Annotated in this window: 94 protein-coding genes and 2 tRNA genes; 65 read left to right on the top strand and 31 right to left on the bottom strand. The window is 61.6% G+C overall.

Features of this window, described 5'->3' with window-relative positions; all coding sequences use genetic code 11:
* Positions 1-198 precede the first annotated feature (198 nt).
* Positions 199-711, bottom strand: a complete 513-nt coding sequence (locus tag JOZ06_RS11740; RefSeq protein WP_293232596.1) for a cupin domain-containing protein — start codon at positions 709-711, stop codon at positions 199-201.
* A gap of 171 nt (positions 712-882) precedes the next feature.
* Here JOZ06_RS11740 and JOZ06_RS11735 point away from each other — a divergent pair, with 171 nt between their 5' ends.
* The 7 genes from JOZ06_RS11735 to JOZ06_RS11705 all read left to right on the top strand — a co-directional run bounded on the left by JOZ06_RS11735 (position 883) and on the right by JOZ06_RS11705 (position 5,556).
* Positions 883-1,581: a Crp/Fnr family transcriptional regulator gene (locus JOZ06_RS11735; RefSeq protein ID WP_293232594.1), complete on the top strand. Its 699-nt coding sequence runs from the start codon at positions 883-885 to the stop codon at positions 1,579-1,581.
* 7 nt (positions 1,582-1,588) lie between these two features.
* Positions 1,589-2,332, top strand: a complete 744-nt coding sequence (locus JOZ06_RS11730) for a nucleoside phosphorylase (RefSeq protein WP_293232592.1) — start codon at positions 1,589-1,591, stop codon at positions 2,330-2,332.
* Positions 2,333-2,383: 51 nt separating this feature from the next.
* A complete protein-coding gene (locus tag JOZ06_RS11725; RefSeq protein ID WP_293232590.1) occupies positions 2,384-2,983 on the top strand; it encodes a hypothetical protein in 600 nt (199 codons plus the stop codon).
* Positions 2,984-3,001: 18 nt separating this feature from the next.
* Positions 3,002-3,769: an energy-coupling factor transporter transmembrane protein EcfT gene (locus JOZ06_RS11720; protein ID WP_293232588.1), complete on the top strand. Its 768-nt coding sequence runs from the start codon at positions 3,002-3,004 to the stop codon at positions 3,767-3,769.
* The gene (locus tag JOZ06_RS11715; RefSeq protein ID WP_293232587.1) at positions 3,766-4,611 is read left to right on the top strand and encodes an ABC transporter ATP-binding protein; all 846 of its coding nucleotides are present in this window, start codon (positions 3,766-3,768) and stop codon (positions 4,609-4,611) included. Before JOZ06_RS11720 ends, JOZ06_RS11715 begins: the two co-directional genes overlap by 4 nt.
* The gene (locus tag JOZ06_RS11710; protein ID WP_293232585.1) at positions 4,604-5,428 is read left to right on the top strand and encodes an ATP-binding cassette domain-containing protein; all 825 of its coding nucleotides are present in this window, start codon (positions 4,604-4,606) and stop codon (positions 5,426-5,428) included. Before JOZ06_RS11715 ends, JOZ06_RS11710 begins: the two co-directional genes overlap by 8 nt.
* 38 nt (positions 5,429-5,466) lie before the next feature.
* A tRNA-Ser gene (locus JOZ06_RS11705) sits at positions 5,467-5,556 on the top strand.
* 74 nt (positions 5,557-5,630) lie between these two features.
* Here JOZ06_RS11705 and JOZ06_RS11700 read toward each other — a convergent pair.
* Complete coding sequence (locus JOZ06_RS11700; RefSeq protein WP_293232583.1) at positions 5,631-6,149, bottom strand: DUF2059 domain-containing protein; 519 nt, start codon at positions 6,147-6,149, stop codon at positions 5,631-5,633.
* A gap of 101 nt (positions 6,150-6,250) precedes the next feature.
* Positions 6,251-6,889 (bottom strand): glutathione S-transferase family protein, encoded by a 639-nt coding sequence (locus JOZ06_RS11695; RefSeq protein WP_293232581.1) that lies wholly within the window; start codon positions 6,887-6,889, stop codon positions 6,251-6,253.
* 80 nt (positions 6,890-6,969) lie between these two features.
* On the opposite strand from JOZ06_RS11695, the gene JOZ06_RS11690 reads away from it, so the two are divergent.
* From JOZ06_RS11690 to JOZ06_RS11665, 6 genes are all read left to right on the top strand, one after another.
* Positions 6,970-7,434 carry an HIT family protein gene (locus JOZ06_RS11690; RefSeq protein ID WP_293232579.1) on the top strand — a complete coding sequence of 155 codons (465 nt, stop codon included), beginning with the start codon at positions 6,970-6,972 and terminating at the stop codon, positions 7,432-7,434.
* A 169-nt stretch (positions 7,435-7,603) separates the two neighbouring features.
* Entirely contained in the window at positions 7,604-7,990 is a 387-nt protein-coding gene (locus JOZ06_RS11685) for a hypothetical protein (RefSeq protein ID WP_293232577.1), read from the top strand.
* Entirely contained in the window at positions 7,987-8,715 is a 729-nt protein-coding gene (locus JOZ06_RS11680) for a DUF5668 domain-containing protein (protein WP_293232575.1), read from the top strand. The genes JOZ06_RS11685 and JOZ06_RS11680 overlap by 4 nt, the downstream gene beginning before the upstream one ends.
* 15 nt (positions 8,716-8,730) lie before the next feature.
* Positions 8,731-9,798 (top strand): histidine kinase, encoded by a 1,068-nt coding sequence (locus tag JOZ06_RS11675; RefSeq protein WP_293232573.1) that lies wholly within the window; start codon positions 8,731-8,733, stop codon positions 9,796-9,798.
* Positions 9,795-10,526 (top strand): LytTR family DNA-binding domain-containing protein, encoded by a 732-nt coding sequence (locus tag JOZ06_RS11670; protein ID WP_293232571.1) that lies wholly within the window; start codon positions 9,795-9,797, stop codon positions 10,524-10,526. Before JOZ06_RS11675 ends, JOZ06_RS11670 begins: the two co-directional genes overlap by 4 nt.
* Before the next feature lie 186 nt (positions 10,527-10,712).
* On the top strand, positions 10,713-10,970 hold the full coding sequence (locus JOZ06_RS11665) for a hypothetical protein (RefSeq protein WP_293232569.1): 258 nt from the start codon (positions 10,713-10,715) through the stop codon (positions 10,968-10,970).
* A gap of 163 nt (positions 10,971-11,133) precedes the next feature.
* Here the strand turns inward: JOZ06_RS11665 and JOZ06_RS11660 are convergent, their stop codons facing one another.
* Positions 11,134-11,397: a hypothetical protein gene (locus JOZ06_RS11660; protein ID WP_293232567.1), complete on the bottom strand. Its 264-nt coding sequence runs from the start codon at positions 11,395-11,397 to the stop codon at positions 11,134-11,136.
* Between the two features lie 427 nt (positions 11,398-11,824).
* On the opposite strand from JOZ06_RS11660, the gene JOZ06_RS11655 reads away from it, so the two are divergent.
* Positions 11,825-13,738: a methyl-accepting chemotaxis protein gene (locus JOZ06_RS11655; RefSeq protein WP_293232565.1), complete on the top strand. Its 1,914-nt coding sequence runs from the start codon at positions 11,825-11,827 to the stop codon at positions 13,736-13,738.
* A gap of 203 nt (positions 13,739-13,941) precedes the next feature.
* Here the strand turns inward: JOZ06_RS11655 and JOZ06_RS11650 are convergent, their stop codons facing one another.
* The 4 genes from JOZ06_RS11650 to JOZ06_RS11635 all read right to left on the bottom strand — a co-directional run bounded on the left by JOZ06_RS11650 (position 13,942) and on the right by JOZ06_RS11635 (position 16,838).
* On the bottom strand, positions 13,942-14,385 hold the full coding sequence (locus JOZ06_RS11650; protein WP_293232563.1) for a DNA-binding protein: 444 nt from the start codon (positions 14,383-14,385) through the stop codon (positions 13,942-13,944).
* The gene (locus tag JOZ06_RS11645; protein ID WP_293232562.1) at positions 14,330-14,950 is read right to left on the bottom strand and encodes a MarR family transcriptional regulator; all 621 of its coding nucleotides are present in this window, start codon (positions 14,948-14,950) and stop codon (positions 14,330-14,332) included. The genes JOZ06_RS11650 and JOZ06_RS11645 overlap by 56 nt, the downstream gene beginning before the upstream one ends.
* Positions 14,951-15,528: 578 nt before the next feature.
* A tRNA-Met gene (locus JOZ06_RS11640) sits at positions 15,529-15,605 on the bottom strand.
* An 81-nt stretch (positions 15,606-15,686) separates the two neighbouring features.
* On the bottom strand, positions 15,687-16,838 hold the full coding sequence (locus JOZ06_RS11635) for an SAM-dependent methyltransferase (protein ID WP_293232604.1): 1,152 nt from the start codon (positions 16,836-16,838) through the stop codon (positions 15,687-15,689).
* 61 nt (positions 16,839-16,899) lie between these two features.
* Here JOZ06_RS11635 and JOZ06_RS11630 point away from each other — a divergent pair, with 61 nt between their 5' ends.
* The 18 genes from JOZ06_RS11630 to JOZ06_RS11545 all read left to right on the top strand — a co-directional run bounded on the left by JOZ06_RS11630 (position 16,900) and on the right by JOZ06_RS11545 (position 34,638).
* Positions 16,900-17,493, top strand: coding sequence for a hypothetical protein (locus tag JOZ06_RS11630; protein ID WP_293232560.1), 594 nt, complete (start codon positions 16,900-16,902; stop codon positions 17,491-17,493).
* Complete coding sequence (locus tag JOZ06_RS11625; RefSeq protein ID WP_293232558.1) at positions 17,483-18,223, top strand: pteridine reductase; 741 nt, start codon at positions 17,483-17,485, stop codon at positions 18,221-18,223. Before JOZ06_RS11630 ends, JOZ06_RS11625 begins: the two co-directional genes overlap by 11 nt.
* A gap of 105 nt (positions 18,224-18,328) precedes the next feature.
* On the top strand, positions 18,329-19,255 hold the full coding sequence (gene ttcA / locus JOZ06_RS11620; protein ID WP_293232556.1) for a tRNA 2-thiocytidine(32) synthetase TtcA: 927 nt from the start codon (positions 18,329-18,331) through the stop codon (positions 19,253-19,255).
* The gene (locus JOZ06_RS11615; protein WP_293232555.1) at positions 19,245-20,045 is read left to right on the top strand and encodes a polyamine aminopropyltransferase; all 801 of its coding nucleotides are present in this window, start codon (positions 19,245-19,247) and stop codon (positions 20,043-20,045) included. The genes ttcA and JOZ06_RS11615 overlap by 11 nt, the downstream gene beginning before the upstream one ends.
* Positions 20,046-20,243: 198 nt before the next feature.
* Entirely contained in the window at positions 20,244-21,548 is a 1,305-nt protein-coding gene (locus JOZ06_RS11610) for a nucleotide sugar dehydrogenase (RefSeq protein ID WP_293232602.1), read from the top strand.
* Positions 21,549-21,611: 63 nt separating this feature from the next.
* On the top strand, positions 21,612-22,676 hold the full coding sequence (locus tag JOZ06_RS11605; RefSeq protein ID WP_293232553.1) for a Gfo/Idh/MocA family oxidoreductase: 1,065 nt from the start codon (positions 21,612-21,614) through the stop codon (positions 22,674-22,676).
* Positions 22,677-22,687: 11 nt separating this feature from the next.
* On the top strand, positions 22,688-23,260 hold the full coding sequence (locus JOZ06_RS11600) for an acyltransferase (RefSeq protein ID WP_293232551.1): 573 nt from the start codon (positions 22,688-22,690) through the stop codon (positions 23,258-23,260).
* A gap of 9 nt (positions 23,261-23,269) precedes the next feature.
* Positions 23,270-24,367, top strand: a complete 1,098-nt coding sequence (locus JOZ06_RS11595) for a DegT/DnrJ/EryC1/StrS family aminotransferase (RefSeq protein ID WP_293232549.1) — start codon at positions 23,270-23,272, stop codon at positions 24,365-24,367.
* Positions 24,354-25,667, top strand: coding sequence for a lipopolysaccharide biosynthesis protein (locus JOZ06_RS11590; protein WP_293232547.1), 1,314 nt, complete (start codon positions 24,354-24,356; stop codon positions 25,665-25,667). Before JOZ06_RS11595 ends, JOZ06_RS11590 begins: the two co-directional genes overlap by 14 nt.
* Positions 25,664-26,245, top strand: a complete 582-nt coding sequence (locus JOZ06_RS11585) for an acyltransferase (RefSeq protein WP_293232545.1) — start codon at positions 25,664-25,666, stop codon at positions 26,243-26,245. Before JOZ06_RS11590 ends, JOZ06_RS11585 begins: the two co-directional genes overlap by 4 nt.
* Positions 26,238-27,350 (top strand): glycosyltransferase family 4 protein, encoded by a 1,113-nt coding sequence (locus JOZ06_RS11580; RefSeq protein WP_293232543.1) that lies wholly within the window; start codon positions 26,238-26,240, stop codon positions 27,348-27,350. Before JOZ06_RS11585 ends, JOZ06_RS11580 begins: the two co-directional genes overlap by 8 nt.
* Entirely contained in the window at positions 27,347-28,447 is a 1,101-nt protein-coding gene (locus JOZ06_RS11575) for a glycosyltransferase family 4 protein (protein WP_293232541.1), read from the top strand. Before JOZ06_RS11580 ends, JOZ06_RS11575 begins: the two co-directional genes overlap by 4 nt.
* Before the next feature lie 102 nt (positions 28,448-28,549).
* Positions 28,550-29,788 carry a glycosyltransferase family 4 protein gene (locus JOZ06_RS11570; RefSeq protein ID WP_293232539.1) on the top strand — a complete coding sequence of 413 codons (1,239 nt, stop codon included), beginning with the start codon at positions 28,550-28,552 and terminating at the stop codon, positions 29,786-29,788.
* Positions 29,789-29,842: 54 nt separating this feature from the next.
* Positions 29,843-31,000 carry a DegT/DnrJ/EryC1/StrS family aminotransferase gene (locus JOZ06_RS11565; RefSeq protein WP_293232537.1) on the top strand — a complete coding sequence of 386 codons (1,158 nt, stop codon included), beginning with the start codon at positions 29,843-29,845 and terminating at the stop codon, positions 30,998-31,000.
* Positions 31,000-31,632 (top strand): sugar transferase, encoded by a 633-nt coding sequence (locus JOZ06_RS11560; protein ID WP_293232535.1) that lies wholly within the window; start codon positions 31,000-31,002, stop codon positions 31,630-31,632. Before JOZ06_RS11565 ends, JOZ06_RS11560 begins: the two co-directional genes overlap by 1 nt.
* A 17-nt stretch (positions 31,633-31,649) precedes the next feature.
* Positions 31,650-33,527 carry a nucleoside-diphosphate sugar epimerase/dehydratase gene (locus JOZ06_RS11555; RefSeq protein ID WP_293232533.1) on the top strand — a complete coding sequence of 626 codons (1,878 nt, stop codon included), beginning with the start codon at positions 31,650-31,652 and terminating at the stop codon, positions 33,525-33,527.
* Between the two features lie 88 nt (positions 33,528-33,615).
* The gene (locus JOZ06_RS11550; RefSeq protein ID WP_293232531.1) at positions 33,616-33,993 is read left to right on the top strand and encodes a hypothetical protein; all 378 of its coding nucleotides are present in this window, start codon (positions 33,616-33,618) and stop codon (positions 33,991-33,993) included.
* Between the two features lie 42 nt (positions 33,994-34,035).
* Positions 34,036-34,638 carry a YdcF family protein gene (locus JOZ06_RS11545; protein ID WP_293232529.1) on the top strand — a complete coding sequence of 201 codons (603 nt, stop codon included), beginning with the start codon at positions 34,036-34,038 and terminating at the stop codon, positions 34,636-34,638.
* A gap of 78 nt (positions 34,639-34,716) precedes the next feature.
* Here the strand turns inward: JOZ06_RS11545 and JOZ06_RS11540 are convergent, their stop codons facing one another.
* Genes JOZ06_RS11540 through ubiD form a run of 3 tightly spaced genes read right to left on the bottom strand, consistent with a single transcriptional unit; the run spans position 34,717 to position 37,831 of the window.
* Complete coding sequence (locus JOZ06_RS11540) at positions 34,717-35,922, bottom strand: MFS transporter (protein WP_293232527.1); 1,206 nt, start codon at positions 35,920-35,922, stop codon at positions 34,717-34,719.
* Between the two features lie 12 nt (positions 35,923-35,934).
* Positions 35,935-36,300: a 50S ribosome-binding protein YggL gene (locus tag JOZ06_RS11535; RefSeq protein WP_293232525.1), complete on the bottom strand. Its 366-nt coding sequence runs from the start codon at positions 36,298-36,300 to the stop codon at positions 35,935-35,937.
* 55 nt (positions 36,301-36,355) lie between these two features.
* Positions 36,356-37,831 carry a 4-hydroxy-3-polyprenylbenzoate decarboxylase gene (ubiD, locus tag JOZ06_RS11530; RefSeq protein WP_293232523.1) on the bottom strand — a complete coding sequence of 492 codons (1,476 nt, stop codon included), beginning with the start codon at positions 37,829-37,831 and terminating at the stop codon, positions 36,356-36,358.
* Between the two features lie 138 nt (positions 37,832-37,969).
* On the opposite strand from ubiD, the gene JOZ06_RS11525 reads away from it, so the two are divergent.
* The 5 genes from JOZ06_RS11525 (at position 37,970) to JOZ06_RS11505 (ending at position 42,274) form a co-directional block, all read left to right on the top strand.
* Positions 37,970-38,572 carry an OmpW family outer membrane protein gene (locus JOZ06_RS11525; protein WP_293232521.1) on the top strand — a complete coding sequence of 201 codons (603 nt, stop codon included), beginning with the start codon at positions 37,970-37,972 and terminating at the stop codon, positions 38,570-38,572.
* 121 nt (positions 38,573-38,693) lie between these two features.
* Positions 38,694-39,440 carry a Nif3-like dinuclear metal center hexameric protein gene (locus JOZ06_RS11520; RefSeq protein ID WP_293232519.1) on the top strand — a complete coding sequence of 249 codons (747 nt, stop codon included), beginning with the start codon at positions 38,694-38,696 and terminating at the stop codon, positions 39,438-39,440.
* A gap of 117 nt (positions 39,441-39,557) precedes the next feature.
* Positions 39,558-40,142, top strand: a complete 585-nt coding sequence (petA, locus tag JOZ06_RS11515; protein ID WP_293232517.1) for a ubiquinol-cytochrome c reductase iron-sulfur subunit — start codon at positions 39,558-39,560, stop codon at positions 40,140-40,142.
* A 15-nt stretch (positions 40,143-40,157) separates the two neighbouring features.
* A complete protein-coding gene (locus tag JOZ06_RS11510; protein ID WP_293232515.1) occupies positions 40,158-41,501 on the top strand; it encodes a cytochrome bc complex cytochrome b subunit in 1,344 nt (447 codons plus the stop codon).
* A gap of 17 nt (positions 41,502-41,518) precedes the next feature.
* Complete coding sequence (locus JOZ06_RS11505; protein ID WP_293232513.1) at positions 41,519-42,274, top strand: cytochrome c1; 756 nt, start codon at positions 41,519-41,521, stop codon at positions 42,272-42,274.
* Between the two features lie 329 nt (positions 42,275-42,603).
* On the opposite strand, the gene JOZ06_RS11500 is transcribed toward JOZ06_RS11505, so the two are convergent.
* Together JOZ06_RS11500 and JOZ06_RS11495 are read right to left on the bottom strand one after the other, a co-directional pair.
* On the bottom strand, positions 42,604-43,572 hold the full coding sequence (locus tag JOZ06_RS11500; protein ID WP_293232511.1) for an SDR family NAD(P)-dependent oxidoreductase: 969 nt from the start codon (positions 43,570-43,572) through the stop codon (positions 42,604-42,606).
* On the bottom strand, positions 43,569-44,327 hold the full coding sequence (locus JOZ06_RS11495) for a glycosyltransferase family 2 protein (RefSeq protein WP_293232510.1): 759 nt from the start codon (positions 44,325-44,327) through the stop codon (positions 43,569-43,571). The genes JOZ06_RS11500 and JOZ06_RS11495 overlap by 4 nt, the downstream gene beginning before the upstream one ends.
* A gap of 492 nt (positions 44,328-44,819) precedes the next feature.
* Between JOZ06_RS11495 and waaC the strand changes: the two genes are divergently transcribed.
* Positions 44,820-45,791: a lipopolysaccharide heptosyltransferase I gene (waaC, locus tag JOZ06_RS11490; RefSeq protein WP_366814707.1), complete on the top strand. Its 972-nt coding sequence runs from the start codon at positions 44,820-44,822 to the stop codon at positions 45,789-45,791.
* The gene (gene waaA / locus JOZ06_RS11485) at positions 45,791-47,047 is read left to right on the top strand and encodes a lipid IV(A) 3-deoxy-D-manno-octulosonic acid transferase (protein WP_366814705.1); all 1,257 of its coding nucleotides are present in this window, start codon (positions 45,791-45,793) and stop codon (positions 47,045-47,047) included. Before waaC ends, waaA begins: the two co-directional genes overlap by 1 nt.
* Here waaA and thiE read toward each other — a convergent pair.
* Positions 47,033-47,659 (bottom strand): thiamine phosphate synthase, encoded by a 627-nt coding sequence (gene thiE, locus JOZ06_RS11480; RefSeq protein WP_293232506.1) that lies wholly within the window; start codon positions 47,657-47,659, stop codon positions 47,033-47,035. The two genes, waaA and thiE, sit on opposite strands and share 15 nt — an antisense overlap.
* The gene (locus JOZ06_RS11475; RefSeq protein ID WP_293232504.1) at positions 47,643-48,491 is read right to left on the bottom strand and encodes a hydroxymethylpyrimidine/phosphomethylpyrimidine kinase; all 849 of its coding nucleotides are present in this window, start codon (positions 48,489-48,491) and stop codon (positions 47,643-47,645) included. Before JOZ06_RS11475 ends, thiE begins: the two co-directional genes overlap by 17 nt.
* A 60-nt stretch (positions 48,492-48,551) precedes the next feature.
* Between JOZ06_RS11475 and JOZ06_RS11470 the strand changes: the two genes are divergently transcribed.
* Genes JOZ06_RS11470 through hemL form a run of 4 tightly spaced genes read left to right on the top strand, consistent with a single transcriptional unit; the run spans position 48,552 to position 50,984 of the window.
* On the top strand, positions 48,552-48,716 hold the full coding sequence (locus JOZ06_RS11470; protein ID WP_293232502.1) for a rubredoxin: 165 nt from the start codon (positions 48,552-48,554) through the stop codon (positions 48,714-48,716).
* A 60-nt stretch (positions 48,717-48,776) separates the two neighbouring features.
* Positions 48,777-49,193 carry a CopD family protein gene (locus JOZ06_RS11465; RefSeq protein WP_293232500.1) on the top strand — a complete coding sequence of 139 codons (417 nt, stop codon included), beginning with the start codon at positions 48,777-48,779 and terminating at the stop codon, positions 49,191-49,193.
* A 12-nt stretch (positions 49,194-49,205) separates the two neighbouring features.
* Positions 49,206-49,682: a CYTH domain-containing protein gene (locus tag JOZ06_RS11460; RefSeq protein WP_293232498.1), complete on the top strand. Its 477-nt coding sequence runs from the start codon at positions 49,206-49,208 to the stop codon at positions 49,680-49,682.
* A 24-nt stretch (positions 49,683-49,706) separates the two neighbouring features.
* Positions 49,707-50,984: a glutamate-1-semialdehyde 2,1-aminomutase gene (hemL, locus tag JOZ06_RS11455; protein ID WP_293232496.1), complete on the top strand. Its 1,278-nt coding sequence runs from the start codon at positions 49,707-49,709 to the stop codon at positions 50,982-50,984.
* A gap of 242 nt (positions 50,985-51,226) precedes the next feature.
* On the opposite strand, the gene JOZ06_RS11450 is transcribed toward hemL, so the two are convergent.
* The 3 genes from JOZ06_RS11450 to JOZ06_RS20690 all read right to left on the bottom strand — a co-directional run bounded on the left by JOZ06_RS11450 (position 51,227) and on the right by JOZ06_RS20690 (position 53,918).
* On the bottom strand, positions 51,227-52,312 hold the full coding sequence (locus JOZ06_RS11450) for a histidinol-phosphate transaminase (protein WP_293232494.1): 1,086 nt from the start codon (positions 52,310-52,312) through the stop codon (positions 51,227-51,229).
* 200 nt (positions 52,313-52,512) lie between these two features.
* The gene (gene lysA / locus JOZ06_RS11445; RefSeq protein WP_293232492.1) at positions 52,513-53,763 is read right to left on the bottom strand and encodes a diaminopimelate decarboxylase; all 1,251 of its coding nucleotides are present in this window, start codon (positions 53,761-53,763) and stop codon (positions 52,513-52,515) included.
* Positions 53,760-53,918, bottom strand: coding sequence for a lipoprotein (locus tag JOZ06_RS20690; RefSeq protein WP_366515119.1), 159 nt, complete (start codon positions 53,916-53,918; stop codon positions 53,760-53,762). Before JOZ06_RS20690 ends, lysA begins: the two co-directional genes overlap by 4 nt.
* A gap of 74 nt (positions 53,919-53,992) precedes the next feature.
* On the opposite strand from JOZ06_RS20690, the gene cyaY reads away from it, so the two are divergent.
* Both cyaY and rsmA read left to right on the top strand, forming a co-directional pair.
* Positions 53,993-54,316: an iron donor protein CyaY gene (gene cyaY, locus JOZ06_RS11440; RefSeq protein ID WP_293232490.1), complete on the top strand. Its 324-nt coding sequence runs from the start codon at positions 53,993-53,995 to the stop codon at positions 54,314-54,316.
* Positions 54,317-54,376: 60 nt separating this feature from the next.
* The gene (gene rsmA, locus JOZ06_RS11435) at positions 54,377-55,150 is read left to right on the top strand and encodes a 16S rRNA (adenine(1518)-N(6)/adenine(1519)-N(6))-dimethyltransferase RsmA (RefSeq protein ID WP_293232488.1); all 774 of its coding nucleotides are present in this window, start codon (positions 54,377-54,379) and stop codon (positions 55,148-55,150) included.
* Positions 55,151-55,200: 50 nt separating this feature from the next.
* Here rsmA and JOZ06_RS11430 read toward each other — a convergent pair whose 3' ends face one another.
* A complete protein-coding gene (locus tag JOZ06_RS11430; protein ID WP_293232486.1) occupies positions 55,201-56,220 on the bottom strand; it encodes a PilT/PilU family type 4a pilus ATPase in 1,020 nt (339 codons plus the stop codon).
* 64 nt (positions 56,221-56,284) lie between these two features.
* Here JOZ06_RS11430 and JOZ06_RS11425 point away from each other — a divergent pair, with 64 nt between their 5' ends.
* The 6 genes from JOZ06_RS11425 (at position 56,285) to aroG (ending at position 60,584) form a co-directional block, all read left to right on the top strand.
* Positions 56,285-56,995 (top strand): YggS family pyridoxal phosphate-dependent enzyme, encoded by a 711-nt coding sequence (locus JOZ06_RS11425; RefSeq protein ID WP_293232484.1) that lies wholly within the window; start codon positions 56,285-56,287, stop codon positions 56,993-56,995.
* A gap of 3 nt (positions 56,996-56,998) precedes the next feature.
* Positions 56,999-57,802, top strand: a complete 804-nt coding sequence (proC, locus tag JOZ06_RS11420) for a pyrroline-5-carboxylate reductase (protein WP_293232482.1) — start codon at positions 56,999-57,001, stop codon at positions 57,800-57,802.
* 1 nt (position 57,803) lies between these two features.
* Positions 57,804-58,385, top strand: coding sequence for a YggT family protein (locus JOZ06_RS11415; RefSeq protein WP_293232480.1), 582 nt, complete (start codon positions 57,804-57,806; stop codon positions 58,383-58,385).
* Positions 58,386-58,457: 72 nt separating this feature from the next.
* Complete coding sequence (locus JOZ06_RS11410) at positions 58,458-58,766, top strand: c-type cytochrome (protein WP_293232598.1); 309 nt, start codon at positions 58,458-58,460, stop codon at positions 58,764-58,766.
* Positions 58,767-58,968: 202 nt separating this feature from the next.
* Positions 58,969-59,379, top strand: coding sequence for an RNA polymerase-binding protein DksA (gene dksA, locus JOZ06_RS11405; RefSeq protein ID WP_133683455.1), 411 nt, complete (start codon positions 58,969-58,971; stop codon positions 59,377-59,379).
* A 149-nt stretch (positions 59,380-59,528) separates the two neighbouring features.
* Positions 59,529-60,584: a 3-deoxy-7-phosphoheptulonate synthase AroG gene (gene aroG, locus JOZ06_RS11400; protein ID WP_293232473.1), complete on the top strand. Its 1,056-nt coding sequence runs from the start codon at positions 59,529-59,531 to the stop codon at positions 60,582-60,584.
* Between the two features lie 72 nt (positions 60,585-60,656).
* On the opposite strand, the gene fba is transcribed toward aroG, so the two are convergent.
* The 5 genes from fba to tkt form a co-directional block, all read right to left on the bottom strand.
* Positions 60,657-61,721 (bottom strand): class II fructose-bisphosphate aldolase, encoded by a 1,065-nt coding sequence (fba, locus tag JOZ06_RS11395; RefSeq protein ID WP_293232471.1) that lies wholly within the window; start codon positions 61,719-61,721, stop codon positions 60,657-60,659.
* A gap of 59 nt (positions 61,722-61,780) precedes the next feature.
* The gene (locus JOZ06_RS11390) at positions 61,781-62,404 is read right to left on the bottom strand and encodes a LysE family translocator (protein ID WP_293232469.1); all 624 of its coding nucleotides are present in this window, start codon (positions 62,402-62,404) and stop codon (positions 61,781-61,783) included.
* A 33-nt stretch (positions 62,405-62,437) separates the two neighbouring features.
* Positions 62,438-63,616, bottom strand: coding sequence for a phosphoglycerate kinase (locus JOZ06_RS11385; protein ID WP_293232467.1), 1,179 nt, complete (start codon positions 63,614-63,616; stop codon positions 62,438-62,440).
* Between the two features lie 94 nt (positions 63,617-63,710).
* Positions 63,711-64,721 (bottom strand): type I glyceraldehyde-3-phosphate dehydrogenase, encoded by a 1,011-nt coding sequence (gene gap, locus JOZ06_RS11380; RefSeq protein WP_293232465.1) that lies wholly within the window; start codon positions 64,719-64,721, stop codon positions 63,711-63,713.
* Between the two features lie 90 nt (positions 64,722-64,811).
* On the bottom strand, positions 64,812-66,800 hold the full coding sequence (gene tkt / locus JOZ06_RS11375; protein WP_293232463.1) for a transketolase: 1,989 nt from the start codon (positions 66,798-66,800) through the stop codon (positions 64,812-64,814).
* A 389-nt stretch (positions 66,801-67,189) separates the two neighbouring features.
* Between tkt and parC the strand changes: the two genes are divergently transcribed.
* Positions 67,190-69,559: a DNA topoisomerase IV subunit A gene (gene parC, locus JOZ06_RS11370; protein ID WP_293232461.1), complete on the top strand. Its 2,370-nt coding sequence runs from the start codon at positions 67,190-67,192 to the stop codon at positions 69,557-69,559.
* 44 nt (positions 69,560-69,603) lie between these two features.
* Here parC and JOZ06_RS11365 read toward each other — a convergent pair whose 3' ends face one another.
* Positions 69,604-71,061 (bottom strand): M4 family metallopeptidase, encoded by a 1,458-nt coding sequence (locus tag JOZ06_RS11365; RefSeq protein WP_293232459.1) that lies wholly within the window; start codon positions 71,059-71,061, stop codon positions 69,604-69,606.
* 131 nt (positions 71,062-71,192) lie between these two features.
* The gene (gene pdxH, locus JOZ06_RS11360; protein ID WP_293232457.1) at positions 71,193-71,834 is read right to left on the bottom strand and encodes a pyridoxamine 5'-phosphate oxidase; all 642 of its coding nucleotides are present in this window, start codon (positions 71,832-71,834) and stop codon (positions 71,193-71,195) included.
* 157 nt (positions 71,835-71,991) lie between these two features.
* Here pdxH and JOZ06_RS11355 point away from each other — a divergent pair, with 157 nt between their 5' ends.
* The 4 genes from JOZ06_RS11355 (at position 71,992) to JOZ06_RS11340 (ending at position 75,849) form a co-directional block, all read left to right on the top strand.
* Positions 71,992-73,173: a nucleoside transporter C-terminal domain-containing protein gene (locus JOZ06_RS11355; RefSeq protein ID WP_293232455.1), complete on the top strand. Its 1,182-nt coding sequence runs from the start codon at positions 71,992-71,994 to the stop codon at positions 73,171-73,173.
* Positions 73,174-73,303: 130 nt separating this feature from the next.
* Positions 73,304-74,554, top strand: coding sequence for a glutamyl-tRNA reductase (gene hemA / locus JOZ06_RS11350; RefSeq protein WP_293232454.1), 1,251 nt, complete (start codon positions 73,304-73,306; stop codon positions 74,552-74,554).
* Positions 74,554-75,630, top strand: coding sequence for a peptide chain release factor 1 (gene prfA / locus JOZ06_RS11345; protein WP_293232452.1), 1,077 nt, complete (start codon positions 74,554-74,556; stop codon positions 75,628-75,630). Before hemA ends, prfA begins: the two co-directional genes overlap by 1 nt.
* Before the next feature lie 27 nt (positions 75,631-75,657).
* Positions 75,658-75,849 (top strand): DUF2892 domain-containing protein, encoded by a 192-nt coding sequence (locus JOZ06_RS11340; protein ID WP_293232450.1) that lies wholly within the window; start codon positions 75,658-75,660, stop codon positions 75,847-75,849.
* 12 nt (positions 75,850-75,861) lie between these two features.
* Here JOZ06_RS11340 and JOZ06_RS11335 read toward each other — a convergent pair whose 3' ends face one another.
* The 3 genes from JOZ06_RS11335 to JOZ06_RS11325 all read right to left on the bottom strand — a co-directional run bounded on the left by JOZ06_RS11335 (position 75,862) and on the right by JOZ06_RS11325 (position 78,955).
* Entirely contained in the window at positions 75,862-77,283 is a 1,422-nt protein-coding gene (locus tag JOZ06_RS11335; RefSeq protein WP_293232448.1) for an MATE family efflux transporter, read from the bottom strand.
* A 284-nt stretch (positions 77,284-77,567) separates the two neighbouring features.
* Complete coding sequence (locus JOZ06_RS11330) at positions 77,568-78,107, bottom strand: DUF4337 domain-containing protein (protein ID WP_293232446.1); 540 nt, start codon at positions 78,105-78,107, stop codon at positions 77,568-77,570.
* A 20-nt stretch (positions 78,108-78,127) separates the two neighbouring features.
* Positions 78,128-78,955: an undecaprenyl-diphosphate phosphatase gene (locus JOZ06_RS11325; RefSeq protein ID WP_293232444.1), complete on the bottom strand. Its 828-nt coding sequence runs from the start codon at positions 78,953-78,955 to the stop codon at positions 78,128-78,130.
* Positions 78,956-79,107: 152 nt separating this feature from the next.
* Between JOZ06_RS11325 and JOZ06_RS11320 the strand changes: the two genes are divergently transcribed.
* The 7 genes from JOZ06_RS11320 to JOZ06_RS11290 all read left to right on the top strand — a co-directional run bounded on the left by JOZ06_RS11320 (position 79,108) and on the right by JOZ06_RS11290 (position 92,407).
* Entirely contained in the window at positions 79,108-80,253 is a 1,146-nt protein-coding gene (locus JOZ06_RS11320; RefSeq protein WP_293232442.1) for a cation diffusion facilitator family transporter, read from the top strand.
* Positions 80,254-80,353: 100 nt separating this feature from the next.
* Positions 80,354-81,565 carry an MdtA/MuxA family multidrug efflux RND transporter periplasmic adaptor subunit gene (locus tag JOZ06_RS11315; RefSeq protein WP_293232440.1) on the top strand — a complete coding sequence of 404 codons (1,212 nt, stop codon included), beginning with the start codon at positions 80,354-80,356 and terminating at the stop codon, positions 81,563-81,565.
* The gene (locus tag JOZ06_RS11310; protein WP_293232438.1) at positions 81,562-84,630 is read left to right on the top strand and encodes an MdtB/MuxB family multidrug efflux RND transporter permease subunit; all 3,069 of its coding nucleotides are present in this window, start codon (positions 81,562-81,564) and stop codon (positions 84,628-84,630) included. Before JOZ06_RS11315 ends, JOZ06_RS11310 begins: the two co-directional genes overlap by 4 nt.
* Positions 84,627-87,722: a multidrug efflux RND transporter permease subunit gene (locus JOZ06_RS11305; protein ID WP_293232436.1), complete on the top strand. Its 3,096-nt coding sequence runs from the start codon at positions 84,627-84,629 to the stop codon at positions 87,720-87,722. Before JOZ06_RS11310 ends, JOZ06_RS11305 begins: the two co-directional genes overlap by 4 nt.
* 22 nt (positions 87,723-87,744) lie before the next feature.
* A complete protein-coding gene (locus JOZ06_RS11300; RefSeq protein WP_293232434.1) occupies positions 87,745-89,160 on the top strand; it encodes an efflux transporter outer membrane subunit in 1,416 nt (471 codons plus the stop codon).
* A 190-nt stretch (positions 89,161-89,350) separates the two neighbouring features.
* The gene (locus JOZ06_RS11295; protein ID WP_293232432.1) at positions 89,351-91,081 is read left to right on the top strand and encodes an ABC transporter permease subunit; all 1,731 of its coding nucleotides are present in this window, start codon (positions 89,351-89,353) and stop codon (positions 91,079-91,081) included.
* Between the two features lie 30 nt (positions 91,082-91,111).
* On the top strand, positions 91,112-92,407 hold the full coding sequence (locus JOZ06_RS11290; protein ID WP_293232430.1) for a nitrate/sulfonate/bicarbonate ABC transporter ATP-binding protein: 1,296 nt from the start codon (positions 91,112-91,114) through the stop codon (positions 92,405-92,407).
* Between the two features lie 58 nt (positions 92,408-92,465).
* On the opposite strand, the gene JOZ06_RS11285 is transcribed toward JOZ06_RS11290, so the two are convergent.
* Positions 92,466-93,266: a helix-turn-helix transcriptional regulator gene (locus tag JOZ06_RS11285; protein WP_293232428.1), complete on the bottom strand. Its 801-nt coding sequence runs from the start codon at positions 93,264-93,266 to the stop codon at positions 92,466-92,468.
* A 96-nt stretch (positions 93,267-93,362) separates the two neighbouring features.
* Here JOZ06_RS11285 and JOZ06_RS11280 point away from each other — a divergent pair, with 96 nt between their 5' ends.
* On the top strand, positions 93,363-94,553 hold the full coding sequence (locus JOZ06_RS11280; RefSeq protein WP_293232426.1) for an MFS transporter: 1,191 nt from the start codon (positions 93,363-93,365) through the stop codon (positions 94,551-94,553).
* Here the strand turns inward: JOZ06_RS11280 and JOZ06_RS11275 are convergent.
* A complete protein-coding gene (locus JOZ06_RS11275) occupies positions 94,543-94,935 on the bottom strand; it encodes a PliI family lysozyme inhibitor of I-type lysozyme (RefSeq protein WP_293232424.1) in 393 nt (130 codons plus the stop codon). The genes JOZ06_RS11280 and JOZ06_RS11275 overlap by 11 nt on opposite strands.
* Before the next feature lie 592 nt (positions 94,936-95,527).
* Between JOZ06_RS11275 and JOZ06_RS11270 the strand changes: the two genes are divergently transcribed.
* On the top strand, positions 95,528-97,159 hold the full coding sequence (locus tag JOZ06_RS11270) for an NRAMP family divalent metal transporter (RefSeq protein WP_293232422.1): 1,632 nt from the start codon (positions 95,528-95,530) through the stop codon (positions 97,157-97,159).
* Positions 97,160-97,448 lie beyond the last annotated feature (289 nt).

Here is a 97,448-nt window from a genome sequence, read left to right as displayed (position 1 = left end):
CCTCTGAACAAGTTATTTACCGCCAGGCGCCGCCCCGAAGGGTTTGGCCAACAAGCGGCCGCCTGACGGCGTTGCGCTCCTTGGCATCGCAGAATGACTGCGACCTGCGTCGCGCGCCTTGCATTCGGCCTGTTGTTGACCAAACGCAGTGGCAAATAACGGGTTCAGAGGGTCCTAGGGGGCTTCGGCCCCCTTTTTTCATTTGCCCCGCGCCGCGGCGAGCGCCAGAATCTTCGGCATTTCCGGCTCGCCGTCCATATAGTCCCGCGGCGACAATACCCCCACCGTCTTTAAGCTGCGTACGAGTATCTTGCCGTTGTCCGGATAGGTACAGACCTCGTCCGGATCGTTCACCCCCACCGCCAAATACACCAAGTCCTCGTCGTACGGGTTGGCCAACTGATGGCCGATGCCGCTGCCGGCCGGGCAGGCGATGCAATGGCCCGGGCCGACGTCGTGCAACGCGTCGCCATAACGGAATACGCCGCGCCCGGACAAGATGTAGAACACCTCGTCCTCGCGGGCGTGCGTATGGAACGGGCAGGCCGACCGGCCTGGCGGCACGCGCGACAGATTGGCGCCCAGCCGGCCGGGCAGGGCATCGAGCGCCGGGGTCAACGGTTTGTAGCTGCCGCCCCAGTGCTCGCCGTCCAGATGTGAAATGTCCTCGATGTCGTCGATATGCACGATAGGGTGGGAGGGAGCGGTCATAACGTTCCTTTGATGTGATGTAGTCGGCGCATTACAGCTTCCGGGACAAATGTCCCGGAAAAGCGCGAAATTCCTGGTTATGCCATCGGATTTTGCGGTGAATAAAACCTACATGTCCTTTATATAAAACCCTGTGATTGTATGATGGCAAGAACATCTGGAGAGGATGCGATGGCCAGAGGCATTGACGACGTTATCACGATCATCGAGCAGGAGCGCGGCATCTACGAGCTGCTGAAGGGATGCCCGTACGAGGTGCTGAAGGAGTTCAGCGTCGTGCGCTGCCGCAAAGGCGAATTCCGGCTCAACCAGGGACAGGTCTACGACAGCTTGTATATCGTGGTTTCCGGCCTGGTGCGCATCTACGTGATGACGGAAAGCGGACGCAAGTACACGCTGGCGATTTATAAGCAAGGAAACTACATCGGCGAGCACGAGATCTTCGATCAACGGCCGTACAGCTGTTTTGTCGAGGCGATCTCGGACGTGGTGCTGCTGCGGCTCAAGCGCGAGCCGTTCATCCGTTGGCTGGGCCAGGACCGCCAGATCAGCGATTCGTTCACCCGCAGTCTGTGCCACCAGATTTACATGCTGAGCGAAAAGGCCGGCACCGACACGCTGTATTCGCTGCGCCAGCGCATTTGCCAGTATCTGGTGGCGGCCGCAGCGCGCGACCGGCGCGTGGCGCTTGACCGCGAGGAATTGGGCGAACTGATGGGCGTGGCCACGCGCAGCGTCAACCGCATCCTCAAAAGCCTGCGCGAGGAGGGGCTGATCGTGGCCGAGGGGCACGATATCGTTATCCGTGATTGGCCGGCGCTGCAGGACGAATCGGAAAAAAGAGTGTACGACTTCTACGAAAGAAAGTGAGCGCATCATGTTGGAGGCGAAACAGCCGCATATCCGTTGCGGCCGCAGCGACGCGGCGCCGTTTGCGATCCTGCCGGGCGACCCGGAGCGTGTCGAGCGGGTGAAGGCGTTTCTCGACGATCCGGTGGATATCGCCTTCAACCGCGAATACAAGAGCTGCCGCGGCAGCTACCAGGGCGTGCCGGTGATGGTGGTGTCCACCGGTATCGGCGGCGCCTCGACGGGCATTGCCGTGGAGGAGTTGCGCCAGATCGGCGTGCACACGCTCATTCGCATCGGTAGCTGCGGCGCGCTGCAGCCCGCGTTGCGCCTGGGCGAATTGATCATTGCCTGCGGCGCCGTGCGGGACGACGGCGCTTCGCGCGCCTATGTCGCCGACCGTTTTCCGGCGGTGCCCGATACCGACTTATTGGCGGGCCTGCTTGCCAGCGCGGCCGAACAGGGCTTCGCCCATCATTGCGGCCTCGTGCACAGCCATGACAGCTTCTACACCGACCACGAGACCGCCTCGCGCGAACACTGGCGCCGCCATGGCGTGCTCGGCGCCGACATGGAGACTTCGGCGCTCTTGGTCATCGCCCGTCTGCGCGGCTTGCGCGCGGCATCGATCCTGAATGTCGTCGTCGAGCATAGCGGCGATATCGAATCCGGTATCAACGACTATGTCGTTGGCGAAAACCGTACCGCGACCGGAGAACGCAACGAAATTCTGACCGCCCTGGGCGCGATCGTCCGCTTGGCGCGGCAGTAGCAAGTCCGTCCGCGCTTTGCGCGGGCTCGTCAACACACAGGAGACATAGACATGAAAAACAGCATGTGGAGTTTGAAACTCTCTACCTCGGCCTTGGTGTTGATTCCGGCCGCGGTTGGGATCAATTACATCGGCAAGCTGTTTGCCGGCCTATTGAAACTGCCGCTGTGGCTTGACGCCATCGGCACCATGCTGGCCGCCATGCTGGCTGGCCCCGTGGTCGGCGCCATCTGCGGTGCGATCAACAACATCATCTACGGTCTGACCATGGACCCGATCTCCTTCATCTATGCGCTCACCAGTATCGGCATCGGTCTGGCGGTCGGGGTGATGGCGTACAAGGGGCGCATTACCGGCATCGGCAGCGCCGTGGTGGTCGGCATCGTTGCCGCCGTGGTGGCCACCGTGATCTCCACGCCGATCAATATCGGCTTCTGGGGCGGCCAAACCGGCAATGTCTGGGGCGACCTGGTGTTTGCCTGGATGGTGGCGCACCACTTCCCGGTATGGATGGCCTCGACGGTGGATGAATTCGTGGTCGACGTGCCGGACAAGATCGCCACCGCCATCGTCGCCTACGGCATCTTCAAGGGCTTGCCGCAAAAGATGACGATTCTGTTCCATCACGAGAACGAGACCGAACAACTCTAACGGGCGGGAGCTCCGACCTTGAAAGCGCTTAGTCTTTATCAGGACAACGGGACGTTCGTGCACGGGGTGGACCCGATCGCCAAGCTGCTGTACATCCTGGCGGCCATCCTGATTCCCGCTGTCCTTTCCGGCTTTGCCGCCGGGTTCGTCATGCTCGCGCTGAGCCTGATGCTGTTGATCGTCGGCCGCGTGCTCAAGCGGGTGGTGCCGCTCATCGGCTTCAGCGTTCTCGTGCTCGTGTCGGTGGTCATCATTCAGGGGCTGTTTTACGCCGGCAATCGCCAGGTGTTCGCCGTTATCGGCGGCGTGCACTTCTATCGCGAGGGCCTGCTGTTTTCCGCGGCGATCTGTCTGCGCGTGCTCAACATCCTGTGCGCTTTCGCGCTGCTGGTGCTGACCACGCGGCCTTCCGATCTGATCGAGGCGTTGGTGCGCAAGGGTCTGTCGCCGCATCTGGGCTACGTGCTGTCGTCGGTGCTGCAGCTGATTCCGCAGATGACGGCGACGATGGAGACCATCACCGACGCGCAGCGCTCGCGCGGCATGGAGACCGAGGGCAGTTTGCTCACGCGCGTCAAGGCCTTTCTGCCGTTGATCGGGCCGGTGGTGATGAACTCGCTGGTCAGCACGCGCGAGCGGTCGTTGGCGCTGGAGGTGCGGGGTTTCAGCGCCCATACGCCGAAGACCTTTCTCAATGAAGCGCAAGACAGCACCGGCAACCGCATCATCCGCATCGTGCTGGTGGTCGCCATGGTGGCGGCGGTGGTGTGGAGGATCTCGGCATGAAGAAGATTGTGGTCGAAGGCTTGAAGTACCGCTACCCGCTGACCACGGCGCTGGCGCTCGACGACGTGTCGTTCGAGATCGACAAGGGCGAGTTCATCGGCATCATCGGCCGCAACCTGGCCGGCAAGTCCACGCTATGCCAGGCGCTGATGGGGCTGGTGCCGCACTTCTACAAGGGCGGCTACGGCGGTTCCGTGACCATCGACGGCCTCAACGTCGCCCAGACCGAGATCAGCGAGCTGGCGCGCCGGGTGGGGCTCGTGTTCCAGAACCCGTTCACCCAGATCAGCGGCTCGAAGATGACCGTGTACGAGGAGCTGGCTTTTGGGCTGGAGAACCTCGGCGTGCCGCGGGCGGAGATGATGCCGCGCATCGAGAGCGCCATGGCGCTGTTGGGCATCGAGCGCTTCGGCAAGCGCAATCCGTTCGACCTGTCGGGCGGTCAGATGCAGCGCATGGCGATCGCCAGCGTCATTGCCATGGAGCCGGACATCATCGTGCTCGACGAGCCGACCTCGCAGCTTGATCCGCAAGGTTCGGAAGAGGTGTTTCAGGCGATCCAGGCCTTGAGCCGCCGCGGCATGACGGTGATCATGGTCGAACACAAGATCGAGAAAATCGCCCGTTACGCCGACCGGGTGATGTTGCTCGATCAGGGCAAGCTCGTGGATTTCGATACGCCCGAACGGGTGTTTTCCCGCCCTGACCTCACGCAATACGGTGTGGCCGCGCCCGTTTTTGCCCGCATCTGCCAAGGGCTCGGCATCCGCAACCCGGCTACCGGCCTCTACCCGATGACGCTGGATGACGCTTACGACCAAGTGGTGAACTGGCATGAATAAAATCGAGATCCGTCATCTCGGCTTTCATTACACCGAGGGCGAGGACATTCTCAAGGATATCTCGCTCGCCTTCGATGGCCGTTCGACCGCCATCATCGGGCAGAACGGCGCCGGCAAGACCACCTTCGTCAAGCTGCTCAAGGGCTTGCTCAAGCCGGTGCGCGGCGAGGTGATCATCAACGGCGTCAATACGCGCGAGGCCACGGTGGCCGCGTTGGCGCGTCATATCGGGCTGGTGTTCCAGAATCCGAACGACCAGATATTCAAGAACAAGGTACTCGACGAGGTGATGTTCGGCCCGCTCAATATCGGCCAAAGCGAGGCGGAAGCGCGCGAGCGTTCGTTTTCCGCGCTGGCGATGGTCGGTTTGGCCGAACGCGTCAACGACAACCCGTATGACCTGAGCCTGTCGGAGCGCAAGCTGATCAGTATCGCCTCGATCGTGGCGATGAACACCGAGATCATCATCTTCGACGAACCGACCATCGCCCAGGACCACGCCGGCAAGGAACACATCAAGGCGATCGTTCGCGAACTGGTCGGACAGGGCAAACTGGTGCTGACGATTATTCACGATATGGACTTCGTCGCCGAAACCTTCGAACGCACGCTGGTGTTCGCACAAGGCGCGGTGCTGCTCGACGGCTCGACCCACGAGGTGTTTGCCCAAGAGGACGTGCTGCGCCAGGCGCATCTGGAGGCGCCGCACGTCACGCAACTGGCGTCGCGCATGGGGCTCCCGGGCACCGTGTTAACGGTGGAGGAGTTCGTGCGCGTCAAGCGCGGCCTGGGTACGGCAAGTTCGGTGGCGCCCTAGCCAAAAGCGGACCGAGCCGTTATCATGTCGCACTCTCCGGAAGCGTGGCAGAGTGGTTTAATGCACCGGTCTTGAAAACCGGCGGGGCTTCGCGGCCCTCAAGAGTTCGAATCTCTTCGCTTCCGCCAGTTGCCATGACAAAGCCCCAACGGCATGTTGGGGCTTTGTCATTTCTAGGTGATGGGGATTGGCGGATGTGCCGTTAATTCGCCGGCTGAGTCTGACCCGTTTGCGCCAATTGTTTGATGGCGTTCTGCATCAGCGCATCCACTTTGGGGCGCATGTCGGCCAGCAATGGCTGCATTCCCACGAGCATTTTTCGCATGACCGCGGGCTGCTTGGCCGTCATGGCCTGTCCCGCCGGTGATTGGAAAAATTGCAGCATGCCGTCGATCTCCTCACTGGTGTAGGTTTCCCGATAGATCTGGGTGACCAGCGGTTCCATGTTCGACCAACTGACTTCATCCATCACCAATGCCGACAGGTCCTTTGCCAGCTTGCCGAGCACGGCTTGCTGCGCCGGCGTGACGGCGCGGCCCTTGAAGGCGTCGTTCATTTGCTTTTGCACCATGGCGATCATCGGCACACGCATCTGATCCAAATTGCGTTCGACCTGCATGGCGGTCAGTAATTGATGCACTTCACTCTCGCTTGGCGCCTCGGCCAGCGCCGGAGTGGTCAGTACGCAAAGCAAGCAGAGAACAGCAAGACGCTTTTTCATGGGCGTGTTCCATTTGAGTACGCTAAGTGGATCATTCATTTAACCCTAGTTAAATCGTTGTGGCGAGATCCACGCACGGCGTGCCTCAAGGCGCCACGTCGCTAAGGCTGGCCGTTGTCGACATAGCGGCGATAGCCGGGCAGATCGCGCGCCGCCGCCAGGTAGGCGGCGAAGGGGCTGTCCTCGGCGGTTATCCGCTTGGTGTGCCGCCAGCGGTTGATCGACAGCAGCAACGCGATGTCGGCGATGGAGAAGAAATCCCCGGCGGCATAAGGACCGTTGGCGGCGAGATGGTCGGCCAAGAGCGCGGTCAGCCGGTCCCATTGGCTTTGCGAGCGCGCGATGGCGGCTGGGTCGCCATAGTCGGGATGTTTCTTGACCAGCGCCTGATAAGCGTAGCGCCAGGCGGGATTTAGATCTGCCGCCTGCCAGTCCAGCCACTGATCGACGAGGGCGCGCCGCTGCTCGTTGTCGGGGTGAAGCGTTGGGTCGAAGCGCCCAGCCAGGTAGCGCAGAATGCTGTTCGATTCCCATAGCGTGAAATCGCCGCAGCGCAATAGCGGATACAGCCGGTTAGGATTGAGCGCCTCGAATGGACGTTGGCCGAAGTGCTCCGGAATGTAACGGTCGAAGTGTTGAAAGGGCGTGCCCAGCAAGGCGAGCAAAAACAAGACCTTTCGCACGTTGATCGAGGTGCTTGGTCCGTAAACGACGATGGTCTCGTGAGCCGCATGCGTCATGGCAATTCCTTATGGCGGGTGTGTCGGTCCGCGGCCAAAGCTTTAATATACCAACCGCATGACAACTTGAGGAGAAGAGGATGGATTGTATTTTCTGTCAGATCGTCAACCAGACCGCGCCAAGCCACCGTATTTGGGAGGATGACAAGCACCTGGCCTTTCTGTCGATTTTTCCCAATACGCCCGGGTTTAGCGTGGTGATCCCGAAACAGCATTATCCCAGCTACGCGTTCGACTTGCCGGATGGCGTATTGGCCGATTTGGCGATCGCGGCCAAGAAGGTGGGAAAGCTGCTGGACGCGGCGTTCGACGATGTCGCCCGTACCGGCATGATGTTCGAGGGGTATGGCGTCGATCATGTGCACGCCAAGCTGTTTCCCATGCATGGCACCGGGCGTGATAGCGCATTCAAGCCGCTGAGTAGCAAAGTCGACAAATTCTTCGCGCACTACGAGGGCTATCTGTCGTCGCACGATTGGCAACGGGCCGACGACGCCGCGCTGGCCGAACTGGCGGCACGCATCCGCGCGACGGCGCGGGCGTGACGTGTAGCGAATTGCCCTATGGATGATGCTGTTCACCGAATTATTCCCGTCATTGGCCGAATCGAGCGCGCATGGTTGTCCCGGATTGGTTATCGTGTCAGCGTGTAAAACAGGTTGCCACGGGATTTGTGCCGATGAGGCGGGCAACACGATCAGGGGAGTGGACAGTATGCATTTCCATCATTCTTGCGAGCCGGGCGATTTCCGTCGTCACCAGCGCATGCATGTGGTGTTCGGCTTGGCGCTCATCGCGCTGGCGTTGTTCTATTTGTTGGCCAATCTGGGGCATATCGAACCGGTGTCGCCGTGGACGGTGATTCCGGCGGTGATTGCGCTGGGCGGTTTGATGCATCTCTTTTTGGCGCGGCGCGCGCACCAAGTGCTCCGCGGGATCTTCCGTCTCGGCGTGGCGGCCTGGCTATTCGCTTGCATTGAACACGTGTATGGGCTGACTTTCCGCGCCGGCTGGCCGGTGCTGCTGATCCTCTTCGGCGGTTACGTGCTGCTGCGCGGACTGTTGGTGAAGAAAGCGATGAATACGGGGGTGGCGCAATGAGATGCGGCCCGTACTCCCGGTGTCACAACCCGCGGCGAGGCATCGTCTGGGGCGTGTTTTTCATCGCCATCGGTGTGCTGGCGCTGTTGAACAATCTGCACCTTTTGGCGCTGGGGGATATCAGTCGGCTCTGGCCAACGGTTTTTTGCGTGATCGGCGTGCGCAAGTGGCTGAACCCCTTTCGGCCGTGGTCGCGCTTTATCTCCGGCGCGGTGTTCATGCTGGTGGGGATCGGCTGGACGCTGCAGAACTTCGGCGTGATTCAGCTTTCCGCCTCGCTGCTGATCCCCATTGTGCTGATCTTGGCCGGTGTGCTGGCGATTGGCCGGGCTTTCCAGCCGCACCCGCATCGCTGGGGGCCAGGGCACGATTTCGAGGCCATGACCCGCACGCAGCAGGAAGACGTGGTGCACGTCAACGCCACGCTCAGCGGCGTGTCGTTGCGCTGCCTCTCACAGGATTTCAAGGGGGGCGAACTGCGCACCCTGCTGGGCGGCATCCAGCTCGATTTGCGCCAGGCATCGATCACGTCGCGCGCCGAGCTGCGCGTGTCGGCGGTATGCGGCGGCATTCAGATCCGCATTCCGCAAGACTGGCTGCTGCAGGTGCAAATTGCGCCCACGATGGGGGGGGTGGAGGACAAAACGGTTCCGCCGCCCTCGCCGGAAAAGACGCTGGTGCTGGTGGGCGAGGCCGTCATGGGCGGCATCGAGGTGAAAAACTGACGCGCGGATTCGGCCATGCATCCCTTCTTGTCTGATTCGCGTAAGTTGCTCTGCTACATGGTGGCTTGGCTGCTGGTGGGCATGGCGTTGGCCGGCGGCCTGCACGGCGCCGGCATCGATGATTGGAGCCGGTCGCTGGTGCTGGCGTTGCCGGTTTGCCTGGTCTTTGGCTGGGGCGCGCTGTCGGCCTACTACGTGTGCCGGGCGCTGCCGTATTCGCAACGCAGCGCCAGCCGCGTGCTGGTATTGTTCAGCAGCACCACGCTACTGGCCGGCGCGGTGCTGCTCGTGCTGGTGAAGCTGTGGGGCGAGGTGCTGCAAGGGCTTGCGCCGGATTCGGCATCGCGTGCATTGGCGGCGGTGTGGAACGTGCCCTTTTTCGTGCTGGGGGCCGCGTTGTATCTGCTGTCGCTGTTGGCCCACGACCTGGTCATCGCCTTCGACAACGTGCGCGAAGCCACGCAGCGCGCGGCAGAGATGCGGGCGTTGGCGCGCGAGGCGGAATTGCAGATGCTGCGGGCGCAGGTCAATCCGCATTTTTTGTTCAATAGCCTCAACTCCATCAGCGCGCTGACCAGTTTCGATCCCGCCGCCGCGCGCGCCATGACCATCGATCTGGCGGACTTTTTCCGCGGCACGCTGGCCTTGGCGTCGCGGGACGCTATTCCGTTGCGCGAGGAAATCGCGTTGTGCGAGCGGTTTTTGGCGATCGAGAAACGCCGCTACGGTGACAAGCTGCATTATGAGGTGAAGGTGGACGAGGCGGCGCCGGCTTGTTTACTGCCGCCCTTGTGTCTGCAGCCGTTGGTGGAGAACGCCCTCAAGCATGGTGTTCGTCAGCTGGAGGAGGGTGGCACGGTGCGGATTCAGGCCATCGTGCGCGATCGGTGGCTGCATGTGGCGGTGATCAACCCCGTGGCGGACGAGCCGGCCGCGAGCGAGGGCAACGGCGTGGGACTCAAGAATCTGCGCGAACGGCTGCAGGTGCGTTACGACTGCCGCGCCCGTTTGCAATGGCGGCGCGAGTCCGGCGTGTTTTGCGCCGAGCTGACTTTGCCGCAACAAGAGGAGGCCGAGGCATGACCCAGGCGCTACGCGCGCTGATTGCCGACGATGAAGCGTTGGCGCGGCAGTTGATTCACGAATATCTGCGCCCTCATCCCGATGTCGAAGTGGTGGGCGAGTGCGAAAACGGCATGCAGACGGTGCGCGATATCGGCGCGCTGGCGCCGGACCTGGTGTTTTTGGATATCCGCATGCCGCGCTTGTCCGGCCTGGAAGTGCTGGAGCTGACCGGGCGGCGCAGCGGGGTGATTTTCACCACGGCTTACGACGAACATGCGCTGCAGGCGTTCGACCTGCATGCGGTCGATTATCTGCTCAAACCTTTTTCGCAGGCGCGTTTCGACGAGGCGCTGGCCAAGGCGCGCCGGCTGCTGGGCCAGCCTTCCGCCGCGCTGGAGTCGCTGGTGAGCGCGCCGGGCGCGTGGCTTGAGCGCGTGCTGATCCGCGACCGCGATCAGGTGCATGTGGTGGCCGTGGCGGAGATCGCTTACGTCGAAGCGCAAGACGACTACATTGCCATTCACGCCCAAGGCAAAACCTATCTCAAAACCCAGCGGTTGGCCGATATCGAAACCCGGCTCGACCCGTCGTGTTTTGTGCGCGTGCATCGCTCCTACCTGATCAATTTGGCCTTTCTGCGCGCATTGGAGCGCCAGGGCAAAGACGGCCATGCCGCGGTGCTGGCCGACGGCAGCCGCGTGCCGGTGAGCCGGGCGGGGTACGAGCGCGTGCGCGCGGCGATATAGGTATCCGCGTAGCGCGTATTTGATTTTCAGATTTTCCTGACAGTCACGCTATCTTGTCGAATCCGTTCTTGCTGGATAAGGTGGTTGGCGCGGCATTCGCCGTGTTTTATTGAGGCGCGAGCCCGGGGCGTTGCGAGCACCCCGGACCCGCTGACCACACCAACCTTTACTCAGAGGTCAGTTGATATGGCTACTCAGGATAGTAAGGCAGTCCACGTCGTTTCTCCAACCCAGCGTTTCCGCCAAGAGCAGTTGCTTTCCTTGATCTCGGTGTTGTGCAACCCACGCGAACAGCGTCGCAATCCGGACGTTTGCCGCTTGGTGGTCGATAGCCGTTTGGCGTGGCGTGCCGCGCCGATCGACGCCAACACCTCATGGCTGTATCTGCCTGTGGCGGCGCGGGCGCGGGAGGTGGCCGGCTGCTTGGTTCTCACCGCTGATTAAGCATTAACCGGAGGCGGGCCCCGTGAGGGGCCCGGGCTGGGGCGTAGCGTGCGTTCGCGAAGCAACGCACGGCCTTGGGCTCGCACAAGACGTGCATTGCCTACGGCGAATACACGCTGCAAGAGTTGTGCGGATGCCTTGCCGGTACTTTTGTTAGCGATTCTTAGACGGGAATGTCGGCGACTTGACCGCTGCCGATGTCGCGGATGGCGATCTTGGCCGAGTCGTTCATGGCGGTAAGCGGCACGGCACGACTGGTCAGTTGTGCGATCAAATCGAACACCGTCACCACTTCAAACCCGATGGCGCGAAACAGGTCCGCCACTTTGCCGCAGTCGGCCTTGGGGTCGTTGACGACCGATCCGTCGTCGAGCAAGCGGGAAAACCCTTTCACGCTGCTGCTGAATAAAGCCACTTTTCTTTTCATGCTCTTCATTTCCGATCTAATGGGGTGGTGAAGCCCGTCTTTGTCCTGTCCCCGTGTCTCGGGTGATCGACCCGTCCGAGGTTCGTTGAAATCTTCTCTCTGGACTATACCGCGCAACACAGCATGATAAAAATGAATAATTTTTGTTTTGTTGATTCTTTTTTGGAATGATTTGAGTTGTGCATGATGGAGTGCGCGTCGCCGCCGATATCGGTCAGGTTGAATTTAATCGTTGCACAACAAGGGATTAGCGGCTTGCGCATGGTGATATCGCAACTATAACTCTGATAAGTTTGCTTAATGATGTTGCTGTTGTCATACCGTCGCGACATTCCAGCGCACGCAGGGCGATAGCACTGCGCGGGCTTGTGTGCCAACCACCAGGGAGGGTTGTGCCATGTTGGGTTCGATGTCGATTCGAAAAAAAATGATGGTAAGCGTGGCTGGCATCCTGATCATTTCGCTATTGCTCATTATCTTGCTAGCGGCCCACCTGATGCGGGCCGCGCTGACCGAGCGGGTCGAGCAGTATGAGCTGGTGCGCACGGTGGAAGCGGTGCGCAATGATCTGGATAAGTCCGTTTCCATCCCGATGGCGCAAACGCTGCAGATCGCCAACAACACTTTTTTGCTCGATTGGATGGCGCAGGGGGAGCCGGCGAGCGGTATTGCCCCTTGGCAAAAATATGCCCAGCGTGTGCGCGCGGCGACCGGCGCCGCAATGGTGAGCTGGGTCTCCGAAGCCACGCACAATTATTACGACGACAGCAAGGGCCTACTGCGCAAGGTCAATCCGGACGGTGACGACGGTTGGTTCAAGGCTTTTCTCGATAGCGGCAAGACGGTCGACTTCAATCTCGGCGGCGAGGACGGCAAGCCCAACATCATGATGTTCGTCAATGGCTTGGTCAAGGGACCGCCCGGACATCGCGCGATCGCTAGTATCGGCATCGATGTGACCGAGATCGCCAACCGCGTGCGGCAGACGGCGATCGGTCAGACCGGGCAGGTTTACGTGGTGGACACCGACGGCAAAATTCAGATCCATCGCGATCTGAAACTCGTCAAAATCAACAACAAAGTCGATATGCGCAGCTTGCCCGGCATGAGCGAGGTGACGCCCACGCTGCTCAAACCGTCGAATTTCAACCTGGGGCACTACGCCGGCCCGCAAGGCCCGATGGTCGTGGTGTCCAGCTATATGCCGGATGCCGGCTGGATCGTGGTGGTGGAGATTGCCGAGAGCGAGATTTATGCGTCGGTCAATCATGTGGTGGCGTGGCTGTCCGGGATTGGTCTGGTGGTTTTGTTGTTCTCCTTGACCTTGATCGCCACGGTGGCGAACTCGATCACCAAGCCGTTGGGCAAGTTGCGCCAAGCGATGCAATCGCTGAGCTCGGGGCATGGCGACCTGACGCTGCGGCTCGCAGTGGAGAGTCGGGACGAGGTGGGCGAGATCGCCACCAATTTCAATCATTTCATGAGCCAGCTGCATCAAAAGTTCATTGCCGTGCGCGAACAGACATCGAGCCTGAATGGCAGCGTGAGCGAATTGGGCCAGATGACGCATCACCTGACGCAGAATTCGCGCGATATTACCCAGCTGGCCGAGACTACGGCCGCCACCATCGAACAGCTCACCGTCAGCGTGGCGCATATCGCCACTAATACTCAGGAAGCGGCCGCCGTGGTCGAGCAGGCCAGCGGCCTGTCGACGGCCAGCGTGACCTCGATGTCCAAGGTGTCGGCTGAAATCTCCCATGCGGCGCATTCGATGACGGAGCTGACGCCAGTCATGGCGAACTTGGACGAGAATTCCAAGCAGATCGGCTCAGTTGCTCGCGTGATCAAGGAAATTGCCGATCAAACCAATCTGTTGGCGTTGAATGCGTCGATCGAGGCCGCGCGCGCCGGAGAGCAAGGGCGTGGCTTCGCGGTGGTGGCGGACGAAGTGCGCAAATTGGCGGAAAGAACCGGGCTGGCCACGGTGGAAATCGACCAAATGGTCGCGGCGATGCGGCAAGCGTCGGAGCTGGCGATCGGCCGCGTGTCCCAAACCAGCGATGCGGTGAACACCGGCGTCTCGTTGATCGAGGCCGCGTTGAGCAGCATCGCCGATATTCAAAACAGCATGGCGGCGGTGATCCGTAAAACCATCGAAATCCGCGACGCTACCACCGAGCAGTCGCGCGCGACCGAGGTCATGTCCAAGTCCGCCGAGCAAATGTCGACGCGCGCTCAGGACGAGGATGCGCAGATCAAGCACACCGAGGTGATCACGCAAAGCTTGGCGGAGATGTCCGACGGGCTCGACAAGGTGGTGGGCGGGTTCAAGCTGTAAATGTGATAACAAAGCGCACGGCCTACTGGTACGACAAGATGCCGATCCGGGGTGGAAGGAGTCCATTCCATTTACCCTACGCAGCGGGACACCCCTTTGTGTAGGGTGTGCTCGCCGAAGGCAGTGCACCGCCAATTTATGACGACACGCCCTAAGCTAATTGTTGCTCTGTCCTGTCAATTCAGAGCGATAGGGCCACGCTGCTATTCGATGAGGTCAGGGTGCTCAGCCGCAAGCCAGTCGCGGGTAAGCACCAGCAGTGCCGTTGCCTCATCCTGGCAAGTGCGCAATGCTGAATGAGAGATCGGGTCTCCCTCATAGTCATTGATGTTGCGTTGCTTTCTCAGTGCATCCAGAACGATGACTGTCTGACTTGCAACGCCCATGGTTTTAGGTAGCGTTTGTATGGCGGTTTGATGATGTCCTGGCTGGCTAGTTGAGGTACGGTAGCCCTTTGCCCACAAAGCGATCAGCGCACACTGAAGGATCGTTTTGTACGCGGCATCGAAACGGTTGTCATTGCTGAGTTCCGAGAGGGCTGCGTCAGTTAGATTGCGCTCGGCCGCTCGCAGCAGCTTGGCGATGCCATCCTTATCCGGTGCCTGGCGAACCAGTTTGTGGATGGCCAATAAATTGTCCAGCGTCATCCAACGCTCCTATCAGTAGAAGAGTGGGGCGAGACAGGATGTCACGCACGAAATGGTCGCCCTGCTCTTGCCGGGCATGCCATTCCTCCGTTGAATACACGACAGGATTGATTTCCCGGCCCAAGGTCGATTGGCATTCATACAGCGCTGAAACAACATCTGTAAAGGACGCGCGGCCGATCACCAGGACATCGATGTCGGAGAGGGCAGTTTCCTCGCCTCGAGCGACCGAGCCGAAAATAAGGGCGTGTTCAATCTGTGGCTCGAGCGGCGCCAAGGCCTGCCGTAACACATCAGCTAGGCCACCCGTTTTGCGGAATAAACCGGAGAGCTCCGCGAAAACAGGGCAGGATCGGTTGGCTTGATAAAGCACTTGATTGCCCCGCGTGTTGCGTTGCAGTAAACCTGCATCGGCAAGCCGTGCAAGCTCGCGGTGCAGAGAGCCGGCACTGGTGCCGGTCAGGCGTGCGAGTTCGCGGACATGAACAGCATTGTCAGGGTGGAGCAGCAGCCATCCGAGTGCGCGTTGTCGTTGACCGCCGAAGAGAGTATCGAGCAATGTCATGATGTAGCAAAAAAGGCTACGTATGTAGCTTATATGGCTACATTAGTGGATGTGAAGCGGCTTTTCAAGCAGAGCGCTGCCCTCGGAGTTGTGAGAATAACGAGCTGCAAACTATTGAGTGTCTGCTTACAGCGCTTTGCGTGCAGCACGCGGCATGGGCTTCCTTATGCCGTGCCATCCCTAAAACGACCTCAAGTTTGGAGAATGATACAGACCTCATCGCACTGTCCTGGCTTCACGTTTGGGGGGGAATCAGATTGTTGTGTTTTGTAGGTAATAATTTGCAATTACCTACAAAATGCAACGCATAGCATCAAGCAGGGGTTGAACGAGGCCATCGCCCATCAACAGGGGCGACCAGCCGACAAGGTTGTCCACCAGTTGGCTGCGTTGGACATTAAGGCGATCCGTGCGCAAATCGGGTTGACCCAACAGGCGTTTGCGGTGCGATGTGGCGTGAGCCTTGACACTTTGCGTCACAGGGAGAGAGGTGACCGGCAACCGCATGGTCCGGGCGGGACGTTCAAGCGAAAAAGAAATGAAAAAAGCCCTGAAAAAATCAGGGCTTTTGAATTCTGTGGTGGCGAATCCGTGACTCGAACACGGGACCTGCGGATTATGATTCCGTCGCTCTAACCAACTGAGCTAATTCGCCACTTGTGCCTTCGCGAAATCGCGAAGTGGGGCGAATTATGCCGTGCCCCCATGGGACTGTCAACACTCCCCTTCGGATTTTTTACAGCGCATGGCAGCGGTCGCCTTGGGCGAAGCCCAGCCAATCGATGGCAACGCCTTTGCCGAAGCCGATGACCTTGAAGAGTTCCCCCATTTCCGCCGGCGACATCAGTTTCTGCACCGCGCCGGCCGCTGGCGCCCATTGGCGCACGTCGGCCGGATCGAGCCGCTGCATGACCTCGGCGATGCCGCAGTTGATCAGAAATTGCGCCTGGGTGGTGTAGCCGATCAAGTCGAGTCCGGCGTCGATGCCTGCCTGCGCCACGGCGCTGAAGTCGACGTGGCAGGTCAGGTCCATCAGGCCCGGCAGAAAGAACGGATCGTCGACCGTATGGTGGCGGTAGTGGCCGATCAGCGTGCCCATGTGCCGTTGCGGGTGGTAGTACTCGCGCTGCGGGAAGCCGTAGTCGAGCAAGAGCACGGCGCCGCGCGCGAGGCGGCCGGCCAGCGTGCGCAAAAAGGCTTGATTGCTCAGGCTGATTTCCGAGAGGTAGCCGGGCTCGGCGATGGCCAGCGCCTGGGCTTGCGCGCGCAGCCGCGGGTCGTCGATGGGACGGTCCCGCCAGGCAAAGCCGTCTTCGCCGAGCGCCACGCCGCGCTGTTGCGGCGCCGGGTTCCAGTGGATCAGCTCGCATGGCATGGCGTCGAGCAGTTCGTTGCCGATGACTACGCCGTCGATGTCCGCTGGCAAGGCCGAGAGCCAACTGACGCGCGGCAGCAGATGCGGCAGCGCGCGTGCGAGCGTGTCGCGCTGCCGCTCGATCAGGTCGGGGGACAGGTCGATGATGTAATAGTGCGTCGGCAGCGTGTCCAGGCGTTCGAGTTCGGCAAGCAGGTCAGCGGCCAGGCGGCCGCTGCCGGCGCCGAATTCGTACAGGCACCCGCTGGTTTGCGGCAGCAGCGCCGCCAGCTGGCGCGCCAGTGTGGCGCCGAATAGCGGGGTCATTTCCGGCGCGGTGGTGAAGTCGCCGGCGCCGCCCAGCTTGTGGCTGCCGGCGGCATAGTAGCCCAGGCCCGGCGCGTACAGGGTTTGCTCCATATAATGGGCAAAAGAAATCCAGCCGCCGTTGTCGACGATCGTCTGGCGCAGTGCGGCCTGCAGGCGCAGGCTGACGGCCAGTGCGTCGGCCGAGGGTTCGGGTAGGGTGCTCATCATCGGTGTCCTGCTACAATGACACGCGATTGTGGGCGAAAGCGAGAATAAGGAGAAGAGGGTGAGCCGATTTTTCCGCCAGGCAGTGGCCGTCGGCGCGGCATGGTTGGCGTTGTCCGCCGGCGCGGGCGCCGAGACGTCGTGGCGCATCGCCGCGCCTTATCAGGGCAACCCGCTCAAGGTGGCGGTGCTGACAGGCGAGGGGACGGTGTCGGGGCATGTGTTTCCGGCGTCGTTGGAGTTTTCCTGTCATCCGGACGCGAAGGTGCCGCGCGTGGTGTTGCGCGTGCCGAGCATGGTCGCCGATTGGGATTTCCACGCTTATGACAGCGCCGTGCGCGGCACGGCCTTGGGCCGTCGCTTTTTGACGGTGCTGGCATCCAATCGGCGGGTGATCGATCGTCCCGCTTTTACCGGCATCGATGGCGATAACGCCAGCTTCATGTTCAGCTGGCAGCCGAATGAGGCGTTGCTGGCGCGCCTGTCACGGCAAAACGACGGCGTGATGATCATGCTGGCCGGGCTGCGTCGCAGCCAAGGCAGCCTGGAGACGCGCTTCGTGTTTCCATCGGATCCGGCGCCGATGCGCGAAGCGTTGGCGCCTTGCAGCAATGCGGTGTCGGGGCAGAAAAAGGCGGCGAGCGATGCGCAATAAGGTCGTGTTGATTACCGGCGCGGCGCGCCGAGTGGGCGCGGGCATTGCGCGCGAGCTGCACGCGCGCGGCGCGCAACTGATGCTGCACTATCGCGGCTCGGCCGTCGAGGCGGAGGCGTTGGCGGCCGAGCTCAACCAGATCCGTCCCGGCTCGGCCGACACGGTGCAAGCCGACTTGCTCGACATCGACCGCTTGCCTGCGCTGGTCGAGGCCTGTGTGCTGCGTTTCGGCCGCCTCGACGGCTTGGTCAACAATGCCTCCAGTTTCTTTGCCACGCCGCTTGGCACGATCGATTCGGCCGCTTGGCATGATCTGATGGGGAGCAATCTGCAGGCCCCCTTGTTCCTGGCCCAGGCGGCGGCGCCGCACTTGACGGCGAGCGGCGGGGCGATCGTGGGCTTGATCGATATTCACGCCGAGCGTCCGTTGAAGGATTTTGTCGTGTATAGCCTGGCCAAAGCCGGCCACGCGCAGCTGATCCGCGCGTTGGCGCTGGAGCTGGCGCCGCATGTGCGCGTGAATGGCGTGGCGCCGGGCACCAATGTCTGGCCGGAACGCGGCGCGCATTTTTCCGCGGCAGAGCGTGCCGCCATCGAGGCGTCGATTCCGCTTGGGCGCGTCGGCGTGCCGGCGGATCTGGCCCGCGCCGTGGCCTGGTTGTTGTCGGACCAAGCGGCCTATGTGACGGGACAGATCCTGGCCGTCGACGGCGGCCGCAGCGTGGCGTGAGCCGGTCGCCGGCAAGGCGCCGGACGAGTCGTTGCGCCGATTTGCTGGCCTAGTCGGGCTTTCTTACGCTAAAATCTCCCGTTTTTCAATCTGTTACGCATGACCATGCAAACTCCTGCGATTGAAGCGGACGCCAAGGCGAAAAAGGCGGCGTTCGAGGCCGGCAAGCTGACCAAGCGGCTGCGCCACCATGTTGGCGACGCCATCAACGATTTCAATATGATCGAGGCCGGCGACCGGATCATGGTCTGTCTGTCCGGCGGCAAGGACAGCTACGCGCTGCTCGATATCTTGCTGGGCCTGCAAAAGTCGGCGCCGATCGATTTTTCGCTGGTGGCGGTCAACCTGGATCAGAAGCAGCCGGGTTTCCCGGCCGACGTGCTGCCGGCGTATCTGGCGAGTCTGGGCGTCGAATACCGCATCGTCGAGGAGGATACCTACTCGATCGTCAAGCGTGTGATTCCCGAGGGCAAAACGACCTGCGGCCTGTGCTCGCGCCTGCGTCGCGGCATTCTGTATCGCGTGGCGGACGAATTGGGCGCGACCAAAATCGCGCTGGGCCACCATCGCGACGACATCCTGGAAACCCTGTTCCTCAATATGTTCTATGGCGGCAAGCTCAAGGCCATGCCGCCCAAGCTCGTGTCCGACGATGGCCGCCACATGGTGATCCGGCCGTTGGCCTATTGCCGCGAAAGCGACTTGGCGCGGTATGCCGAGCTGCGCGCTTTCCCGATCATTCCGTGCAATCTGTGCGGTTCGCAGCCCAATTTGCAGCGCCAAGTGGTCAAGCAAATGATTCAAGACTGGGATAAGCGTTTCCCGGGGCGCGCGGAAACCATGTTCAAGGCGCTGCGAAACGTCGTGCCGTCTCATCTGGCCGATACCGGTCTATTCGATTTCGCCGGCCTGCAGTTGGGGCAAGTGCCGGCCGAGGGGGGCGACTTGGCGTTCGATCGCGAGGAATTCCAACCGGCCAAGCGTTTCGGCATTCTCGATTCGCGTCCGAAGGAGCCGGCCTGTGGCGAGTAAGGCGCGACACCCTTTCCGCCGCCGCGTGCGTCCCGGCGTGGATGCGATGCCCGAGGTGGAAATCAGCGAGGCCGACGGCATCCGCTCGCTGCACCTCGGGTCGGAGACGATACAAAGCTCGATGAATCTGGAGGACCCGACCGATCTGGTGCTGTCCTATAGCCGGGCGATGATGGGCTTTTTGCTGTTCAACGACGCGCCGGCGCACATTTTGCAGATCGGTCTGGGCGGCGGCTCGCTGGCGCGCTACATCGATTTCTATTTGCGCGACGCCCAAAGCGTGGCCGTCGACATCAATCCGCAAGTGATCAATGTGGCGCGCGCTTTCTTCGCCTTGCCGGAAGAGGGGGAGCGCTTTGAAGTGGTCGAGGCCGACGGCGCCGAGTACGTGCGGATTTTTCGCGACTCGACCGACGTGATCCTGGTCGATGGATTCGATGGTTTGCAGATCGTCGATGCGTTGACCACCGAGGACTTCTTCGTCGACTGCCGCCGCGCGCTGACCGCCGACGGCATCTTCGTGACCAATTGGTGGAGCGGCGACAAGCGCTATATGACGTTTTTGGAGCGGTTATTGGGCGTGTTCGAGGGGCGGGTGCTGGAGTTGCCGTCGGCGAGCCACGGCAACGTGGCGGTGATGGCGTTCAACAGCCAACCCAAACTGACCCGCTGGGCGGCGTTGGAAAAGCGCGTCGATGCGTTGGAGGCGCGTTTTGGTCTGGAGTTTGGCGAGTTCGTCGAGCGGATGCGGCAGATGAACCCGCTGAGCGAGCGCTGCTTGAACCCCTAAGCAATTTGGGTTTATTAGCCTTGGGCGTTATATAGAAGGCCAAGGCGGCGTATAATGCCCGTTCTTTAATCCGCGCTGGTGTTGAGCAAGATCAGCAGCCGATGTCGGCCTTTGTATCAAACTAGACGGTTTCGAATTATTGCGTTTGCCGCGAGGCGGCGGGCGCCAGCTGGTTATCTTTGAAGGAAAGTCATTGTGATCAAGCAGCAAGTACTCAACCGGATTGCGGACAAGTCCGCGGTGATCGGTATCGTCGGCCTGGGCTATGTCGGCCTGCCGTTGATGCTGCGTTTCGCCGAAGTCGGCTACAAGGTGCTGGGTTTCGATATCGACAAGAGCAAGGTCGATGCCCTGATGGCCGGCAAGTCGTATATCGAGCACATCTCGGCCGCCTCGATCGCCGAGGCGCGTGGCCGCGGCTTCGAGGCCACCACCGATTTTTCGCGTGCCGGCGAGGCCGACACGCTGATCATGTGCGTGCCGACGCCGCTCAATAAATACCGCGAGCCGGACCTGTCTTTCGTGCTCAACACCATCGATTCGCTGGTGCCGTATCTGCGCCCCGGCCATCTGGTGTCGCTGGAGTCGACCACTTATCCGGGCACGACCGACGAGGAATTGCTGCCACGCGTCGAGTCGCGCGGCCTGAAGGTCGGCGAAAACGCCTTCCTGGTGTTCTCGCCGGAGCGCGAGGACCCGGGCAATCCCGATTTCACCACCCGCACGATTCCCAAGGTGTGCGGCGGCGTGACGCCGGCGTGCCAGGAAGTGGGCGTGGCGCTGTACTCGGCGGTGATCGACAAGGTGGTGCCGGTGTCGTCGACCCGCGCGGCCGAGATGACCAAGCTATTGGAAAACATTCACCGCGCGGTCAACATCGGTCTGGTCAACGAAATGAAGATCGTCGCCGACCGCATGGGCATCGACATTCACGAAGTGATCCGCGCCGCCGCCACCAAGCCGTTCGGCTTCGTGCCCTACACTCCGGGCCCGGGCCTGGGCGGCCACTGCATTCCGATCGACCCGTTCTATCTGACCTGGAAGGCGCGCGAATACGGCGTCAACACCCGGTTCATCGAACTGGCCGGCGAAGTGAACTCCAATATGCCGGATTACGTGGTCAGCAAGGTGGCCGCCGCGCTCAACAAGCGCCAGAAATCGATCAACGGCAGCCGCGTGCTGGTGCTCGGCATCGCTTACAAGAAGAACGTCGACGACATGCGCGAAAGCCCGTCGGTGATTCTGATGGAAAAGCTGCGCGATCTGGGCGCACAAGTGGCGTATTCCGATCCGCACGTGCCGGTGTTCCCGAAGATGCGCGAACACACGTTCGACCTGAAGAGCGAGCCGTTCACGGCGGCCTCGCTCGCAAGCTACGACTGCGTGGTGCTGGCGACCGATCACGACAAGTTCGACTATCCGCTCTTGAAGGAGTCGGCAAAGTTGATCGTCGACTCGCGCGGCAAGTTCCTCGAACCTGCTGAACATATCGTTAAGGCGTAACCGTTTAACGCGGAACGACAGGCGGCCCAGGGGTCGCCTTTTGCCATTTACCGAGGCCGTCATATGCATACCGTACAATTTTCCGCCATTACCGACCGCAAGATCCGCTTCGCGCTGGTCGGCTGCGGCCGTATCGCCGCCAATCACTTCGGCGCGCTGGAGAAGCATGCCGATCGCGCTGAACTGGTCGACGTGTGCGACATCGATCCCGCGGCGCTGGCCGCCGCAGTCGAGCGCACCGGCGCGCGTGGCCATCGCAGCCTGACGGCCATGCTGGCGGCGACCGCCGCCGACATCGTCGTGCTGACCACGCCGTCCGGTCTGCACCCGCAGCAAGCGATCGAATGCGCCGAAGCCGGTTTTCACGTGATGACCGAAAAGCCGATGGCCACCCGTTGGCAAGATGGCCTGGAGATGGTCAAGGCTTGCGATCGCGCCGGCAAACGCCTGTTCGTGGTCAAGCAGAACCGCCGCAACGCCACGTTGCAGCTGTTGAAGCGCGCGATGGCCGAAGGCCGCTTCGGCCGGCTCTACATGGTCAACGTCAACGTCTTCTGGACCCGGCCGCAGTCTTACTACGACGCCGCCGGCTGGCGCGGCACCTGGGAGTTCGACGGCGGCGCGTTCATGAACCAGGCGAGCCACTATGTCGATTTGCTCGACTGGCTGGTCGGCCCGGTAGAGAGCGTGCAGGCCTATACCGCCACGCTCGAGCGCAATATCGAGGTTGAGGATACTGGCGTGGTCAGCCTGAAGTGGCGCTCCGGCGCGTTGGGCAGCATGAATGTGACCATGCTGACCTATCCGAAGAACCTGGAAGGCTCGATCACCATCTTGGGCGAGAAGGGCTCGGTGCGCGTCGGCGGCGTCGCCGTCAACGAAATCCAGCATTGGGAGTTTGCCGAGCCGCACGCGATGGACGAAGAAATCACCAACGCGAGCTACGCCACCACCAGCGTGTATGGCTTTGGCCATCCGCTGTACTACGATAACGTGCTCAACGTGATGCAGGGCACGGCGGAGCCGGAAACCGACGGCCGCGAGGGATTGAAGTCGCTGGAGCTTTTGATCGCCATGTACTTGTCGGCGCGCGACGGCCGCCGCGTTTCGTTGCCGCTGGATTATTGAAAGGGCCGCCGATGAGCGACTACACCGTGCATGAAACCGCCATCGTCGATGCCGGCGCGCAAATTGGCGCCGGCAGCCGAGTTTGGCATTGGACCCATATCTGCGCCGGGGCGAAAATCGGCGAGCGCTGTTCGTTCGGTCAGAACGTGTTTGTCGGCAACGACGTGGTGATCGGCAATAACGTCAAAGTGCAGAACAACGTCTCCATCTATGACGCGGTCACGCTGGAGGACGACGTGTTCTGCGGTCCGAGCATGGTGTTCACCAACGTCAACAATCCGCGCAGCCATGTGTCGCGCAAGCACGAATACCGCCGCACCGTGGTCAAACGGGGCGCCTCGATCGGCGCCAACGCCACGGTGGTGTGCGGTCATACCGTCGGCGAATATGCCTTCGTCGGCGCGGGCAGTGTCGTGACGCGCGATGTGCCGCCCTACGCGCTGATGGTCGGTACGCCGGCGCGCCGGCTCGGCTGGATGTGCCAATGCGGCGAGCGGTTGCCGACCCAGATTGGCGAGCACACCTGCCCGGTGTGCGCGAAATGTTACGAGATCGGCGGCAATCACTGCACGCCGTTGGCCTGAGGACACGCAATGAGCATTCAATTCATCGATCTGAAAGCGCAGTACCAGCATCTGAAACCGGCGATCGACGCCCGTATCCAAGCGGTGCTGGACCACGGTCAATACATCATGGGGCCGGAAGTGGCCGAGCTGGAGGCGCAACTGGCCGCCCTCGTCGGCGTCAAGCACGCCATCGGCGTGTCCGACGGCACCACCGCTCTGCAGGTGGCACTGATGGCGCTGGGCGTCGGTCCGGGCGACGAGGTCATCACCACGCCGTTCACCTTTATCGCCACCGGCGAGATGATCGCGCTGTTGGGCGCGACGCCGGTGTTCGTCGACATCGACCCGAATACCTACAACCTGGATCCGGCGCTGATCGAGGCGGCCATCACGCCGCGCACTCGCGCCATCATTCCGGTCAGCCTCTACGGCCAATGCGCCGACTTCGACGCCATCAACGCCGTGGCCGAGCGCCACGGCCTTGCCGTGATCGAGGACGGCGCGCAAAGCTTCGGCGCGCGTTACAAAGACCGCCGTTCCTGCGGCGCGACGACGATCGCCACCACCAGCTTCTTCCCGTCCAAGCCGCTTGGCTGCTATGGCGACGGCGGCGCTTGCTTCACCAATGACGACGAACTGGCGCGCAAGATGCGTCAGATCCGCATCCACGGTCAAGACCGCCGCTATCACCATCCGGTGATCGGCATCAACGGCCGCCTGGATACGCTGCAAGCGGCGGTGCTGCTGGCCAAGCTGCCGACCTTCGAGGAGGAGGTGGCGGCGCGCAAGCGCATCGGCGCGCGTTATACCGAACTGCTCGCCGACGTGGTACGCACGCAGCGTCTGGCCGATGGCTGTGACTGTGTTTACGCCCAGTACACCATCGAGGTGGATAACCGCGAGGCGGTACAGGCCGCGCTCAAGGAGGCGGGCGTGCCGACCGCGGTGCATTATCCGGTGCCGTTGAATCTGCAGCCGGCCTTCGCGCATCTGAACCAGCCGGCGGGCAGCTTCCCGCACGCCGAAGCCGCGTCGCGCCGCGTGATGAGCCTGCCGATGCATCCGTTCCTCGACGAAGCCACCCAAGACGCCATTGTCGCGGCGGTGAAGCGTGCCATCGGCTAGCGCCCGTCTTGCGGCGCTGACCGCGTCCTTGCGGCGATTCAGCCGTTCGGGGTTCGTACGCCACATCGTGACGTTGGCCACGGGGGCGGCACTCGCTCAGGTGGTGCCGCTGTTGGCGCAGCCGCTGTTGACGCGGATGTACACGCCGCACGCGTTTGGCGTGTTGTCGTTGTACGTGGCGTTGATGTCGAATCTGGCCGTGCTTGCCACTGCGCGCTACGAGATGGCGATCGTGCTGCCCTCCGATGAGCGGCGCGCCGTCAATTTGATGGCGCTGTCGATATTCTTCGCCTCCACGCTCGCCTTGTTGGTGTTGCTGGCGCAGCTGCTCGGGGTCAACCATTGGCTGCTCAAACTGATGGGCGGCAGCACGAGCGAGCACGACTTCTCGGTTTGGCTCTATCTGTTGCCGCTGTCGCTGTGGCTCGCGGGTTTGATGCAGGCCTGGACCAATTGGAACAACCGCCATACGCGTTATCGCGCCAATGCCTCCGGCCGCATGAGCCAGTCGGTGGGTATGTCGCTGACGCAGCTGGCCGGCGGCCTGCTGCATGCCGGCCCGGGCGGGCTGATCCTCGGCCAATTCGCTGGGCAGGTTTCGTCGCTCCTGGCGCAGGCGCGCGAGGATCTGCGGCGCCGTTTCCATTGGTGGCGCGACGTGGACCGCTCATCGATGAAGCAGGTGGCGCGCGAGTATTCGGAGTTTCCCAAGGTCAATACGCCGCATGCCTTCGTCACCGCCTTGCAGGACTCGCTGACGCTGTCGCTGCTGGGCGCGCTCTCCGGCACCGCCACGGTCGGGTTTTACGGCATGATGATGCGGCTGTTGAAGCTGCCGGCGGCGTTGATCGGCCAGGCGGTGGCGCAGGTCGCGTATCGCGAGCTGGCCGAGGCTCGCAACGCCGGGCGCCCGCTTAGGCCTATCATCAAGCGCATGGCGGTGGCGCTGGGCGGCATGGCGCTGGTGCCGTTTTTGGTGATTCAGTTGGCGGGCGAACCGTTGTTCGGCCTGGTGTTGGGGCAGACCTGGCGTACGGCGGGCCGTTACGCCGAGGCCATGTCGCCATTTATTTTGTTTCATTTTATTGCGTCGCCGCTGGCCATGGTGCCGTTGGTCATCGAGCGCCAACGCACGGCCTTCCTGCTTTCCCTGGTGCAGACCGCGCTGTTCGTGGGCGCGCTGTGGACGGGTTTCCACCTGTGGAACGATCCGGTCCGAGCTTTCACACTAGTTTCCTGGGTGATGGTCGGGTATTTTATTTTCTATTTCACCTGGCTATATCACGCAGCTAATAAATGATTCTCACCAAACTTCTTGCTCGCCTTCGTTTTCGGCTGTCCGCCTGGGTCCATCCGCGTATGGTCTACGGCTATCGTCGTTATGACGGAGTATTTCTTCCGCGCACACGTTTATCCAATTTGACGCGGGTCGAGCATGCGCACCGATTGCATATCGGCGACAACGTGTATATCGGCCATTTCAATTTCGTCGATGCTTCCGGCGGCCTGACCATCGGCGAAGGGTGTCAGATCACCAACTACGTGTCGATTCTGACGCATTCGAGCCATATCGCCATCCGGCTCTACGGCAAGCATTACCTCGATCATCACAGCCACGCCGGCTATCTGCGCAAATCGTCGGAGATCGGCCGCTACAGTTTCATCGGCCCGCACTCGGTGCTGATGCCCGGCACCAAGCTCGGCAAGGGCTCGCTGGTGTCCGCCTACAGTTTCGTGCCGGCGGGCGACTACCCTGATTACGCGGTCTTGGCCGGCAATCCGGCGCGCGTGGTGGGCGACACGCGCACGATGGACCAGGAGTGGCTCGACACCCATCCCGAACTGATGGCGTTCTACGAGGAGTGGGATCGTGACTGAACCCGCCGTGTCGCGTCTGCTGATCGTCGGATCCGCCTCGGTGCATACCTGGCGTTATCTGGCCGGCATCGCGCCTTTCGCCGGCGAGGTTTGGCTCGCCAGCAACCGCGACGCGCCGGAACAATATCGCCCGGCCAATTTCGCCGGCTTTCAGCGCATCGATTTCCGTCTGTCGTCGTTGGTGGCTTCGGGGCGGTTGCGAGGGTGGATCAAGGCGATCCGGCCTGACCTGGTGCATGTGCATCAAGCCAACAGCGTCGCCTGGCATGCCAGCCGCGCCATGCGCGGATTGGCGATTCCTCAAGTGCTGACCGCCTGGGGCTCGGACATCTTGCTGCTGCCGGAATCCAACGCCTTGTTTGGCCGCATGGTGCGCAGCAACCTGCAGTCGGCCGACGTGATTACCTCCGATTCGCTGTACATGGCGGCGCGCATCCGTGCATTGGCGGGCGAGGACTGCCGCATTGAGCTGTTGAATTACGGCATGGATGCGATGCCGCTGACGCCTGACTTGGCCGCCAAGGAAAAGCGCGTGCTGTCTTGCCGGCTGCATAAGCCGCTCTATCGCATCGACGCCATTTTGCATGCCTGGTCGGCGGTGGAGGCGAGCGGTCTGTTCGGCGATTGGCGGCTGACGGTGGCCGCGAGCGGCGATCAAACCCCGGAGCTCAAGCAATTGGCCGAGACGTTGGCTTTGCGCCGCGTCGATTTTCCCGGCTTCGTGCCTGGCCATGAGCTGGCCGAGCTGTATCGCAAAAGCCGCGTTTTCGTCAGCGTGCCGCGCTCGGACGCCACCAGCATCAGTTTGCTGGAAGCCATGGGCCACGGCTGCTTGCCGGTGCTGTCCAATTTGCCCGCCAATGGCGAGTGGATCATCGACGGACTCAACGGCCGCATTGTCGAGGACGTGCGCCGGCTGTCCGACAGCCTGCTCGACGCAATGCGCGAGGCGGAGGACGACCGGCAATTGCAATCCATCGCCGACATCAATCGCAAGCTGGTGGCGCAGAAAGCCTTGCACGCCGACAACATGCGGCGCTTTGCCGAGCTGTACGTCCGCGCGTTGCAAGCCGGCCCCAAACAGCGTAGCAAGAAGAAAAAATGAGAATCGCCCATCTGACCAGCGCCCACCCGCGCCACGATATCCGTATCTTCATCAAGGAGTGCGCGACGCTGGCGCGCGCCGGCCATGAAGTGACGCTGATCGTGGCGGACGGCTTGGGCGAGGAAACGCGCGATGGCGTGCGCATCGTCGACGTTGGCGCCAAAAGCGGCGGGCGCCTGTCGCGCATGACCAAAACGGTGGCTCGGGTGATTCAAGCCGCGTTGGCGCTCGCGCCCGATGTGGCGCATTTTCATGACCCGGAGTTGATGCTGGCCGCGCTGAAGTTGAAACGCGCCGGTATTCGCGTGATCTACGATGTGCACGAGGATCTGCCGCGCCAACTGTTGGCCAAGCATTGGATTCCCGCGCCGATCCGGCCGCTGGCCTCGCGCGTGTTCGAGCGGCTGGAGAATGGCGTCGCCAGCCGTTTCGATGCCATCGTGACCTCGACGCCGCACATCCGCGCGCGCTTCGCCGCGGTCAATGCGTGCGTGCTCGACGTGTGCAATTTTCCGATTTTGGCCGAGCTGGTCCGCGAGACCCCTTGGGACAGCCGCCGCGAAGAGGTCTGCTATCTGGGCGGCATTACGCGTATCCGTGGCATCGGCCCGATCGTCGAGGCGATGCCGGCTGTGCCGGCGCGTTTGAATCTCGCCGGCATTTGGGGCGAGGCCGGTCTCAAGGATGAGCTGACGGCGGCGCCAGGCTGGGACAAGGTCAACGATTTGGGGGTGCTCGATCGCGCTGGCGTGGCCGACGTGCTGGCACACTCCAAAGTCGGGCTGGTGACGCTGTTTCCCACCCCTAACTACGTTGACGCGCTACCGATCAAACTGTTTGAGTACATGGCGGCCGGTTTGCCGGTCGTCGCCTCGGATTTCCCGCTGTGGCGCGGTATCGTCGAGGATGCTGGCTGTGGATTGCTGGTCGATCCGCAAGATCCGGCGGCCATTGCCGCCGCGATGAACGCGTTGCTGGCGGACGACGAGCGCGCCGCGGCCATGGGCGCGAGCGGACAGCGTGCCGCTTTGGCGAAATACAGCTGGCAAGCGGAAGGCGAAAAGCTGGTGGCGCTTTATGCGCGGCTGGCGGCATGAAGACGGGTTGTTGAGGTTTCTTTGATATGGGAATAGAGGCGGTACGCGGACGGGTGTACGATGCCGGCGTGGCTGATCCTGAATTCCAAAACCAGGTTGAATATGCGCATTCTCTATCTTAACCATTACGCCGGCTCGCCGAAGCACGGCATGGAATACCGACCCTATTATTTGTCGCGCGAATGGCTCAAAGCGGGCGATAAGGTCAATATCCTGGCGGCGAGCTTCTCGCACCTGCGGCAGAATAACCCTCAGAATTTGCCGGGCTTGTTCGGCGAAGAAGAAATCGACGGGATTATCTATTCTTGGTATGCCACGCCTAAGTATTCCGGCAATGGCGTCAAGCGGGTGTTGAACATCCTGGCCTATTTGTTCCAGGTATGGAACATGAGCCGTTTCTTCGTCAACAAGTGGACGCCGGATGTGGTCATCGCTTCCAGCACCTACCCGCTGGATATTTATCCCGCGCGCTTTATCGCCAAGCACGCCAAGGCGAAATTGATTTTCGAAGTGCATGACCTTTGGCCATTGACCCCGGTCGAGGTGGGGGGCATGTCGCCGCGCCATCCGTGGATCTGGCTGCTGCAGCGGGCCGAGAATTTTGCCTATAAGGTATCGGACGCCGTGGTGTCGATGCTGCCTTGCGCCAAGGAGCACATGGTGGCGCATGGCATGGCGCCGGAGAAGTTCCATTATGTGCCCAACGGCATCGACGTGGCGGAATGGGAGAATGCCACGGCGAAGCTGCCGGATGAGCATGCCGCCCTGCTCGACCGTTTGCGTGGCGAGGGCCGTTTCCTGGTCGGTTATGCCGGCGGCCACGGCTTGGCCAACGCACTGCAGGAGCTGCTGAAAGCTGCCGACTGGTTGCGTGACGAGCCGGTCTCGTTCGTGTTGGTGGGCGACGGTCCGGACAAGGTGGCGCTGACGCAAATGGCGCGCGACCTGGGACTCGACAACGTGCATTTCTTGCCGCCGGTGGCCAAGTCGGCCGTGCCCGCGCTGCTTGCGCGCATGGATGCACTGTATATCGGCTGGCGTAAACTGCCGATTTACCGTTTTGGCATCAACCCCAACAAGCTGTTCGATTACATGATGTCGGCCCGGCCGGTGATCCATTCGGTCGAGGCGGGCAACGACATCGTGCGCGAAGCCGAGGCGGGTCTGTCGGTTGCGGCGGAAGATCCGGCGGCGATCGCCGAGGCGGTGCGCCAACTGATGGCCATGACGCCCGAGGCACGCCAGCAGTTGGGAGACAACGGCAAGCGCTACGTGCTCGCCAACCATGATTACCGTGTACTGGCCAAGCGCTTCCAGAAATTGTTTGCGCGAGCCAAATAAAATGACGCTCGCGTAAAGTGCGCGCTGCGATCGTATTGAAGGATAACAAACGCCATGAGCGAGAAATTTTTACCCTATGCCTTGCCGGACATCGGTGAGGAGGAAATCAATGAAGTCATCGAGGTGCTGCGTTCAGGCTGGGTAACCACCGGCCCGCGCACCAAGCAGTTCGAGGCGGACTTCGCCGCCTTCATCGGCGATGGCGTGGAAGCGATCGCCGTCAACTCGGCGACCTCCGGCCTGCACCTGGCATTGGAAGCGGTCGGCGTCGGCCCCGGCGACGAAGTGATCGTGCCGACCTACACCTTCACCACCACGGCCGAGGTCGTGCGTTATCTGGGCGCGCACCCGGTGCTGGTCGACGTCGATCCGGAAACGCTCAACATCGATCCGCAGGCGATCCGCCGCGCCATTACCGACAAGACGCGCGCCATCGTGCCGGTGCACTTCGCGGGTCTGGCTTGCGATATGGACGCCATCATCGCCATTGCGCGCGAGCATGGCCTGAAGGTGGTGGAGGATGCCGCGCACTCGTTGCCGACCAGCTACAACGGCAAGCTGATCGGCACGTTGGACACCGATGCCACCGTGTTCAGCTTCTACGCCAACAAGACCATGACCACCGGCGAAGGCGGCATGGTGGTGTCCAAGCATCCCGAATTGATCAAGCGCTGCAAGGTGATGCGCTTGCACGGCATCAGCCGCGACGCCTTCGACCGCTATGTGTCCAAGGCGCCGGCCTGGTATTACGAAGTCATCGAGCCGGGCTTCAAGTACAACATGCCGGACCTGGCCGCCGCCGTTGGCTTGCACCAGTTGAAGAAGCTGCGCCGCTTCCACCTGGCGCGCATGGACATGGCGGAGCGCTATGACGTCGAATTGGCCGGCCTGCCGCTGATTCTGCCCGCCAAGCCGAAGATGGGCGATGCGCACGCCTGGCATGTGTATGCCGTGCGGCTCAAGCCGGAAGCCGGCATCGAACGCGGCGAGTTCATTCAGCGCATGGCGGACAAAGGCATCGGCTGTTCGGTGCATTTCATTCCATTGCACCTGCACCCGGTGTGGCGCGACGGCTATCAACTCAAGCCCGAGCAATTCCCGCACGCGCAGCTGGCGTTTGAGGGCGAAGTGTCGCTGCCGCTGTATACGCGCATGACCGAGGCGGATCAAACGCGCGTCATTGCCACGATCCGCGAGATTCTGGGCGCGTGATGGCGGTAAGCGGTGCCGGCCGCGCTCCCGGGTCCGACCGGGTCAAGCGCGGCTTCGATTTGTTGGCCGCAGGCGTGGGGCTCGCGCTGTTGTCGCCGCTGTTGCTGGCGATGGCGGCGTGGGTCAAGCTCGACTCGCCGGGGCCGGTGTTTTTCCGCCAGGAGCGCGTTGGGCGCTTTGGCGTGACGTTCCGGATTCACAAGTTCCGTACCATGCGCGTCGATGCCGAACGCCATGGACAACTGACCGTGGGCGCCGATGCGCGGGTGACGCGGGCAGGGCGCGTGCTGCGCAAGACCAAGCTCGACGAATTGCCGCAGCTGATCGATGTGCTGTCCGGCCGCATGAGCCTGGTTGGGCCGCGCCCCGAGGTGCCGCGCTACGTGGCGCATTATCCGGACGATGTGCGCGCCAAGGTGTTGGCGCTGCGGCCAGGTATCACCGATTGGGCGTCGATCCGCATGATTGACGAGAACGAGATTCTTGGCGGGGCCGCGGATCCGGAGCGCGCCTACGTTGAACGGGTATTGCCGGAAAAGCTTGGCTATTATGTTAGATATGCCGATAGCCATACATTATTGGAAGACGTCCGTATTATTTTTGCGACCTTGACGAAAATCGTTTCACGCTGACCACCATGTTGGAAAAAATGCTTTCTTTCTCGCGTCATAACAAGATGGCGCTATTGATGCTGATGGACGCCATATTGCTGCCGCTGGCGCTATGGAGCGCGGTGGTGCTGCGTCTGGGCGGCAGCTGGGACCCGAAGCTCAATCCCTATCTGTGGATCTTTTTCGTGCCGCCGTTTTGGGTGATTCCGATTTTCATCCATCTGGGGCTCTATCGCGCGGTACTGAAATATCTCGACGACAAGATCGTCTACACCGTGTTTTCCGGCGTGACGCTGGCGGTGCTGGTGTTGACCGCCGTGATCGCGCTGACTGGCATGCATTCCTTTCCGCGCTCGTCGATCATCATCTTCTGGATGTTCGCCATGGCCTACATCGGCGGCAGCCGCTTCCTGCTGCGTGGCCTGGTCCGGCGCCTGGATGCGGTGGACGCGCCACGCGAGCATGTGATTATTTACGGCGCCGGGCGCGCCGGCGTGCAACTGATGTTGGCGTTGCAGGCCGGCCGGGAATACCGGCCGATGGCGTTTGTCGACGACAGCCCTTCGTTGTGGCGCCGCACTTTCCGCGGCTTGGCGGTACACAGCCCGCAAGAGTTGCCTTTCCTGCTGAAGGAAACCGAAACCAAGCTGATTCTGTTGGCGTTGCCGTCGGTAAGCCGCTCGCGCCAACGCGAGATCCTGGAAAACCTGGAATCGTTGCGCGTGCCGATCAAGCGCCTGCCTGGCATGGCCGATCTGGTTTCCGGCGAAGTGCGGGTCGAGGAGCTGAAGGAAGTCGATATCGAGGATCTGCTCGGGCGCGAGCCGGTGCCGCCGCGGCGCGAGCTGATGTCGGCCAACATCGAGGGGCGGGTGGTGATGGTGACCGGCGCCGGCGGTTCGATCGGTTCCGAGCTGGTGCGCCAGATCGCCCAATGCCGCCCCAAGCAGCTCGTGCTGTTCGAGTTGTCGGAATACAACCTGTACGCCATCGATCAGGCACTGGCGAAGCTGGCGCCGGAATGCCCGCGCGTGTCGCTGCTGGGTTCGGTGGCCGATTATGCGCGCATGACGCAGGTGATGCGCGCGTTCGGCGTGGAAACCGTCTATCACGCGGCGGCGTACAAGCATGTGCCGTTGGTCGAGCACAATCCGGTGTCGGGCATTCTCAACAATGCGTTCGGCACCGATACCGCCGCACAGGCGGCCGAGGATTGCGGCGTCGATACCTTCGTGCTGATCTCCACCGACAAGGCGGTGCGGCCGACCAACGTGATGGGCGCGACCAAGCGCCTGGCCGAACTGGTATTGCAGGCGCGGCATGCGCGCGGTAGCCGCACACGTTTCGTCATGGTGCGTTTCGGCAACGTGCTGGGATCGTCGGGCTCGGTGGTGCCGCTGTTTAAGCAGCAGATCAAGCAAGGCGGCCCGGTGACCGTGACGCATCCCGAGATTACCCGTTATTTCATGACGATTCCCGAGGCGGCTCAGTTGGTGATCCAGGCCGGGGCGATGGGGCAGGGCGGCGACGTGTTCGTGCTCGACATGGGACAACCGGTTCGCATCGCCGATCTCGCGCGGCGCATGATCCACCTCTCCGGCTTGGAGGTGAAGGACGGCAACCGCCCGCAAGGCGACATCGAAGTCCGCTTCACCGGCCTGCGGCCCGGCGAGAAGCTGTACGAAGAGCTGCTGATCGGCGACCACGTGCTCGATACCGATCACGAGCGCATCTGCCGCGCTGAGGAGTCGCTGATTCCCGAGCCCGAGCTGCGCGCGCTGCTTGACCGTCTCAAGGCAAACTGCGACCGGCTCGATGCCGCGGGCGCCTTCGCGATGATGCGCGAGGTGGTGCATGAATTCAACGCCGCCGAATTCACCCAGGATTGGGTCTCGCTGGCCGCGTCGAAAGAATAAGGCGCCGGTGACGCATGTCGGCGGGCTTGATCTGCGATTCCAGTGCGGCATACACTCAGTATGTTGCAACGCAACATCGGAGTTTGCCATGCCCACCTTACGTTTACTGGCAGACGCGGTGCCCATCGCCTTTTCCTGCCAGCTCGATTGTCTGCGTCGCCAGCAGGTGTTTTGGCGGTCGCAATGGTTCTACAACGGACGCACCCTCTGCGGCGCGGCGCCGTGGTCCGATAAGCTTTGGCGCATGCAGCAGCGCTGGCATGCCGATGTGCTGTCGCTGTGGTATGACTGCGGCGAAGCGCACCACCGCGGCTATATCCGGCTGGCGCCGGGCGACGATGTGTGGCAGCCGTGGCTCGCGTCGGTGACGCACGCTCAGCGGCTGGCGTTGGATGGTCTGCTTGAGCTTGGCCGCCGGCAGCCATTCGGCCATCTCGCGGCCGGAATCGACCCGGAGCGTGGGTAAGCCGTTTATAATATCCGTTGGTTTTTGCACAACGGGTCGACAATGCATTATCTCTGGCTGGTGCTCAAAGGCGTGCTGCTGGCTTTCTTGCTGGTGTTGATGGCAATGGGCGGCGTGGCATGGAGCATCGTGAGCTATGGCGAGCCGCCGGACTATCCGGCGAACGCCGATGCCGCGCTGGTGCTGGGCGCCGCCGCCTGGGGCGACAAGCCGTCACCGGTATTCCGCGAGCGCATCCGCCATGCGGTGGAACTCTACAAGACCGGCCAAGTGCACTGGATCGTCTTCACCGGCGGCACGCCGGTGCCCGGCTATCCTTCCGAAGCCGACGTCGGCCGCGACTATGCGCTCAAGGCCGGCGTGCCGATGACGGCCATGTTGGCCGAGCCCGACTCGCGCACGACGTGGGAAAACCTGCAAAACGCCAAGAAGCTGGCCGAACCGTTTGGCATTCATACCTATCTGCTGGTTAGCGATCCGTGGCATATGCGCCGCGCCGTGCTGATGGCGCGCGATCTCGGTCTGGCCGCTTCCCCTTCCCCCACGCGCTCGACGCGTTACCGCACACTCTCTGCCCGCGTGGCGTTCCTCTCGCGCGAAACCTGGCTATACGTCGGCTATCGTATTTTCCGCATGGTGTCCTAGGGTCCCTAGGGTCTATCGTCAGGTGTTTGGCGCAATGCCGCGCGTCGCACGGCGATTGCGCCCTACGCAACGGGACTCCTAGTGTCTGTTAACCACGTTTTGACGGTTCCAAGCCAAAGTAGTCAGCGTGACGAGGCAGAAGACCGCGCCGGTGAAAAAGGTGTACGACGCGCCGTACCGGTCCCACAAGAATCCCGCAAATAGGCTGGCTAGCAGCATGGCGCCGCCGCTGATCAGATTGAAAACGCCAAATGCGGTGCCGCGCAGCGTGGCCGGCGCGGTCGCCGCCACCATAGCGGCCAAGAGTCCCTGTGTGATGCCTAGGTGGATGCCCCATAGCGTGACGCCGGCGAGCACCTGTGGCCAACGATGCGCGGTGGCCAAGAGCAGATCGGCGCCGAAGAGCGCCAGGAGGCCGAGCGCCAGCAACGAGTAGGGGTTCATCCGGTCCGACCACTTGCCGAACGGGTAGGCGCTGAGCGCGTAGACGATGTTCATCGCCACCATGATCAGCGGCACGAAGGCGATGGCCACGCCCGTCTGCTGCGCGCGCAAAACCAGAAATGCCTCGCTGAAGCGAGCCAACGTGAAGATCGCGCCGACCGTGACCACCTGCCAATAGGCGGCGCTAAGCTGACGCAGATTGTCGCGACGGATCGGGTTGCCCGTTTTAACCGCCGTTTCCGCCCGATCGGGCTCCGACATGCCGAGCGTCAGCAAGACGACAGCGGCAGCGCCCGGCAATAAGGCGACCCAGAATACGGCGCGGAATCGGTCCTGCCACAGCAGCATCAGACCGACGGCGAAGAGCGGGCCGAGAAAGGCGCCGACGGTATCGAGCGCCTGGCGCAGACCAAAAGCCGCGCCACGGATGGCTGGCGGCGCGATATCGGCCACCAAGGCATCGCGCGGTGCGCCGCGTACGCCTTTGCCGACGCGATCAAGCAGCCGGGCGGTCAGCACCAGGCTCAGCGACGACGACAGCGCGAACAGTGGCTTGGTCAGCGCGCTCATCGCGTAGCCGAACAGGGCCAAGCTTTTGCGTTTGCCCCAGTAGTCGCTCAGCACGCCGGAAAAGACCTTGACGATCAGCGCCGTGGACTCTGCCAATCCCTCGATCAGCCCGACGGCCAAGGCGCTGGCCCCCAAACTGGTGACCATGAAGAGTGGCAGTAGGCTGTGGATCATCTCCGAGGAGACGTCCATCAGCAGGCTGACGCCGCCAAGCACCCAGATGGCAGGCGGAATGGCGGCGCGTTGCGAAGCCTCGCGGGGAGCGCGCATGGGGAGATTGGCTTAACCGTGCCAGATGTCGATCAGTTCGCTTGCTTGCAGACTGGCGACTTCGGCGCGGGCTTTGAGCCAGTCGAGCAGCGCGATGCGCACGGCGTCGTCGACCGGCTGTTTGCCTACCGGGAAAACCATGCCCTCCAGCGTGCCGCGTGCGTCGAATTGGCCGCCGAAGCTGACGGCTTGGGCATCGACGGCGCCAAGCCAGGCTTCCAACAAGCTATCCTGCGCCGCATCGTCGAGACCATCGTTCAGAATGGCCTTGAGGTTGAAGCCCCATTCGCGGAATTGGCCGACACGCAGTTTCTTGCGCAGGCGCGGACTCATACGCTTGACGTGGCTGGGGAGGGCGGGGTTACGGGTATTTCGCATGATGACTTCCTGTTATTCGATGCGCGAATCATACCAGCGTTGCCGCCCGGGCGGGTCATAGTCCCAGTTCGTGCCACATGGCGTCGACCCGCGCTTTGACCGTTTGATCCATCTCGATGGGGCGGCCCCATTCGCGTTGGGTCTCCCCCGGCATCTTGTTGGTGGCGTCGAGCCCCATTTTGCCGCCCAACCCGGAGATAGGGCTTGCGAAGTCGAGATAGTCGATCGGCGTATTGTCCACCAGCATCGTGTCGCGCACAGGGTCCATGCGCGTGGTGATGGCCCAGATGACTTCCTTCCAATCGCGCGTATCGATGTCGTCGTCCACCACGACGATGAACTTGGTGTACATGAACTGTCGGAGGAAACTCCAGCAGCCCATCATGATGCGCCGCGCGTGACCGGGGTATTGCTTCTTGATGCTGACCACCGCCATGCGATAGCTGCAACCCTCCGGCGGCAGATAGAAATCGACGATCTCCGGAAACTGCTTTTGCAGGATCGGCACGAACACTTCGTTGAGCGCCACGCCAAGCACGGCCGGCTCATCCGGCGGCTTGCCGGTGTAGGTGCTGTGGTAGATCGGGTTCTCGCGCATGGTGATGCGGTCGATGGTGAACGCCGGGAAATGGTCTTGTTCGTTGTAATAGCCGGTATGGTCGCCATAGGGGCCTTCCAGCGCCATGTCATCCGGATGAATGTGGCCTTCGAGCACGATTTCGGCGCGCGCCGGCACGCGCAATGCCGAACCGATGCAACGGGTGAGTTCGGTGCGTCCGCCGCGCAGCAGGCCGGCGAACTGGTACTCGGACAAGGTGTCCGGCACCGGGGTGACGGCGCCGAGAATCGTAGCCGGATCGCAGCCGAGCACCACGGCCACGGGGAAGGGTTGGCCGGGATGCGCGCGCTGAAAGTCGCGAAAGTCGAGTGCGCCGCCGCGATGCGCGAGCCAACGCATGATGACGCGGTTCTTGCCGATCACCTGTTGGCGGTAGATGCCGAGATTCTGACGTTTCTTGTGCGGCCCTTGGGTGACGGTCAGCCCCCAGGTGATCAGCGGCGCGACGTCGCCCGGCCAGCAGTGCTGGATCGGCAGCCGCGACAAGTCGACGTCGTCGCCTTCCCAGACGATTTGCTGGCACGGCGCCTTGGTCACTTCCTTCGGCGCCATGCTCAGCACCTGCTTGAGCAGCGGCAGTTTGTCCCACGCATCGCGCCAACCGCGCGGCGGCTCCGGCTCTTTCAGATAGGCGAGCAGTTGGCCGATTTCGCGCAGGGCCGCCACGTCCTGGGCGCCCATGCCCATGGCGACGCGACGGGGGGTGCCGAATAGATTGGCCAGCACCGGAAAGTCGTATCGACTGTTATCCGTGCGCGGCTGTTCGAACAAGAGCGCGGGGCCACCGGCCTTCAACACGCGATCGCTGATCTCCGTGATCTCGAGGCGCGGGGAAACCGGCCGGCTGATACGGCGCAACTCACCCTGTTGTTCTAGTTGTGCAACAAAATCACGTAGATCCGTATATTTCATGACGCTCTCATGATCTAGGACAAAGTCTTAAAATTTGGCGTTCTCTACAGTGACGCCTGAACGCTGCGCAGCCGTAGCATCGTCATCTAAGAACATGCGCGGCGGGATTCCCCACTATTGTATCCAGGAGAAAACATAATGAGAAAGTTCGCTTTCGTCGCTGTGGCTGGTCTGTTGTCCGCTTCCGCTTTCGCCGATCAAGGCGATATTCTGGCACGTTTCCGTGTGATCGACGTTGCGCCCCAAACGGGTGCGGACGGTTACCTCGCCACTCTTAACCCGAGTGTTAAGAGCGATACGGTGCCGGAAGTCGACTTTACCTACATGATCACCAACAATGTCGGCGCCGAACTGATTTTGGGCACTTCGCGTCACGACGCGCACCTTGACGCGCTCGGCGCAGACCTGGGCAAGATCAGCGTGCTGCCGCCGACGCTGACGCTGCAATACCATTTTACCCCGCAAGCGACCTTCCGTCCGTATGTCGGTGCCGGTATCAACTACACCTATTTCTACGACAACGACCTGCATGTGGGCGCCAGCAAGGTGACGGTCAATCGGGATAGCTGGGGTCCTGCTCTGCAGGTTGGCGCCGACTATGCGATTACCAAGGACTGGTTCGTCAACGTCGACGTGAAGAAGCTGTACATCCGCACGGACGCCCAACTGAATGGCGCGCCGATCGGTACGCTGAAGCTCGATCCGTGGGTCTACGGTATCGGTATCGGCACCAAGTTCTGAGATTTGACCGCAAGCCGGCGAAGCGCACCGCAGAGTGCGCTTTTTTTATTGGCAGGGTGAGACTTCCGTTTCCGGTCAGGGTAGGCTTTAATGACATGAATTTTCAAATCTTGAGGTGGATATGCAGTTGGCAGAATTAACGGCGTATCTCGATCATCTGCTGGAACCCTGGCGTTTCAATGACTATGCACCCAACGGCCTGCAAGTGGAGGGCCGCGGCGAGGTGTCGCGCGTCGTTTGCGGCGTGACGGCATCGCAGGCGCTGATCGATGAGGCGGTGGCGCGGCGTGCGGATGCGATTCTGGTGCATCACGGTTATTTCTGGAAGGGCGAGGATAGCCGGGTGCTGGGATTCAAGAAGCGCAGGCTGCAGGCCCTGCTGCTGCACGATATCAGCCTGCTTGCCTATCATCTGCCGCTGGACGCGCATCCGACGCTGGGCAACAACGCTCAGCTGGCCGAAGTGCTGGGGCTGGCCGTGGAGGGGCAGGGGGGCGAGCAGGATCTGCTGTGGCACGGCCATCTCGCCGCGCCCGTGTCGGCCGGCGCGTGGCGCGATGACGTCTCGCGCCGGCTAGGGCGTCCGGCGTTGCTGTTGGGCGATGCGGACAGACCGGTGCGGCGTGTCGCCTGGTGCAGCGGCGGCGCGCAGGGCTTCTTCGATGCCGCCATTGCCATGGGGGTGGATGCATTTTTGACGGGCGAGGTTTCCGAGCAAAATCAGCATATGGCGATGGAGTCTGGTTGCGCTTTTGTCGCCGCCGGGCATCATGCCACCGAACGCTTTGGCATTCAGGCGCTCGGCCGTCAGGCTGCTGATGATCTTGGCATTGAAGTGGTGTTTGTCGACCTGGAGAACCCGGTATAACGTTATTTATATCGGGTTAAAACAATTTATTTGCATAAACCCTTCAAGTAAATAGGGATAATCAGGTAAAATTCGCGGGGATAAACGCTCGAGTTTCCATGATTGAGGATGACTGTAATGAGTGAACAACAAGTCGATGCAGGACGTCGCCGTTTTCTGACGGTGGCAACCAGCGCGGTCGGGGGAGTGGCGGTGGTCGGGGTGGCCGCGCCGTTTGTACTGAGCTTCCTGCCGTCCGAGCGGGCCAAAGCAGCGGGCGCGCCGGTGGAAGTGGATATCAGCAAGATCGAGCCGGGGCAGATGATCAACGTCGAATGGCAGGGCAAGCCGGTGTGGCTGTTGTCGCGCACGCCCACCCAGATCGCCAACCTGGCCAAGCTCGACGATCAGATGGCCGACCCGACGTCGGACATGGATCAGCAGCCCGACTACTGTAAGAACCGTCATCGCTCCATCAAGCCGGGCTTGCTCGTGACGGTCGGCATTTGCACCCACCTGGGCTGTTCGCCGACGTTCCGGCCGGACCTCGCGCCAGCGGATCTCGGGCCGGATTGGCTCGGCGGCTTCTACTGCCCCTGCCATGGCTCCAAGTACGATTTGGCCGCGCGGGTCTACAAGAGCATGCCGGCGCCGAAGAATCTGCTTGTTCCCCCCCACAAATACCTGTCCGACTCGCGCATCCTGGTCGGCGACGACAAATAAGCTGAGGGCGAAACCATGAGCAAGGGACAAAAATTGCTGAACTGGATCGACGCGCGCTTCCCGCTGACGTCGATGCTCAAGGAGCACGTAATTGAATATTACGCGCCCAAGAATTTCAATTTCTGGTACTTCTTCGGTTCGCTGGCGCTGTTGGTGCTGGTGATGCAGCTGTTGACCGGGATTTTCCTGACCATGAACTACATGCCGGACGCGACGCTCGTGCCCGGCACCAAGATGTCGGTGGCGTTCGCCTCGGTCGAATACATCATGCGCGACGTGAGCGGCGGCTGGATCATCCGCTACATGCACTCCACCGGCGCGTCGATGTTCTTCATCGTCGTCTATTTGCACATGTTCCGCGGTTTGATTTACGGCTCTTACAAGCAGCCGCGGGAGCTGGTGTGGATCTTCGGCATGCTGATCTTCCTATGCCTGATGGCCGAAGCCTTCCTGGGCTACCTGCTGCCGTGGGGACAGATGTCGTTCTGGGGCGCGCAGGTGATCGTCAACCTGTTTAGCTCCATTCCGGTGATCGGCCCCGATTTGTCGGTGTTCATCCGCGGCGACTTCGTCGTGTCAGGCGCGACGCTCAACCGCTTCTTCGCGCTGCACGTGATTGCCGTGCCGCTGGTGCTGTTGGCGCTGGTGGTGGCGCACCTGATGGCGTTGCACGAGGTCGGCTCGAACAATCCGGATGGTGTCGAAATCAAGCAGTACAAGGACCCCGAGACGCACTTGCCGCTCGACGGCATTCCGTTCCATCCGTATTACACGGTGAAGGACGTGCTGGGGGTGGCGGTGTTCCTGATCGTGTTCTCCTCGATCGTATTCTTCATGCCGGAGATGGGCGGCTATTTCCTGGAAGCCAACAACTTCTTCCCGGCCGACCCGTTGAAGACGCCTCCGCATATCGCGCCGGTCTGGTACTTCACGCCGTTCTACGCCATTTTGCGTGCGGTGCCGTCGTTCATGGGCACCCAGGTGTGGGGCGTGCTGGCCATGGGCGCGGCGGTGGTGCTGATCGTCTTCCTGCCGTGGCTCGACCGCTCGCCGATCAAGTCGGTGCGTTATCGCGGCTCGAAATTCAAGGTCATGCTGACGCTGTTCGTGATCGCCTTCGTGGGTCTGGGTATCCTTGGCGCCCTGCCGCCGACCGATGTGCGCACCTATGTGGCGCGCACGTTGTCGGTGATCTACTTCGCCTTCTTCATCGGCATGCCGTTCTATACCAAGAACGACGCGGGCAAGATCCCGGTGCCGACGCGCGTGACCGAGTCGACCGCGCGCGGCAAGGCGCTGTTCTTCGTGCTGTGGGCCGTGCTGATCGCCGCCGCAGTGTTGTTCGCCAAGAATATCTGACCGAAGGGATGACCATCATGAAAAAGCAAATTCGTCATCTGCTCGCGGCGCTGGCGCTGGTGCTGCCGCTTGTGGCCGCCGCCGAGGAAGGCCCGGTTCTGCCGAAGGCACCGATCGATATTCAGGACACCGAATCGCTGCAGCGCGGCGCGCAGATTTTCGTCAACTACTGCCTGTCGTGCCATTCGGCCACCGCCATGCGCTATAACCGGCTGACCGATATCGGTTTGACGGAGGATCAGATTAAAAAGAATCTGATGTTCGCCAGCGACAAGGTCGGTGACACCATGCACGTGACGATGACCGCCCAGGACGCCAAGACTTGGCTCGGCAACAATCCGCCGGACTTGTCGGTCGAGGCGCGCGCGCGTGGCGCCGACTGGCTGTATGCCTATCTGCGCGGCTTCTATCGCGACGATACCCGGCCGACCGGCTGGAACAACATCGTGTTCGATAAGGTCGCCATGCCGCACGTATTGTGGCAATGGCAGGGCGAGCAGCAACTGCAAACCGTGAAGAACGGCGATGGCGCGCAAGAGCAGAAGCTGGTGCTGGTGAAGGCCGGCACGATGACCAAACTGGAAAATGGCCACGCCAATACGCTGGAATTTGATCAGCGCATGGCGGATCTGACCAATTACCTGGTCTTCATGTCGGAACCGGCCCAGGTGCATCGGCTGCAGATCGGCTATGGCGTGTTGATGTTCCTGGCCTTGCTGTTGTTGCCGTTGGCCTACTTCCTGAAGAAGGAATATTGGCGCGACGTGCATTGAGCGGCGACGCTTCATGGGAAAAGGGCAAGACGGCTGTCTTGCCTCAGGCTGTTGATTAAGTGGTTTGCAGCGGTTGCGGAGGCCCCGGCAAAGCCGGGCCTCAGTGACAACTGACTGATTTCGCAGCCTGCCCATCGATTCCCACTCCCCCTGCCCTCTCCCTGAGAGGGAGCGCTCGCTTCGCGAGCATGGGTTTGTCTATATCAGCAGTAAAATCCCACCTTCAGCAAGGCGCGCTATTCAACGATCTACCTACCGGCAAGGCACGGGTATAAAAAAACCATTGGAACGCCTGTAGATGCCTTAGCGTCCCGGCAATCGGTATCAATTCATAGATGATGAAATTCACGATACCAAGAAACGAAACGACGCATCCCCTCTTCCAGCGACGTGGTCGGCGAAAACCCCGTGACGGCGCCTAGCCGACTGGTATCGGCATAAGTCACCGGCACGTCCCCTTCCTGCATCGGTAGATAAACCTTGTTCGCCTTGCGGCCGCAGGCCTTTTCGATGCACTGAATAAAATCCATCAATTTGATCGGGTTGTTGTTGCCGATATTGAACAACGCAAAAGGCACGGCCGTGTCGGGAACGTGGCGCATCACTTGGAGGATACCGGCGACAAGATCGTCGATGTAAATGAAATCGCGCTGCAGATCACCATTATTAAATATCTTAACTTCATTTCCATTAATAATAGATTCTGTAAACAACCAGGGAGCGGTGTCGGGGCGTCCCCATGGACCATACACCGTAAAAAACCGCATCGCGGTAATTGGCAGGCGATGCATGTGCGCATAGCTGTACGCCATGATTTCGCCAGCCTTTTTGGTGGCGGCATAAAAACTGACCGGGTAATCGGTACGATCATCCTCGGCGAACGGCAGTTTGCCGTTTTGGCCGTACACGCTACTCGAACTGGCAAACAGCAAATGTTTGACGGCGTAGCGATGACACAAATCGAGCAGATTTGCCATGCCAAGCAAATTGGTCTGCGCAAATGCCTGTGGATGCGCCAGGGAATAACGCACCCCCGCTTGCGCCGCCAGGTGGATCACATAATCGATTTCCTCGGCTTTAAACAGGTTTTCCAGGGCTGCGGCATCCGCGATGTCCATCTGTTGAAAGAAGAAGCCCTCACGTCCCGCTAAAGTGGATAAACGGGCTTGTTTCAGCGAAACGTCGTAGTAATCACTCAAATTATCCACAGCCCATACCGAATATTGGCCGGTATCGAGCAACGCCTCGCAAACGGCGCGTCCGATAAATCCTGCAGCGCCGGTAACTAACACCCTCATGATTGTTGCTCCAAGCGGTAAAGCTCACGCAGCTTTGCATACTTGATAAATGAGTTGATGCAACCGATCGAGATATGCACAAGCCCGGGCAAACCGTCTCGCCATCCTTGACGGACAACATAGAACTTGAAGAAGCGAATCAACGGGCTTAACAGCATCTTGGCCACGGAAACCCGTTTACGGCGTTCGTAGAGCTGTCTGGCCTGTAAGCTGGTATAGCGATTTTGCTTGGCGAGATACCGTTCAATATCCTCGCCCGATTCATGCATCAAATCGCCACGCAGCCGGCCTGGCTTGGTTTGGCTCTGCACGTATTCATGGACAAGGTCGTCCGACCAGTTGGCCTTGCGCCGGTCGAAGAGGCGTAAGCAGAGATCCGGGTAACCCTCGCCATGGCGCAGAAAGCGCCCCATGAATTTGTTGCAACGGGGGAAATGATAGCTTTCGTGCTGTGGATAACTCAATATATCATTGATATTACTTATTAATTCTATCGACAGCCACTCATCCGCATCCAAACACAGAACCCAATCGTGTGAAGCCTGCGCGACAGCAAACTGTTTCTGAGGGCCGAAGCCAAGCCACGGTTGTTGCAGAAAACGGGCGCCATGGCGTTCGGCAATTTGCTGTGTCCCATCCGTGCTGCCGGAATCGACCACGACGATCTCGTCGGCGAAGTTGCAGCTTTGCAAGCATTGCTCAAGATGTGCTGCAGCATTGAGGGTAATCACAACGACGCTGAGAGAGTGCCGCATTGTATCTTGTAGCCCTTTTTATATTTGATGAGACTAGTAGAAGGATGCAACAGGCTGTGGACAACAGCCTATTTTTTTTACATTTCATATAGTTGCAACAATCTATTTCCTGTGTTCAGCAGTATGTTTTGACAGCGGATGGCTTGTGGATAAATAGTGTGCTGTGGAAAAACGGTAGCTTATACACAGGCTCGTTGCGGTTGACCTGTTGTCTATTGTGCATGGATTTTTCGCATGCCATTTTGCCAGGAACTGTTAACTATTATGCCCTTTTTAAAATTGATGATTGAGATGAAGCCTAGTCATAGCTGTGGGTAACATCGGATTTCCATGTCAGATCAGGATGTTGTCTTGTTCATACCTGAGGGGGTGGATAACCTGGCATCGCAGGGACAGCATGTGGATAAATTGACACGGCCGCCGTTACGGTGAGTTACGCACAGTTCAATAAGACGAAAACGGCGTGGTTAACCACTTGTCCGCTCGTATACAATGCCGCCCATGATGAAAGTCTTGATTGTGCGGACCTCGTCGATGGGAGACCTGATACACACCTGGCCTGCCATTACCGAATTGGTCAAGCACTACCCCAATCTCAACCTCAGCTGGCTCGCGGAAGAAAATTTTGCCGATATCGCCACGCTGCATCCGGCCGTGAATACGGTTATTCCCTTGGCTTGGCGGCGCTGGCGTCAACATATTCTGTCGCCGGGCACCTGGCATGAGATCCGACAGATGAAACAACAGCTGCGGGCCGAGCATTGGGATGTCGTGATTGATTCGCAGGGGTTGCTTAAGAGCGCCATCCCTGCGCGCATGGCCGGCGGGCCGATTGCGGGCTTCGATTGGCGAAGCAGCCGCGAGCCGTTGGCCAGCCTGTTGTATAGCAAGACCTATCGCGTCGAACGCCGGCAATCGGCGGTTGCGCGCAATCGTCAGCTATTTGCCCAAGCATTTGGTTATAGCGTCGATGGCGAGGCAAAGTTCGGCATCACCCCGGGAGAGCGTGCCGATTGGTTGCCGGCGGATGGTTATGTAATGTTGCTTCACGCAACCAGTCGCGCCAGCAAGGAGTGGCCGGAGTCTCATTGGATCGACTTGGCACGCAGGCTCTATGCGGACCATGGACTGACGGCGGTCTTTCCCTGGGGGAACGAAAAAGAGCGCCAGCGCGCGATGCGCTTGGCCGGTGCGCTTTCTCACGCCATGGTGGCGCCGCGCATGACGCTCATTGAAGCGGCGAGCGCGTTGGGTCATGCCAAAGCGGTGGTCGGCGTGGATACCGGCTTGAGTCATCTGGCCAATGCGCTGGATGTGCCGCAGGTCGCCATCTATACCGATACCGATCCCCAGCTCACTGGGGTTTGCGAAACGTCCTGTGCGGTCAATATCGGTGGTATCGGACAAATGCCTTCGGTGGACGCGGTATTGGCCGCGTTGACCGGACGTGGAGGCTTTGGCTGATGTGGCGCGTGCTCTATTCGTTGTTGTGGTGGCTGGCGACGCCGTTTATCCGCCGTTATCTGCGCCGTCGCGGCCAAAAAGCGCCGGCTTATTTAGCGCATTGGGACGAACGGTTCGGCCGCGCGGCACCGAGTGGCCGCCAAGGCGTCATCTGGATCCACGCGGTATCCGTCGGTGAAACGCGCGCGGCGCTGCCGTTGATACACGCATTGCGCACACGCTGGCAAGACGCCCCCCTGTTGATCACGCAGATGACGCCGACCGGCAGGGCCTGCGCCGAGGCCCTGTACGGTGATATCGCTGAAATTCGCTATCTCCCTTATGACTATCCAAAGGCGGTGCGCGCCTTTTTGCGGGCGTACCGTCCACGCTTCGGCGTGTTGATGGAAACTGAGCTTTGGCCCAATTTGATCGCGGCCGCGGACCACTTGGCCGTGCCGTTGTTTCTGGCCAACGCCAGGCTGTCGGATAAATCCTATCGTGGCTACCGGCGATTCATCGGCTTGATCCGCCCGGCTTTGCGCCAGTTGACCGCCATTGCGGCGCAGACGGCTGAAGATGCCGCAAGGCTTGCCGCGCTTGGCGCGGCCGAGCCGCAGGTATGCGGCAATACCAAGTACGACATCACGCCGCCGGCCGAGCAGGCTCAATTAGGCGTTATGTTCAAGCAACGTTTGGGCGATCGCCCCGTTGTCGTATGCGCTAGCACCCGTGAAGGAGAGGAAGCGCTGATTTTGGCCGCGTGGCGGGCCAACGCTTCGTCGGCGTTGCTTGTGATGGTGCCGCGCCATCCGGAACGCTTCTCCGAAGTGGCTGAGCTCGCGCAGTCGCAGGGTTTCAAGGTGCAGATGCGTGGCGACGAACAGCCGGTCTCACCGGATACGCAGGTGTGGGTTGGCGACAGCATGGGAGAGATGTTCGCCTATTATCATGCTGCCGATCTGGTGTTCATCGGCGGCAGTCTCCTGCCGCTCGGCGGGCAGAACTTGATCGAGCCGGCCAGCGTTGGCAAGCCGGTGCTGATAGGACCTTCGTGTTTCAACTTCTCCGACGCCAGTCAAAAAGCGTTCGACTGCGGCGCGGCTCGCCAAGTCGCGGATGCAAAGGAATTGGTTGTCGTAATCAAACAATTGCTTGCCGATACGGAAAGCCGTCAGCGCATGGGGCTTGCTGGTCTGGCTTTCAGCCAGATGCATCGCGGCGCCAGCCAGCGCATTGTCGCCTTGATCGATGCGCGTTTGTCAGATGGTGAATAGCCGAGCAATCGCAGAAGCGGCCTCGGTGGGGTCGGGTTGCGCAAATAGGCCGTTAATGACTGCTAATGCATCCGCGCCTGCTTGAATGACGCTTTGCGCGTTGCCGGCATGGATGCCGCCGATGGCGACGAGGGGCCGTTCAAGAACGCGGGCTTGGGCAAACAGCTCAAGCGGCGCGTGGACGGCTCCCGGTTTGGTGAGGGAAGGAAACACGGTGCCAAAGGCCAAATAATCGGCGCCGTCCTGTTTGGCCTTATGCGCGATCACCAGGCTGTTGTAGCAGGAAGCGCCAATGATGCAGTTTGCGCCGAGCGCCACGCGGGCCTGGCGAACGGTCATGTCGTTATGGCCGAGATGAACGCCGTCGGCTTTGAGCTTGATCGTTAGATCCAGATCGTCATTGACGATGAACAGCGCGCCAAATTCGCGACACAAGGTTTTTAGAAGCCGTCCCTGCCGGTATTTCAAGCGGCCGTCGGACGATTTGCTGCGGTATTGCAGCACGCTGGCGCCGCCTTGCAATACCAGGCGCGCCTGTCCGGCAAGATGGTTGTCGTCGTCAACATCTTGTGTGATGGCGTAAAGGCCGCGGACGTTATGGCGCTTGTTCATCGTCATCCATATCGCGCGCCCAGAACATGCGGTCGGGAATATGTTGTCCCATGCCCGGGCGATAGGCGTTCAATAATGTCTGATAGGTATATTCCTGAGCGTCGTTGACGGCTTCCAGCACGGGGGCGCCGCAGGCCAGCATGCCGGCAAGCGCCGAAGCGAGTGTGCAGCCCGAGCCGTGGTAGCTTGCGGGCAGTCGCTCCCAATGCTGAGCGCGCGCCGTACCGTCACTGGTGTACAGGGTGTTGATGACGTCAGCGGTATTCTCATGCGTGCCGGTAATCAAGACATATTCCGTGCCGAGCGTCAGCAGGCGCGACGCGCATTCGTCAAGCGTCAGATCGTCCTCTTCATCGGGGTCGTTGCTGGCAAGCCGGCGCGCCTCGATGCTGTTGGGCGTCAGGATGGTTACCTGCGGCAACAGGATGTCGCGCATGGCGTCGATGAGATCGTCGTCGGCAAAACTGTCGCCGCCCCCACTGGCCAACACGGGATCGAGAATCAGGGGAATGTCGGGATAATCGGCGGCGAGTTGAGCGATAACCGCCACGTTTTCGACGCTGCCGATCAGGCCGACCTTGAAGGCGGCGATCGGCATGTCTTCCAGAAGCAGACGTGCCTGATCGTTGACCCAGTCGGCGTCGAGCACCATCAGATCGTGCACGCTGGCGCTATCCTGGATGGTGAGCGCCGTGATGACGGACAGGGGGTGGCATCCCAGGCTTGCGAGCGTCAAAATGTCCGCCTGGATGCCGGCGCCGCTGCTTGGATCGGAGCCGGCCAGAGTCATGACTACCGGTGGAACTTCCACCTGCGTGTTTTTGCCTGCCAAGGTTAACCTCCATCCAGTCTGGATATAGAATTGTCATTCTAACTTACAAAGGGAAGACAAATGCGCACTTGGATGTGTCTGATTTGCGGTTTCATCTACGACGAAGCATCCGGCCACCCCGAGGATGGCATTGCGCCAGGCACGCGTTGGGAAGATGTTCCCCCTAACTGGACCTGCCCCGAGTGCGGCGCACACAAAGATGATTTCGAAATGGTCGAAATCTAAAACGGCATTCTAACCGGCGCGAGGGCATGGATCGCTCTACGATCGATGCGGGAGGCAATTTTGGGTTATTTGTTCGTCAAGGCGCTTCATATTTTTTTCGTGGTTTCCTGGTTTGCCGGCCTGTTCTATCTGCCACGGCTGTTCGTCAATCTGGCGCTGGCCGATCCCGGCGCGGAGTATCAACGCCTGTTGGTCATGGCCCGCAAACTGTATCGTTTCATGCTGCCGTTATCGTTGCTGACGGTTATTTTTGGCGTCGCGTTGTGGCTGGGCTACGGCATTGGCGGCGGTTGGATGCACGCAAAACTCGCCTTGGTGCTGCTGCTGTTGGGTTATCAGTGGTACTGCGGGCGTCTGTACCACGATTTTGCCGCTGGACGGAATCGTCGCACGCATGTGTGGTTTCGCGTATTCAATGAGATTCCGACGTTTCTTTTGTTGGCCATTATTCTTTTGGTGGTGGTCAAGCCATTTTAGGCGAGTTGAAAAATGGGCATGGAGATTGAACGCCGTTTCTTGGTTAACGGCGATGGCTGGCGTGGCCAGGGGAAAACGGAACGCTATCGCCAGGGGTATTTGTCGGTCGACCCGGCACGCACGGTACGGGTGCGCGTGGTGGGAGACCAGGCTTGGCTGACGATCAAGGCCAAGCTTACCGATACGTCGCGTTATGAGTTTGAATACGATATTCCACTCAAAGACGCTGAAGAGATATTGAATGTTATGTGTCCGATGCAAGTGGACAAACAACGTACTCGTTTGACCCACGCGGGCATGATCTGGGAAGTGGATGAATTTTTTGGCGCCAATGCCGGCTTGGTATTGGCGGAGATCGAATTGCCGAGCGAGCAGACGCCGTTCGCCAGTCCGGATTGGCTTGGCGGCGAAGTGACGGCCGATGGGCGTTTCACCAACGCTTGGCTGGCGGATCATCCGTACGCCAGTTGGGTGGACCATTCCGAATAACGTGTATAGAAGACAGGATTCATCATGTCGCGCAATCAGCAGTTGTTTGACCGCGCCAAGCTGCGCATTCCCGGCGGAGTGAACTCGCCGGTTCGGGCTTTCGGCTCGGTGGGCGGCACGCCGCGCTTCATCGTTCGCGCCACGGGGCCGTACGTGTGGGATGCCGATGACCAGCGCTTTATCGATTACGTCGGTTCCTGGGGACCGGCGATTCTGGGTCATGCCCATCCGGAAGTTGTGTCCGCTGTTCAAGAGGCGGCCACGGGAGGCCTATCCTTCGGTGCGCCGACGGCCGGAGAGGTTGATCTGGCGGAAGAAATCTGCCGTCTGGTGCCGTCGATCGAGCAAGTACGGCTGGTATCCTCCGGCACCGAAGCGACGATGAGCGCGATCCGGCTGGCGCGCGGCTATACGGGCCGCGATACCATCGTCAAGTTCGAGGGTTGTTATCACGGTCATTCCGATAGCCTGCTGGTGAAGGCGGGCTCCGGTCTCTTGACCTTCGGCACGCCTTCTTCGGGCGGTGTACCGCAAGATTTCACCAAGCACACGCTGGTGTTGGAGTACAACAACGTCGAACAGCTGCAACGGACGTTCGAGGAGATCGGCGAAACGATCGCGTGCGTCATCCTGGAGCCGTTTGCCGGCAATATGAACCTGGTCAAGCCAAGCGAAGCGTTTGTGCATGCTTTGCGCGCGCTCACCGCCCAGCATGGCGCGGTGTTGATCTACGACGAAGTGATGACCGGCTTCCGCGTCGATTTGCATTGCGCGCAGCACCTGCACGGCATCACGCCGGATATGACCACGCTGGGCAAGGTGGTCGGGGGCGGCATGCCGCTCGCCGCGTTCGGTGGCCGAACCGACATCATGGCTTGCATCGCGCCGCTGGGGCCGGTGTATCAGGCGGGGACGCTGTCTGGGAATCCGTTGGCGGTCGCTGCTGGGTTGACTACCTTGCGCTTGATTCAACGGCCTGGCTTTCATGCCGAGTTGAGCAAGCGCACCGCGCGCTTGGCGCAAGGCATCAGCAGCGCCGCTCGCGCCGCCGGCGTGCCGATGTGCGCCGATAGCGTCGGCGGCATGTTCGGTCTGTATATGGCCGAGCGCGTTCCCGCATCGTTTGCAGAGGTATCGGCTTGCGATGTTGCCGCTTTCCGACGTTTCTTCCATGGCATGCTGGAAAAGGGCGTTTACCTTGCGCCGTCGGCTTTTGAGGCGGGTTTTGTTTCCGACGCGCACAGCGATTCGTTGATCGAGGAAACTATTTCTCTGGCGGCGGCGGTTTTGGCGTCTTTGTAATGCCGTGGCGTAGTTTGCAAAGGGGGCATGCATGCCCCCTTTTAGTGTGTTGACAAACCCATGCTCGCGAAGCGAGCACCCCCTCTCAGGGAGAGGGCGGGGGGAGTGGGAATCGATGATCAGGCTGCGAAATCAGTAAGTTGCCACTGAGGCCCGGCTTTGCCGGGTCCTCCGGGACCGCTACAAACCACTAAATCAACAGCCTGAAAGGGGGCATGCATGCCCCCTTTTTGTTGGCGTGTTCAAAGGATCAGCATGTCGAGAATGGCTTCGTCCAGCGCCGCGGGATGGGCGGTTATACGGATGAGATGGCTGGTGGCGGGGTGGGCGGGGCGATGTACGGCCACCCCCATGGCGAACAGACGGCGTTGCACCTGTTCGGCTGCTTGCGAGTCGGGATACGGGATGCTGACGAAATTGGTATGACTATCGAGCACCCGTAAGCGGCGCGCCAACAGCGCGTCGCGCAGCTTTTCCCTGAGCGATATAGTTGTTGAAAGCAAAGATTCGGCGGCTTCTCGGGCTTGCAAGGCCAGAATAGCGGCCTGTTGCGCTAACGAGGAAACGGCGAATTGCGGACGGATCTCGTCGGCTTTGGCTATCGCTTCAGCTGGTGCGATAGCGTAACCAACCCTCAGCCCCGCCAGCGCATAGGCTTTGGATAAGGTACGCAACCGCAGTGTGTTATCCATGACCGGGCTCGCAGCGTGGCGCGGTTCGGCGAACTCCAGATAGGCCTCGTCCAAGAGTAAAACGCAGTCCGCGGGTAGGCTTTGGCGGAAACGTTCGATTTCGGTTTGCGAATGATAGTGGCCGGTGGGATTGTCCGGGTTGGCTAAATACACCAGGCTGGCCTTGTATTGATGCGCATTGAAGGCCAGCGCACCGAGGTCGGCTTGCAATGCGCCGTCCGTACCGCTTTGCAGGCTGACCTCCACCACGCGCTGACCGCACCCCTCGGCGAAGTAGCGAAACGTCGGGTAGCTGCCCGCGCTGGTGATGACTGTATCGCCAACATTGCAGCACAAGCGCAGCGACAACAGGATCAAGCTGTCCGCGCCGCTGTCGACAATGACTTCGCTTTCGTCCACAAGGTTGATCGCAGCGGCCAGACGGCGGATGTCGTGCGCGTAGGGATCGGGATACAGGCTTGCCATTGTGACCGCCGTTTCACCCAAGAACGTGGTCAGCGCAGGGGACGGCAGCGGCTGACTTTCGTTGGAACCGATGCGCGTGATAATGTCGCGGCCGATTTTCTGTTCCAGGCGCACGATACCTGGAAACGGATTATGAATGCTATGTTCCTGCAGATGACGGGCGAAGCGCATGGTGGACTTTCCCCTGTTCGTCAGATTACTTGTCAATAACAAGAATTAGAACCTCTAACAGAACACATTTCGCGGTTGGATAGCGTGCGTTCGCGAAGCAACGCACGGCCTTAGGATTCGCTCAAGACGTGCATTGCCTGCGGCGAATGTACGCTACAAGACCTGAGCGGATGCCTTGCCGGTACTTTTGTCAGAGATTCTTAGTCAAGACAGGCTTTTTCGTTGGCCAATAGCTGCTCGAGCGTTTCCCGCTGGCGGATCACGCGGCTATCGCCGCCGCTGACCATGATTTCCGCCGCACGGGTACGGGTGTTGTAATTGCTGGCCATGGTGGAGCCGTAGGCGCCACAGGACATGATCGCCAGCAGTTCGCCTTCCGCCACCGCAAGTTGCCGGTCCTTGCCGAGAAAATCGCTGGATTCGCAGATGGGCCCGACCACGTCGACGGTGACCGGAACCAGGTGCGCGTGGCGCTTCACCGGCAGGATGCTGTGATAAGCCGAATAAAGGGAAGGACGCATGAGGTCGTTCATGGCCGCGTCCACCACGGCAAAATTCTTGTGTTCGCCAAGCTTCAGGTATTCCACCTTGGTCAGCAAAATGCCGGCATTGCCCACCAGCGAGCGGCCCGGCTCCATTACCAACTGCAGGGCGCGTCCTTGCAGACGCTCGGCCAGCGCGGTGGAGAACGCGGCGAGATCCGGCGGTGTTTCATCGCGATAACGGATGCCGAGTCCGCCGCCGATATCCAGGTGATGCAAGGTGATGCCGGCCTTGGCCAGCTGGTCGATCAAGGCCAAGAGCCGGTCGAGCGCATCGATGAGCGGCGCGGCGTCGGTCAGTTGCGAGCCGATATGGCAATCGATGCCGATAATGCGCAAGTTGGGCAGCGATTGTGCCTGTTGATAGATGGCGAGCGCCGCATCGTAGGCGATGCCGAATTTATTGTCCTTGAGGCCGGTGGAGATGTAAGGATGGGTTTGCGCGTCGACATCCGGGTTCACGCGCAGTGAAATCGGCGCGACCTTGCCGGCAAGCCCCGCCACCGCGTTGAGCTTCAAGAGTTCGTTGAGCGACTCGACATTGAAACATTTGATGCCGGCGTCCAGCGCGGCCAGCATTTCGCTTTCGGATTTACCCACACCGGAAAACACGACCTTGCCGGCATCGGCGCCAGCTGCTAGCACGCGCGCCAGCTCGCCGCCGGAAACGATGTCGAAACCGGCGCCGAGATGCGCGAAGTGACGCAGTATCGACAGGTTCGAATTGGCCTTGACCGCGTAGCACAGCAACGGATCGAGTTCGGCGAACGCGGCGCGGTAGTCATCATATGCCGCGGTTAACGCATCTTGCGAATACACGTAGGCAGGCGTGCCGTACTGCGCGGCAATGTCGGCAAGCGGCAAATCTTCGATATAGAGGTCGTTCTCGCGATAATGGGTCGGCTTCACGGCTGGCTGGCGTCCTGATGGGGTTGAACGGTTGCGGCCGGCTGGCTCGCGGCGGCGGGAGCTGGTTGGTTGTTGGATGGCAGATACAGCGGGCCTTTATAGCCGCATGCGCTCAGGCATCCTGCAAGAATCAGAGAAGTAACGAGGTATCGCATACAATGAAATCCGCTGTGGCAAAATAAGGATACTAACAAAGCGCCTTGTCGCAGCGCATGACCAAGGAATAACTATGACCGAAAGCGAGTTTCTCGATCTGACCGATGCATTGCTGTATTCGCTTCAGGCGGCGCTGGATGACAGCGCGCTTGATCTCGATTATGAACTGAACGGCGGCGTGCTGGAAATTGAATTCGACTCGGGCGAAAAAATGATCATCAACCGCCATGCGCCGAATCAGGAAATGTGGGTGGCGGCCAAAAGCGGCGGATTCCATTTCAAGCTGACGCCGCAAGGCACCTGGATCAATGCGCGTGATGGCGGCGAGTTGGGCGCCACGTTGTCGGCGCTGATCGCGCGGTCGTCCGGCGGCGCGTTTTCCTGGCAAGCCGGGTAATAAGTCTCGGCAATACGGGGCCTTAGCGGGTAAAATGTCGGCCTCAACGATTGGTGCATCATGACTCAACACATTCCCCGCAAACGCTTCGGGCAAAACTTCCTGCAAGACGCGCATGTTATCGAAAGCATTGTCGATGCCGTCCATCCCATTGCCGACGACACTGTCATCGAAATCGGCCCGGGTTTGGGTGCTTTGACGCAGCCGTTGCTCGATCGTTTGCACCAATTGCATGTGGTAGAGATCGACCGCGATATCATTTCCCGGTTAAAGCAGCATTATCCCGCCGAACGGTTGGTGATCCACGAAGGTGACGCCCTGGCATTCGATTTCTGCTCCGTGCCGGGCCGGTTCAAGATCGTCGGCAACCTGCCGTACAACATTTCCACCCCCTTGTTGTTTCACCTGGCATCTTTTGGTGAACGGGTGGTCGATATGCATTTCATGTTGCAGAAGGAAGTGGTCGAGCGGATGGTCGCGGAACCCTCCTGCGCCGATTACGGGCGCCTGAGCGTGATGCTGCAGTACCGGTTTGAGATGGAAAACCTATTTGTCGTGCCGCCGCAAGCGTTTTGGCCACCACCCAAGGTGGACTCCGCTGTGGTGCGCATGATCCCCGCACGGGGTCGTTGCGGCATCGCCGCTGACGAGAGCGTGCTGGAAAAGGTGGTGACGCAGGCATTTGCGCAGCGGCGCAAGACATTGCGCAACAACTTGAAGGGTACGTTGGAGGATGGCGATTTTTCCGCGCTGGGCATCGATCCGACATTGCGTCCGGAAAATATTCGCGTCGAACAGTACGTGGCCATGGCCAATCTGCTGAGCGCGCGCTAAACGGTTCGCTCAAAGTGGTGCCGCCTGTTTCACGTGGAACAGGCGGTTTTTTATTCGCTGCTCCAGCGCGCCGAATCCACGGCGATATCGTGCAGTGCGGCTAGGTGGTCGATACATTGGCGCATCGTGTGCATGCCCTGCTGCTGGCCGGTCTGTAATAGCGTTTCAATCTGCTCCAGGCGATTTTCGCGGATCAGATGGCGCACAGCGTGTGTCGCCAGCAGAACCTCGTGCGCCAGCACCCGGCCACAGTTGCGCCTGCAAGGCAGCCAGGCCTGGGCGATGATCGCATGGAGCGACTGCGCCAATTGCAATCTGACTGCATGCTGCGTTTCAGTGGGAAAGCTGCCGCAAATCCGTGTGATGGCGCTAGCGGCACTGCGCGTGTGTAATGTCGCGAGCACGAGATGGCCGGTCTCGGCGGCCTCTAGCGCCAGCCGAACGGTCTCCCGATCACGCATCTCCCCGACCATGATGACGTCCGGATCTTCTCGCAGCGCGGCGCGTAACACAGCGGCGAAACCGCCGTGCGTGGTATCCGCCTCGCGTTGCGTCACGAGCGCGCGGATGCCGCGATGTTGAAATTCGATCGGATCCTCCAGGGTGAGGATGTGGCAAGCGCGCTGTTGGTTGATGCGATGGATCAGTGCCGCCAACGTGGTGGATTTGCCGCTGCCGGTGGCGCCGCAGATCAAGATCAACCCGTGGGGGGCTTGCGCCCACTCGGCTACCGTGGCCGGCAAACCCAGGGCGTCCAGATCCGGCATGTCCGGCGGCAACAGACGTATGGCCGCCGAGAGGCCATGCTGCTGCTGGTAGACATGCACGCGGCAGGTGCCTTCCGGAACGGAAAGGCGGAAGTCGCAAGCCAGCGCGTCCGCGAGACGCGCGCGCGCGGTCTGAGGCAGCCAGTCTAGCAGCGCCGCCGCCAATGACTCGGCTTCCAGCGCCGGACCGACGAGACGGTGCAATTGGCCGTGCAAGCGCATGATGGGCGGCTCCCGTGGCGACAGGTGCAGATCGGAGGCGCGTAGACTGGCGCAGTGTTTAAGAAGCGCGGTCAATTGCATTTATAATCTCCTCACCGGCAAAGGCGCAGTTTGCCGGGGCCTTAGAACCCAGACAGGAATGACAATGTCGCAAACCGTCAAAATGGCGCTGGAGCTGGTCCGGCAACAGATCGTTGGCGCCGAAGCAGAGGCTAATCGGCCCGCCGGGGCCGTACAACTGATCGCGGTCAGTAAAACATTTCCCGCGGACGCCATCCGCGAAGCCTACGCTGCCGGCCAGCGCGCCTTCGGAGAAAACTACGTGCAGGAATTTTCCGCCAAAGCAACGCAGCTGGCGGATCTGGATATCGAGTGGCACTTTATCGGCCCGATTCAATCCAACAAGACGCGCATCGTGGCAGAATATGCGCACTGGGTTCATTCGATAGATAGACATAAGATTGCGGAGCGGCTGTCCGCGCAGCGCCCGCACCACATGCCGCAATTGAATCTATGCATCCAGGTCAACGTGTCCGGGGAGGCCAGCAAAAGCGGCTGTGCGCCCGAGGAGGTCGGCACGCTGGCGCGTCAGATTGCGGCATTGCCCAACGTCCGCGTGCGCGGCTTGATGTGCATTCCCGAGCCGACGCCGGACGAGGCGCTGTTGGCCCGCCGTTTCGCCTTGTTGCGCGATTTGCGCGATCGATTGCGGCAGGAGGGTTTCGATCTGGATGTGCTGTCGATGGGCATGTCGTCGGATATGGGTCTTGCAATTGGCCAAGGCGCCACCATGGTCCGTATCGGCACAGCCATTTTCGGCGCGCGCGATTACAGCCAGAAACAAATGGGGAATTGATCCATGCAGATTACTTTTATCGGTGGCGGCAACATGGCCGCCGCCATTATCGCGGGACTTTGTCAGCAGCCGGGCTATACCATCGGCGTGCTGGACCGCAATCAGGACAAGCTGGACAAACTGGCCACACAATACGGTACGCTGAGTTTGACGGCTTTGCCGGCGCAATTCACGCCGCAGGATGTGGTCGTGCTGGCCATCAAACCGCAACAGCTGAAAGCGCTGTGTCTGGAATTGGCCCCGCGCCTAGGCGGCGCGTTGGTGGTATCGATCGCCGCCGGCATCCGTAGCGAGGCGCTGGCGCGCTGGCTCGACAGCGATCGCGTTGTGCGCAGCATGCCCAATACGCCGTCGATGGTGGGCAAGGGCGTGACGGGGCTCTTTGCCGCGCCGGCGGTGTCGCTGGCTGACCGGGAGGCGGCGCAGACGATTCTTGCGTCGGTGGGCGCCGTAGTCTGGATGGATCAGGAACGCGGGTTGGACGACATTACCTGCGTCAGCGGTAGCGGTCCGGCGTATGTCTTCTACTTCATCGAGGCAATGATGCAGGCTGCGCGCCAAGTCGGCTTCGACGATGACGCGGCGCGCTCATTGGTACTGGACACCTTCGACGGCGCGGTCGCATTGGCGCGCCAGTCGCCGCTGCCGATCGATCAGCTGCGCAGCAACGTGACCTCGAAAGGGGGCGCGACCGAACGGGCTATCGCCCGCTTCGACCAGGGGGACGTCAAGGCGGCGATTGTCGCCGGCGCCATGGATTGTCGCGCCCGTTCCATTGAAATGGGCCAACAGCTAAGTCAGGACTGACATGATCTTCGAAACGCTGCAGTTCTTGATCAAGACGTTATCCGACCTCTTCGTGCTGGTGCTGCTCTTGCGCTTCTATCTGCAGGTCGCGCACGCGCCGTTCAGACATCCGTTGTGCCAGTTCGTCATGGCGGTCACCAACTTCGCCGTGCTACCGATGCGGCGTGTCGTGCCGAGCTTTCGCAGTTACGATATGGCGACGCTGCTGACTGCATGGTTCGTGGGAATGATCGCCAACGCGCTGGTGTTGGCCCTTAACCCGTTGCCGTACAATTTCGCCGCGCCGCAGACGCTGCTGGCATTGGCGCTATTGACCGTGCTCTACCTGTTCAAGCAGTCGCTGTTCTTGTTGATGGGCGCTGTGATCGTCCAGGCGGTGATGAGTTGGATCAATCCTTATAATCCGCTTGCGCCGATCCTCGACTCCCTGACGCGTCCCTACCTGCGCCCTTTCCGGCGTGCGGTGGTGGGGGGTGTCGACTTGTCGCCGATCATTCTATTTTTGATTATTCAGGTTATTTTGATGTTGCCGGTCCGTTTGTTGGAGAGCGGTTTGTTGATGCAACTCAAGATTCTTGTATAATTTTTATGGTTATTTGTCATACTCTGCGAAATTGACTGGTTGTGCAAACCTAAACAGGGAGAAATGCAGATGATGAAGAAAATCCTTCTGGCAGCGGTCGTTAGTGGCGTGATGATCGCGCCGGCCATGGCCGACATCGTGCCGATGGCGCAAAAGGATGGTTGTTTTGCCTGTCACTCGATCGACCACAAGGTCGTCGGCCCGGCTTGGAAAGACGTTGCCAAGAAATACAAGGGCGACAAATCCGCCGAAGCCAAGCTGATCGCCAAGGTCAAGGCGGGTGGCGTCGGGGTATGGGGCCAAGTGCCGATGCCGCCGAACAGCCAAGTTTCCGACGCCGATGTCAAGACGCTGGTCAAAGGCATCCTGGCGTTGAAATAAGCCGGAGAAGAAGGCATGAATAGGCGGCCACGGCGGCCGCCTTTGTTTTATGACAAAAAACCTTGTAGCTGCCTCAGAATGACGCTATACAAGTTTTCAGCAGCAGGAATGTTACAGGGCTTGAGTGAGATAGTTGCACAAAGCCTGTGCTGTAGGTAATCTTCTCCGCCTGTCTGCCAACTCTAAGCTGGAAGCACCCACTATGGCCAAGCTGACCGAACAGGATATCCTCAACTGGGACGGCGACGATTATATGAACGCCGACCATCTTGAGTTCTTTAAAGACCGTTTGTTGCAGATGCAGCAAGAGCTGCTGGTGAACGCCAGCGCGACTGCCAATCATCTGCAGGAGCAGGAGGCCACCCCTGACCCGGCTGACCGCGCAACCCTCGAAGAGGAATATGCGCTGGAACTGCGTACCCGGGACCGCGAGCGCAAGCTGCTGCAAAAGATTCAAGCTTCGCTGCGTCAGATCGAGGACGGCTCCTACGGTTTCTGTGAAGACACCGGGGAACCGATCGGCCTGAAACGGTTGATTGCCCGCCCGACCGCTACGTTGTCGGTCGAAGCGCAGGAACGGCGCGAGCGCATGAAGCGTCAATACGCCGACTGAATCACACCCAAGGCCAGCGAAACGCCACCGACGAGGTGGCGTTTTGCTTTTTGCGCCGCACAAATCTGTCGGAAAAACGCTTGTACTGGCCGTTCGAATGAGGGTATCTTGCTCTAAGTCGCCAAAAAACAGATGTCAAGGGATTCTCAATGCAACACCAGACCGATGATGTGCGAATTCGGGAAATCAAGGAGTTATTGCCACCGATTGCCCATTTGTATGAGCTGCCGATCAACGATATGGCTTCAGAGCTGATCTTCAACACCCGGCGCGAAATCGCCGCCTTGGTGCGCGGCGAAGATGACCGCCTGCTGGTGGTGATCGGTCCCTGTTCCATCCACGATGTCGCCGCCGCCGAGGAATACGCCCGCCGCTTGCTGCCTTTGCGCGAAAAATATGCCCAGGAGATGGTCATCGTCATGCGGGTCTATTTTGAAAAGCCTCGCACCACCGTCGGCTGGAAAGGGTTGATCAACGATCCGCATCTGGACGAGTCCTACGACATCAATGCCGGTTTGCGCCTCGCGCGCCGGTTGCTTTTGACACTGAATAATCTGGGTGTGCCGGCGGCCACCGAATTCCTCGACATGATTACGCCGCAGTACTTCGCCGATCTGATCGCCTGGGGCGCCATCGGCGCGCGCACGACGGAATCGCAGGTTCACCGTGAACTGGCGTCGGGCCTGTCGTGCCCGGTTGGCTTTAAAAACGGCACCGACGGCAATCTGCGCATCGCCATCGACGCCATCCGCGCCGCCGGCCAGCCGCACCATTTCCTATCGGTCACCAAGACCGGTCATTCCGCCATCGTTTCCACCGGCGGCAACCCTGACTGCCACGTGATTCTCCGTGGCGGCAAGGAGCCCAACTACAGCAGCGAGCATGTCGCTGCCGCGGCGGCCGAGCTCGCAGCCGTCGGCCTTGGGCAAAAGGTGATGGTCGATTTCAGCCATGCCAATAGCCGCAAGGACTACCGCCGGCAAATGCAGGTAGGCCAGGATGTGGCCGACCAATTGGCCGCAGGCGATAAACATATTTTCGGCGTCATGGTCGAGAGTCATCTGGTCGCGGGGCGGCAAGATTTGAAACCGGGCTGCGAGCTGGTCTATGGCCAGAGCATTACCGACGGTTGTATCGGCTGGGACGATACCGAGGCGCTGTTGGACCAGCTGGCGCGCGCGGTACGGGAGCGTCGCGCGCGTTAGGCCGCGCGGCGGACGAGAAAAACGGCAGCGGCCCGCGAGGGCGCTGCCGTTTTGCTATGGCGGCTGTGGCGCTTATTTGACGATCTGCGCCAGTTCACCCTTGGTATAGCGGTTCGCCATGGCTTCCAGACCGACCGGCTTGATCTTGCTGGCTTGACCCGCGGTGCCGAACGCCTCGTAGCGGGCGATGCAGATATCGCGCATGGCCTTGATGGTTTCGGCCAAGTATTTGCGCGGGTCGAACTCGCCCGGATGCGTGGCGAGGAAACGGCGGATCGCGCCGGTGCTGGCCAGGCGCAGGTCGGTGTCGATGTTGACCTTGCGCACGCCGTGCTTGATGCCCTCGACGATTTCCTCGACCGGCACGCCGTAGGTTTCCGGAATCTCGCCGCCGTATTGATTGATGATCGCCAGCCATTCCTGCGGCACTGACGACGAGCCGTGCATGACCAGGTGGGTGTTGGGGATGCGGGCGTGAATTTCCTTGATGCGGTCGATGCGCAGCACGTCGCCGGTCGGCTTGCGGCTGAATTTGTAGGCGCCGTGGCTCGTGCCGATGGCAATGGCCAGCGCGTCCACGCCAGTATCGCGCACGAAGCGCGCCGCTTCTTCCGGGTCGGTCAGGAGCTGGCTGTGGTCGAGCGTGCCCTCGGCGCCGACGCCGTCCTCTTCGCCGGCCTTGCCGGTTTCCAGTGAACCCAGGCAGCCGATTTCACCTTCCACCGACACGCCGCAAGCGTGCGAGAAGTTGACCACGGTGCGGGTGACGCCGACGTTGTAATCGTAATCGGCGGGCGTCTTGCCGTCGGTTTTGAGCGAGCCATCCATCATCACCGAGCTGAAGCCCAGTTGGATCGAGCGCTGGCAGATGTCGGGGCTGACGCCGTGGTCTTGGTGCATGACCACCGGGATGTGCGGAAACTCTTCCACCGCCGCCAGGATCATGTGGCGCAGGAAGGGCGCGCCGGCGTATTTGCGCGCGCCGGCGGAGGCCTGAACGATGACCGGCGCATCGACCTTGTCGGCGGCCTCCATGATGGCGCGCATTTGCTCCAGGTTGTTGACGTTGAAAGCCGGCAAGCCATAGCCGAATTCGGCCGCGTGATCCAGCAATTGACGCATTGAAACGAGTGCCATGAATTTCTCCCTCAGGGCGCAGATGATAGACCGCCGGTCGCGAGACCCGCGGCGTTGCTTCAGTGGTGTGTCACACCGGTTAAAACGATGCCGGCACAGACGAAGGCGCCGCCGGACAGGCGGTTGACCAAACGGATGTGCCGGGGCGATTGCAGCCAGCCGGAAAGCTTGGCGCCGCCACTGGCGTAAGCGAATTGCCAGCAGGCTTCAATCACGTAAAACGAGGCAGTCAGAATCATCAGCTGCGGCAGTTGCGGCGCGCGCGGATTCATGAACTGCGGAAACAAGGCGGCGAAAAAAATCACCGCCTTCGGATTGGATAGCGCAACCAGGAAGCCATTGCGGAAACGCGTCGGCGCCGACAGGCCGCCATCGACGCGCGCCTCTTGCGGCGTGACCGGCCGGGCGCGCCAAGTGCGTATGCCCAGGTATAACAGATAGGCCGCGCCGGCGTAGGTAATGACGGCGAACAAGCGCGGGGAAGTCGTCAACAGCGCGCCGAGCCCGGCGGCCGAGACCAGTATGTAGAGAAATAGGCCGGCCATCAGGCCGGCACAGGTCACCAGCGTCGCCCGTACCCCGTGATGAATGCCGTGCGTCATCGCCAGCAGCATGTTGGGGCCGGGTGTGGCGGAAACGAAGAAGGTGGTGGCGATGAACAACAACCAGATATTCAGCGTCATCGCGTCCCTCCTCCGTCGTTTCCTGGCGTCCGCTTAAGCGCGGGCGCGTTCTTCCAGAATCGCCACGGCGGGCAGCGTCTTGCCTTCGAGGAACTCGAGGAAGGCGCCGCCGCCGGTGGAGATGTAGCTGATGCGCTCGGTAATGCCGAACTTGGCGATCGCCGCCAACGTGTCGCCGCCCCCGGCGATCGAGAAGGCGTCCGCGTCGGCGATGGCTTGCGCCAGCAGACGGGTGCCGTGGCTGAATTGCTCGAACTCGAACACGCCGACCGGGCCGTTCCATACCACGGTGCCAGCCTTGGCGATCAGCTTGGCTAGCTCGGCGGCCGAGTCCGGACCGATGTCGAGGATCATATCGTCGGCGCTGACGTCCTTGACGTTCTTCAGCGTGGCGGTAGCGGTTTCGGCGAATTCGCTGGCGCAGACCACGTCGGTCGGCAACGGCACGTCGCCGCCGCGGGCGCGGATCTTGGCGATCACGGTGCGGGCTTGCTCGACCAGATCCGGCTCGGCCAGCGACTTGCCGATGGTGTGGCCTTCGGCCAGCAGGAACGTGTTGGCGATGCCGCCGCCGACGATCAGCTGATCGACCTTGTCGGCCAGGGCTTCCAGAATGGTCAGCTTGGTCGACACCTTGGAACCGGCGACAATCGCCACCAGCGGGTGGGCCGGATGCTCGAGCGCCTTGCCCAGCGCGTCCAATTCAGCGGACAGCAACAGACCGGCGCATGCCACCGGCGCGGCGGCGGCAACGGCATGCGTCGAGGCTTCGGCGCGGTGGGCGGTACCGAAGGCGTCGTTGACGAAGACGTCGCACAAGCGGGCATAAGCTTGGCCCAGCTCGGCGTTGTTCTTCTTCTCGCCCTTGTTCAGCCGTACGTTTTCCAGCATGACGACTTCTCCCGCGGCGACGGGGACGCCGGCCTGCCACTCGGCGGCCAGACGCACCGGGCGGCCCAGCAGTTCGGCCAGCCGTGCGGCTACCGGGGCCAGACTGTCTTCCTGCTTGGGTTCGCCTTCGGTCGGACGGCCGAGGTGGGTCATCAAGAGCACGCCGGCGTCCTGCCCCAGCGCGTGCTGGATCGACGGCAGCGAGGCGCGGATACGGGTATCGTCGCCGATAACGCCATCCTTGACCGGCACGTTCATGTCCACGCGGATCAGCACGCGCTTGCCGTGCAGATCCAGATCAGTCAATTTTTTGAATTCCATTTTTCAGTCCTGGTTGTTCAGATGAGTCTAGAATTCCCGCGCCCACCGACATTGGCCCCACCTCGAGGCGGGGCCTTTTTGCGAGCTCTCCGGCTCAGGCGGCGAACATGGCGCGGGCGGTGTTCAGCATTTGGCAGCTGAACCCCCACTCATTGTCGTACCAAGCGAGAACTTTCACCATATTTCCGTGAGTGACTTTTGTCAGTGTGGCGTCAAATGTGGACGGTTCGGTGGTGTGATTGAAGTCCATCGACACCAAGGGCATGGTGTTGTAGCCCAGGATGCCTTTCATTTCCCCTTCCGACGCGGCGTGGACCACCTCGTTGATTTCGTCTTTGCTGGTATGGCGCGCGGATTCGAAAGTGAGGTCAATCAGCGACACGTTGATGGTCGGTACGCGGACGGAAAAGCCGTCGAGGCGGCCGGCCAGTTCCGGCAGCACGAGTCCCACCGCCTTGGCGGCGCCCGTTTTGGTCGGAATCATGTTTTGGACCGCCGAGCGCGCCCGGCGCAAATCCTTGTGACGCACGTCGGTCAGCACTTGGTCGTTGGTAAAGGCGTGAATGGTGGTCATCAGCCCTTTGACGATGCCGATCTTGTCGTGGAGCGCCTTGGCCACCGGCGCCAGACAGTTGGTGGTACAGGATGCGTTGGAGACGACAGTCATTTCCGGCTTCAACACGGAATGATTGACCCCATACACGATGGTGGCGTCGACGTCGTCGCCGCCGGGGGCGGAAATCAGCACCTTCTTGGCGCCCGCCTGCAGGTGGGCTTGGCATTTGGCCTTGCTGGTGAAGGCGCCGGTGCACTCCATGACGATATCGACCTTCAGATCCTTCCAGGGCAATAGAGAGGGATCGCGCGTGCTGAAGAACGGGATCGATTTGCCATTGACGATCAAATGGTGTTCGTCGTGACCGATGTCAGCCGGGAATCGCCCGTGAACCGTATCGAATTTGGTGATGTGCGCGTTGGTGGCAAGGTCTCCGCTGGCATTGACGGCTACGACCTCGAATTCCTTGTCGAGATCGTACTCGTAGATGGCGCGTAGAACCTGACGGCCGATACGGCCATAGCCATTGATCGCGATACGGATGGTCATGCTCTCTTCTCTCCCCAAAGTGCTGGCAGGTTTCACGTGAAACCTGGTGTAAAAAAGCCGCCCGGGTCAGGGGCGGCTGTGGGTGCTTGCTTATTGTCCGATCAAGGACAGGGTCTTGGCGACCACGTTGTCCACTGTGAAGCCAAACAGTTTGAACAACTCGCCTGCCGGGGCGGATTCGCCGAAGCGATCGATGCCGATGACGTCGCCCTCGAGGCCCACGTACTTGCGCCAGAAATCGCTGACGCCGGCTTCGATGGCCAGACGCGGCAGCCCTGCCGGCAGCACCGCGCTGCGGTAGGCCTTGTCCTGCTGGTCGAAGGCGCGCGTGTTGGGCATGGAAACGACGCGCACGGCCACGCCTTGCGCCGCCAGCTGCTCGGCGGCCTTCAGCGCCAGATCGACTTCGGAGCCGGTGGCGATCAACACGGCGCGGGCATCGCGGGCATCGCGCACCACATAACCGCCGCGCTTGATGTTGGCGACCGTCGCCGCGTCGCGGGTGACGAACGGCAGGTTTTGGCGGCTGAAGATCAGGCAGCTCGGATGGTCTTTGGCGGACAGCGCCTCGGTCCATGCCACCATCGATTCGACGGTATCGCAGGGACGCCACACGGCCATATTGGGGATCATGCGCAGGGTCGCGATCTGTTCTACCGGCTGGTGGGTCGGACCGTCTTCGCCCAAGCCGATCGAATCGTGCGTGAACACGAACACCGGGTTGATCTTCATCAGCGCCGCCATGCGCAGTGCATTGCGCGCGTATTCGCTGAACATCAGGAAGGTGGCGCCGAACGGTTTGACGCCGCCATGCAGCGTCATGCCGTTGATGATGGCCGACATGCCGAACTCGCGCACGCCGTAATGGAGGTAGTTCCCGGCGCCGGCGGCGGTGAACGACTTGGACTGTGGCCAGTTGGTCAGATTCGACGGCGTCAGGTCGGCGGAACCGCCCACCAGTTCCGGCAGCACTTCGGCCAGGGCGGCAATGGCGTTTTGCGATGCCTTGCGCGTGGCGATGGTTTCGGCCTTGTCGTTGGCTTGAGCGATCTTGGCGGCGATGTGCGCGTCCCAGCCCGCCGGCAGTTCGCCCTTCGTGCGGCGCTCGAATTCCGCTGCCTCTTGCGGATACTGGGCGCGGTAAGCGGCGAAACGCGCGTCCCATTCCTGTACGCGCGCCACGCCGGCCTCGACGGCGTTCCAGGCGGCATAGATATCGGCCGGCACTTCGAAAGGCGCGTGCGGCCATTTCAAGTATTCGCGCGCGGCGGCGACTTCGGCCGCGCCGAGCGGCGCCCCATGCACGTCGTGGCCGCCTTGTTTGTTGGGCGCGCCGAAGCCGATCTTGGTTTTGCAGCAGATCAGCGTCGGACGGTCGGATTTCTTGGCGGTGGCGATGGCGGTCGCGATTTCCTTCGGGTCATGGCCGTTGACGTTGGGGATGACCAGCCAGCCATAGGCGGCGAAGCGTCCCGGCGTATCGTCGGTGAACCAGCCATCGACGTCGCCGTCGATGGAAATGCCGTTATCGTCGTAGAAGGCGATGAGCTTGTTCAGCCCCCAGGTGCCGGCCAAGGAGCAGGCTTCGTGCGAAACCCCTTCCATCAGACAGCCGTCGCCCAGGAAAACCCAGGTGCGGTGATCGACGATGGTGTGGCCCGGGCGGTTGAACTCGGCCGCCAGCAGCTTTTCCGCCAATGCCATGCCCACTGCGTTGCAGATGCCTTGCCCCAGCGGGCCGGTCGTGGTTTCCACGCCTTCCGCATAGCCGTATTCCGGGTGCCCCGGTGTTTTGGAATGCAGTTGGCGGAAGTTCTTCAGGTCGTCGATCGAGAGGTTGTAGCCGGTCAGGTGCAACAGGCTATAGAGCAGCATCGAGCCATGGCCGTTGGACAGCACGAAGCGGTCGCGGTTAGCCCAGTGCGGATGGCGCGGGCTGTGCTGCAGTTGATCGCGCCACAAGACTTCGGCGATGTCGGCCATGCCCATCGGCATGCCGGGGTGGCCGGATTTGGCCTTTTCCACCGCGTCCATGGCAAGGAAACGGATGGCGTTGGCGAGCTCGGTTCTGGAGACCATGCGGAAGAAACCTCGAGACAGAAGTTCGTGAACAAAGGCCGGCCTGGAAGGGTCAACCGTTGAAAAATCATGCAATTATCGCCGATTTTCCCTCCGTCAGGCAACCCGAGGGCCTGAGTTGCATGGAGGAACAGACGGTTTATGTCTTTGTGCTAGAGGAAGCGCCGGCGTGGACTATAGAGAAAAACGCGCTACGATGTCGTCATGTAGTTTTATAACTACAGCCCGCGCATATTTCTTTATGTGAAGATATGCAGCCGGGGGATTCCGCGCGGGCGCGCCATCCGTGAACGGGCGACGGAACGTGGCATTGCCCATTCCTTCCGCTTGCCATGTACAATTCTGCTCTTAAGAAATTTCCGTTGGCCACACGACTGCGACCAAGTCTCATGAATAACCAAGATCATTTGAGCGGCGACCTGTTCGATATTGCCTCCGACACCGGCGCGCCGCCCCCCCCTCCTCCGGCGGCGCCGGCAGCGGCGCCTGCGAGCGACGACTGGATTGCGCTCGACCTGTACGCGGAGCGCGCCTATCTCGAATACGCGATGAGCGTGGTAAAAGGCCGCGCCTTGCCGGAAGTCGCCGACGGCCAGAAACCGGTGCAGCGCCGCATTCTGTACGCGATGCGCGATATGGGGCTGGTTGCCGGCGCCAAGCCGGTCAAGTCGGCGCGCGTGGTGGGCGAAATCCTCGGCAAATACCACCCGCACGGCGACAGTTCGGCCTACGAAGCCATGGTGCGCATGGCGCAGGACTTTACGTTGCGCTACCCATTGATCGATGGCCAGGGCAACTTCGGCAGCCGGGATGGCGACGGCGCAGCGGCGATGCGTTACACCGAGGCAAGGCTGACGCCGTATGCCGATCTGCTGTTATCGGAAATCGACATGGGCACGGTGGACTTCGTGCCGAACTACGACGGCGCGTTCGAGGAACCCAAGCTGTTGCCGTCGCGCTTGCCGATGCTGCTGCTCAACGGCGCCTCCGGCATCGCCGTGGGCCTCGCCACCGAGATCCCGCCGCATAACCTAACGGAAGTGGCCGGCGCCGCGGTGGCCTTGCTGGATAACCCCGCGCTCACCACGGCAGAGTTGATGCAGCACATCCCCGGTCCGGATTTTCCGGGCGGGGGGCAGATCATTACCCCCGCCGAGGATATCCTGGCCGCCTACGAAAGCGGCCGCGGTTCGGTGCGCGTGCGTGCGCGCTGGGATATCGAGCGTTTGGCGCGCGGTCAGTGGCGAGTGATCGTCAGCGAACTGCCGCCGGGCAGCTCGGCGCAGAAAGTGCTGGCCGAGATCGAAGAGGCCACCAATCCCAAACCGCGCCCCGGCAAGAAGGCACTGACCCAGGACCAGCAAAACCTCAAGAGCTTGATGCTGTCGATGCTCGACCGCGTCCGCGACGAGTCCGACGGCAATCAGCCGGTGCGGCTGGTGTTCGAGCCCAAATCCAGCCGGCAGGACCCGGACGAGTTCGTTCAGATGCTGTTGGCTCAGACGAGCCTGGAAGGCAACGCCTCGCTCAATCTGGTGATGATCGGACTGGATGGCCGGCCGGGCCAGAGAGGGCTGAAGCCGATCCTGGAAGATTGGCTGGCCTTCCGCAGCGAGACGGTCACCCGCCGTTTGGCGCACCGTCTGGCGCAGGTGGAAAAACGTATCCATATCCTCGAAGGCCGGATGATCGCTTTCATCCATATCGACGAGGTGATCCGGGTCATTCGCGAGTCGGACGAGCCCAAGCCCGACTTGATCAAAGCGTTTGGATTGTCCGAGGCGCAGGCCGAGGACATTCTGGAAATCCGCTTGCGCCAATTGGCGCGCCTGGAAGGCTTCAAGCTGGAAAAGGAACTGTCGGAACTGCGTGAAGAGCGCGAGGGTTTGCGCCATCTGCTCGATACGCCGGAAGCCAAACGCGCGCTGATTGTCGAGGAGATTCGCGCCGACGCCGCGAAATACGGCGACGCGCGCCGCACCGAGATCAAAGCGGCGCAGCGCGCGGTATTGAGCCAGACCGTGGCCGATGAGCCGATCACCATCATTCTGTCCCAGAAGGGATGGTTGCGCGCCCGCGTCGGCCATAACCTCGACTTGTCGACGTTGACCTTCAAGGACGGCGACGCGCAGCACACCATCGTGGAAACGCGGACCGTCTGGCCTATTGTTGTGCTAGACAACCTTGGCCGGGCCTATACCGTCAACGCCGCCGATGTGCCCACGGGTCGCGGCGACGGCGTGCCGGTCGCGTCGTTGATCGAGCTGCAGGACGGCGGCAAGCCTTGCCACATGCTCTCCGGTCCGGAGACCGCGCGCTACGTGGTGGCGAGCTCCTCGGGCTATGGCTTCATCGCCACGGTGGGCGACATGGCGGGACGGGTCAAGGCCGGCAAGGCCTTCATCACGCTGGAAGAAGGCGATGGCGTGATCGCGCCGGTGCCGGTGCCCACCGATGTCGCGCAAGTCGACCTGCAACTGGTCGCCGCCGCCGACAATGGCCGCTTGCTGGCTTTCAGCGCCGGCGAGCTGCGCGATTTGGCCAAGGGGCGGGGCTTGATGCTGATACAGCTCGACCAGGGCGAACGGCTGACCGCCATCGGCCTTGCACGGGGCGAAAAAGTGCTGCTGTCGGTGCTGTCCGCGCGCGGCAAATCCGGCGAGGAGAAGCTGGCGCTGGCCGAGTACCTCGGTCGCCGCGCCAAACGCGGCAAACTGTTGCCGAAGAAGTGGAGCATTCTGGCGATCACGGATCTCTGAGACCCTCGGCGCGGGGGACGCCCCCCGCGCCGCCACGGATCGCCTCACTGGCTGCACGCCACCCCGACCTGAGCAAACGCCGCCGTGACGGCTTTGCCGTCATAGCCGCGGTCGCCGGCCGCGCGAATCACCCCGCATGCCGCCTGATTGAAGTCGCTGTTGGCGTTCCAATACAGCCTGTTGGCGTCGGCGAATGCCTGGAATGCCTGCCGGATCGACCATCCCGGCGATGTCGCCAGCAAGTAGAACGCGCGGTTGTAGACGCCGCTGCTTTCATGGGGATCCATGCCGTGGCGGTAATCGCCGGCCTTGTCGATCGAATGGCCGTCCTTGGCCGGGTTCTCCATATAGCGCAAGGGCTTTTTGCCCTTGGTGATGTCATTGCCCACCAGCCAGCTGTTGCTGCCTTTGACGTAGTACTCCGTCGCCTCGCCCGCCATATCCGAAAAAGCCTCATTGATGCCGCCGGACTGGCCGTCGTAGACCAGGCCCGAATTCTGTTCCGTATAGCCGTGGCTGATTTCATGGCCGGTGACGTCGGCCGAGACCAGTGGATAGAATAGCCGCCCGCCGTCGCCGAAGTTCATGCTGCTGCCGTCCCAGAAGGCGTTTTCATAGTAGCGGCCATAGTGGACGTGCAGATAGAGCGGCCCCTTGAGCGGCGGCTGACCCAGCCATTCCTGATACATCTTGACCACCGCGTTGCCGAAGTAATAGGCGTCATTGATCGGGCTGTAAGCGCCGTTGACCGCACGGTCGGCGGTGTTGCGCGGGCAGGTGAAATGGAACGGCTTGGACAGGTCGGTATTCTCGCTCGAGCGCAGGTCGATCGCCAGCACGGCGCCGTTGTCCATGTCGCAGTTGTCATTGACGGGAAGAAATCCATATTTCTTGCCGTATTCGTATTTGCCGGTCTTGCGGTTGCCGCCGGGACCGGTGGCATCGACATGCGTCAGGCCTTCCCACTGTTTCAGCACGGCGCCGCTCATGGCGTCGATGACGAAGTACGGCCGGCTAGGCGTTGCGGCGGGCACGAAGAAGGACACCAGATAGACCAGTTGCGCCCGCTGGTGGCGGTCGAGCTGCACCAGGAGCTGCGCCTTTTCATTGATGACCGGCTGTCCGGCCGCCTTCAACCCTTTGGCTTGCGCCAGCGCTTGGTTCGCCGTCAGCGCCGGTTTGACCGAGGGCAGATCCTGTTGCAGCCCGGCGGCCATCTTGCCGTCGTAACGGTTGCTGTTGCCAACGATGGAGGGCGCGCGCACGCCGATGACCGCCTGATTCCAGACGGGAATGCCTTGATAGTATTGCTGATAGCGCGTGATGACCTTGCCGCCTGGAAACGTCTGGCTGCGTGCCGGTTGAAAATCGGCGGGCAACGTGTTGGTCGCGACGATTCCCTGCCGAGTCAGGGACTGAATGTCGACCAGATAGGCGGCCGCAGCCGGCTGGCTCAGTACGCCAGCGGCGAGGACAAGACAAATGGACAATCGCTTCTTCATAAATTCTCCGCATAAAAAGGAAAGGCGCGGCCGACGGCCGCGCCTTGCTATCTAGCGGGATGAAGCGATGACTTGGCTGCTGTCCCTTGTAATGGAATGACCCTTCCCTGGCCCTAAGAGGAGCGAGGTCCTCAGGGCGCGAGCCGCACCCTGTGCCATTCGCCATCCGGCGCGAGCGTATACAGCACCCGGTCATGCAGACGGCTTGGGCGCCCTTGCCAAAATTCGATGCGGTCCGGCGTCACCGCGTAGCCGCCCCAGTGGGGCGGGCGCGGCACCTTGAACGGGAAACGCACGCCAAAGAGCGCCGCACGTTTGATCAGCTCCGCCTTGGAGGGGATTTCTGTGCTTTGTTCCGACGCCCAAGCGCCGAGGCGGCTGGGATAAGGCCGGCTGGCGAAATAAGCATCCGACACCTCGCCCGGCAACTGGCGCGCCTGGCCCTCGATGCGTACCTGGCGTTCCAGTTCGGGCCAGAAAAAGGTCAGCGACACAAAGGGATTGACCGAAATTTGGCGCCCCTTGCGACTGAGGTAATTGGTATAAAACAGGAACTGGCCGTTCTCCACGCCCTTGAGCAGCACCACGCGCGCGCTGGGGCGGCCATCGCCATCGACCGACGCCACGTGCATGGCCGTGGGCTCGGGAACTTCGGCGCTGATTGCCTCGTTGAGCCAGTGTTCGAACTGCGCTACCGCGTCCGGCAGACAATCTTCCGGAGACAGTTCCTTTTTGCTGTAATCCTTGCGGATGTCAGCGAGTTTCTGCGACATGACGAATCCTCCTCGCCGTATCTTAGCGTGTCGTTGCCGACCGGCGCGAGCCCGGTTCCGGCAAGATTCGTGTCGCAACGCTGATTTATCTCCACGTCAAGACACGGTAGCATAAGCGCCTTTTGCCTCCCGGCAACCGAGAACCCGCTTTAGAATCATGCATATCGTTCAGTTCATCCTCGGGCTTATCGTCGTCTTCGGCCTGACCCAACTCGTCGCCCGCGACCGTAAACACATCAAAATCCGTTACGTCGCCCAGCTTCTGCTGGTCGAAATCGCTGTCGCTTACGCGCTGTTGCACACCGGAGCCGGTTTGGTCGTGGTCGGCGGCATGGCCGCCGTGTTTGATCAGCTGATGCGTTTCGCCTCGGAGGGCACGCGTTTCGTTTTCGGCGGTTTGCTGCGCCAGGGCGAGTTCAGCTTCTTCCTCATGGTGCTGATGCCGATCGTCTATATTTCCGTGCTGATCGGCATCCTGCAGCATCTGCGCATTTTGCCCTGGCTCGTCCGCGGGATCGGGCTCGTGTTGGCCAAGCTGAGCGGCATGGGCAAAATCGAATCGTTCAACGCGGTCGGCGCGATGATCGTCGGCCAATCGGAAAATTTCATCGCCTACAAGAACATCATCGGCGGCTTTAGCGAAAAGCGCATGTACACGCTGGCCGCGACGGCCATGTCCACCGTATCGATGTCGATCGTCGGCTCCTACATGCAGCTGATCGCCCCGCGTTTCGTCGTGGCGGCGCTGATTCTCAATCTGTTGAGCACGTTCATCATTCTGTCGTTGATCAACCCTTACGATGCCGGCAGCGACGAGGATCAGCTGATCGTCGCGCCCGGGGTGCGCATGGCGTTCTTTGAAATGCTGGGGGATTACATCCTGGCCGGCTTCAAGGTCGCGGTGATCGTCGGCGCCATGCTGATCGGCTTCATCGCGGTGATTGCCACTGTCAACTATGTGTTCACCCAATGTTTCGGCATCGATTTTCAGCACGCGCTGGGCTTCCTGTTCTACCCGCTGGCTTGGCTGATCGGCATTCCCGGCCAGGACATCGTCCCGGCCGGCAGCATCATGGCGACCAAGCTCGTGGCCAACGAATTCGTCGCCATGATGTCGCTCAAGGATCAGGCCGCGCATTTGACCCCGTATACCCGCGGCACGCTGTCGGTCTTTCTGGTGTCCTTTGCCAACTTCAGCTCGATCGGCATCATTGCCGGCGCGGTCAAAGGGCTGGACGAGGAGCGCGGCAACATGGTGTCGCGCTTCGGGCTTAAGCTGGTTTACGGCGCAACGCTGGTCAGTCTGTTGTCGGCCATGATCGCTGGGCTCGTGCTCTAGCAAACGAGCCCAAGGGCCTGCCGGCCGCCTTGTCTGGGGATTGATATAATCGGTTGTCCTGTACCAACAGGACTTGTGATACAAGATACGTTAAACTAACCCCTTTCATTCGCGGTCCGGCACGCACGCAATGCATCTTCTGGCTTTTGGGCTCAACCATCAAACCGCCCCGCTGTCGATCAGGGAAAAACTGGCATTCCCGGTGGAAGCGCTGCCGGATGCCCTGCGTCAGCTGACGCAAAGCCAGGCTGCCGCCGAGGCGGCCATTGTGTCCACCTGCAACCGCACCGAGATCTATTGCGCCGGGTCGCATCCGGCGGATGCCATCGCTTGGCTGGCTCAGTACCATCGCATGACGCCGGACGAGATCGCGCCTTATCTGTACCGGCTCGATGCCAACGAGGTGGCGCGGCATGCTTTCCGCGTCGCCAGCGGGCTCGACTCCATGGTGCTGGGCGAAACGCAAATCCTAGGTCAGCTCAAGGATGCGGTGCGTGTGGCGCAAGAGACCGGCACGCTCGGCACCCACCTCAACGCGCTGTTTCAACAGGCGTTCTCGGTGGCAAAGGAAGTGCGCAGCAAGACGGCGGTCGGCGCGAGCTCGGTCTCGATGGCCGCTGCCGGCGTGCGCTTGGCCGAGCAGATTTTCGCCAGCATCGGCGAATTGAATGTGTTGTTCGTCGGCGCGGGGGAAATGATCGAGCTCGTGGCCACCCATTTCGCCGCCAGGCAACCCGCGGGCATCACCGTGGCCAACCGCACGCTCGAGCGCGGCCGCGCGCTGGCCACGCGTTTCGGCGGCACGGCCATGACGCTGGCCGATCTGCACGATAGTCTGGCCCGCTTCGACGTGGTGGTGACCTCCACGGCGAGCCCGGTGCCGATCATCGGCAAGGGGATGGTCGAGCGCGCGATCAAATTGCGCCGACACCGGCCGATGTTCATGCTCGATCTGGCGGTGCCGCGCGACGTCGAGCCCGAGGTCGCGACGCTCAACGATGTATTCCTGTACACCGTCGACGACATCGCCGGCGTGGTAGAGGTCGGCCGCGAGGCGCGCCAGGTGGCCGCCGAGCAGGCGGAAGGCATCATCGTGTCCCGCGTGGACGAATTCGCTCACTGGTTGCGCCAGCGTCAGAGCGTGCCGTTGATCCGCGCGCTGCGCGACGAGGGCGAACGATTGAGACGGCAGGCGCTCGAGGCCGCGCTGAAACAATTGGCCCGGGGCGATGCCCCAGAAAAAGTGCTGGAAACCTTATCGGTCCAGTTGACCAACAAATTGATGCATCCGCCGACACAGGCGTTGTCGCAGCGAGGCGAGGAACAAGACGCCATGCGCCAGGCCGTGACGCGGATCTACCGCTTGCATTCGGAGTCCTGATGAAACCGTCGATCGCCGCCAAATTGTCTCAACTGGCCGACCGGCTCGAGGAAGTGACGCAGTTGCTCGCCCAGCCCAGCGTCACCAGCGACATGGATAACTACCGTCGTCTGACGCGCGAGCACGCCGAGCTCACGCCGGTGGTCGAGGCGTGGCACGCGTGGCAACAGTGCCAGGTGGACATCGACACGGCCGAGGAAATGCTCGCCGATCCGGACATGAAGGAGTTCGCCCAGGCGGAGCTCAATGCCGGGCGGGAGCGCATGGACGAGCTCGACGTCGCGCTGCAGAAACTGCTGCTGCCGAAAGACCCGAACGACGAGCGCAATATCTATCTGGAAATCCGCGCCGGCACCGGCGGCGACGAAGCCGCGCTGTTTGCCGGCGATCTGCTGCGCATGTATACCCGCTATGCCGAGCGTCAACGGTGGCAGGTGGAAATCGTCTCGGCGTCCGAGTCGGATCTGGGCGGCTACAAGGAAGTGATCGCCCGTATTGTCGGGTTTGGCGCCTACTCGCGGTTGAAATTCGAATCCGGCGGCCATCGCGTGCAGCGTGTACCGGTGACCGAGACCCAGGGACGCATCCATACCTCGGCGTGTACCGTCGCCGTCATGCCGGAGGCCGACGAAGTGGCCGAGGTCGAGATCAATCCGGCCGATATCCGCGTCGACACCTTCCGCGCCTCCGGCGCCGGCGGGCAGCACATCAACAAGACCGACTCCGCGGTGCGCATTACCCACCTGCCGACGGGCATTGTGGTCGAGTGTCAGGATGACCGCTCGCAGCACAAGAACAAGGCGCGCGCCATGTCGGTGCTGGCGGCGCGCATCATGGACGTCCAGCTGCGCGAGGCACAGGCCAAGGAGGCTGCCACGCGCAAAAGTCTGATCGGATCCGGCGACCGTAGCGAGCGCATCCGCACCTATAATTTTCCCCAAGGACGCGTGACCGACCATCGCATCAATTTGACGCTGTACAAGCTGGAATATGTGATGGACGGCGATATGAGCGAATTGACCGATGCCTTGACCGCCGAACATCAGGCCGAGCTTTTGGCCGCCATGTCGGAGTGACCGCGGCCGCCCATAGGAGAGCGCAGCATGCAATGCAATGTTGGCAAGGCAGAACGCATCATCCGGGTCGTCATTGGCGCTGGCATCGTCAGTCTGGCGGTGATCGGACCGCGCACTCCCTGGGCTTGGCTTGGCTTGGTTCCGCTGTTCACGGGCCTCATCGGCTGGTGCCCCGCCTACCGGCTGCTCAAACTTTCCACCTACGACGACAAGCAGTGAGACGCGGCGGCGCTATAGACGCCGCCGGCCCGTTTGCAGCTCGCGCGCCACGCGCCTGAAGCGCATGATCAGCAGCACCGTGACGCAGGCGAGCCCCACCACCATGCCTGCCCACACGCCCATGGCGCCGATGACGTGACGCGACAGCCACCAGGCGAGCGGCATCCCGACGCCCCAGCAGCCGAAGGCGAAAATCGCGAGCGTGCTGTGCGCATCCTTGAGCGCGCGCAGCACGCCATTGGCGATGGTCTGCCAGGCGTCGAATATCAGCAGCAGCCCCACGAGCGGTATCAGCGTGACCGCCACTTGCCGCGCCGCGGCGGCGCCGGCGTGCGTCAGCGGCAAAAACAGCGCCAGCACCAGCTGCGGAAACAGCCACAAAATGGCGCAGGTGAACAGACTCCATAGCACGCCCAGCATCTGACCCAGGCTGCCCAGGTGTTTGACGCGCAAAAAGTCGCCCGCGCCCGCCGCTTGGCCGACACACATCGACACGCCTTGCATCAGGCCGATGGGGATGGTGAAGCTGGCGATCACGATCTGCATCATGCTTTGATGCGCCGCGAGCTCGGCCGTCCCCAGCGCGCCCATCAAATAGGCGGCGGAGGAAAAGAGACCGCTTTCCATCGCCAGCGTGCCGGAGGTCGGAATGCCGAGTTTCAGCAGCGGCCGGATGGCGGCGAAGTCGCATGCCGCAAGGCCCGCGAACAAATGGTAACGCGTGAACACCGGATTGCGCGTCACCACCAGCGCGAACACGAGGCCGGTGTAGGCGTAGGTGATGACCGAGGAAATCGCGATGCCGTTCAATCCCAGCCCCGGCCAACTGCCCACGCCTTGCGACAGGACAAAGCCGATACAGGGCGCGATCAATAGCGACGAGACGGTGATGAACGGCACCGGCCCGGGGTTGCCGATCCCCGAGGCGAAGCTGCGCAGGGTGAGGAACAACATGCTAAACGGCAGCCCCCAAACCAGAATGCGCAGGAAGCTGGCCGCGCGATGGGCGTTGTCCGGTTGTTGGCCGAGCGCCAGCATGATGGGCTCGGCGTGCCACAAGAGGCTGCCGATGAGGATGCTGAGCGTCAAGGTGGTCATGAGGCCCGCGCGGGTGGCGGCCACCACGGCGCGTTTGTCGTCCCTGCCGTGCGCCAGCGCCACCAGATTGCCGGCGGCGGCGCACAAACCGAAGATCAGCACCAGGCAGAAGAAATAGCTCGACAGAGCCAGCGCGCCGCTGGCCAGCATCGCGGGACCGAGCCGTCCCATCAGGATGGAGTCGATGAACATGATGCCGATCTGTGCCGCCTGCGACAGGATCAGCGGCAGCGACATGCGCAGAATGGGACGCAGTTCCCGGAACCAGACGCGCGCGTGCCCAAGCCCGAGCGGGCGCAACAGTAGAAAGAAGAGATTTTGCACAACAGCCAGCATACTGCCACCAATGTATTTAATAATTTGTATAGATATTTAATTAGAATACAGAGGATGACGGACGCTGGCAAAAACTGTAGCCGATGAGGACGGAAAACCAAGCACAACGAGCCGGACAGGCCGGCTCGTTGTGTGAGACAACTTTGTGTTGGTTGGGTAGCGTGCGGGTCAGTGGCGCACTGCCTTCGGCGAGTGCGCCCTACGCGAAGACGCGCCCGGGGCCGTAGGGTGCAATCGCCGTGCGGCGCACGGCATTGCACCAAACATCGCGAGCATGGCGGCGCTTAGAGAAACAGGAAAAAGCCGTCCGCGAAGTACAATAAGCCGACCAGGCCAACCGGCAAGGCGAGATACCAGATTTTCCGCTGATGGAATAAACCGGCGATCGACGAAATCAGGATGGCCACCTGTAGAAAGATCACGGCGATCCCGAACGGCTTGCCTTGACGCTGGGCGGCATCGCGCGTCGCTTCCAGCGCGCGCGCCGTCTGCATGATCTGCGCCTTTTCCGCCGTGTACTTGGCGATCTTCTTGTCGTACTCGGCCAGTTTATCGGCGTAGACCTTGCGCTGCTGGGCTGTCGCATTGGCCGGAAGGGCGGCCAGCGTCACCGCCAGCGTATCGCGCTCTGCCTGATACAGATCGCCCTTGATGGCCTTGGCTTGGTAGAACGCCCATTGGTCCGAGGCCTGCGCTTGGCTGATGACGCTCTTGGTCGAAAAGCCGCCGCCTTTGAAGGTCGACAAGGTGGCGCTGATGGCGAAAATGACCGTCGCCAGCGCCAGGTAGTTGAGCCAAGGCTCCTTTTGTTTCTCTTCCGCCATCTCTCGACGTCCCTCTCCGGTTACAGCAAACGCAACAACAGCCCGACGAGGCCCAGGCCGATGCAGTACCAGCCAAACGGCCGCAGAGCCTGGATTTCGTGCTTATTGAAGTAACGCATCAACACCCACGTACTGAGATAGGCGAAGAAACCGGACAGCAGGCCGCAGCCCAGTGCCAGGCTCAAGGGGATCTGGCTCTTCTCGTGCAGCAGTTTCGGCACTTCCAGCACGCCGGCGGCGCCAATGATCGGCGTGGCCAGCAAAAAGGCGAAGCGTGCCGAAGCGGCGTAACTGAGTCCTTGGCGCAGGCCGGCAATCAGCGTGACGCCCGAGCGGGAAATACCCGGAATCAGCGCCAGCGCTTGCACCAGGCCGATTTTCAGCGCACCGAAGAAGCTCAGCTCGTCCAGCGTGCGGCCACGGCCGCTCTGACGCATCATGTCGCCGGCGATCAAGATGATGCCGTTGACGATCAGCACCGCCAGAACAAACGTGGTCGAGCCGAACAGCGCGCGCAGCTTCTTTTCCAGCAAGAGGCCGATCAGGCCGGCCGGCACGGTGCCGGCGATCAGCAGCCAGACCAAACGGGATTCCGGCGTCACCGGACGGCCGCCGGCGCGGATGAAGCCGCCCAAGAGCGAAAGCCAGTCGCGATAGAAATAGATGAACAGCGCCAACGCGGTACCCAGATGCAGCATGACCATGAAGGCCAGGAAAGACGGGTCTTGCCGATCCAGGTTCCAATGCAACAGGTCGGGCAGAATCACGCCGTGCCCAAGGCTGCTGACTGGGAACAGCTCGCTGATCCCCTGCATGATGGCGAAAAGAATGGCATGTAAAGTGGACATGGTGTTCCTGTGAAATGAAAGCCAGAAAATCGAGTGGAATTATATGACACAGTTAAATCTTTCAGATAGCTTATATATTTAGGGTAGGCAAACCAGCGCCTTGCTGGCGCCTGTCATCTTCAACGCCGATTCCCCGACCCAAATCGCACACCATGAATCGCACCAAGCAACAAGCTGCCCAACGAAGCACGCTGGTTAGCGTGGTGGTTAACCTCCTGCTGGCAGCGGGCCAGATCCTGGCCGGCCTCCTCGCGCACTCCAGCGGTCTGATCGCCGACGGCATCCACTCGCTATCCGACTTGCTGTCCGATTGCGTGGTGTTGCTTGCCAATCGCTACAGCCACAAGGCGGCGGATCAGGATCACCCCTACGGTCATTTCCGCTTCGAAACCGCCGCTTCGTTGGTGTTGGGCGCCCTGCTGCTGTCGGTCGCTGTCAGCATGGGGTGGAGCGCCGGCCAAAAGCTGTTTGGCGGTCAGATTGCGCGTGTGCATTGGCTGGCGTTATGGGTGGCCCTCGCCGCGCTGTTGGCCAAGGAAGGTCTGTTCCGCTATATGTTGGCCGTCGCCCGGCGCGTGCAGTCCGGCATGCTGACTGCCAATGCCTGGCATGCGCGCTCCGACGCGGCTTCGTCGCTGGTGGTCGCCGTGGGCATCGCCGGCAATCTTGCCGGCCTGCCGCTGCTCGACCCCTTGGCTGCGGCCATCGTCGGCTTGATGGTGGCGCGCATGGGCTGGCACTTCGGCTATGACGCGCTGCAAGACTTAATGGACCGCGGCTTGGCGCCTGAGCGGGTCGAAGCGCTGCGCGCGTCCTTGCTGCAGACGGAAGGGGTGGTCAACGCGCACGATATTCGTACGCGCAAAATGGGCGACGCCGTCATCGTCGATGCGCATTTGCTGGTTGGCAGCTACATCAGCGTATCCGAAGGCCACCAGATCAGCTTGCGCGCCCAGGAGCGGTTACTGCGCGACTTTGGCTTGACGGACGTCACCATTCATATCGACGCCGATCAGGAGGATGGCGGCGCCAATCTGGGCTTGCCTTCGCGCCGCGATATCCTGTTGCCGTACGCCGCGGCATTGGGAACGCAGGCGGGCCTGCTGGATCAGGCGCTGCTGCATTATTTGGATGGCGCCATCGAGATCGATATTCGTCTACCGGCGGCCCAGGCTGGGTTGTCCGATCGGATCAAGGGCGTGCCGCTGCCCGATCGGGTCACCCGCGTGCGGGTTTATCAGGAAAGCGCGGGCGATGTTTCACGTGAAACGACGGGCGGCGTAGTTAAAGAACGTTAATGAAGCAAGCGGTTCCTCCGATAATCGCCGCGCCTGATTAACATTCCGTTCAGGTAATATCTGCATCATCATCTATTCATGTTTGATTATTCTTGATCCTATGTCCGCACCTCAACCGCAGGCCGCGTCCCGCCGCGCCAAAGGCATCTTCCTGTCGATCCTATTGCTGTTCGTCCTGCTGGCCGTCTGGCTGGTTTGGCGCAATCAGGCGGCCAATGCCGAGGCGCGCCGGCACAAGCAACCGTCTCAGGTCGTGTCGGCCGCCACGGTGACGGCGCAAGACATGCCGATCTATCTGACGGCGCTCGGCACGGCGACACCGAACAATACGGTGACGGTACATAGCCGCGTCGACGGCCAATTGATGCGGCTGGGATTTACCGAAGGGCAGATGGTCAAGGCCGGTCAGTGGCTCGCCCAGTTGGATCCGCGGCCGTTCCAGGTGGCGTTGACGCAAGCCCAGGGACAGCTTGCGCGCGATCAGGCGCTGCTGAAAAACGCGCAGATCGATCTGGCGCGCTACCGCACGCTGTTGGCGCAGAACTCGATCGCCGAGCAGCAGGTGGCGACGCAAGAGGCGTTGGTGACGCAATACCAAGGGACGGTGTTGTCGGATAAGGGGTCGGTCGCAAGCGCCAAGCTGCAGCTGGACTATAGCCGCATCACAGCGCCGGTGTCCGGCCGCGTCGGTTTGAAGCAGGTGGACGTGGGCAATATCGTGCACGCCAGCGACAGCAACGGCGTCGTGGTCATTACCGAGGTGCAGCCGATGAACGTGGTGTTCGCCTTGCCGGAGGACCAGCTCAACCAGGTGCTGCCTTCCTCCCGCGCGGATGCCGTGCTGCCGGTGGTCGCCTATGACCGAGACAATCGCAGCAAACTGGCGCAGGGCAAATTGCTGACCGTCGATAATCAAGTGGACACCACGACCGGCACGGTCAAGCTCAAGGCGGTATTCGCCAATCAGGACAATGCGTTGTTTCCGAATCAGTTCGTCAACGTGCGCCTGCAGACCGAGGAGAGGAAGGGCGCCCTGGTGATTCCGACATCGGCGCTGCAACGTGGCCAACCCGGCACCTTCGTGTATGTGCTCAACGCGGATAGCACGGTGTCGGTGCGTGTGGTAGAGCCCGGCCCGACCGAGGGCGATCAGCTGATCGTCAATGGCGGTCTCAAGGCGGGCGAGCGGGTGATCATCGACGGCATGGATCAGCTGCGCGACGGCGCCAAGGTGACCGTGGCGGCGGACAAGCCGCAAGGCGGCGGGGCCGGCGGCAAGAAGCACAAGGCAAGCGGAGCTAGCCAGGGATGAATCCGTCACGCCAGTTCATTTTAAGGCCGGTCGCCACGTCGCTTGCCATGCTGGCGATCTTGCTGGTCGGTTTGCTGTGTTACCGTTTTTTGCCGGTTTCGGCGCTGCCGGAAGTCGATTACCCCACTATCCAGGTGGTGACGTTGTACCCCGGCGCGAGCCCGGATGTGATGACCTCCTCGGTCACCGCGCCGCTGGAGCGTCAGTTTGGCCAGATGCCCGGCCTGGATCAAATGACGTCGTCCAGTTCCGGCGGGGCGTCGACCATCACCCTGCAGTTCAGTTTGGACACCACGCTGGACGTGGCCGAGCAGGAAGTTCAGGCGGCGATCAATGCCGCGTCCAATCTGCTGCCGACCGACCTGCCCTCGCCGCCGATCTATAACAAGGTCAACCCGGCCGATACCCCGATCGTGACCCTGGCGATTACCTCCAAGACCGTGCCGCTGCCGCAGCTGACCGATCTGGTCGATACCCGTCTGGCGCAGAAGTTGTCGCAGTTGCCGGGTGTCGGGCTTGTCAGTATCGGCGGCGGCCAGCGGCCGGCGGTGCGGATCCGCGTCAATGGGCCGCAACTGGCGGCCACCGGCCTGAGCCTCGACGATGTGCGCACCGCGGTGAGCAACGCCAACGTCAATCAGGCCAAGGGCAGCTTCGATGGGCCGAAGGTTGCCGCCACCATCGACGGCAACGACCAGCTCAATTCCGCCGACGATTATCGCAAGCTGGTGCTTAGCTATAAAAATGGCGCGCCGTTGCGTCTGACCGATGTGGCCACCGTGGACGACGGCGCTGAGAACAACAAGCTCGCCGCCTGGGCCAACACCACGCCGTCGGTCATTTTGAACATCCAGCGCCAGCCTGGCGCCAACGTCATCCAGGTGGTGGATCGCATCAAGCAACAGTTGCCGGCATTGCAAGCCACCTTGCCCGGCAGCGTCGACGTGCGTTTGTTGACCGATCGCACCGTCACGGTGCGCGCATCGGTGGCCGACGTGCAGTTCGAGCTGATGCTGGCCGTGGCGCTGGTGGTGATGGTGATCTTCCTGTTTCTGCGCAGCGTGCCGGCGACCGTCATCCCCGGCGTGGCCGTGCCGCTGTCGCTGGTCGGCACCTTTGCCGTCATGTATCTGGCCGGCTTCAGCGTCAACAATTTGACGCTGATGGCGTTGACCATCGCCGCGGGCTTCGTGGTCGACGACGCCATTGTGATGATCGAGAATATCGCCCGCTACATCGAGGAGGGCGATAAGCCGTTCGAAGCGGCGCTGAAGGGATCGGAACAGATCGGTTTCACCATCATTTCGCTGACCTTCTCGCTGATCGCGGTGCTGATCCCGCTGCTATTCATGGGCGACGTGGTCGGCCGGGTGTTCCGCGAGTTCGCCATCACGCTCGCAGTGTCGATCCTGATATCCGCCTTCGTGTCGCTGACGCTGACGCCGATGATGTGCGCGCGGCTGTTGAAGCACGTGCCGGAAGAGCAGCAGGGATGGTTCTATCACGCCAGCGGCCGCTTTTTCGAACGGGTGATTGCCGCCTACGGCCGCGTGCTGACCTGGGTGTTGGACCGGCAGAAAATCACGCTCATGGTGGCCGTCGGCACGCTGGCGCTGACCGCGCTGTTGTACCTCTGGGTGCCCAAGGGGTTCTTCCCGGTCCAGGACACCGGCGCGATCCAAGTGATCACCGAGGCGCCGCAGTCGATCTCTTTCGCCGCCATGGCGGAACGTCAGCAACAAGTCGCGCGGGTGTTGCTGGCCGATCCGGCGGTGGAAAGTCTGTCGTCCTTCATCGGCGTGGATGGCAACAACGCCACGCTCAACAACGGCCGCATGCTGGTCAACCTCAAGCCGGGGAACCGCCGCGACGCGATGAGCGATATTCTGCCGCGCCTGTCCGCCCGTCTGGCGCAAACGCCGGGCATCGCAAGCTACTTGCAGCCGGTGCAGGATTTGACCATCGACTCCGGCGTCAGCCGCTCGCAATACCACTTCATCCTGCAGGCCAACACGCTGGATGATCTGAGCCTGTGGACGCCCAAGCTCGTGCAGCGGTTGAGACAATCGCCGGATTTGCAAAATGTCTCGAGCGACCTGCTCGATCGCGGCTTGCAGGCCTACGTCACCATCGACCGCGATACCGCGGCGCGGCTCGGCATTACCCCGTCGGCCATCGACAATGCGCTGTACGACGCCTTCGGCCAGCGGCTGATCTCGACCATCTTCACCCAAACCAGCCAGTATCGCGTGGTGCTGGAACAGAAGACGGGCGATGCGGGCTTGGCCGCGCTCAACGCGGTGTATCTGCCGACCGCCAGCGGCACGCAGGTGCCGTTGTCGACCGTCGTGCATGTCGAGGAGCGCAATACGCCGCTGACGGTCAATCATCTAGGGCAATTCCCGTCCGCCACTATTTCCTTTGATTTGGCTCCCGGCGCCGCGCTCGATCGCGCCGTGCAGGCCGTCGGTCAGGCCGAAGCGGATCTTGGCTTGCCGCTGTCGGTTCAAACGCATTTCCAGGGCGCGGCATCGGCCTTCCAAGCCTCGCTGTCCAATACTCTGTGGTTGATTTTGGCGGCGGTGGTGACGATGTACATCGTGCTGGGCGTGCTCTACGAGAGCACGATCCATCCGGTGACGATTCTGTCCACCCTGCCCTCCGCCGGCGTCGGCGCGCTGTTGGCGCTGATGGTGTCCGGCAACGACCTGGGCATGGTGGCGATCATCGGTATCGTGTTGTTGATCGGTATCGTCAAGAAGAACGCGATCATGATGATCGACTTCGCGCTCGACGCCGAACGCCATCAGGGGCTGGCGCCGCGCGAGGCGATCTATCAGGCGTGTCTGCTGCGTTTTCGGCCGATTCTGATGACCACCATGGCGGCGCTGCTCGGCGCGTTGCCGCTGATGCTGGGCTCTGGCGTGGGCGCCGAGCTGCGCCGGCCGCTCGGTCTGACCATGGTCGGCGGCTTGATGGTCAGCCAGGTATTGACGCTGTTCACCACGCCGGTGATCTATCTGGCCTTTGACCGGCTGTCCTCGCGTTGGCGGAAATCGGCATGAATCTCTCCGCGCCCTTTATCCGCCGTCCGGTCGGCACCGCGCTGTTGACGTTGGCGATCCTGCTGGCGGGTTGGCTGGCGTTCATCCTCTTGCCGGTTTCGCCGTTGCCGCAGGTTGATTACCCAACCATCTCGGTCTCGGCGAAGCTGCCGGGCGCGAGTCCGGAAACCATGGCCTCCAGCGTGGCCACGCCGCTGGAACGCTCGCTCGGCCGTATCGCCGGGGTGACCGAGCTGACGTCGAACAGCGCGTTGGGCTCGACCCGCATTACGCTGCAGTTCGATCTCGACCGCGATATCAATGGCGCCGCGCGCGACGTGCAAGCGGCGATCAACGGCGCGCGCGCCTTGTTGCCGAGCGGTCTGCCGAGCAATCCGACTTACCGCAAGGTGAATCCGTCGGATGCGCCGATCATGATCATTGCGCTGACGTCGAAAACCTTTACCCGCGGGCAGATGTACGACGTCGCCTCGACCATCCTGGCGCAGAAGCTGGCGCAGGTGGACGGCGTGGGCGACGTCAACGTCGGCGGCAGCTCGTTGCCGGCAGTGCGGGTCGAGCTCGAACCGCAAGCGCTCACCCACTACGGCATCAGCCTGGAGCAGGTGCGCACGGTGCTGGCAAGCAATAACGCCAACCGTCCCAAGGGTGCGCTGGAGCAAGGCGACAAGCGCTGGCAGATTCTGGCCAACGACCAGGCGGTGCGGGCCAGCGATTATCTGCCGCTGATCGTCCACTACAACAACGGCAGCGCGGTACGGCTTGCCGATGTGGCCAAGGTGGTGGATTCGGTCCAGGATCTGCGCAACGCCGGTTCGGTCAACGGGCAGGATTCGGTGGTACTGGTGTTGACCCGCCAACCGGGCGCCAACATCATCGAGACCGTGGCCCGGGTGCGCGCGCTGTTGCCGCAACTGCAGGCGTCGATCCCGAAAGGCATCGATCTGTCGGTGCCGCTGGATCGCACGCCGACCATTCGCGCCTCGCTGTCCGACGTCGAACGCACGCTGATGATTTCGATTGCCCTGGTGATCATGGTGGTGTTCCTGTTCCTGCGCAACGGCCGCGCCACGCTGATTCCCGCCATCACCGTGCCGGTGTCGCTCGTCGGCACCTTCGGCGTGATGTACCTGGCGGGCTTCAGTTTGAACAATCTGTCGCTGATGGCCATGACCATCGCCACCGGCTTCGTGGTCGACGACACCATCGTGGTGCTGGAAAACATCTCGCGTCATATCGAGAATGGCCTGTCGCCGATGGCGGCGGCGTTCAAGGGCGCGCAGGAAGTCGGCTTCACCGTGTTGTCGATGAGCTTGTCGCTGATCGCTGTCTTCATTCCGATTCTGCTGATGGGCGGCATCATCGGCCGGCTGTTCCGCGAATTCGCCATCAGCCTGTCGGCGGCCATTCTGATTTCGCTGGCGGTCTCCTTGACCACCACGCCGATGCTGTGCGCGCGCTGGCTTAAGGTGCACGATGACGAGCGCGAGCATGGCCGCGTCATCGAGTGGGCGCAGCGCGCGTTGACCTGGCTGCAGGAGGGATACCGGCGCTCGCTGTCCTGGTCGCTGGCGCATGGGCGGGCCATGATGTTGTTGCTGTTGGCAACCGTTTGTCTGAACGTCTACCTGTATAGCGCTGTGCCGAAAGGCTTTTTCCCTCAGCAGGATACCGGCCGCGTCGTCGGCATGCTGCTCGCGGACCAGCAAACCTCGTTTCAGTCGATGCGGGACAAGCTCAATATCTTCATCGCCAAAGTGCGGCGCGATCCGGCGGTCGATTCGGTGGTGGGGTTCACCGGTGGCTCGCAGCTGAATACCGCCAATATGTTCATTGCGCTCAAACCGCTGTCGGCGCGCCAGGACAGCGCCGATCAAGTGATCGCCCGGTTGCGCAAGACGCTGGCGCACGAGCCTGGCGCGACGCTGTACTTGCAGTCGGTGCAGGATATCCGTATCGGCGGCCGCGCCAGCAACGCGCAGTATCAGTACACGCTGCAAGGCGACGACCTGACGGCGTTGCGCGCCTGGGAGCCGAAGGTGCGCCGCGCCTTGATGCGGCTGCCAATGCTTGCCGATGTCAACTCCGATCAGCAGGACAAAGGCCGTGAGGCCTATCTGGTGTTCGACCGCGATACCATGGCGCGCTTGGGCGTGACGCAAAGCGCCGTCGACAGCACGCTCAACGATGCCTTCGGTCAGCGCCAGGTCTCGACCATCTACCGGCCGCTCAATCAGTATCACGTGGTGATGGAGGTGGCGCCGCGCTGGTGGCAGGACCCCGGCGCCTTGCAATGGATCTACGTGCCATCGACCAAAGGCCCGCTGGTGCCGTTGTCGGCGTTCAGCCACTACGAGCAGGGCAATACCGCGCTGGCGGTCAACCACCAGGCGCAATTCGCCGCGGTGACCATCTCCTTCAACCTGCCCGTCGGCGTGTCGCTGTCCGACGCCACCGCCGCCATTGACGGCGCCGTGCGCCAGATCGGGCTGCCGGCCAGCATCATCGGCAGTTTCCAAGGTTCGGCCGCCGCCTTCCAAAGCTCGTTATCCAGTCAACCGGTGCTGATCCTGACGGCCATCCTGGCGGTGTATATCGTGCTGGGCATGCTCTACGAGAGTTTGGTGCATCCGCTGACCATTCTGTCGACGCTGCCCTCGGCGGGGGTGGGGGCTTTGCTCGCGCTGTTGGGCTGCAATACCGAGTTCAGCGTCATCGCCATGATCGGTGTGCTGCTGTTGATCGGCATCGTCAAGAAAAACGCCATCATGATGATCGACTTCGCCATCGAGGCCGAGCGGCGGCAGGGCCTGTCGCCGCGCGACGCCATTTTTCAAGCGTGCATGCTGCGCTTCCGGCCGATCATGATGACCACGATGGCGGCGCTGTTCGGCGCCATTCCGCTGGCGCTGGGGCATGGCGATGGCGCCGAATTGCGCCAGCCGCTGGGTATTTCCATCGTCGGCGGCCTGCTGGTCAGCCAGGTGCTGACCTTGTATACGACACCGGTGATCTATCTATACCTGGATCGCTTCCGCCTATGGAGCCAGGCGCGGCGCAAGAAACCGCTGCCGGCCGCGGAGGCCCCCTGACATGAATAGCAAGGAATCAGGCATGAAAAAGCGTTTATTCGGCGGCTTGTGCGTTCTGGCCCTGGCGGGATGCGCGGTGGGGCCGGATTACGTCCGTCCGGCGGTGGCCTCCGCCGACCAATTCAAGGAAGCCAAGGGCTGGCAACCGGCGTCGCCGGCCGATCAGATCGCCAAGGGCGCCTGGTGGAAGGTATTCAACGATCCGGATCTGGACCGGCTGGAGGACCAGCTCAATGCCGCCAATTTGACGATCGCGCAGGCCGAGGCGCAGTACCGGCAGTCGTCGGCGCTGTTGCAGGAGGCGCAGGCCGGTTTTCTGCCGACGGTCGGCCTATCCGCGAGCGAAACCCATGCTCGTTCGGGAGGCTCCAGCGATGGGTCGAGCACCGTCAGCACCGCGTACAACGCGGCGTTGTCGGCCAGCTGGGAAATCGACTTGTGGGGTCAGGTGCGGCGTGGCGTCGAGGCGGGCCAAGCCAAGGCGGCCTCGAGCCTCGCCAGCCTGGAGAACGCGCGGCTGTCCGCACAGGCCCAACTGGCGATCGCCTATTTCCAGCTGTACGTGGCCGATAGCCAGAAACGCTCGCTGGACGACAGCGTGGCGGCCTACCAGCAACAACTGACGATCACGCAAAACCGCTATGCGGCCGGCGTCGCCGGCCAGGCCGATGTCGCTCAGGCGCAAAGCCAATTGCAAAGCATTCAGGTGCAGGCGATGGATAAAGGTTTGCAACGCGACCAGCTGGAGCATGCCATTGCCGTGCTGATCGGCCAAACACCATCCAGTTTCTCGTTGGGCGAACGTCAGACAGCGCCGCGCGTGCCGGCCACGCCCGTCGGGGTGCCATCCGATTTGCTTGAACGCCGTCCGGACGTGGCCGCCGCCGAGCGGCTGGTGGCCGAGGCCAATGCACAGATCGGCGTGGCGCGCGCGGCGTGGTTTCCGCAACTGACGCTCGGCGCCAGCGGCGGGTATCGCAGCGGCAGCCTGGCGAATTGGATCACGCTGCCCAACCGTGTCTGGTCGGTCGGGCCGACCCTTGCGGCCACCTTGTTCGACGGCGGGCTGCGCAGCGGGCAGAACGCCGCCGCCGTGGCCAGCTACGACCAAAGCGTGGCCACCTATCGCCAGACCGTGCTGACCGCCTTCCAGGATGTCGAGGACAATCTGGCGGCTACGCGCATCCTGGCGCAGGAGGCCGACATGCAGCACCAGGCGGTGCTGGCGGCGCGGCAGTCGGCCGATATCACACTCAATCAGTACAAGGCGGGCACCGCCGGCATGCTCAGCGTGGTGCAGGCCAATGCCACCTGGCAGGCGAGCGTGCGCAGCGAGTTCGATATTCTCAATAGCCGCCTGACGGCGGCGGTCGGCCTGATCAAAGCGTTGGGCGGCGGCTATCAGGCGCCGGGCGGCGAGGTGGCCACCGCGCATTGACGGGGTTTTCTGCGACGCGCCAATCGGCGAGAATAGCGGGCCGGCGATCGACGCCGGCCCGTTTTTGCTTGGCCGCGCTGAATTGTCATCAAAGCGCGCTAGACTGGCGAGCCTGGGGCGCTTTGCCTTGGTGTCGTACAACCTTGCTATCTGAGGCGTCTATGTATAACCACTCGACGGGAGCTGGCCGATGCGCATGATTCTGCCGCCCCTCTTCAATGCCTCCGCGCGGCGTCTGCTGCCCAACCGCTGGGACTTTGTCGCCTTCCCGCTGATTTTGTGCGTCATCGTGCTCGGCAGCACGGGGTTTCATCAGACCATGGCGCCGATGGCCACGCTGAAGACCCAAGTCATCTCGCTCGACCCCGCTAGTCTGCCGGCGTATTCGCTGCGCACGATTTTGCGCATGCTGGCGGCCATGCTGGCCTCGCTCGTGTTCACGCTGGTGTACGGTACGCTGGCCGCCAAGAGCCGCCGGGCAGAGAAGGTGCTGATCCCGATTCTGGACATCCTGCAGTCGGTGCCGGTGCTGGGCTACATTTCGTTCACCGTGACCTTTTTCATCGCGCTGTTTCCGGGGCGGGTGCTCGGCGCCGAGTGCGCGGCGATCTTCGCCATCTTCACCAGCCAAGCCTGGAACATGACCTTCAGCTTCTACCAATCGCTGCGCACGGTGCCGCGCGATTTGGTCGAGGTGTCGCGCGGCTTCCAGCTGACCGGCTGGCAGCGCTTTTGGAAGCTCGAGGTGCCCTTCTCCATGCCCGGCCTGATCTGGAACATGATGATGAGCATGTCCGGCGGCTGGTTCTTCGTCGTGGCGTCCGAGGCGATCACGGTCGGCAACAACACCGTCACCCTGCCCGGCATCGGGGCCTACCTGGCGCAAGCGATCGCCGAGCGCAACCTCAGCGCCGTGGGCTGGGTCATTCTCGCCATGACGCTGGTGATTCTGGCCTATGACCAGTTTCTGTTCCGGCCGCTGGTCGCGTGGGCCGACAAGTTCCGCATGGAGGACACCAGTTCGCAGAACGAGCCCGAGTCGTGGCTGCTCGACCTGGTGCGCCGCACGCGGCTGATTCAAAAGCTGTTCCAGCCGCTGGGCGCCCTGCTGCGCGCCATGGCGCGCTCGCCGTTCAGGCTGCCGATGCCGGCGGCGACCAAGCCGGCATCGCCGGCGATGAGCCGGCTGGCCGACGTGCTGTGGGCCGTGCTCGTCATCGTCGGCACCTGTTCGCTGGCTTGGCGGGTGATCAGCTACGTCGCCTCCGGCGTTAGCTGGCAGGACGTCTGGCACGTCCAGATCCTGGGGCTCATCACGCTCGTGCGCGTGCTGCTGCTCATTGTGCTCGCCTCTGTCGTATGGGTGCCGCTCGGCGTGCTGATCGGCTTGCGGCCGCGGCTGGCGGAGAAGATTCAGCCGTTGGCGCAGTTCTTGGCCGCTTTCCCGGCCAACCTGCTGTTTCCGGTGTTCGTCGTTGGCATCGTGCATTTCCACGCCAACGTGGATATCTGGCTGTCGCCGCTGATCGTGCTGGGTACGCAGTGGTATATCCTGTTCAACGTCATCGCCGGCGCCTCTGCCTTCCCCAACGATTTCCGCGAGGCGGCGGCCAACTTCCGCATCCGCGGCTGGCAATGGTGGCGTAAGGTCATTCTGCCGGGCATTTTCCCTTACTACGTGACCGGCGCCATCACGGCCTCGGGCGGCGCCTGGAACGCCAGCATCGTCTCGGAGCTGGTGCAATGGGGCGACGTTAAACTCAAGGCGCACGGCTTGGGCGCCTACATTGCCGAAACGACCGCCGCGGGGGATTTCCCGCGCATCATTCTCGGCATCGCCACGATGTCGCTGTTCGTGGTGCTGTTCAACCGCCTGTTGTGGCGGCCGATGTACGCTTATGCCGAAAACCACCTGCGTTGACCCGCGGCTGACTGTAGAAGAGTGAGACTCATGGAAAACCACAGCAATGCAACCATCCTCGACGCCCGTGAAGTGTGCTGCGGGTTCGAAAAGGCGCAGGGTGAACTCAAGGTGCTCGACGGCGTCAACGTGACGCTCAAGGAAGGCGAGATCGTCGGCCTGCTCGGCCGCTCCGGTTCGGGAAAATCCACGCTGCTGCGCATTATCGCCGGATTGATTCCGGCCACCGACGGCGAGGTCAATTACTGCGGCCGTCCGGTCGCCGGTCCAGTCGAAGGCGTGGCCATGGTGTTCCAGACCTTTGCGCTGTTTCCTTGGCTCACGGTGCTGGAAAACGTCGAGGCGGGGCTGGAGGCGCTCGGCGTGCCGGCGAAAGAGCGGCGCGAGCGCGCGCTCAAGGCGATCGACCTGATCGGTCTTGACGGGTTCGAAAGCGCCTACCCGCGCGAGCTGTCGGGCGGGATGCGCCAGCGGGTCGGCTTCGCCCGCGCGCTGGTGGTCAACCCGACGCTGATGCTGATGGATGAACCGTTCTCGGCGCTCGACGTGTTGACCGCCGAAACGCTGCGCACCGATTTGCTCGATTTGTGGAACGAGGGCGGCTTGCCGATCAAGTCGATCCTGATCGTGACCCACAATATCGAGGAGGCGGTGTTCATGTGCGACCGCATCCTATTGCTGTCGTCCAATCCCGGCCGGGTGATCTCCGAAGTCACCGTGCCGTTCGCCCACCCGCGCAACCGTCTCGATCCGGCGTTCCGCCAGTTCGTCGACGACATCTACGCCAAGATGACGCGCCGGCCGCAGGCCGACGCGCAGCGCAAAATGGGGCTGGAGCTCAAGAGCTGGCTGCCGCAGGTGTCGACCAACCTGATCGCCGGCCTGATCGAGACCGTGGCCGCGGCGCCGTACAACGGCCGCGCCGACATGCCGGAAATCGCCCAGCAGCTGCACATGGAGGTCGACGATCTATTCCCGGTGGCCGAGCTGTTGCAGCACCTGGGGCTCGCCGACATGTCCGAAGGCGACATCACGCTGACCTACTATGGCCGGCAATACTCCGATTTCGGCACGCAAGAGCGCAAGCAGCTGTTCGCCGATTGCCTGTTGCGCGGGGTGCCGTTGGCGGCGCACATCAAACAGGTGCTCAACGAGCGGCCGAAACAGCGCGCGCCGCGCGACCGCTTCAAGCAGGAGCTGGAGGATTATTTGAGTGACGAAGCCGCGGAAGAAACGCTCGATTCGGTGATCAACTGGGGCCGTTACGGCGAAATCTTCTCCTACGACGATCAGGCGGAAATGTTCGGCTTGGAGGATGTGGCTTAATTGCCGCGGGAGTAGAGGGTGGGGAGTGGGGAGTCGGAAAACCCAACCCATCGACTCCCTACTCCCTGCTCCCGCTTCCATTCGATGCGCCGCGGCGCAGCCGGCCGGGCGTGATGCCGGTCGCTTTGCGGAACATGGCAATGAAGGCGCTTTCCTGCGCATAGCCCAGATCCGCCGCCACACGGCCTACCGGCTCGCCCTCTTCCAGCCGCTTGCGCGCGTTCATGATGCGCAGTTGTTGCCGCCAGGCGGCGAAGTGCAAGCCGGTTTGCTGCACGAACAGCCGGTGGATGGTTTTGCGGCTGGCCCCCACCGATACGGCCAGTGCATCCAACGTGGCCGGGTCGCCCGGATCGGCCAGCAACCGTTCGCACAGCTTGACCAGCCGACGGTCCTGCGGCAACGGCAAACTCAGCGCTTGTTCAGGCGCTAGCCGCAGTTCATCCGCCAACACCTGCATCAGCCGCAGCAGCGGGCCGTCCGGCGGCGCCAGCGGCCATTCGGCAATGCGCACGATGACCTCGCGCGACAAGGCATTGATGCCGAGCACCGTGCCGTAAGCCGGCAATCCCGTCAGCAGATCCGGCTTGAAGTAAAGGCTGCGATAGGAATAGGGCTTGCTGGCGCGCGCGCTGTGCGGCAAGCCGGCGGGAATCCAAGCGGCCAGCGTCGGCGGCAACAGACAATAGCGTTCCCCAATCTGAATCTCCAACACGCCGCGGGTGCAGTACATCAGCAGCGCCTGCTGATGACAGTGTGCGCCCGAGTCGTGCGCGGCTGGCGAGTCGATCGCCATGCCGAGTATGTCGTAGGGGCACTGATCGGGATCCGGCGCCGCGCCGGGGGCAAAATGGGCCATGTTGTCACCTTCTCGATGGTTTTATGGCTTATGTCGCCAGTATAGCCATCACGCCGCCGATAGACTGGCCTCCTGACTTTCATCAGGAGAAACCCCATGTCTAGCCGCCAAACCGCGCCGCCGCTGATCCTGCTGGTTCTGCTGCTGGCGTTTCCGCAACTGAGCGAAACCTTGTATGCGCCGGCGCTGCCCGGCATTGCGGCCTATTTCCACGTTTCGGCCGCCGCCGCGCAGTGGACGGTCAGTGTCGACTTCTTGGCCTTTGCCTTGGGGGTCGTATGTTGGGGCCGGTTGTCGGACCGTTGGGGGCGCCGTCCCGCGCTGTTGGCGGCGCTCCTCTGCTATGGGCTGGGCGCTGTTCTGACCTGGTTCGCGCCGACCTTCACCCTGCTGCTGCTCTCGCGCGCACTATTGACCTTCGGCGCCAGCGCCGGGTCGATCGTGATCCAGACCATGCTGCGCGACCTGTATCACGGCCCGCGCCTGGCCGCGGTGTTCTCGCTCGTGGGCGGCGTGTTGGCGCTGTCGCCGGCGATTGGACCGACACTGGGCGCTTGGCTCGTCGGCGCGCATGGGATTCATGGCGTCTTCCTATTCGTCTGCGCGTTGGCGCTGCTGCTGATTCTGGCTAGCTTCGTCTGGGGGCGCGAAACTCGGCCGCAGGGCGATACGGGTAATACCGGCTATGTCCAGGTATGGCGCCGCACCCGCAGCGACCGTCATGTGTTGGCCACGGCTTGGAAGGTCGCGGGTTTCAATATTCTGCTGTTCGGCTATTACACGCTGGCGCCCTTTACCCTGGCGACGTTGCAGATGCCAGGCTGGGTGTTCGGGGTCAGCGGACTCGTGATCGCGATCGGGGGCCTGTGGGGAGCCTGGCTCAACCGCAGTCTGCAACCGTTGCGAGGCAGCTACCGGCAGATTCAGCTCGGCTGGCGCTTGAGCCTGGCCGGCTGCCTGGGGCAATGGCTGGCGCTGAGCCTGCTGTCCGGCGGCACGGCCGCCACGGGCTTGATTCTGATGCAGGGGGTCGTCACGGTGGGCTTCAGCTTCGCCGTTCCCAATCTGATGGCCGACGCGCTGCACGAATACCGCGCGGAACAAGGGACGGCCGGCGCGCTGCTGGGCTTGAAGTATTACTTGTTGATTGCCGCCGGCATGGGCGCGCTCAGCTTGTGCTTCGTGCCCAGTTTGCAGTATCAGCCGCTGGCGATGTTGGTCATCTGCGTGCTGATCGCGCCGGCCGGCCGCTTTTTGGCATCCAGACGGCATGCGTTCAAGGCGTGACGCAGGATACGTCGGCACTCGGGGCCTGGCGCAGCGCCTCGCCCAAGTCCGCCCGCGGCGGGATGCCGCGCACGCAGCGCACCAGCGTCAGATGATCCGGCGCCGGCAAATAGGCATCGGCCGCCAGATAGCTGCCGGTGCCGGCGCTTTGCATCACCACGACCACCAGACGCGTGTCGTACTGCGGCAGGCGCAGCAGGTTGATGCCCTGCAGGAAACCGTCGCGCGGCCGGATCATGCCGTATTGAAAAAAGGTGGTATCGTCGGCAGCCGGCGCGGCCTGATAGAGCCGGATGCTGTAGCTGCCGAGTGAGCGTGCCTCGCCTTCCCCTTCCGCCACGACCAGCGTCTGGCCGGTGTCCAAGCGCATTTTCAACGGCATGTTTCCGGGTTCGCCGGCCCAGAGCCTAACTGGCGCCAGCACGCAGCAAAATAGTAATAGCCAACGTCTCATTGTATGTTCCCCGTACCATATTGATAACCAATCGCATCGCTATGACGATGTAAATTATTAATTAAAGGGCTTCTCAAATAGTTTACCTATAGCTATAATTCCACCGTTATCAATGACATAAGGGCTCCGACGTGGGCAGTAGTTCCCAGAGTTGCATGCTGGCTTGGGCCAGCGAAGTACTGGCGAGTTAAGCACACCGGGTCTTTCGTCCCCTGCCGCTGACTCGCTACAACGGGTTAGCGCGCTTCGAGTACCGGTCGTCATGACCGGCTGCAATATCCCTAGCACGCTCTACCAATTGGGTTTTACCAGCTTCGGATCGCTGTTATCTATCCGTCGGGATAGACGCGTGTCGTCTATTCGACGTGGCCGTGCGCCGGCCTCGGATCGATGATGGGTCGCCGGGCTTCCATTCTCCACATCCGGTTTGATGCCGGGAGCGGCGAACGGAAGCTTGTTTGGCCGTTTTTCCATCGTCGCGCCATCGTCGCCGCCAAAATCGGGGGGAAGGAAAATGGACTTGAACAAGAACGAAATCAACGCGGCCGCGGCCGTGTTGGATAGCGCCCACTTGGGCGACATCCGCGGCGCATTGGGCACCATCCGTCACGACGACACCGCGCCGCGAAACGGCTGGCTCGCCAAGTTGAAGACCCTGTTGGCCATCATCGGCCCAGGCCTGATCGTGATGGTGGGCGATAACGACGCCGGCGCCTTCAGCACCTACACTCAGGCGGGTCAGAATTACGGCACCACGCTGCTGTGGACGATGGCGCTGTTGATTCCTGTGCTGTACGTCAACCAGGAAATGGTGCTGCGCTTGGGGTCGGTGACCCGCGTCGGTCACGCGCGGCTGATTTTGGAGCGCTTCGGCAAATTCTGGGGGGCCTTCAGCGCCATCGACCTGTTCGTGCTCAACGCGCTGACCATCGTCACCGAGTTCATCGGCATCAGCCTGGGCATGGAATACCTTGGGGTGTCCAAAGTGGCGGGCGTGGGCTTGGCAGCCTTGCTGATCATGTTCTCCGCCTCGACCGGCGACTTCCGCCGCTTCGAGCGTGTGTCGTTGGTGCTGGTGGCCGGCAGCCTGCTGCTGGTGCCGATTCTGGTGATGATCCACCCGCCGCTTGGCCAGGTGGCGCATGACTTTCTGGTGCCCTCGATGCCGGCCGGCGGCAAATTGTCCGACGTGATGCTGTTGATCATCGGTATCGTCGGCACCACGGTGGCGCCCTGGCAGTTGTTTTTCCAGCAAAGCTACGTGATCGACAAGCGCATCACGCCGCGCTTCATCCGTTACGAACGTGCCGATCTGTGGCTCGGCATCGTGCTGGTCATCATCGGCGCGGTGGCCATGATCGCCTTTACCGCCCAAGTGTTCATGGGCCGGCCGGAGTTCGGCAACTTCCAGGATGCCGGCGCGATCGCGCACGGCCTGGGCAAATATTACGGCCGTCTGCCGGGCGTGCTGTTCGCCGTCGCGTTGATCGACGCCTCGATCATCGGCGCCATGGCGGTATCGCTGTCGACCGCCTATGCGTTGGGCGACGTGTTGAGCCTCAAGCATTCGCTGCACCGCAAGCCGACCGATGCGTTGGGCTTCTATGCGATGTACTGCGGCCTGATCATCTTCGCCGCCGCCTTGGTGCTGATCCCCGGCGTGCCGCTCGGGCTGTTGACCAACGCCGTGCAAACCTTGGCCGGGGTATTGTTGCCAAGCGCAACGGTATTTTTGCTGCTGTTGTGCAACGACCGCGACGTGCTCGGCCCGTGGGTGAACTCGCGCCTGACCAACGTGTTTACCGCGCTGATCGTGGCGGTGCTGGTGTTGATGTCGATCATCCTGACCGCGGCGGTGCTGTTCCCGGATATCTCGGAGCGCACCATCCTGACCATTCTCATCGGCGGCGGCGTGGCCAGCGTGCTGACGGTGGTGGCGCTGCAATACCTGGGTGCCCGCGAGGAAACCGCGCGCGGCGATCTGCCGGCGCGGGTCGATCGGCAGACGTTGTACGACTGGCGGATGCCGGCGCTGTCCGAACTCAAGCCGATGATCCTGACCGGCCGCAGCAAGTTGTGGATGGCGGTGTTGCGCGGCTACCTGCTGGTGGCCATGGCGATGGTCATCTACAAGGTTGCCGTCGCCTTCTGAGCGAGGGAGTAGGGAGTGGGGAGTGGTTTTTACTCTCGCCGTTAAGGTTTTGCCGTTTCTCCCGCTGTCAGGATCGCGCAGTCTTCCACTGCGGGAGTAAAGGCAACGTCTTGAATGCGGGAGTGGGGAGTAGGTGACACCAGGTTCGGGGAGCGTTCGCTCCCCGCCTCCAGGTTAGGGTGTTAATCGGCGGTCAACACCAAGCATCCCGCCACCTCGCGCAGGCGCGCGGCGTTTTTCAGGTATAACCACGACGACTGGGCATCGACCGGCATCGACGCCCAACTCA

The organism is Paludibacterium sp. (assembly GCF_019232825.1).
Taxonomy (GTDB): Bacteria; Pseudomonadota; Gammaproteobacteria; order Burkholderiales; family Chromobacteriaceae; genus Paludibacterium.
The sequence above is the reverse complement of the archived record's forward strand: the minus strand, read 5'-3'. Positions and strand labels throughout refer to the sequence as shown.

Bases quoted from the DNA above. Each gene is read 5' to 3' on its own strand.
- petA (WP_293232517.1), top strand. From the start codon at position 39,558: ATGAGTGAACAACAAGTCGATGCAGGACGTCGCCGTTTTCTGACGGTG.
- JOZ06_RS11665 (WP_293232569.1), top strand. From the start codon at position 10,713: ATGGCTACTCAGGATAGTAAGGCAGTCCACGTCGTTTCTCCAACCCAG.
- JOZ06_RS11725 (WP_293232590.1), top strand. From the start codon at position 2,384: ATGAAAAACAGCATGTGGAGTTTGAAACTCTCTACCTCGGCCTTGGTG.
- JOZ06_RS11295 (WP_293232432.1), top strand. From the start codon at position 89,351: ATGCGCATGATTCTGCCGCCCCTCTTCAATGCCTCCGCGCGGCGTCTG.
- cyaY (WP_293232490.1), top strand. From the start codon at position 53,993: ATGACCGAAAGCGAGTTTCTCGATCTGACCGATGCATTGCTGTATTCG.
- JOZ06_RS11730 (WP_293232592.1), top strand. From the start codon at position 1,589: ATGTTGGAGGCGAAACAGCCGCATATCCGTTGCGGCCGCAGCGACGCG.
- JOZ06_RS11675 (WP_293232573.1), top strand. From the start codon at position 8,731: ATGCATCCCTTCTTGTCTGATTCGCGTAAGTTGCTCTGCTACATGGTG.
- proC (WP_293232482.1), top strand. From the start codon at position 56,999: ATGCAGATTACTTTTATCGGTGGCGGCAACATGGCCGCCGCCATTATC.
- JOZ06_RS11365 (WP_293232459.1), bottom strand. From the start codon at position 71,061: ATGAAGAAGCGATTGTCCATTTGTCTTGTCCTCGCCGCTGGCGTACTG.
- JOZ06_RS11500 (WP_293232511.1), bottom strand. From the start codon at position 43,572: ATGAGGGTGTTAGTTACCGGCGCTGCAGGATTTATCGGACGCGCCGTT.
- JOZ06_RS11450 (WP_293232494.1), bottom strand. From the start codon at position 52,312: ATGCGCTTCGCCCGTCATCTGCAGGAACATAGCATTCATAATCCGTTT.
- JOZ06_RS11310 (WP_293232438.1), top strand. From the start codon at position 81,562: ATGAATCCGTCACGCCAGTTCATTTTAAGGCCGGTCGCCACGTCGCTT.
- ubiD (WP_293232523.1), bottom strand. From the start codon at position 37,831: ATGAAATATACGGATCTACGTGATTTTGTTGCACAACTAGAACAACAG.
- JOZ06_RS11415 (WP_293232480.1), top strand. From the start codon at position 57,804: ATGATCTTCGAAACGCTGCAGTTCTTGATCAAGACGTTATCCGACCTC.
- JOZ06_RS11525 (WP_293232521.1), top strand. From the start codon at position 37,970: ATGAGAAAGTTCGCTTTCGTCGCTGTGGCTGGTCTGTTGTCCGCTTCC.
- JOZ06_RS11495 (WP_293232510.1), bottom strand. From the start codon at position 44,327: ATGCGGCACTCTCTCAGCGTCGTTGTGATTACCCTCAATGCTGCAGCA.
- JOZ06_RS11735 (WP_293232594.1), top strand. From the start codon at position 883: ATGGCCAGAGGCATTGACGACGTTATCACGATCATCGAGCAGGAGCGC.
- JOZ06_RS11505 (WP_293232513.1), top strand. From the start codon at position 41,519: ATGAAAAAGCAAATTCGTCATCTGCTCGCGGCGCTGGCGCTGGTGCTG.
- JOZ06_RS11290 (WP_293232430.1), top strand. From the start codon at position 91,112: ATGGAAAACCACAGCAATGCAACCATCCTCGACGCCCGTGAAGTGTGC.
- JOZ06_RS11535 (WP_293232525.1), bottom strand. From the start codon at position 36,300: ATGCGAAATACCCGTAACCCCGCCCTCCCCAGCCACGTCAAGCGTATG.
- JOZ06_RS11335 (WP_293232448.1), bottom strand. From the start codon at position 77,283: ATGCTGGCTGTTGTGCAAAATCTCTTCTTTCTACTGTTGCGCCCGCTC.
- JOZ06_RS11520 (WP_293232519.1), top strand. From the start codon at position 38,694: ATGCAGTTGGCAGAATTAACGGCGTATCTCGATCATCTGCTGGAACCC.
- JOZ06_RS11315 (WP_293232440.1), top strand. From the start codon at position 80,354: ATGTCCGCACCTCAACCGCAGGCCGCGTCCCGCCGCGCCAAAGGCATC.
- tkt (WP_293232463.1), bottom strand. From the start codon at position 66,800: ATGGTCTCCAGAACCGAGCTCGCCAACGCCATCCGTTTCCTTGCCATG.
- JOZ06_RS11355 (WP_293232455.1), top strand. From the start codon at position 71,992: ATGCATATCGTTCAGTTCATCCTCGGGCTTATCGTCGTCTTCGGCCTG.
- JOZ06_RS11655 (WP_293232565.1), top strand. From the start codon at position 11,825: ATGATGGTAAGCGTGGCTGGCATCCTGATCATTTCGCTATTGCTCATT.
- JOZ06_RS11625 (WP_293232558.1), top strand. From the start codon at position 17,483: ATGCGCAATAAGGTCGTGTTGATTACCGGCGCGGCGCGCCGAGTGGGC.
- JOZ06_RS11410 (WP_293232598.1), top strand. From the start codon at position 58,458: ATGAAGAAAATCCTTCTGGCAGCGGTCGTTAGTGGCGTGATGATCGCG.
- JOZ06_RS11690 (WP_293232579.1), top strand. From the start codon at position 6,970: ATGGATTGTATTTTCTGTCAGATCGTCAACCAGACCGCGCCAAGCCAC.
- rsmA (WP_293232488.1), top strand. From the start codon at position 54,377: ATGACTCAACACATTCCCCGCAAACGCTTCGGGCAAAACTTCCTGCAA.
- waaC (WP_366814707.1), top strand. From the start codon at position 44,820: ATGCCGCCCATGATGAAAGTCTTGATTGTGCGGACCTCGTCGATGGGA.
- JOZ06_RS11390 (WP_293232469.1), bottom strand. From the start codon at position 62,404: ATGACGCTGAATATCTGGTTGTTGTTCATCGCCACCACCTTCTTCGTT.
- prfA (WP_293232452.1), top strand. From the start codon at position 74,554: ATGAAACCGTCGATCGCCGCCAAATTGTCTCAACTGGCCGACCGGCTC.
- JOZ06_RS11595 (WP_293232549.1), top strand. From the start codon at position 23,270: ATGAGCATTCAATTCATCGATCTGAAAGCGCAGTACCAGCATCTGAAA.
- JOZ06_RS11545 (WP_293232529.1), top strand. From the start codon at position 34,036: ATGCATTATCTCTGGCTGGTGCTCAAAGGCGTGCTGCTGGCTTTCTTG.
- hemA (WP_293232454.1), top strand. From the start codon at position 73,304: ATGCATCTTCTGGCTTTTGGGCTCAACCATCAAACCGCCCCGCTGTCG.
- JOZ06_RS11325 (WP_293232444.1), bottom strand. From the start codon at position 78,955: ATGTCCACTTTACATGCCATTCTTTTCGCCATCATGCAGGGGATCAGC.
- JOZ06_RS11305 (WP_293232436.1), top strand. From the start codon at position 84,627: ATGAATCTCTCCGCGCCCTTTATCCGCCGTCCGGTCGGCACCGCGCTG.
- fba (WP_293232471.1), bottom strand. From the start codon at position 61,721: ATGGCACTCGTTTCAATGCGTCAATTGCTGGATCACGCGGCCGAATTC.
- waaA (WP_366814705.1), top strand. From the start codon at position 45,791: ATGTGGCGCGTGCTCTATTCGTTGTTGTGGTGGCTGGCGACGCCGTTT.
- parC (WP_293232461.1), top strand. From the start codon at position 67,190: ATGAATAACCAAGATCATTTGAGCGGCGACCTGTTCGATATTGCCTCC.
- JOZ06_RS11565 (WP_293232537.1), top strand. From the start codon at position 29,843: ATGAGCGAGAAATTTTTACCCTATGCCTTGCCGGACATCGGTGAGGAG.
- pdxH (WP_293232457.1), bottom strand. From the start codon at position 71,834: ATGTCGCAGAAACTCGCTGACATCCGCAAGGATTACAGCAAAAAGGAA.
- aroG (WP_293232473.1), top strand. From the start codon at position 59,529: ATGCAACACCAGACCGATGATGTGCGAATTCGGGAAATCAAGGAGTTA.
- JOZ06_RS11285 (WP_293232428.1), bottom strand. From the start codon at position 93,266: ATGGCCCATTTTGCCCCCGGCGCGGCGCCGGATCCCGATCAGTGCCCC.
- JOZ06_RS11685 (WP_293232577.1), top strand. From the start codon at position 7,604: ATGCATTTCCATCATTCTTGCGAGCCGGGCGATTTCCGTCGTCACCAG.
- JOZ06_RS11670 (WP_293232571.1), top strand. From the start codon at position 9,795: ATGACCCAGGCGCTACGCGCGCTGATTGCCGACGATGAAGCGTTGGCG.
- JOZ06_RS20690 (WP_366515119.1), bottom strand. From the start codon at position 53,918: ATGCGATACCTCGTTACTTCTCTGATTCTTGCAGGATGCCTGAGCGCA.
- dksA (WP_133683455.1), top strand. From the start codon at position 58,969: ATGGCCAAGCTGACCGAACAGGATATCCTCAACTGGGACGGCGACGAT.
- JOZ06_RS11560 (WP_293232535.1), top strand. From the start codon at position 31,000: ATGGCGGTAAGCGGTGCCGGCCGCGCTCCCGGGTCCGACCGGGTCAAG.
- hemL (WP_293232496.1), top strand. From the start codon at position 49,707: ATGTCGCGCAATCAGCAGTTGTTTGACCGCGCCAAGCTGCGCATTCCC.
- JOZ06_RS11740 (WP_293232596.1), bottom strand. From the start codon at position 711: ATGACCGCTCCCTCCCACCCTATCGTGCATATCGACGACATCGAGGAC.
- JOZ06_RS11645 (WP_293232562.1), bottom strand. From the start codon at position 14,950: ATGACATTGCTCGATACTCTCTTCGGCGGTCAACGACAACGCGCACTC.
- JOZ06_RS11550 (WP_293232531.1), top strand. From the start codon at position 33,616: ATGCCCACCTTACGTTTACTGGCAGACGCGGTGCCCATCGCCTTTTCC.
- JOZ06_RS11540 (WP_293232527.1), bottom strand. From the start codon at position 35,922: ATGCGCGCTCCCCGCGAGGCTTCGCAACGCGCCGCCATTCCGCCTGCC.
- JOZ06_RS11470 (WP_293232502.1), top strand. From the start codon at position 48,552: ATGCGCACTTGGATGTGTCTGATTTGCGGTTTCATCTACGACGAAGCA.
- JOZ06_RS11695 (WP_293232581.1), bottom strand. From the start codon at position 6,889: ATGACGCATGCGGCTCACGAGACCATCGTCGTTTACGGACCAAGCACC.
- JOZ06_RS11680 (WP_293232575.1), top strand. From the start codon at position 7,987: ATGAGATGCGGCCCGTACTCCCGGTGTCACAACCCGCGGCGAGGCATC.
- JOZ06_RS11460 (WP_293232498.1), top strand. From the start codon at position 49,206: ATGGGCATGGAGATTGAACGCCGTTTCTTGGTTAACGGCGATGGCTGG.
- JOZ06_RS11635 (WP_293232604.1), bottom strand. From the start codon at position 16,838: ATGAGCACCCTACCCGAACCCTCGGCCGACGCACTGGCCGTCAGCCTG.
- JOZ06_RS11575 (WP_293232541.1), top strand. From the start codon at position 27,347: ATGAGAATCGCCCATCTGACCAGCGCCCACCCGCGCCACGATATCCGT.
- JOZ06_RS11320 (WP_293232442.1), top strand. From the start codon at position 79,108: ATGAATCGCACCAAGCAACAAGCTGCCCAACGAAGCACGCTGGTTAGC.
- JOZ06_RS11555 (WP_293232533.1), top strand. From the start codon at position 31,650: ATGCTTTCTTTCTCGCGTCATAACAAGATGGCGCTATTGATGCTGATG.
- JOZ06_RS11605 (WP_293232553.1), top strand. From the start codon at position 21,612: ATGCATACCGTACAATTTTCCGCCATTACCGACCGCAAGATCCGCTTC.
- JOZ06_RS11280 (WP_293232426.1), top strand. From the start codon at position 93,363: ATGTCTAGCCGCCAAACCGCGCCGCCGCTGATCCTGCTGGTTCTGCTG.
- JOZ06_RS11425 (WP_293232484.1), top strand. From the start codon at position 56,285: ATGTCGCAAACCGTCAAAATGGCGCTGGAGCTGGTCCGGCAACAGATC.
- JOZ06_RS11300 (WP_293232434.1), top strand. From the start codon at position 87,745: ATGAAAAAGCGTTTATTCGGCGGCTTGTGCGTTCTGGCCCTGGCGGGA.
- JOZ06_RS11430 (WP_293232486.1), bottom strand. From the start codon at position 56,220: ATGCAATTGACCGCGCTTCTTAAACACTGCGCCAGTCTACGCGCCTCC.
- thiE (WP_293232506.1), bottom strand. From the start codon at position 47,659: ATGAACAAGCGCCATAACGTCCGCGGCCTTTACGCCATCACACAAGAT.
- ttcA (WP_293232556.1), top strand. From the start codon at position 18,329: ATGCAAACTCCTGCGATTGAAGCGGACGCCAAGGCGAAAAAGGCGGCG.
- JOZ06_RS11570 (WP_293232539.1), top strand. From the start codon at position 28,550: ATGCGCATTCTCTATCTTAACCATTACGCCGGCTCGCCGAAGCACGGC.
- JOZ06_RS11510 (WP_293232515.1), top strand. From the start codon at position 40,158: ATGAGCAAGGGACAAAAATTGCTGAACTGGATCGACGCGCGCTTCCCG.
- JOZ06_RS11585 (WP_293232545.1), top strand. From the start codon at position 25,664: ATGATTCTCACCAAACTTCTTGCTCGCCTTCGTTTTCGGCTGTCCGCC.
- JOZ06_RS11650 (WP_293232563.1), bottom strand. From the start codon at position 14,385: ATGACGCTGGACAATTTATTGGCCATCCACAAACTGGTTCGCCAGGCA.
- JOZ06_RS11275 (WP_293232424.1), bottom strand. From the start codon at position 94,935: ATGCCGTTGAAAATGCGCTTGGACACCGGCCAGACGCTGGTCGTGGCG.
- JOZ06_RS11340 (WP_293232450.1), top strand. From the start codon at position 75,658: ATGCAATGCAATGTTGGCAAGGCAGAACGCATCATCCGGGTCGTCATT.
- JOZ06_RS11700 (WP_293232583.1), bottom strand. From the start codon at position 6,149: ATGAAAAAGCGTCTTGCTGTTCTCTGCTTGCTTTGCGTACTGACCACT.
- JOZ06_RS11715 (WP_293232587.1), top strand. From the start codon at position 3,766: ATGAAGAAGATTGTGGTCGAAGGCTTGAAGTACCGCTACCCGCTGACC.
- JOZ06_RS11660 (WP_293232567.1), bottom strand. From the start codon at position 11,397: ATGAAAAGAAAAGTGGCTTTATTCAGCAGCAGCGTGAAAGGGTTTTCC.
- JOZ06_RS11710 (WP_293232585.1), top strand. From the start codon at position 4,604: ATGAATAAAATCGAGATCCGTCATCTCGGCTTTCATTACACCGAGGGC.
- JOZ06_RS11330 (WP_293232446.1), bottom strand. From the start codon at position 78,107: ATGGCGGAAGAGAAACAAAAGGAGCCTTGGCTCAACTACCTGGCGCTG.
- gap (WP_293232465.1), bottom strand. From the start codon at position 64,721: ATGACCATCCGTATCGCGATCAATGGCTATGGCCGTATCGGCCGTCAG.
- JOZ06_RS11600 (WP_293232551.1), top strand. From the start codon at position 22,688: ATGAGCGACTACACCGTGCATGAAACCGCCATCGTCGATGCCGGCGCG.
- JOZ06_RS11385 (WP_293232467.1), bottom strand. From the start codon at position 63,616: ATGGAATTCAAAAAATTGACTGATCTGGATCTGCACGGCAAGCGCGTG.